The sequence below is a fragment of the Candidatus Latescibacterota bacterium genome (assembly GCA_020633725.1).
In the GTDB taxonomy this organism is placed as follows: Bacteria; Krumholzibacteriota; Krumholzibacteriia; order JACNKJ01; family JACNKJ01; genus VGXI01.
This window is the reverse complement of record JACKDC010000004.1, coordinates 115,344-230,049: the sequence shown is the minus strand read 5'-3', so window position 1 is coordinate 230,049 and position 114,706 is coordinate 115,344. Positions and strand designations below refer to the sequence as shown.

The 114,706-nt window shown below is 70.2% G+C and carries 95 protein-coding genes and 3 tRNA genes (2 of these 98 only partly in view); 40 read left to right on the top strand and 58 right to left on the bottom strand.

The window, feature by feature from the left end:
• The 7 genes in view from asnB to wecB are tightly spaced (at most 25 nt apart) and all read right to left on the bottom strand, a layout consistent with a single transcriptional unit that may run on beyond the window.
• On the bottom strand, positions 1-1,675 hold the 5' portion of the coding sequence (asnB, locus tag H6693_10720) for an asparagine synthase (glutamine-hydrolyzing) (protein MCB9516655.1). 329 nt of this gene lie to the left of the window's left edge; only the first 1,675 of its 2,004 coding nucleotides appear in the window; the start codon lies at positions 1,673-1,675; its stop codon lies beyond the left edge, outside the window.
• A complete protein-coding gene (locus H6693_10715; GenBank protein ID MCB9516654.1) occupies positions 1,675-2,625 on the bottom strand; it encodes a polysaccharide deacetylase family protein in 951 nt (316 codons plus the stop codon). Before H6693_10715 ends, asnB begins: the two co-directional genes overlap by 1 nt.
• Positions 2,622-4,211 (bottom strand): hypothetical protein, encoded by a 1,590-nt coding sequence (locus H6693_10710; protein ID MCB9516653.1) that lies wholly within the window; start codon positions 4,209-4,211, stop codon positions 2,622-2,624. The genes H6693_10715 and H6693_10710 overlap by 4 nt, the downstream gene beginning before the upstream one ends.
• Positions 4,211-5,410 (bottom strand): glycosyltransferase, encoded by a 1,200-nt coding sequence (locus H6693_10705; GenBank protein MCB9516652.1) that lies wholly within the window; start codon positions 5,408-5,410, stop codon positions 4,211-4,213. The genes H6693_10710 and H6693_10705 overlap by 1 nt, the downstream gene beginning before the upstream one ends.
• The gene (locus tag H6693_10700; protein MCB9516651.1) at positions 5,407-6,615 is read right to left on the bottom strand and encodes a glycosyltransferase family 4 protein; all 1,209 of its coding nucleotides are present in this window, start codon (positions 6,613-6,615) and stop codon (positions 5,407-5,409) included. The genes H6693_10705 and H6693_10700 overlap by 4 nt, the downstream gene beginning before the upstream one ends.
• Positions 6,616-6,640: 25 nt before the next feature.
• Positions 6,641-8,812, bottom strand: a complete 2,172-nt coding sequence (locus H6693_10695) for a heparinase II/III family protein (GenBank protein ID MCB9516650.1) — start codon at positions 8,810-8,812, stop codon at positions 6,641-6,643.
• Entirely contained in the window at positions 8,812-9,972 is a 1,161-nt protein-coding gene (gene wecB / locus H6693_10690) for a UDP-N-acetylglucosamine 2-epimerase (non-hydrolyzing) (protein MCB9516649.1), read from the bottom strand. Before wecB ends, H6693_10695 begins: the two co-directional genes overlap by 1 nt.
• Positions 9,973-10,120: 148 nt before the next feature.
• On the opposite strand from wecB, the gene H6693_10685 reads away from it, so the two are divergent.
• Complete coding sequence (locus tag H6693_10685) at positions 10,121-11,050, top strand: hypothetical protein (GenBank protein ID MCB9516648.1); 930 nt, start codon at positions 10,121-10,123, stop codon at positions 11,048-11,050.
• 272 nt (positions 11,051-11,322) lie between these two features.
• Here the strand turns inward: H6693_10685 and H6693_10680 are convergent, their stop codons facing one another.
• On the bottom strand, positions 11,323-15,207 hold the full coding sequence (locus tag H6693_10680; protein ID MCB9516647.1) for a choice-of-anchor D domain-containing protein: 3,885 nt from the start codon (positions 15,205-15,207) through the stop codon (positions 11,323-11,325).
• 170 nt (positions 15,208-15,377) lie between these two features.
• Here H6693_10680 and H6693_10675 point away from each other — a divergent pair, with 170 nt between their 5' ends.
• Positions 15,378-16,274, top strand: a complete 897-nt coding sequence (locus tag H6693_10675; GenBank protein ID MCB9516646.1) for a TIGR01777 family protein — start codon at positions 15,378-15,380, stop codon at positions 16,272-16,274.
• A 14-nt stretch (positions 16,275-16,288) separates the two neighbouring features.
• Here the strand turns inward: H6693_10675 and H6693_10670 are convergent, their stop codons facing one another.
• The 11 genes from H6693_10670 to H6693_10620 all read right to left on the bottom strand — a co-directional run bounded on the left by H6693_10670 (position 16,289) and on the right by H6693_10620 (position 32,876).
• Positions 16,289-19,780: a heparinase II/III family protein gene (locus tag H6693_10670; protein MCB9516645.1), complete on the bottom strand. Its 3,492-nt coding sequence runs from the start codon at positions 19,778-19,780 to the stop codon at positions 16,289-16,291.
• A 249-nt stretch (positions 19,781-20,029) separates the two neighbouring features.
• Entirely contained in the window at positions 20,030-20,950 is a 921-nt protein-coding gene (locus tag H6693_10665) for an EamA family transporter (GenBank protein MCB9516644.1), read from the bottom strand.
• Positions 20,951-21,013: 63 nt separating this feature from the next.
• A complete protein-coding gene (locus tag H6693_10660) occupies positions 21,014-23,596 on the bottom strand; it encodes a T9SS type A sorting domain-containing protein (GenBank protein ID MCB9516643.1) in 2,583 nt (860 codons plus the stop codon).
• 98 nt (positions 23,597-23,694) lie between these two features.
• Entirely contained in the window at positions 23,695-24,828 is a 1,134-nt protein-coding gene (locus H6693_10655; protein ID MCB9516642.1) for a glycosyltransferase, read from the bottom strand.
• Between the two features lie 6 nt (positions 24,829-24,834).
• Complete coding sequence (locus H6693_10650; protein ID MCB9516641.1) at positions 24,835-25,587, bottom strand: hypothetical protein; 753 nt, start codon at positions 25,585-25,587, stop codon at positions 24,835-24,837.
• 39 nt (positions 25,588-25,626) lie between these two features.
• Positions 25,627-26,814, bottom strand: coding sequence for a glycosyltransferase (locus H6693_10645; protein ID MCB9516640.1), 1,188 nt, complete (start codon positions 26,812-26,814; stop codon positions 25,627-25,629).
• Positions 26,815-26,817: 3 nt separating this feature from the next.
• Complete coding sequence (locus H6693_10640; GenBank protein ID MCB9516639.1) at positions 26,818-28,182, bottom strand: glycosyltransferase; 1,365 nt, start codon at positions 28,180-28,182, stop codon at positions 26,818-26,820.
• Positions 28,179-29,162, bottom strand: a complete 984-nt coding sequence (locus H6693_10635) for a hypothetical protein (protein ID MCB9516638.1) — start codon at positions 29,160-29,162, stop codon at positions 28,179-28,181. The genes H6693_10640 and H6693_10635 overlap by 4 nt, the downstream gene beginning before the upstream one ends.
• 132 nt (positions 29,163-29,294) lie before the next feature.
• Complete coding sequence (locus H6693_10630; protein MCB9516637.1) at positions 29,295-30,128, bottom strand: alpha/beta fold hydrolase; 834 nt, start codon at positions 30,126-30,128, stop codon at positions 29,295-29,297.
• Between the two features lie 16 nt (positions 30,129-30,144).
• Positions 30,145-31,428 (bottom strand): DUF362 domain-containing protein, encoded by a 1,284-nt coding sequence (locus tag H6693_10625; protein ID MCB9516636.1) that lies wholly within the window; start codon positions 31,426-31,428, stop codon positions 30,145-30,147.
• A 182-nt stretch (positions 31,429-31,610) separates the two neighbouring features.
• Positions 31,611-32,876, bottom strand: a complete 1,266-nt coding sequence (locus tag H6693_10620; protein MCB9516635.1) for an O-antigen ligase family protein — start codon at positions 32,874-32,876, stop codon at positions 31,611-31,613.
• A 91-nt stretch (positions 32,877-32,967) separates the two neighbouring features.
• On the opposite strand from H6693_10620, the gene H6693_10615 reads away from it, so the two are divergent.
• From H6693_10615 to H6693_10600, 4 genes are all read left to right on the top strand, one after another.
• Positions 32,968-33,834, top strand: a complete 867-nt coding sequence (locus tag H6693_10615) for an exosortase/archaeosortase family protein (GenBank protein ID MCB9516634.1) — start codon at positions 32,968-32,970, stop codon at positions 33,832-33,834.
• Entirely contained in the window at positions 33,813-34,442 is a 630-nt protein-coding gene (gene epsI, locus H6693_10610; GenBank protein ID MCB9516633.1) for an EpsI family protein, read from the top strand. Before H6693_10615 ends, epsI begins: the two co-directional genes overlap by 22 nt.
• 97 nt (positions 34,443-34,539) lie before the next feature.
• A complete protein-coding gene (locus H6693_10605; GenBank protein MCB9516632.1) occupies positions 34,540-36,954 on the top strand; it encodes a hypothetical protein in 2,415 nt (804 codons plus the stop codon).
• A gap of 13 nt (positions 36,955-36,967) precedes the next feature.
• The gene (locus tag H6693_10600) at positions 36,968-37,315 is read left to right on the top strand and encodes a hypothetical protein (GenBank protein MCB9516631.1); all 348 of its coding nucleotides are present in this window, start codon (positions 36,968-36,970) and stop codon (positions 37,313-37,315) included.
• Here the strand turns inward: H6693_10600 and H6693_10595 are convergent.
• The 5 genes from H6693_10595 to H6693_10575 all read right to left on the bottom strand — a co-directional run bounded on the left by H6693_10595 (position 37,309) and on the right by H6693_10575 (position 42,385).
• A complete protein-coding gene (locus tag H6693_10595) occupies positions 37,309-38,145 on the bottom strand; it encodes a CpsD/CapB family tyrosine-protein kinase (protein ID MCB9516630.1) in 837 nt (278 codons plus the stop codon). The two genes, H6693_10600 and H6693_10595, sit on opposite strands and share 7 nt — an antisense overlap.
• A complete protein-coding gene (locus H6693_10590) occupies positions 38,142-39,836 on the bottom strand; it encodes a hypothetical protein (protein ID MCB9516629.1) in 1,695 nt (564 codons plus the stop codon). Before H6693_10590 ends, H6693_10595 begins: the two co-directional genes overlap by 4 nt.
• 39 nt (positions 39,837-39,875) lie before the next feature.
• Positions 39,876-41,246, bottom strand: coding sequence for a hypothetical protein (locus H6693_10585; protein MCB9516628.1), 1,371 nt, complete (start codon positions 41,244-41,246; stop codon positions 39,876-39,878).
• Positions 41,243-41,704, bottom strand: a complete 462-nt coding sequence (locus tag H6693_10580) for a YkgJ family cysteine cluster protein (GenBank protein ID MCB9516627.1) — start codon at positions 41,702-41,704, stop codon at positions 41,243-41,245. The genes H6693_10585 and H6693_10580 overlap by 4 nt, the downstream gene beginning before the upstream one ends.
• Positions 41,705-41,824: 120 nt before the next feature.
• Positions 41,825-42,385 carry a hypothetical protein gene (locus H6693_10575; protein ID MCB9516626.1) on the bottom strand — a complete coding sequence of 187 codons (561 nt, stop codon included), beginning with the start codon at positions 42,383-42,385 and terminating at the stop codon, positions 41,825-41,827.
• A gap of 274 nt (positions 42,386-42,659) precedes the next feature.
• Here H6693_10575 and H6693_10570 point away from each other — a divergent pair, with 274 nt between their 5' ends.
• Positions 42,660-44,213, top strand: coding sequence for an HD domain-containing protein (locus H6693_10570; GenBank protein ID MCB9516625.1), 1,554 nt, complete (start codon positions 42,660-42,662; stop codon positions 44,211-44,213).
• Here H6693_10570 and H6693_10565 read toward each other — a convergent pair.
• Positions 44,197-45,459 carry a mechanosensitive ion channel gene (locus tag H6693_10565; protein MCB9516624.1) on the bottom strand — a complete coding sequence of 421 codons (1,263 nt, stop codon included), beginning with the start codon at positions 45,457-45,459 and terminating at the stop codon, positions 44,197-44,199. The genes H6693_10570 and H6693_10565 overlap by 17 nt on opposite strands.
• A 184-nt stretch (positions 45,460-45,643) precedes the next feature.
• On the opposite strand from H6693_10565, the gene H6693_10560 reads away from it, so the two are divergent.
• Positions 45,644-47,986 carry a hypothetical protein gene (locus tag H6693_10560; GenBank protein ID MCB9516623.1) on the top strand — a complete coding sequence of 781 codons (2,343 nt, stop codon included), beginning with the start codon at positions 45,644-45,646 and terminating at the stop codon, positions 47,984-47,986.
• Here H6693_10560 and H6693_10555 read toward each other — a convergent pair.
• From H6693_10555 to H6693_10545, 3 genes are all read right to left on the bottom strand, one after another.
• Complete coding sequence (locus tag H6693_10555) at positions 47,983-48,702, bottom strand: hypothetical protein (GenBank protein ID MCB9516622.1); 720 nt, start codon at positions 48,700-48,702, stop codon at positions 47,983-47,985. The genes H6693_10560 and H6693_10555 overlap by 4 nt on opposite strands.
• A gap of 76 nt (positions 48,703-48,778) precedes the next feature.
• Positions 48,779-49,666 (bottom strand): EamA family transporter RarD, encoded by an 888-nt coding sequence (rarD, locus tag H6693_10550; protein ID MCB9516621.1) that lies wholly within the window; start codon positions 49,664-49,666, stop codon positions 48,779-48,781.
• Positions 49,667-49,669: 3 nt separating this feature from the next.
• A complete protein-coding gene (locus tag H6693_10545; GenBank protein ID MCB9516620.1) occupies positions 49,670-51,349 on the bottom strand; it encodes a glutamine--tRNA ligase/YqeY domain fusion protein in 1,680 nt (559 codons plus the stop codon).
• Positions 51,350-51,514: 165 nt separating this feature from the next.
• On the opposite strand from H6693_10545, the gene H6693_10540 reads away from it, so the two are divergent.
• Positions 51,515-52,255, top strand: coding sequence for a protein kinase (locus tag H6693_10540; GenBank protein MCB9516619.1), 741 nt, complete (start codon positions 51,515-51,517; stop codon positions 52,253-52,255).
• A 15-nt stretch (positions 52,256-52,270) separates the two neighbouring features.
• On the opposite strand, the gene H6693_10535 is transcribed toward H6693_10540, so the two are convergent.
• The 6 genes from H6693_10535 to ilvC form a co-directional block, all read right to left on the bottom strand.
• Positions 52,271-53,215 (bottom strand): polyphosphate kinase 2, encoded by a 945-nt coding sequence (locus H6693_10535; GenBank protein ID MCB9516618.1) that lies wholly within the window; start codon positions 53,213-53,215, stop codon positions 52,271-52,273.
• A gap of 103 nt (positions 53,216-53,318) precedes the next feature.
• Positions 53,319-53,392: transfer RNA gene (locus H6693_10530), tRNA-Glu, on the bottom strand.
• 33 nt (positions 53,393-53,425) lie between these two features.
• Positions 53,426-53,496 (bottom strand) — tRNA-Gln (locus tag H6693_10525).
• A 68-nt stretch (positions 53,497-53,564) separates the two neighbouring features.
• A complete protein-coding gene (locus H6693_10520; GenBank protein MCB9516617.1) occupies positions 53,565-55,043 on the bottom strand; it encodes a glutamate--tRNA ligase in 1,479 nt (492 codons plus the stop codon).
• A 27-nt stretch (positions 55,044-55,070) separates the two neighbouring features.
• Positions 55,071-56,093: a hypothetical protein gene (locus tag H6693_10515; GenBank protein MCB9516616.1), complete on the bottom strand. Its 1,023-nt coding sequence runs from the start codon at positions 56,091-56,093 to the stop codon at positions 55,071-55,073.
• On the bottom strand, positions 56,090-57,088 hold the full coding sequence (ilvC, locus tag H6693_10510) for a ketol-acid reductoisomerase (protein ID MCB9516615.1): 999 nt from the start codon (positions 57,086-57,088) through the stop codon (positions 56,090-56,092). The genes H6693_10515 and ilvC overlap by 4 nt, the downstream gene beginning before the upstream one ends.
• Before the next feature lie 88 nt (positions 57,089-57,176).
• Between ilvC and H6693_10505 the strand changes: the two genes are divergently transcribed.
• A tRNA-Met gene (locus tag H6693_10505) sits at positions 57,177-57,250 on the top strand.
• 84 nt (positions 57,251-57,334) lie between these two features.
• On the opposite strand, the gene H6693_10500 is transcribed toward H6693_10505, so the two are convergent.
• The 3 genes from H6693_10500 to H6693_10490 all read right to left on the bottom strand — a co-directional run bounded on the left by H6693_10500 (position 57,335) and on the right by H6693_10490 (position 60,514).
• Positions 57,335-58,426 (bottom strand): site-specific integrase, encoded by a 1,092-nt coding sequence (locus tag H6693_10500; protein MCB9516614.1) that lies wholly within the window; start codon positions 58,424-58,426, stop codon positions 57,335-57,337.
• Complete coding sequence (locus H6693_10495; GenBank protein MCB9516613.1) at positions 58,417-58,602, bottom strand: helix-turn-helix domain-containing protein; 186 nt, start codon at positions 58,600-58,602, stop codon at positions 58,417-58,419. Before H6693_10495 ends, H6693_10500 begins: the two co-directional genes overlap by 10 nt.
• Before the next feature lie 268 nt (positions 58,603-58,870).
• Positions 58,871-60,514, bottom strand: a complete 1,644-nt coding sequence (locus tag H6693_10490) for a hypothetical protein (protein ID MCB9516612.1) — start codon at positions 60,512-60,514, stop codon at positions 58,871-58,873.
• A gap of 909 nt (positions 60,515-61,423) precedes the next feature.
• Between H6693_10490 and H6693_10485 the strand changes: the two genes are divergently transcribed.
• The 4 genes from H6693_10485 (at position 61,424) to H6693_10470 (ending at position 64,726) form a co-directional block, all read left to right on the top strand.
• A complete protein-coding gene (locus H6693_10485; GenBank protein MCB9516611.1) occupies positions 61,424-62,176 on the top strand; it encodes a DUF2569 family protein in 753 nt (250 codons plus the stop codon).
• A 4-nt stretch (positions 62,177-62,180) separates the two neighbouring features.
• Positions 62,181-63,323: a serine protease gene (locus tag H6693_10480; protein MCB9516610.1), complete on the top strand. Its 1,143-nt coding sequence runs from the start codon at positions 62,181-62,183 to the stop codon at positions 63,321-63,323.
• A gap of 42 nt (positions 63,324-63,365) precedes the next feature.
• The gene (locus H6693_10475) at positions 63,366-63,575 is read left to right on the top strand and encodes a hypothetical protein (protein ID MCB9516609.1); all 210 of its coding nucleotides are present in this window, start codon (positions 63,366-63,368) and stop codon (positions 63,573-63,575) included.
• Between the two features lie 515 nt (positions 63,576-64,090).
• Positions 64,091-64,726, top strand: a complete 636-nt coding sequence (locus tag H6693_10470) for a hypothetical protein (protein MCB9516608.1) — start codon at positions 64,091-64,093, stop codon at positions 64,724-64,726.
• A gap of 473 nt (positions 64,727-65,199) precedes the next feature.
• On the opposite strand, the gene H6693_10465 is transcribed toward H6693_10470, so the two are convergent.
• Positions 65,200-66,480: an MBL fold metallo-hydrolase gene (locus H6693_10465; GenBank protein MCB9516607.1), complete on the bottom strand. Its 1,281-nt coding sequence runs from the start codon at positions 66,478-66,480 to the stop codon at positions 65,200-65,202.
• A 40-nt stretch (positions 66,481-66,520) separates the two neighbouring features.
• Positions 66,521-67,402 (bottom strand): hypothetical protein, encoded by an 882-nt coding sequence (locus H6693_10460; protein MCB9516606.1) that lies wholly within the window; start codon positions 67,400-67,402, stop codon positions 66,521-66,523.
• Between the two features lie 178 nt (positions 67,403-67,580).
• On the opposite strand from H6693_10460, the gene H6693_10455 reads away from it, so the two are divergent.
• A complete protein-coding gene (locus tag H6693_10455) occupies positions 67,581-67,763 on the top strand; it encodes a YegP family protein (protein ID MCB9516605.1) in 183 nt (60 codons plus the stop codon).
• Between the two features lie 99 nt (positions 67,764-67,862).
• On the top strand, positions 67,863-68,867 hold the full coding sequence (locus H6693_10450) for an OmpA family protein (GenBank protein MCB9516604.1): 1,005 nt from the start codon (positions 67,863-67,865) through the stop codon (positions 68,865-68,867).
• Positions 68,868-68,931: 64 nt separating this feature from the next.
• On the opposite strand, the gene H6693_10445 is transcribed toward H6693_10450, so the two are convergent.
• The 3 genes from H6693_10445 to H6693_10435 form a co-directional block, all read right to left on the bottom strand.
• Positions 68,932-69,399: a hypothetical protein gene (locus H6693_10445; protein ID MCB9516603.1), complete on the bottom strand. Its 468-nt coding sequence runs from the start codon at positions 69,397-69,399 to the stop codon at positions 68,932-68,934.
• 2 nt (positions 69,400-69,401) lie between these two features.
• Positions 69,402-70,304, bottom strand: coding sequence for a hypothetical protein (locus tag H6693_10440; protein MCB9516602.1), 903 nt, complete (start codon positions 70,302-70,304; stop codon positions 69,402-69,404).
• Positions 70,305-70,388: 84 nt separating this feature from the next.
• Positions 70,389-71,090: an SDR family oxidoreductase gene (locus tag H6693_10435; protein MCB9516601.1), complete on the bottom strand. Its 702-nt coding sequence runs from the start codon at positions 71,088-71,090 to the stop codon at positions 70,389-70,391.
• Between the two features lie 156 nt (positions 71,091-71,246).
• Between H6693_10435 and H6693_10430 the strand changes: the two genes are divergently transcribed.
• On the top strand, positions 71,247-72,155 hold the full coding sequence (locus tag H6693_10430) for a DMT family transporter (protein MCB9516600.1): 909 nt from the start codon (positions 71,247-71,249) through the stop codon (positions 72,153-72,155).
• Positions 72,156-72,165: 10 nt separating this feature from the next.
• Here H6693_10430 and H6693_10425 read toward each other — a convergent pair whose 3' ends face one another.
• Both H6693_10425 and H6693_10420 read right to left on the bottom strand, forming a co-directional pair.
• On the bottom strand, positions 72,166-73,212 hold the full coding sequence (locus H6693_10425; protein MCB9516599.1) for a DUF3078 domain-containing protein: 1,047 nt from the start codon (positions 73,210-73,212) through the stop codon (positions 72,166-72,168).
• 58 nt (positions 73,213-73,270) lie between these two features.
• On the bottom strand, positions 73,271-74,083 hold the full coding sequence (locus H6693_10420; protein ID MCB9516598.1) for a mechanosensitive ion channel: 813 nt from the start codon (positions 74,081-74,083) through the stop codon (positions 73,271-73,273).
• 188 nt (positions 74,084-74,271) lie between these two features.
• Between H6693_10420 and mscL the strand changes: the two genes are divergently transcribed.
• Positions 74,272-74,667, top strand: coding sequence for a large-conductance mechanosensitive channel protein MscL (gene mscL / locus H6693_10415; GenBank protein ID MCB9516597.1), 396 nt, complete (start codon positions 74,272-74,274; stop codon positions 74,665-74,667).
• 60 nt (positions 74,668-74,727) lie between these two features.
• Here the strand turns inward: mscL and H6693_10410 are convergent, their stop codons facing one another.
• The 3 genes from H6693_10410 to H6693_10400 are packed head-to-tail and all read right to left on the bottom strand — an operon-like array spanning position 74,728 to position 76,410.
• On the bottom strand, positions 74,728-75,558 hold the full coding sequence (locus H6693_10410; GenBank protein ID MCB9516596.1) for a mechanosensitive ion channel: 831 nt from the start codon (positions 75,556-75,558) through the stop codon (positions 74,728-74,730).
• Between the two features lies 1 nt (position 75,559).
• Entirely contained in the window at positions 75,560-75,829 is a 270-nt protein-coding gene (locus tag H6693_10405) for a hypothetical protein (protein MCB9516595.1), read from the bottom strand.
• Between the two features lie 14 nt (positions 75,830-75,843).
• On the bottom strand, positions 75,844-76,410 hold the full coding sequence (locus H6693_10400) for a sigma-70 family RNA polymerase sigma factor (protein ID MCB9516594.1): 567 nt from the start codon (positions 76,408-76,410) through the stop codon (positions 75,844-75,846).
• 173 nt (positions 76,411-76,583) lie between these two features.
• Between H6693_10400 and H6693_10395 the strand changes: the two genes are divergently transcribed.
• Positions 76,584-78,053 (top strand): OmpA family protein, encoded by a 1,470-nt coding sequence (locus tag H6693_10395; GenBank protein MCB9516593.1) that lies wholly within the window; start codon positions 76,584-76,586, stop codon positions 78,051-78,053.
• A 54-nt stretch (positions 78,054-78,107) separates the two neighbouring features.
• Here the strand turns inward: H6693_10395 and H6693_10390 are convergent, their stop codons facing one another.
• Both H6693_10390 and apaG read right to left on the bottom strand, forming a co-directional pair.
• Positions 78,108-78,911, bottom strand: a complete 804-nt coding sequence (locus H6693_10390; GenBank protein ID MCB9516592.1) for an SDR family oxidoreductase — start codon at positions 78,909-78,911, stop codon at positions 78,108-78,110.
• Between the two features lie 50 nt (positions 78,912-78,961).
• Entirely contained in the window at positions 78,962-79,342 is a 381-nt protein-coding gene (apaG, locus tag H6693_10385) for a Co2+/Mg2+ efflux protein ApaG (protein ID MCB9516591.1), read from the bottom strand.
• 179 nt (positions 79,343-79,521) lie between these two features.
• On the opposite strand from apaG, the gene H6693_10380 reads away from it, so the two are divergent.
• The 9 genes from H6693_10380 to H6693_10340 all read left to right on the top strand — a co-directional run bounded on the left by H6693_10380 (position 79,522) and on the right by H6693_10340 (position 90,162).
• Complete coding sequence (locus H6693_10380) at positions 79,522-80,190, top strand: prepilin-type N-terminal cleavage/methylation domain-containing protein (protein MCB9516590.1); 669 nt, start codon at positions 79,522-79,524, stop codon at positions 80,188-80,190.
• 87 nt (positions 80,191-80,277) lie between these two features.
• Positions 80,278-81,954, top strand: coding sequence for a Flp pilus assembly complex ATPase component TadA (gene tadA / locus H6693_10375; protein MCB9516589.1), 1,677 nt, complete (start codon positions 80,278-80,280; stop codon positions 81,952-81,954).
• Entirely contained in the window at positions 81,951-83,147 is a 1,197-nt protein-coding gene (locus H6693_10370) for a type II secretion system F family protein (GenBank protein ID MCB9516588.1), read from the top strand. The genes tadA and H6693_10370 overlap by 4 nt, the downstream gene beginning before the upstream one ends.
• Before the next feature lie 14 nt (positions 83,148-83,161).
• Positions 83,162-84,202, top strand: a complete 1,041-nt coding sequence (locus tag H6693_10365) for a type II secretion system protein GspG (GenBank protein MCB9516587.1) — start codon at positions 83,162-83,164, stop codon at positions 84,200-84,202.
• Positions 84,199-85,680, top strand: coding sequence for a hypothetical protein (locus H6693_10360; protein MCB9516586.1), 1,482 nt, complete (start codon positions 84,199-84,201; stop codon positions 85,678-85,680). The genes H6693_10365 and H6693_10360 overlap by 4 nt, the downstream gene beginning before the upstream one ends.
• A complete protein-coding gene (locus tag H6693_10355) occupies positions 85,677-86,315 on the top strand; it encodes a hypothetical protein (protein MCB9516585.1) in 639 nt (212 codons plus the stop codon). The genes H6693_10360 and H6693_10355 overlap by 4 nt, the downstream gene beginning before the upstream one ends.
• Complete coding sequence (locus H6693_10350) at positions 86,296-86,841, top strand: hypothetical protein (protein ID MCB9516584.1); 546 nt, start codon at positions 86,296-86,298, stop codon at positions 86,839-86,841. Before H6693_10355 ends, H6693_10350 begins: the two co-directional genes overlap by 20 nt.
• Before the next feature lie 29 nt (positions 86,842-86,870).
• On the top strand, positions 86,871-88,391 hold the full coding sequence (locus tag H6693_10345; GenBank protein ID MCB9516583.1) for a hypothetical protein: 1,521 nt from the start codon (positions 86,871-86,873) through the stop codon (positions 88,389-88,391).
• Positions 88,392-88,467: 76 nt separating this feature from the next.
• The gene (locus H6693_10340; GenBank protein ID MCB9516582.1) at positions 88,468-90,162 is read left to right on the top strand and encodes a tetratricopeptide repeat protein; all 1,695 of its coding nucleotides are present in this window, start codon (positions 88,468-88,470) and stop codon (positions 90,160-90,162) included.
• A 21-nt stretch (positions 90,163-90,183) separates the two neighbouring features.
• Here H6693_10340 and H6693_10335 read toward each other — a convergent pair whose 3' ends face one another.
• Genes H6693_10335 through H6693_10310 form a run of 6 tightly spaced genes read right to left on the bottom strand, consistent with a single transcriptional unit; the run spans position 90,184 to position 96,075 of the window.
• Entirely contained in the window at positions 90,184-91,185 is a 1,002-nt protein-coding gene (locus tag H6693_10335) for a DUF1028 domain-containing protein (protein MCB9516581.1), read from the bottom strand.
• Between the two features lie 52 nt (positions 91,186-91,237).
• Positions 91,238-92,488, bottom strand: a complete 1,251-nt coding sequence (locus H6693_10330) for a DUF1015 domain-containing protein (GenBank protein MCB9516580.1) — start codon at positions 92,486-92,488, stop codon at positions 91,238-91,240.
• Between the two features lie 7 nt (positions 92,489-92,495).
• Complete coding sequence (gene nadE, locus H6693_10325; protein MCB9516579.1) at positions 92,496-93,470, bottom strand: NAD(+) synthase; 975 nt, start codon at positions 93,468-93,470, stop codon at positions 92,496-92,498.
• 14 nt (positions 93,471-93,484) lie between these two features.
• Positions 93,485-94,867 carry a hypothetical protein gene (locus H6693_10320; protein MCB9516578.1) on the bottom strand — a complete coding sequence of 461 codons (1,383 nt, stop codon included), beginning with the start codon at positions 94,865-94,867 and terminating at the stop codon, positions 93,485-93,487.
• Positions 94,868-94,876: 9 nt separating this feature from the next.
• The gene (locus H6693_10315; GenBank protein MCB9516577.1) at positions 94,877-95,488 is read right to left on the bottom strand and encodes a penicillin-binding protein activator LpoB; all 612 of its coding nucleotides are present in this window, start codon (positions 95,486-95,488) and stop codon (positions 94,877-94,879) included.
• 41 nt (positions 95,489-95,529) lie between these two features.
• The gene (locus H6693_10310) at positions 95,530-96,075 is read right to left on the bottom strand and encodes a cob(I)yrinic acid a,c-diamide adenosyltransferase (GenBank protein ID MCB9516576.1); all 546 of its coding nucleotides are present in this window, start codon (positions 96,073-96,075) and stop codon (positions 95,530-95,532) included.
• 81 nt (positions 96,076-96,156) lie between these two features.
• On the opposite strand from H6693_10310, the gene H6693_10305 reads away from it, so the two are divergent.
• The 3 genes from H6693_10305 (at position 96,157) to H6693_10295 (ending at position 99,321) form a co-directional block, all read left to right on the top strand.
• Positions 96,157-96,921, top strand: a complete 765-nt coding sequence (locus H6693_10305) for a polyphenol oxidase family protein (GenBank protein MCB9516575.1) — start codon at positions 96,157-96,159, stop codon at positions 96,919-96,921.
• A 187-nt stretch (positions 96,922-97,108) separates the two neighbouring features.
• Positions 97,109-98,395, top strand: coding sequence for a Glu/Leu/Phe/Val dehydrogenase (locus H6693_10300; protein ID MCB9516574.1), 1,287 nt, complete (start codon positions 97,109-97,111; stop codon positions 98,393-98,395).
• 101 nt (positions 98,396-98,496) lie between these two features.
• Positions 98,497-99,321 (top strand): hypothetical protein, encoded by an 825-nt coding sequence (locus H6693_10295; protein ID MCB9516573.1) that lies wholly within the window; start codon positions 98,497-98,499, stop codon positions 99,319-99,321.
• Here H6693_10295 and H6693_10290 read toward each other — a convergent pair.
• From H6693_10290 to H6693_10280, 3 genes are read right to left on the bottom strand one after another with little or no spacing between them, the layout of a single operon-like run.
• Entirely contained in the window at positions 99,318-102,515 is a 3,198-nt protein-coding gene (locus tag H6693_10290; protein MCB9516572.1) for a nucleotidyltransferase domain-containing protein, read from the bottom strand. The genes H6693_10295 and H6693_10290 overlap by 4 nt on opposite strands.
• Complete coding sequence (locus H6693_10285) at positions 102,499-104,241, bottom strand: hypothetical protein (protein MCB9516571.1); 1,743 nt, start codon at positions 104,239-104,241, stop codon at positions 102,499-102,501. The genes H6693_10290 and H6693_10285 overlap by 17 nt, the downstream gene beginning before the upstream one ends.
• On the bottom strand, positions 104,238-105,629 hold the full coding sequence (locus H6693_10280; protein MCB9516570.1) for a Glu/Leu/Phe/Val dehydrogenase: 1,392 nt from the start codon (positions 105,627-105,629) through the stop codon (positions 104,238-104,240). Before H6693_10280 ends, H6693_10285 begins: the two co-directional genes overlap by 4 nt.
• A 210-nt stretch (positions 105,630-105,839) precedes the next feature.
• On the opposite strand from H6693_10280, the gene H6693_10275 reads away from it, so the two are divergent.
• From H6693_10275 to H6693_10235, 9 genes are all read left to right on the top strand, one after another.
• Positions 105,840-106,403 carry a dihydrofolate reductase gene (locus H6693_10275; GenBank protein MCB9516569.1) on the top strand — a complete coding sequence of 188 codons (564 nt, stop codon included), beginning with the start codon at positions 105,840-105,842 and terminating at the stop codon, positions 106,401-106,403.
• A gap of 34 nt (positions 106,404-106,437) precedes the next feature.
• Positions 106,438-106,935, top strand: coding sequence for a hypothetical protein (locus tag H6693_10270; GenBank protein MCB9516568.1), 498 nt, complete (start codon positions 106,438-106,440; stop codon positions 106,933-106,935).
• A 39-nt stretch (positions 106,936-106,974) separates the two neighbouring features.
• The gene (locus tag H6693_10265) at positions 106,975-107,472 is read left to right on the top strand and encodes a hypothetical protein (protein MCB9516567.1); all 498 of its coding nucleotides are present in this window, start codon (positions 106,975-106,977) and stop codon (positions 107,470-107,472) included.
• Positions 107,473-107,477: 5 nt separating this feature from the next.
• Complete coding sequence (gene tilS / locus H6693_10260; protein ID MCB9516566.1) at positions 107,478-108,884, top strand: tRNA lysidine(34) synthetase TilS; 1,407 nt, start codon at positions 107,478-107,480, stop codon at positions 108,882-108,884.
• A gap of 45 nt (positions 108,885-108,929) precedes the next feature.
• Positions 108,930-109,490, top strand: a complete 561-nt coding sequence (gene hpt / locus H6693_10255) for a hypoxanthine phosphoribosyltransferase (GenBank protein ID MCB9516565.1) — start codon at positions 108,930-108,932, stop codon at positions 109,488-109,490.
• A gap of 213 nt (positions 109,491-109,703) precedes the next feature.
• Positions 109,704-111,632 (top strand): ATP-dependent zinc metalloprotease FtsH, encoded by a 1,929-nt coding sequence (locus H6693_10250; protein ID MCB9516564.1) that lies wholly within the window; start codon positions 109,704-109,706, stop codon positions 111,630-111,632.
• A gap of 94 nt (positions 111,633-111,726) precedes the next feature.
• Positions 111,727-112,548, top strand: a complete 822-nt coding sequence (gene folP, locus H6693_10245; protein ID MCB9516563.1) for a dihydropteroate synthase — start codon at positions 111,727-111,729, stop codon at positions 112,546-112,548.
• The gene (locus H6693_10240) at positions 112,545-113,321 is read left to right on the top strand and encodes a TIGR00159 family protein (GenBank protein ID MCB9516562.1); all 777 of its coding nucleotides are present in this window, start codon (positions 112,545-112,547) and stop codon (positions 113,319-113,321) included. The genes folP and H6693_10240 overlap by 4 nt, the downstream gene beginning before the upstream one ends.
• Before the next feature lie 665 nt (positions 113,322-113,986).
• Positions 113,987-114,706, top strand: partial view of a hypothetical protein gene (locus tag H6693_10235; protein MCB9516561.1) — the 5' portion only. 888 nt of this gene lie beyond the right edge of the window; 720 of the gene's 1,608 nt are visible here — the first part of the coding sequence; its start codon is at positions 113,987-113,989; the stop codon falls past the right edge of the window.

Here is a 114,706-nt window from a genome sequence, read left to right as displayed (position 1 = left end):
CGAGAATCGCCGCGGGCAGCACGCCCCGCGCGGCGCGCTTGAGCGTCTCCTTCTCGTGCAGCACGGGCAGGCGCTGCTGCCAGGGCAGCGAGGCCGCCAGCTGCGCGAAGTCGGGGTCGAGGTAGGGGAAGCGGCCCTCCACGCTGTGGGCCATCGCGGGGCGGTCGCCCTGGCTGCTGAGCAGGTAGCCGGCGAGGAGCGTCTCGCTCTCGACGAGCTGCGCGCGATCCAGCCAGTCCCAGCCGTCGAAGGCCGGCGGCAGCGCGCCCAGGTACTCCTCGTCCCAGTTCTCCACGCCGGCGAGCAGCGCGGCGGGCTCGGGCTGCAGGAAGTTGTCCAGCACGCCCAGCGTGGTCTCCCAGCGCGGGCGATGGCTGAAGCCGCGGTCCGACGGATCGTGGATCCAGCGGCCGTAGTACTGGTGCAGGTAGTCGGCGCGGCCCGCGCGCGCGAGCAGCGGACTCGTGGGATAGAGCCGCGTCAGCAGCAGCGGGCGCAGGCGGCTGTCGGGACGGCGCGCCCACCAGTGACGGATCTTGGCGTCCTTGAAGAGGTCGTAGCCGGCCATGACCTCGTCGGCGCCCTCGCCGGTGAGCACCACCTTGACGCCCACCTCGCGCACCTTCGCGGCCAGCAGCATGAGCGGCGTCGGCGCGGTGCGCAGCACGGGCTTTTCACTGTGTCGCACGAGCCGCGGGAAGGCCGCGGCGATGTCCGCGCCGCTCACCTCCACCGTGTGATGCCGGCTGCCGAGCTGCTTCACCATGAGATCCTGGAAGTGGCTCTCGTCGAAGACCTGGTCGGTGAAGCGGATCGAGAACGTGTGCATGCCCGGGTTCTCGTCCTTGATCAGCGCGGCGAGGAGCGAGCTGTCGATGCCCCCGCTCACGTAGGCGCCCACGGGGACGTCGGCGCGCAGACGCAGGCTCGTGGCGCGGCGCAGGGTCTCGCGCACCGCCTCGGCGGCCTCGTTCGCCGAGAGGCGCGACGGCTCCACCGCGCCGAAGGGGAAGCGCCACCAGCGCTCCTCGTGCCAGCCGCCGTCGGCGTCCAGGCGCGCCCAGTGGCCGGGCTTCAGCTCGTGGATGCCCGCGAAGGCCGTGCGGCCGGGCAGGGGCGTCCAGTAGCGGAAGAGCTGCAGCAGCGACTCGCGGTCGATCTCGCGCGGGATCTCCGGGTGCGCGAAGAGCGCCTTGATCTCCGACGCGAAGGCGAAGAGGCCCTCGCCTCGCCAGTAGTTGAGCGGGCGGATGCCGAAGCGGTCGCGCGCGAGCAGCAGGCTTCTCGCCTGGGCGTCCCAGAGCGCGATCGCGAACTGCCCGTTGAGGCGGGGCAGGGCGTCCGGGCCGTGGAGCATGAGCATGCGCAGGAGCACTTCGGTGTCGCTCGTGGTGTGGAAGCGGTGGCCGTCCGCCTCCAGTTCGGCGCGCAGCTCCAGGTAGTTGAAGATCTCGCCGTTGAAGACCAGCCACCAGCGCCCCGACGGATCCGCCATCGGCTGGTCACCGCTGGACAGGTCGATGATGGCCAGCCGGCTGTGTCCCAGCGCGGCGGCGCCCTCCACGCGGACGCCGAAGCCGTCCGGGCCGCGGTGCTGCAGCGTGGCCGTCATGCGGCGCAGCAGCGCCGGGTCGGGCGCATGGCGGCGATCCACGAAGCCGACGATGCCGCACATCAGCGGGCCTCCTCCACCAGGGGCTCCTTGTCTTCCAGGCGCTCGAGCACGTCGCGGTAGAGCAGCAGCTCCAGCTCGTCGCGGCGCTCGGCCAGGCGGGCGAGCACTTCCTCGAAGCCGTCGAGCTGCGGCAGGTCCCAGGGATCCAGGTAGATGTTCACGTAGTTCCCGTAGGCCAGCGCGGCCTCCACCGTGCTCCAGAGCAGATCGCAGAACTCCCGCGGCGAATTGTGGCTCCACTTGTAGAAGGGATGCCCCACGTGCAGGCTGTGCCAGGTGTCCAGCACCGTGAGCGGGTGCTTGGGACAGGTGGTGAGCGGGAACTCCCAGATGTTCTCCGGCCCGAGGAAGGGCCGCCCGCCGGTCTCGCAGCCGGTCATGAGCGTGGACGAGTCGAAGCGATAGCCCAGCTCGGCGAGGATGCCGTAGATCTCCTCCGTGAAGAGGTCCTTGAAGTGCGGGATGCGCAGCCCCTGGCACTCCACGCCGAGGACCTTGGCGATGACCTCGTGCGCCCGCGCCACCTCTTCCTTCTTCTCCTCGCGGCTGATGAGGCGGAACTTCCGCCCCGGGTTGATCTCCTCGTTGTCGGGATGCGAGTAGGTGTGGTTGATGATCTCGTGGCCATCGTCCAGCAGGGCCTTGTGCAGATCCGGGTAGCGCTCCACCCAGACGCCCACCACCGCGAAGGACGCGGGGATCCGGTGCCGGCGCAGCTGCTGCAGCACGAAGGGGAAGGCCTCCACGTCCTTGCTGTAGTCGCAGTCGAAGCTGAGCGTGAGCGCGCCCTTGCCGCGCAGCCAGCCCAGGGGCGCCGTCTGCGTGAGGCGCATGAAGCCGTCGAAGAGCCGCCGCGGCCACAGGACCGTGGTGGCGGCCATGAGCGGCCGCGACTCGTGGTGCTTGACCACGTAGCGCTGGATGGCGCTGAGGCGGGGCTTGCCGTTCATCGAACGTCCTCGTTCATCCCTGTGCTTCCCCGTCGCGGCGCGTGGTCACGCAGGGTAACGGTGAGTGGTGCGGAGGGCGCCAGCTTGACGCGCCAGCGGTGGCCGCCCCGGTCGCCGGCGGGACCGGCGTCGGTCCAGGCGCCCGCGCCCGGGCCCTCCGGTTGCAGGTTCCCTGCCAGCGTGAGCGTGAGCTCGCCCTCGCCCGCCAGAAGGAAGGTCCAGCCGGCGTCCTCCGCCGGTGCGAGCGAGAGCTCGGCCAGCGGCCCGTCCAGGCGGAGGAGCGCGCCCTGCCGGAATTCCAGGCTGCCGCCCGGCCCCGGGTCGAGCACGCGCAACGCGAGGGTGGGCAGCCCGTCCGGCGCGCTCGGCGCCGTGAAGCGCGTGGCGCGATAGCGCCGGTTCGAGCGCAGCTCGCGGGTCAGATAGGGCGGAATCTCATAGTCGCGGTAGCGGCCGGCGTCGCCGGCGTGGCCGTCCTCGGCGGCGCGGGCGATGTTGTACATCTCCCGCGCGTTGACGAAGTGCAGGCGCCAGCGCGTGCCGTCGCCGTAGTCGCGGCAGAGGGTCTCGAACATGCGCGCGGCGCCGGCGCCCAGCAGCGCGTCCCGGTGACGTTCCGGCGCGCCGTGCGTGTGCACCTTCACGAAGATCCACTCCGGGCGCCCCTGGACGTGGATGCCCGTGTCCACCCAGCGACGGATCCGCCCCGGCGTGCCCGGCCCCTCGCCGGTGACGTCCGCGTCCTCCACCGCGAAGAACGGGAAGCGCCCCCGCGGGCGCAGCCCGATGGGCCCCGTGAACATCGCGAAGGAGTCCGGCGCGGGTGCGCGGCCGGCGGCCATGAGCGGCCCGTCGTCGTAGCTCTTCGGCGCCGCCGGATCGTCGATGGCGCGGTAGAGCGCGTTCACCCGGCGCGGCTGGGCCACGTAGAGGCTGGGAAAGGTGAAGTCCCCGTAGCAGCCCGTCTCGCGCAGGATGGTGAGCTCGTCGTTCACGCCGCAGAACTCGGGGCGGCTGTTGTCCAGCGCCCAGTTCCCGTGGATGAACCCGTAGGCCCGCTTCACCGGCTCGCCCTGGCACTGGAAGACGCCGTACTCGGCGTAGCGCTCCAGCGTCTCCTCGAGCAGCGCGCGCAGGGTGGCGCTGGTGTCGCCGTCGTGGTGGAGGTGCAGCTCCGTCTCGCCGAAGCCCTGCCAGTCCATGCCGGCGAGGCCGAGCATGTACTCCTCGCGGAAGTAGTGCGGCGGAAAGAAGAAGCCGTGCTGGGGATGCCGCCCCTCGGCGTCCGTGAACTGGCCCGCCAGGGGCGGGTAGAGGTCCATCCACGCGGCGAAGCGCTCGCGCGCGCGATCGAGCTCGGCGCCCTTGGTGCCCGGCTCGAAGTGGTCGACGAAACAGAAGAGCAGGTCCCGCGTCGTGCCGGCGGGCACCTCGGGGACGCGACCGCGCATGGCCTGCCGCCGGCGCAGCCAGGGCTCGAGCCAGAGGTCGAAGCTGTAGAGCGAGGCCCGCGCCGGCTGCAGCCGGCCGATCAGGGCCGTGCCGAGCCGCGCGGCGGCCAGCGCGAGGGGATCGAACGCGCCCATCAGGCCGCCTCCGGTCCGGACGCCGCGAGGGCGCTCTCCACGCGACGCCAGTTCTCCTGCCAGGTGTGCCGCTCGCCCACGCGCTCGCGCGCGGCGCGGCCCAGGCGCTCGCGCAGCGGCCCGTCGCCGAGCAGTCCGGCGAGCCCCGCCTCCAGCGGAGCCACGGGGTCCGCGCCCGCCTCGGACGACGCGAAGAGCGCGCCGTTCACGCCGTCGTCGATGACGTCGCGCAGGGGCGGCAAGGACGGCGCGAGCACCGCGCGTCCCAGGGCCATGTACTCGAACACCTTCATCGGCGACCCGTAGTCGTTGGAGTGGGGCATGACGCAGACGTCCATGGCCGCGATCCAGCCCGGCAGCTCGGCGTGCGGACGACTCCCCGCCAGCAGGCAGTGCTCGGCGAGCCCCGCCGCGGCCACCTGCGCCTCGATGCGCGGGCGCTCGGGGCCGTCGCCCACCAGCAGCAGCGCCGCCGGGCGTCCCGCCGCGCGATTGCGCCGCACGGCCTCCACCAGCCGGTCCACCCCGTGCCAGGGGTAGAAGCCCCCCACGAAACCCACGACCGGGGCCTGCGTCAACCCCACGGGCAGACTCGCGGGAGCCGGCGACGCCGCCGCCTCCCACCACGCGCGGTGCACGGCATTGGGCATGAGGACGATCCGCCCCCCCTCCACGCCGTGCTCGCGCACCCGCTCTTCCAGCCGGCTCGACACGGCCGCCAGCAAGGCGGCGCCGCGGAACACCCGCGCCTCCGCGCGGCGGCAGGCCCCGGCCAGCAGCCGGCTCCGCTGGCGCACCAGCGGATCCGACACGGTGTAGTTCACCTCCACCACATGCGGAATCCCCAGCCGGGCGGCCAGACGGCTGCCCGCCTCGCCGAAGAAGGCGTAGCGCTCGTAGAGCAGCGTGGGACGGAAGCGCGCGGCCGCGGCGCCCAGCCGACCGGCGAGCCGCCGGTCGTAGGCCTGCTCGGCCACCTCGAAGAGCAGCTCCGGCGCGTGGCGCGCGAAGCGCGCGGCCAGACCGGGCTTGCCGCTGGCCGCGGGGGCCGGCGCGTAGGGGTCCGTGCCCGCGGGCCCCACGATCTCCACGGCGTGCCCCGCCTCGCGCATGGCGTCCACCATGCCGCGCAGGTGCACGGCCTCCACGCCGTGGCCCTGGGTGCGGTGCAGCACCAGGATGCGCTGGGCGCCGCTCACGGGCGCGTCCCGCGGTCGGCCAGCATGGACTGGATGAGACCGTCCATCTCGCTCGCCACGTCCACCCAGCTGCGCTGGGCGGCGGAGGACGCGGCGGGATCGAAGTCGAAGCCCTCCAGCATGCGGATCATGGCGTCGGTCAGGGGCCAGGGCTCGCCGGGCGGCACCAGCAGGCCGCTGGCGCCGTCGGCGACGATCTCCGGAATGCCGCCCACCCGCGAGGCGATCACCGGCCGCTGGGCGGCCAGCGCCTCCACGAGCACGTTGGGATAGCCCTCCATGATGCTGGGCAGCACGAGGCAGTCGCAGGCCCCGATCCACTGCGGCACCTCGGCGTGGGGCACGGGCGGCAGCAGCCGCACCTGGTCGCGCATCCCGAAGCGCTCGATGCGATCCCTGAGGTCGGCCTCGAGGTCGCCGTCGCCGATCAGGATCAGCGACGCCTTGCGCCGCTGCATCTCGGGAATGGCGCGGAAGGCCTGGAGCAAGGTGGTCACGCCCTTGATCGTGCGGAGCGTCCCGACGAAGAGAAAGGTGAAGGGCGCCTCCGGCAGACCCAGGGCGCGGCGGCAGGCGTCGCGGTCGCGCGGCGCGAAGCGCTCGCGGTCGACGCCGTTCGGCATCACCGCGATCCGCTCGGCCGGCAGCCCCAGCTTCACCATGCGCGCCTTCAGCGCCTCGCTCACCGCCACCACACGGTCCGCGCCGTGCAGGGTCCGCATGGTGAGGCGGCGGCGCAGGAAGCTGCGCGTGAACAGGTTGACGTCCGAGCCCCTCACCTTCACCAGCAGCGGCAGGTTGTGGCGGCGGGCCAGGCGATGGGCGGCGTAGCCGTCGGGGAAGGCGTAGTGCGCCACGATGAAGTCCGCCGGCGCGTCCCGGTGCAGCCGCGCGAAGAGCCCCTTCAGCGCCCAGTAGACGTAGTGCCCGTAGCAGAAGCGCAGCACCCGCGGCGTGACCACGTGCCGCGGATAGTGGACGTCGAAGCCGTCCCGCGTCTCCCGCGCCGGCGCGGCGTGGTGCGCGAACCGGCTCTTGTCCCTCAGGAACCCCGGCACCCAGGGCAGCGGCGCCAGCACGCGCAGGTCGTAGCCGTGCGCGTCGCGGAGACGCTGGGTCTCCTGCCAGACGAACATCCCCCGCGTGGTCTCCACCGCGTTGGGGAAGAGGTTCGTGATGACGATGCCGCGCTTTCCGCGCTCCATCCCGTGCGGCTCCTCGTGCGTGCTGCTAGCTGGCCTCGGGCCCGCCGAGCGGGTCCGGGGCGGCGAGATCCATTTTCCGAGTGTCGGCCCCTTCGCGGGCGATCTCCAGCCTGAAGGCGCCCGGGGCGTCGCCATTCGCGAGACGACAGCCGCGGAAACGGCCCGCGGGGTCGGCCAGCAGACTCAGGCAGACGGCCGGCGCCGACCCGGAGCCGGCCAGCCGCCAGTGCGTCGCGGGCTCGCGCTCGCCGTAGGACGGCGACACCCAGCCCGCCGGTGCCTCCTCTTGTCCGATTTGGACTTCGCTGTCAAGGGCGGCCGGCACGAAGCAGTAGAGCGCGAGGCGCGGCGCGCCGCCCTCGCCGAGGGTCAGCTCGCGCAGGACCAGGCCGGTCGCCTCGCAGCGGGCCGAGGGCTGCCCGCCCGCGGGCTTGATGGGCGCCAGGCCGGGGGCAGCCTGCCAGTGCAGCTCCAGATCCAGGCTCGCGGAAGCCCCGGACTCCTGCGCGGCGGCGTCCACGACGAGGAGCAGATCGGGCGCCAGCAGGACGACACGCCGGCACACGCCCACCGGCGCGCCGGCCGCGTCGCGATCGCCGCGGCGCCAGGCCGTCCAGTCGAGCAGCGCGCCCGGCAGCGGCGCGGGGCTGTCCACCAGAACGGCGCGGCTCTTCCGCTCCCAGCCGAAGCGGTCCGGCGGCGGCAGCGGCGTGGCCGGATCGCGCCGGCCAACCCGGAGCAGGCTGTGCGCCGCCGCGCCGCGGAAGTGGTCCCGCCAGCGCTGCGGACCGTTGTAGAGGTAGGTGCCGGGGTCCACGAGCAGGGGACGTCCCCCGAAGGCCAGGTCCAGCGCCAGGGCGTCGGCGTGCCCGTGCCCCGCGCCGCCGCGACCCATGGGCCCCGCCTTGACGCCGAGATGTCCCCCGGCCAGCCCCGCCGCACCGACGGCCTCGCCGAAGCGCGCGCAGTGCCAGCCGGCCTCCGCGAAGCGGGTCGGCGGACCCGCGCCGTCGGGCGGCGTGGCGGCGGCCACGGCGGCCCCCCCGAGCCAGAGCGCCTCGCCGTCCGGAGTCGGCGCGCCCAGGGGACCCAGATCCACCTGCAGCAGGCGGGCGCCGAGGGCGAGGAGCGGGCGGGCGTCGCGGCGGGGGCGCGCGTCGAGGCGGAGGACGCGGCCGGTGTCGTCGTCGCCCCAGGCCAGGAGTTGACCGTCGGGAGCGGTCAGGGCCGTCAGCGGCGGCAGCATGGCCGCGGCGACGGGCCGCCAGGCCGTGGCGGCCGCATCGTCGGCGGCGCGGCCCCAGAGCAGGCACTGGACGAGGAAGTCGAGCACGAAGCGGTGGTAGTCCACGGCCTGCTCGGCGAGGACGCCGTCGCCCAGGACCTGCAGCGGCAGCTCGCGATCGAGGATCGCCGCGCCGCGCGCGCGCCAGGCGGCGGACTCGGGCAGCGACGGCAGCGCGCAGCCCAGGCAGTAGAGCGCGGCCGCCTCGCCCAGCAGGTGGTTGTTGGCCACGGTCTTCTCGGACAGGTGGGCCGCCGTGAAGCGTCCGTTCTCCAGCAGCGCGGCGGCGAGGAACTGCGTGAACTCCTCCGTGTGCTGGGCCGCCGGCAGGAGCTGCCAGGTCCAGAGCAGCGAGAAGATCCGCAGCCCGCTCTCCAGGCCGGCGATCCAGTGCGGGCCGAAGCCGACGGGATTGCGCGCGCGGAAGTCGGCCAGCAGGGCCAGGGCGACGTGGCAGGTGGCGTCCGCCTGGGCCGCGTCGAGGCGCGCCGCGGCGGCGAGGGTCGGCAGGGCCTGGAGCCGGCCCAGCTCCCAGAGCTGGCGGACGTCCCCGTGCGCGGTGAAGTCCGCGTGGTCGTAGCAGCCGGCCGGCATCCGCGGCCACTGTCCGCCGCCGGGCACACGGCTCCAGTCGGGCAGGAGCGGCGGCGGCAGGGCGTGGTCGAAGACCGGCAGCCGGCCCTCGCGCAGCCCCGCGGCCAGGCCGGAGAGCCCGCAGTCGGCGGCGGGATCGCGGGCGATGGCGGCGAGGGTGGCCTCGTCGTGCACGGGACGAAAGGCCGCGCGCAGCCGGATGACGTCTCCGCAGCCGGCGGCGGCGAGAGCGGCGGCGGGCGCGGCGACACGTGGAGGACGCGCCAGGCTGCCCCGAAGGCGGCGGCCGGCGCGGCGCAGACGGCCGAGTCCGCGCATCAGGCCTCCACGGCGAAGGGCTCGGGCAGGTTCTCGGCGTAGAAGCGATGCGCCAGGCGCTGCGCGATGCGCCGCGCGGCCTGGCCGTCGCCGTAGGGGTTCACCGCCGACGCCATCTCGGCGTGGGCGGCGGGGTCGTCCAGGAGACGGGTCAGCTCGGCGCGGATGCGGTCGGGGTTCGTGCCCACCAGGCGCACGGCGCCCGCCTCCACGGCCTCGGGGCGCTCGGTCACCTCGCGCAGCACCAGCACCGGCACGCCCAGACTGGGCGCCTCCTCCTGCACGCCGCCGCTGTCGGTGACGATCACGTGCGCGCGCTTCATCAGGTGCACGAAGGGCGCGTAGTCCAGCGGGTCGCAGAGCATCACGCCCTCGAGTCCGCCGAGGATGCGCTCGGCCGGCTCCTTGACGTTGGGATTCGGATGCACCGGGTAGACGAAGAGGCAGTCCGGGTGGCTGCGGGCCACGTCGGCGAGGGCGCCGAAGGCGCGCTCCAGCGGCGCGCCGAAGGATTCGCGGCGGTGCGCGGTGACGAGGATCAGCCTGCGGTTCGTGAGATCGGGCAGCGCGGGCAGCCCGGGCGGCGCCTCCTCGCGGGCGGCCACGGTGAGCAGGGCGTCGATGACGGTGTTGCCGGTGACGAGGACGTCGTTGCCGTCCACGCCCTCGCTGCGCAGGTTCCAGGCCGCCTTGTGCGTGGGCGCGAAGTGCAGGTCCGTGAGGACGCCCGCCAGGTGGCGGTTCATCTCCTCGGGGAACGGACTGTAGCGGCGCCCCGTGCGCAGCCCCGCCTCCACGTGGCCCACCGGGATCTTGAGGTAGTAGGCCGCCAGCGCGCCGATGAAGGTAGTGGTGGTGTCGCCGTGCACCAGCACCATCGCGGGCGCCAGCTCGGAGAAGGCGCGCTCGAGGCCGCGCAGGGCGCGCTGGGTGACGTCGAAGAGGCTCTGCCCCGCCTGCATGATGTCCAGGTCGTGGTCGGGCACGATGTCGAAGAGCCGAAAGACCTGGTCCAGCAGCTCGCGGTGCTGCGCCGTGGCCACCACGGACACGTCCCAGCGAGCCGGGGCGGCCTTCAGCTCCCGGATGACGGGGGCCATCTTGATGGCTTCGGGACGCGTGCCCACCACCACCGCGATCTTGATCGGACTCTCGCTCATGCTTTTCACTCCTGGCAATCCCGCGACTTATAGCAAGGGTCCCGCTGGGCCGCCATGAAAATGGGATGAATCCTGCACCGCGCGGGGGACTTGTGCCGGCCGCGCCGCTCGACTAGGCTGCCAGCCGGACCCAGGACTGGAGCGCGCCGTGCACAATCCGATCCAGCAGCTCAGCCTCGTCTACTACGACGCGCTGGCCAGCCTGCGCCGATCGCGCAACTGGTTGCCGCTCTTGGTGTTCTGGTGCGTCCAGGGGCTGGGCTTGTGGATCGTGACCGCCCTGGTCTCCAGGCCCCAGGGCGCGTCCCTGGTGGCGTTCCTGCAGCAGAGCTTCGACCCCGAGGTGGGCGAGTACCCCCGCTTCTACCTGCTCCTCCCCGACATCCACCGCCGCCTCTACCTGGTCCTCGCGGCCACCCTCGGCGCGATGCTGCAGGGCGTGTGCCAGCTGCAGCTGCTCAGCTACCACACCAAGGGCAAGCTGCAGCGCGAGCACCCCTGGCGGCGCGCCCTGCGACGCTGGCCCGGGCTCTTCCTCTTCAACCTGCTGGCACTGATCTGCTTCCTGGTGCCGTTCTACGTCGTCCACCACCTGCCCGAGCGCGCGGCGGAGATCCTCGGCCACGGCCGCAAGGAGTTCGTGCTGGCCTACGGCGGAGGCTTCGCGGCCGAGGTGCTGCTGCTCTACGCCCCGCTGCTCTACGTGAGCTTCAGCAGCGGGTGGTGGACGTCCCTGCGCTCCAGCGTGGTGTTCGCCCTGCGGCACTTCGGCACGAGCCTGCTGCTGGTGTTCATCCCCTTCGTTCTGACGTTGCCGCTGCGCGCCCTGTCGCTGGTGCGGCGGATCGTCGTGCTGGAGTTCCGGCCGGAGCTCATGTTCTATGCCCTGCTGGCGACGAGCTTCCTCGGGCTGCTGGTGCTCTTCCTGCAGTTCTCGTCGGCGGTGCGCTACTACGCCGAAACGGTGCTGCGCCGGCCCTTCATGGGCGAGTGGGACGACAAGCACGAGGCCCACTATCCCGAGCTGGACGCCCAGGTGCCCGATCCGCCGGGCGATCTGCCCTTTCAGACGCCCTAGTCCCGCCCGCCCCCGGGGGCGGGTTCTGTCGGCTCTCGCGGATTCGACGGAGATTCCTCGCCGGCCCCCTTGACCGCCATCCAATGATACTATACATTGGTATCCACGGCAAGGGTTCGGCCGTACTTTTTGGACGCGTGACGCACCCGGAGCTTGGCCGGTTCCCGACCCCGAGGGCCTGCTCGCCCCCGGGGGCGGGTTGATGCGCGATGCAGGGCCCCGCCCCCAGTCGCGAGGGCGGGTCGGGTTCTCCTCTGCCCGCTGGCGAGCGCCTAGCGCATCAGCACCAGCTTCTGCGTCTCGCTGTGGCCCGGCGCCTCCAGCCGCACGAAGTACACCCCCGAGCCCAGGCTGCGGCCGCTCTCGTCGCGACCCTGCCAGACGGCGCTCTGGGGCCCCGCCGGCCGCGTCCCGTCGACCAGCGTCGCCACGCGCCGGCCCGACACGTCGTAGATCGCCAGCCGCGCCGGGCCCGCCGCGCCCAGCGAGAACGGGATCGTCACCTGCGGGTTGAAGGGATTCGGGTGCGCGGGCAGCAGGGCCGTCCGCTGCGGCACACCAGCGACCGCTAGGCTTTCGCTGCGCAGGAGCTGCCAGCTCTCGTCGCCCTCGCGGCCGTAGAGCGTGTAGGTCACCGCGCCCGCCGTGCCCAGCGCCGAGGCGTGGTCTTCGGCCGTGAAGCGGCCGGCGCCGAGGTCGTCGTAGGGCACGAGCCAGCTCAGGCCGTCGCGGCTGCCCTCGAGGCGGAACTCGGGCGTGCCGCCGCCGAGGAGCGTCCAGTCCAGGCGGGCGGCGCCGGCGAGGTCGGTGAGGGTGAAGTCGCTCAGCGCGACGGCCGTGGCGACGTTGCAGTCGCAGTCACCCAGAGCGCCCGTGCAGTTGAAGGTGAAGTGGCCGGGCTCGCAGAAGTACTCCACGAAGTCCACGCCGACCACCACCAGGTTGCCGCTGTCCTGCGACGGAGCAACCTCCAGCCGATGATCCTGGCCGATCCAGGAATCCTCCAGTTCGAAGAACTCCAGCGTGCCGAGGATGGCGATCGGCCCACCGAGCGGTGGACTGAAGGCCAGCGCGACGCCGTAGCCCGGCTCGCCGATCACGAGGTCCGTGTTCCAGAGGTCGGTGCGGATGCCGCGGGGCCCGGTGGCGGGCAGATTGTCGATGCTGAACTCGGCGGCCGTGATGCCCGGCAACCAGGGCGGCAGCAGGGCCGACACGTAGACCGCCGCACTCTGGTACTGGAACTGATCGCCATAGCAGATCACCGCCAGCTCGTCCGCGTAGACGCCGAGGAACGGGTTGCCACCGCCTCCGCCGATCCCGATGCCGTGAAGCTGGACGGCGGGGCATTCGGCGAGGCCGGTGTTCACCGTGCCGTACAGGTCTCCCACAGCGCCCGGCGTGAAGCGCACGGTGGCGGTCAACGTCTCGCCCGGCTGGAGCAGGAAGGGACCGCCCCCCGCGCTCAGGTAGAAGTACTGACCCGTGATCGTCAGGTCGCCCGTCAGCGCGGAGTAGCCCGTGTTCGTCACGGTGAAGTCCTCGTAGGCATGGTGGCCGTAGTTCACGTAGCCGAAGTCGATCTCGGTGGTCGACAGCTCGCAGTAGCCCGCCGCGAAGTCGAGGCAGTCGCAGAGCCAGCTCGTCTCGCAGTTGATCGTGAAGCGGCCGTGTCCGACGTCCCAGCCCAAGCCCTCGCCGTCGGTGACGCTGACCTGATCGCCGTCGAGGCTTCGCTCCACGGTGAGGACGCGATCGGCGCCAAGCTCCGCATAGGGGTAGACGTCCAGCGTCCCCAGCAGCACGACCTCCCCTGGCTGGGGAGCGAAGTCGAAGCGGATCCCGTTCACCAGGTCGCCGCCCGTCGGTGGCAGGAGCCAGTCGGGCGTGACCTGCGCGTCGCCCATCAGCGCCTCGATGCCCTCCACCCGGAACTCCGCCCCCGTGATGCCGGGGGACGCGAAGCTCGGCACCCGGGCGATCACGTAGAGCGACGTGTGCGTGAGCGCGGGAAGATCGCCGCTGCAGGCCGTGCCATCGGCGTCGTAGAAGAGGCCCAGGTGATCGTCGCCGGTGCTCGGGTTGCGGCCAAAGCCGCCGAGCGGCACGTCGGCGCAGGCCGCGGCGCCGAGGCTCAGCGTGGCGGTCTGCGTCCCGTAGCTCGTGGGCGAGAAGCCCAGGGAGACATGGGCCGTGCCGCCGGGCAGAACGGTCAGCTGAGAGTCCCCGGCGAAGGTGAAGTCGGGGTTGTCGATCGCGAGGTCCAGCTCGAGGACGCCGTCGCCGTCGTTGCTCACGCTGAGCGTCTGCTGGACCGCGCCGTAGAGCAGCACCTCGCCGAAGTCCACGCTCTCCGGCTCGAGGACGCAGAGCGGCGCGGGCTCGTGGCCCGTGCCCGCGAGCGGGAGCTCGGAGCAGCCGGCGAGGCCGGTCGTCAGCGTCGCGGTGTCGGGCACGTCGTCGAGCGGCGTGTAGCGCACCCGGAAGACGTGCACATCGTTCACCGGCAGCGTGAAGGCCCCGCCGCCGATGACCACGCTGAACTCGGGGTGGTTCACGACGATCTCGCCCTCCAGCGGCAGATCGCCGGTGTTCTCCAGCACCGCGTCGAGGTTCGCGAAGGCGCCGATGGCCACGTCGCCGAAGTCCAGATGGTCGGGCGTGAGCGCGCAGCTCGCGATCGGATCGTGCGCGCTGCCCACGGCCTCGACCGGGTCGCAGGTGTCCGTGCCCAGATCGATCGTGCAGGCGTAGTCCCCCGCCAGGGGCGGCGCGAAGCGCACGGTCACGAAGGTGAACTGCCCGGTGGTCAGCGAGAAGGGACCCGCGCCTGCAAGCAACTCGAAGTCGTCGCAGTTCTCGGCGACCGCCCCCTCGAGGAGGCCGGTGCCCACGTTCCGGATCTCGAAGGTGAGCTGCCGCGTCGTGCCCGCCACGATGTCGCCGAAGTCCAGGCTGGACGGCGTGACCTGGCAGATGGGCACCGGGGTGAAGCCCACACCGGTGCAGAGCACGCTCGGGCAGTCGCTGGTGCCCAGGTCGACCACGCAGACCTGCGGTTCGGCCGAGCTGGGCTGGAAGCGCACCTGCACCGTCTTCGACTCGCTCGGGTTGAGCGCGAAGAACCCGTCGCCCACGGTGACGGCGAAGTCCGCACAGTCCGCGCTCACCGCGCCAACCAGCGGAGCCGTGCCGGCGTTGGTGATGACGAAGCTCCGGTAGCCGACACCGCCGATCGGCACCTCGCCGAAGGCGAGCAGCGTGGGCGTGACGTCACAGACGGGCGCGCCCTGCTCGAAGCAGGGGCAGTCCGGCGGGTTGCCGCAGTTGAAGGTGAAGTGCCCGCCGCCCACGGGGATCTCGTCGAAGTTCTCGTCGACCACCACGAGGTTCTGCCCGAAGGTCGACGGCAGAACGTCCACCGTGTGATCCGCGCCGATCCAGTCCGCCTGATCGTAGCTCGTGAACAGCAAGGTGCCGAGCTCGACGATCGCGCCCTCCAGCGGCGGGTTGAAGGCCAGCGCGATGCCCTGCTCCAGGTTGCCGATCACCAGCGTCGTGTTCCAGGTCGCCTCCCAGTGGCCGTTCGGCGGGAACTGGCTCTCGGGCAGGTTCGCGAGACGGAACTCCGCCGCGGTGACTCCGCTGACGCCGTCCGGCAGCACGGCGAGCACCCGCATCTGCACGGTCATGCCCGCGCCGTCCAGCGGCGCCTGGCAGAGCTGCGCGTCGGTGTCCGTGTAGAGGCCGATGTGATTTCCCAGCGGCTCGGCGTACTCGTGCCCCCAGCCGTCGAGCGCGACGGGCGGGCAGTCGTTCGTGCCGAGATCGAGGTCGCAGGCATGGGTGCCCGGGACCGTCGGCGCGAAGCGGATCTGGATGACCTGACTCGCGCCGGGCGCGACGTCGAAGTGGCCCGCGGTCAACACGGTGAAGGCCGGCTCGCCCGCGCAGGGCTGGGCGATGAGATCCAGCGCCAGGGGCTCCACACCCTCGTTGGTCACGGTGAGAGTGCGGATGCGCTGCTCGCCGAGCAGCACGGGACCGAAGGTCAGCGTCTCGCGATCGACGCTGCAGTTCTGGGCCGCGGCCGGCGCGACGAGCGCCAGCAGCGCGATCAGCCCGAGCAACAGCCCGCAGGGCAAACTTTTCCGCATGGTGGCCTCCCTTTCCCGGTATCTCACCCCAAATAATGATAGCACGGTCCGAAATCGCTGTAAACGTGCGTGACGGCAAGCGTTGCGAAGGACGCGCGCGCAGCGGCGCTTGGCCGCCATCCTGCAGGGACGTCCCTCTGGCGCGGCCGGGCCGCGCGGAAGGAGCCGTCATGCATGTGCTCGTGATCGGAAGCCGGGGCTACCTGGGCTCGGCGCTGATCCCGCGTCTCCTCGCACGGGGCGACCGTGTCACCGTCTTGACGCGCGAGCCAGCGCGCTTCAAGGGCGCCACGTTCGACGTCCGCCCCTGGAGCGACGACCCGCGCGCACTGCTCGGGGGCGTCGACGCCGTGGTGAACCTGGCGGGGTCGCCGCTGTTCAGCCGCAACGCGAATCCCATCGCGCAGCACCGCTCGCGCGTGGACGTGAGCCACCGCATCATGGACGCGCTCAAGGGCCAGCCCGACCCGCCGCGCACCTGGGTCAACGCCTCGGCGGTGTGGATCTACGGGCAGACGGGCGACGAGAGCGTCACCGAGAACCACCGACCGGGCAGCGGCCCCCTGGTCAGCCTCTGCGACGCCTGGGAGGACAGCTGCTCGGAGGCCAAGCTGCTCGGCGTGCGCGCCGTGCGCCTGCGACTGGGCCTCGTGCTCGGCGAGGGCGGTGGCCCGCTGTCCCAGCTCATGCCGGTCTTCAAGTTCTACGAGGGGGATCTGTCGGGGCCGGGGCGGCGCATCGTGTCCTGGATCCACCGCGAGGACGCCCTCGCCATGCTGCTCTTCGCGCTGGACCGCGAGGCCGTGTGGGGTCCCCTCAACGCGGTGAGTCCGGATCCGCGGCCGCTGGCCGACTTCGGACGCGTGCTGCGCGGCGTGCTTGGCTCGCACCAGTGGGACCTGGTCCCGGGGCAGCCGGTGAGCTCGCTCTTCCTCGACGCGGCGGATGTCCTGCTGCAGGGCTGCAAGGCGCTGCCCGTCAAGGCCGACAGCCTGGGCTTCAGCTTCGCGCATCCCACGCTGGCCGACGCCTTCGCCGCGGTCTACGGCAAGCTGCCCGTGCGCTAGCGCCGTCAGCGCCCTCAGCGGTTGAGGTAGTAGCCCTCACGCACGGTGCCGCCGCCGTCGTCGAAGACCCGCACCAGGTAGAGCCCCTTGGCGACGCGCGAGCCCTCGCGGTTCAGCAGGTCCCAGGTGAAGTCCTCGCCGTCGGTCTCGGCGTGGAAGTCCTCGACCAGCCGCCCGCTCACCGTGAAGATGCGCACGACCCAGCCCTGGCCGAGATTCGCCACCGAGAGCGGCGGCTGCACCTCGGCGACGATCACGCCGGGCGGGTAGATCTCGCCCCGGGCCAGGCCGTCCAGATCGGGGTTCCCGGGCTGGCCGGGAGTGCCCGGCATGCCGCCGCAGTCCACCACCAGCGAGCGCCCGAGCGTGGCCAGCGCGCTCTCCTGGCCCACGTTGTCCAGCGCGCTCGCGCCCAGCCAGTACTCGCCGTCCGGCAGCCCGGCGATGACCACGCCGATCTCGGTCTGCCACTCGAGGTCGGTGGCGCTGCCGTCGGGCCACTCGCCGTACGCCACGCGATAGGCGATGACGCCCGCCTCGGCCGAGGCCGACCAGCCCACCGAGACGTCGCAGTCGCCGTTCACCGCCGCCGTGAGATCCGTGGGCGGTGAGGGCGGCTGGGTCTCGTCCGCCAGGGTGCCGGTGCTGAAGTCCCAGCTCACCGTGACGCCGTTGGGCGGCTCGGCCAGGTCGGCCGCCGTGACGCTCGCGCCGTAGGTCGTGTTCTCGGCCAGGATCGCCGGCGGGTTGCCCACCACCAGGTAGCGGCCGCCCACGGGGAGCACCCGCCGCGGCACGGCCACGCCGTTCACGCGCAGTTCGACGTTGGTGGTGTCCACGTCGCTGCCGAGATCGCGCACGAGGCAGGCCACGTTGCTGCGTGGATCCACGCCCGTGGCGCCGTCGGCGGGCGCGAGGCTCCAGACCTCGGGCGGCAGGTCGTCGGCGGCGGGGAGGTCGAGCAGCACGGTGTCGCTGAGCGGCGGGTCGCTCCAGTTGCCGAGGGCGTCGCCGTAACGCGCGTAGACGGTGTAGCTGCCCGACGGCGGCGTGAGGTCCGCGCTGCCGATCCGTACGTTGCCGCTGGGCGGCGTCAGGTCGGGCACGGCGTCGCCCCGGCTCACCTGGAAGCTGCCGCCGCCCGGGCTCTCGAACTCCAGGATGCCGTCGGCGCCCACCGGCACCACCGCAAGCGGAGCCCCGCCGCCGTTGCGGAAGACGCGATAGGCGTAGCCCGGGTCCATGTCGCAGAGCAGGTGGCGCTGCGCGCCGTCCATGTCCACGCTGTAGCCCAGCGCCGACTGCGCGGCCTCCTCCTTGGCGAACATCAGCACCCAGCCGTCGAAGGCGGCGCCTTCGCAGCTGTCGCCCGGGATGCGCGTCACCGTGGGCGCCGGCGCGCCCCGCCAGTCCGGATGGAGGACGTTGAGGAAGAGGTCGTCGCGCTCGGCGGTCGGCGGCATGATCTCCAGCCGCCAGACGCCGCCGAGGGGGTTCTCGTCGCCGGCGTCGGGGAAGGGATCGTAGTTGGTGCCGTTGACCCAGTACTCGTAGCCCTCGCCCCCCACCTTGCGGATGCGCGGGTTGGCGGGCAGCACCGTGGCGCCGTGGAGCACCGCGCCGCCCAGCGCCATCGTGAAGCGGTCGGCGGCGTAGGTCTCGATGTGTCCGGGCACCTCGCTGTCCACGAGGCCGCCATTCGTGAAGACGGGCTCGCCGATGAAGTGCAGCAGGTTCGTCTTCTGGAAGCTCGCGTCCGTGCTGCTCACGCGGTCGAAGGTGACGAAGTACTCGTCCGCGTCGTCCGCGCGGGGCCGCAGATAGAACCACTGCCGCGTGACGTTGCCCACCTTGGGGCGGTAGTCCACGTCGGCCAGCCGGCTCGCCGCGTAGTCCTCCTCCCAGCGCGGGTTCGCGTAGGCGTTGGTGAGGTCCGCGTAGGCGTAGGTGTAGCGCGGGTTGTCGGCCTTGCGCTCGATGTCCGCCATGTCGTGCACGTAGCTGCCCTCGGACTGCGGCCAGCGCGGGTCCTTGCGCGCGCCGTCGAGCACGGCGTCGGGGAGGGTCTCGCGCCAGGGGCGATTCTGTCCGCCCGAGTTCTCGAAGCCGTCCAGGGTCCAGTCGTAGAAGTGCCAGCCCTTGGTCTGCCGCGGATCCTTGATGAGCAGCGAGTTGTGGGCGATGGTCTGGTGGTGGTAGTTGATCACGGTGACGTCGCCGCCGCCGTCGTAGACGCCGCCGTCCACCAGCAGATCCTCCCCGTGCGAGTAGATGCAGAAGTTCCCCTGGTCCCAGTGGTTCTGGTTGAACCAGGTCCAATTGCCCGCGCGGAAGGTGGCGAAGGTGCTGGGCTCGGTGGCGCCCTGGGTCCAGTTCGAGCGGCAGATCCACATGCCGTTGCCCTCGGCGTAATAGGCCAGCGGCTGGTCGAAGGGCGCGGTCTGGGGGATGGCGTTGTCGCTGAAGATCAGGTCCATCTCGGCGAAATAGCGCGAGTCGTTGCCGGGGTAGCGGTCGGCGCCCTCGATGTTGTGCACCCACCAGCTCGCCCACCGCGCCTCCTCGCTGTCCGCGTACTCGTCCATGAGCACGAGCAGCGCCGCGACCGCGTTGTGCAGGTAGGCGCCCCGCTTGTGCGCGTTGTGTCCGTGCTCGGGGCGGCGGATGAAGTCCTCCGTGTAGTAGTAGGCCTGCGGGAAGTAGGCGAGATACTGGCGCAGGGCCGGACCCTCGTCGAAGAGATCCTGGCCCGTCGCGCTCTTCCAGGCCGCGAGCCAGCGCACGATGTTCGCCATCGTGCCCGCGCCGTAGTCCATCCCCTGGGGCATGCAGCCGCCGCGCACCACGGCCAGGTTCGCCGGTCCGAAGCCCAGGGTGTTGCGGATGTAGAGCCAGCGCTGGCTGTAGCCGTTGTCGATGTAGTGGTCGGCCTGCGGATTGTCGCCCCAGGTGGCCAGGCCCCAGACGGGCGGCCCCCAGAGGCACTTGCTCACGCCGTTGAAGTAGGCGCCGTCGGGATACCAGTTCCACTTGCCGTCGCCGGTCTCGGGGATCTGGGCCAGGTAGGCGATGACCTGCTGCTTGAGCGCGTCCGTGAACTGCGGCGCGCCGTAGAGCCAGTCGAAGCAGAGCGCCCAGGTGTTGAAGGTCCGCCCCACGGTGTTGAAGTTGACCCTGGGGACGGGCGTGTCAGCCATGACCCGCCGCATGATGCCGAGCGCCGTGGTCGCCCAGTCCTCGTCGCCGGTGATCGCGTAGGCCAGCGCCTGCGCCTTGGCGCCGTCGAGGTCGGTGCGCGCGGCCGCCGTCATGAGCTGGCCCCACTCGTAGCTGCCCGCCTGCCAGTGCTGGGTCCGGATGCGCTGGATCCGCTCGGGCGTCAGGTAGATGCGCGGGTGCGGGTTGTACTGGGCCAGCGCGACGGACGCGGCGAGCAGCGCGCCCACGAACAGGGCGGCGCCACCGCAGGCGGCCAGGACGCGATGGGGCAGGATACGGCGCGGCATGGAGCTACCTCGACGTGGACGGAGTTGCAGGGTCGGACGGGACCTGTCGCGCAAAGGGTCGCAACGGCGCGGCGACCGGGGGGAAGGGGCAAGGGGCGTGCCGCGCAGGGAGCCCGGCGGATCCGGTGAGGCCGGGCTCTCCACAACATCGCGCGCGCCGCGCCGGGAGTCCAGTCCAACGTGACGCGGCCGCCCCGGTTCCCGCCCAGGCTCGCCAAGACGTTGCGCGGACGGGGGTTGGCGCCGGGCTCAGTCGCGGTTCGCGAAGACGCCGGCCACGCCCGCCACCACCAGGGTGGCGCCGGCGAGCGTCCAGGACGTCACGCGCTCGCCCAGCAGCAGCCAGCCCAGGAACACGGCGATCACCGGATTCGCGTAGGTGTAGGTCACCACGAGGCGGTAGGGCAGCCGTCGCAGGGTGCCCATGTAGCTCGTGAAGGCCAGCACCGAGCCGAAGAGCACCAGGTAGAGCCAGGCCAGCCAGGCCTCGCCCGTTGGCCGCGGCAGCGGCTCGCGGGCCAGCAGCGACATCGCGAGCAGGGAGACGCCGCCCAGCGCCTGCTGCCAGCCGGAGATCGTCAGCACGCCAAGGTCGGGACGCCGCCGCTGCAGCCAGATCGAACCCAGCGCCCAGAAGAGCGGCGCGGCCAGCAGGGCCATGACGCCGAGGATGTCCGCGCGCGAACCGCCCTGCAGCTCCGGCCAGGTGAGCACGCCGACCCCGACGAAGCCCAGCAGCACCGAGGCCGCGCTGCGGCGGCTCGGCGGCCGGCGGTCCAGCGCCGCCGCGATCAGCTCGGCCCAGATCGGCATCGCCGCCACCAGCAGCGCGGCGAGGCCGGAGTCGGCGCGCCGCTCGGCCACGGTCACGAGGCCGTTGCCCCCGAGCCAGAGCAGGGCGCCCGTGGCGGCGAGCAGGCCCAGCTCGCCGCGCGTGATCCGCACGCGCTGGCGGCGCAGGCGGGCGAGGCCGAGCAGAATCGCCGCGGCGACCGCCACGCGCAGCGTGGCCATCATGAAGGGCGGAAAGCCCGCGCCCTCCCGCACGGCCACGCGGATGGCGAGATAGGTGCTGCCCCAGACCACGTAGACCACGGCGAGCTGCGCGAGGCCGAAGCGGTCGAGGCGCGCCTTCGGAGGCTTGGCGGGGGATGGCTGAGGCTGGTGCATGACCGGCAATATCGTTCGCGCCGGCCAGGCGCGCGAGACGTTTTCGGACGCGGTCTCGGGTCGCTACTTGAGCAGGACGAGCTTCTGCGAGACCGTCCGCCCTCGCGCCACGAGCCGGGCGAGATAGACGCCGCTGGTCGCGCGGCCGCCGCCGTCGAGGCGGCCGTCCCAGCGCAGGCTCTGCTCGCCCGCGTCCAGCGCCGCTCCCTCCAGCAGGGTGGCCACGCGGCGTCCGGCGAGGTCGTGGACGGTGAGCGTCACCGCGGCCGCCTCGGGGAGCGCGAAGCTCAGCTGGGTCGACGGGTTGAAGGGGTTGGGATGCCCGCTGAGGCGAAGCGCCCCGGGGGTAAGCGTCTCCGCCGCCGTGACTCCGCAGCCTTGCCCGAAGGCGCCGATGCGGACGCCGCAGGCGTTGTTCGCGGGCAGACAGGGCGAGTCGGCGTCGAGCGAGAAGTTCCCCGCGCCGGGGTCGCAGAAGAGAGGGTCGGCGGCGAAGTTGCCGTTCGCGCCCACCGGATCGGGACAGTCGCCGTCCGCGTTGCCGCCGGCGTTGTCCCAGAACAGCGAGCAGCTGAAGTTCGCCAGCGCGGTGCCGGGGTCGCAGTAGAGGGCCGCGCCGCCGTCGCCGGAGCCGGTGACGAGGCAGTCCTCGAAGTTGGCGATGACCCGCGAGAACCCGCCCCGGATGTAGAAGGTCGTGCCCGGCGCGTCGAAGTCGTCGGTCGGGGTGGCGACGTTGTCGACGAAGGTGCAACGGGTCAGGTTCACCCCACCCGCGATGTACATGGCGCCACCCATCCCCGGGTAGTCGGGCGAGGACCAGCCGTGGCACATGCCCGCCTCGTTCGCGACGAAGAGGCAGTCCGTGAAGCTGCCGCCCGTGGCGTAGACCGCGCCGCCGCGGCCGCGCGCGCAGCCCAGCTCGGGCGTGTAGCCCTGGGCGATGTTGTTCGCGAAGACGCAGCGCTCGAACAGGGCGTCGCCGTCCACGCGCACGGTGCCGGACTCGGTGCCGATGTTGTTCTCGAAGCGCGTGCCCGTCACCCGCGCGCCGCCGCCGATGCGCGCGACCCCCTCGCGGGCGCTGTTGTTGCGGAAGAGGCAGTCCTCCACGAGCAGCGAGCTGCCCACCAGGCCCGCGGGCGGCGTCTCGTCGGTGTAGCCGCCGGGCTGGAGGTGATCCTCGACGATCAGCCGCCGCAGCGTGGGCGTGGCGCCGTCGGCGCAGACGATCGCCTGGCAGTAGCCCTGGATGCCGCGCAGGGTGAGATCCTCGAGGACCGCGCCGGGACCTTCGCCGCCGTCGAAGCGGACGAGCACACCGTTGCTGGCGTTCAGCAGCACGGTGGCCTCCGCCCCTGCTTCGCCCCTGAGCACCACGTCCTTGCCGCCGAAATCGAGCTCGCGGTTGTCCGGCCCCTCGTAGAGGCCCGGGGCGACCAGCACGGTGTCCCCCGGGGCCGCGGCGTCCAGGCCGGCCTGCAGCGTGGGCGCGTCGGCGGGGACGCGGACCAGGGTCGGATGCGCGCCGACGAAGTCCTGGTCCGGCTGGCTGCCCTGCAGGTTCGCGTAGCTCCGGCTGGCCGGCTCGAACAGGTAGAACTCGTGCGAGGGCGTCACCGTCCCGCTCCAGCCCGGCAGCAGGAAGATGGCGTAGTGGCCGCCGGCGTCGGTCCGGGTGTAGCCGCCGTCGAAGTCGATCGCGGCAGCGGCGATGGGCAGGCCGTCGACGGTCTCGATGCTGCCGCTCAGCACGGCGAGCGGATAGTCGCAGCCCGCGCCCAGGGCGCCGACACGCTCGCCGCCCGCGCCCAGGCAGGGGGAGGCTTCGTGAAGCGCGTAGTCCCCGCCCGCGCGGTCGCAGAACAGCGGATCGGCCGCGAAGTTGCCGTTCACGCCGACCAGCTCGACCCAGTCGTGGGCCACGTCGCCCTGCGGGTTGCTGTAGAAGTCGCAGTCCGCGAAGCTCTCGGTGTAGACGGCGCCGTTCACGGCGGACTGGCCCGTGTTCCAGGCCACGAGACAGTGGGAGAAGGTGCTGGTGCCGCTCGCCACGTGGAAGGCGGCGCTGTAGGTCGCGGCGGTGTTGGCCACGGCCGTGACGTGGTCGTGCGCCACGTCGCTTTGGTAGGCATAGCAGCCGCCCCCGCTGTCGGCGCTGTTGCGGGCCAGCACCACGTCCTCCAGCAGCACGGTGTCGGTGGCGTAGCGGATGGAGATGCCCCCGCCCCGCGTGGCGACGCAGTCCTCGATGCTCAGCCCGCGCAGCGTCGCCGCGGCCGACTCGATGCGGATGCCCCCGCCGTAGCCGCCGCTGCCGTTCACGATGCGGAAGCCCTCGATCAGCGTCGACACGGTCTCGCCGCCCAGGAGCAGGAAGCCCTGCTCGGTGCCCCCGCAGTCGATCACCGTCTGGCCGGGGCCCGCCCCCAGCACTGCGATCGCCTTGCCCGCGAGGTTCAGATTCACGTTGTCCACGCCTGCCCAGGTGCCCGGGGCGACCTGCACGGTGTCACCGTTCGACGCCATGGCGATGCCGGCGGCGATGCTCGGCTGATCGCCGGGGACATCGATCACGGCGGCAGCAGCAGCGAATGGGAGCAGGGCAACGAGCGCGAGCAGGTGGGGCACTCCACGAAAACCCATCACGACGACCTCCATCCGGGGGGGGGCGACACCGGAGCGGATTGCGCACGCAACAAGTCTATTCGCTTTGGCGCGGCGAGGCAAGGGCGGGGGGTGGCCTAGTCGGCCAGCGCCGCGTAGTAGGCCGCGTAGTCGTCCACCATGCGCTGCAGGCGGAACTTGGCGCGCACCTCGCGGCCGGCGGCCTCGGCCAGGCGGCGGCGCTCGGCGGGGTCGGCCAGCAGGCGGGGGATCTCCCGCTGCATGGCCGCCAGCTTCGGCTCACCGGCAGGCGGCACCAGCACGCCGTTCTCGCCGGAGCGGATCAGGTGACGGTTGCCGGGGATCAGCGTGCTGAGCACCGGCGTGCCGGCGGCCATGGCCTCGAGGATGGCGTTGCTCGTCCCCTCGTTGCCCGTGGAGAGCAGGCAGAACAGGTCGAAGGCGGCGTAGCAGCTGTGGACGTCCGCGCGGAAGCCCGGCAGGTGCATGCGGCCGGAGAGCCCGCGGCGCTCGGTCTCGGCGCGGAAGGCCGTGGCCTGGTCGCCGTCGCCGATGATCACCGCGTGCACGGGCCGCCCGTCCACCTCGGGCACGCGCTCGAGGAAATCGAGCATGGCCGGGTGATCCTTGAAGGGGAAGAAGCGCGCCACCGTGCCCAGCAGCCAGACGTCCTCGGGGATGCCCAGCTCGCGGCGCTTGGCGGCCGGATCCACGTCCATGTGGTCAAAGCGCTCGAGCGGCACGCCGTTGATGATGACGTCCACGCTGCCCGCCGGGTAGCGCAGCCGCTCGTAGAGGAAGTCGCGCAGGCCCGGCGACACGCAGAGCACGCGGTCGGCCAGGGTGGCCAGCGCGCGGCTGACGAGCATCTTCCGCCAGCCCACCAGCTGCACCATGCCGTGCTCGCCGTTGATCACCCGCGGCACCCGCGCGAGGCGCGCGCCCAGGGTGCCGTAGAGGTTCGGCGTGTAGTTGCGGCAGTGGACGATGTCCGGCTCCAGCCGCTTGAAGAGCTGCGCCAGCTTGGTGGGCAGCTCGGGCGCCAGGCGGTCGGGATAGGCCAGGTTGATCACCGCGGCCGCCGGGTTCGTGATGCGCTCGGCCAGCGCGCCGGCGTCGTGCAGGCAGACCACCGTGGAGCGGAAGCGCGCGGGGTCCAGGCCGTTCACGACGTTCACCACGCCGTTCTCCAGCCCGCCGGCGCGCAGGGTCGTCTGCACGTGGCAGACGTGGATGCGACCGTCGCCCACGCGCCGCTAGCCCCGGCCCGCGCCGAGCAGCGTCTCGAGGATCGGTTTCGCCGTGGCGGTCATGACTTCGTAACCCCTGTCGTTGGGATGAATGTCGTCCACCGCCAGGTCGGCCGGCAGGAAGCCCCGATCGTCGGCCATGGCCCTGTAGAAGTCGATCACGGGATAGCCGCGCTCGGCGGCCAGCGTGCGGAGCCAGTCGTTGAAGGGCAGCATGCGGTCGTTGATGCCGTCCGGCAGCTTCTTGCCGTCGGAGCCGTAGACGGTGTTGCCGTCCTCGCGCACCGGCACGCAGGTGGCGAGCACCGGCTTGATGCCCGCCTCCTCGGCCTCGGCCGTGAGGTCGAGGATCGCGCGGCGCGTGCCCTTGTCGTTCACGCCGGGCCGAAAGGTGATGGCGCAGGCCTTGAACACCACCGCGCGGGGGTGCAGGTCCACCACGTCAGAGCGGAAGCGGAGCAGGTAGTGGCTCGGCCACTGGCCGCCCACGCCGCGCTGGGCCACGGCGAGGTCGCCGAGCTTGCCCTCGGGATTCCAGCGGCTCGTGATGGACGCGCCCATGAAGACCACGTCGGGCCGCTCGCCGCTGTCGATCCAGCGGCGGTTGTCCTCCTCGAAGAAGTCGGTGCGCGTGAAGCGCTCGCTGATCACCTCCACCTTGCGCAGGGCGGACAGGGCGCTCTTGCGGTAGGCCCAGGCCTTCCAGCCGATGGCCAGGAGCATCAGGATCAGGACAAAGATCGTCAGGCGTGCGAGCATGGCGGTCTCCCGAAGTCGTGTGAACGTGAACGGCGCAGTCTAGTCCATGCGGTCGGTGCAGCGCTCCACCAGTTCCACCAGCCGGTTGGCGATGTCCTTCCAGTCGAAGGACGCCCGCACCCAGTCGCGGCCGGCCTCGGCGCGCCAGGCCCGCTCGGCGGGGTCGGCCGCCAGGCGGCGCAGCGCGGCCACGGCCTCCTCGGCCGTGTTCACGGTGACGAGGAAGTCCACCCCGTAGCGGCGCACCTCGTCGAGGTCCGTGGTCAGCACCGGCCGCCCCATGGCCAGGTACTCGAAGAGCTTCATGGGGCTGGCCTTGTGGCTGATGGGAATGCGGACGAAGGTGTTGAGGCAGACGTCCATGGCGGCGATCTCCGCCGGGACGCGGTTGAAGGGCACCGGCCCCGGCAACTCCACGTTGTCGAGCCCGCGCCGGGCCGCCTCCGAGCGCACGTGTTCGAAGTCGCGCCCCGCGCCCACCAGCCGGAAGCGAGTGTCGGGCATCCGCTCGGCCATGTCCAGGATGAGCGGAAAGTCGATGAAGTACTCGAAGGCGCCGAGGTAGCCCACCACCAGGCGATGGTCGTCGCCCGTGCCCACGCGGCCGTCCACGGAGGCGCGCACGCCCTCGAAGCGCGCGAAGTCCACGCCGTTGGGCAGCACGTGGATGTCGCGGTTCGGATAGTCGTCCGCCAGCGAATGGCTCACGCTGAGGACGAGATCCGCGTCGTCGATCATCCGGTGCAAGGTGCGCTTGCCCTGCCAGAGCAGCGGCCCCCAGGCGAAGCGGCCGAGCTCGGTGGCCAGCATGGCCTCGTAGTCGTCCGCCAGGTCGAAGACGCGCACGAGCTTGCGCCCGGCCAGCGGCGCCACGTGCAGCATGCCGGCCTGGGGCAGGTTGTAGACGAGCAGCGCGTCGGCGGGATCTTCGGCGAAGATGCGCGCCACCCGGTCGCGGCAGGCGAGGCCGTAGCTGCCCTTCTTGACGAGCTTGTCCAGGGGCCAGCGGCGGTTCCAGAGGAGGCCGGGCATGGGGACGTCGAAGAGCCGGATGTTCTCCGGCAGCTCCACGTCGATCTCCTGGAAGTTCGTCTCGCCGATGTCCGCCGGCGGCGGCTGCAGCACCGTGATGCGGTGGCCCATGGTGGCGAGCTGCCCGAAGAGGTGGTGGTAGCGCGTCCAGTTCACCGCCCGGTAGCGCGCGAGGTAGGGAAAGAGGAAGTGCACCCGTCAACCTCCCTGAGGGGCCAGGCGGTCCATCAGCCCGGCCAGCTTGCGCGCGAGACCCGGACGGCCGAAGCGCTCGAGTTCTTCCTCACCGCGCCGCGGTAGCGCGCCGCGCCCGGCGATCAGCGCGAGGATGGCGGCGCGCAGGCCGGCGGCGTCGTCCGGCGCGATGGCCAGGCCGCCGTCCACCGAGGCCACCAGCGCGGCGGTCGCCCCCGGGGGCGCCACGGCGAGGATCGGCCGCGCCGCCCGGATGTACTCGAAGGCCTTGGCCGGCACCTGCATGTGGAAGATCTCGCCGTTCTGGAAGAGCAGCAGCGCGTGGCTCGCCGCCAGCTCGGCGGGGATCTCGGCGTGGGGCAGGAAGTCCACCACCTCCACCATCTGGGCCAGCGCGGGTGACTCCATGAGCGCGGCGAACTGCGGCAGTCCGGTGTACTCGCCGCTGCCCACCAGGCGCACGCGCACCCTGGCGGGGTCCAGCGCGCCCTCCTCGGCCAGGTCGCGCAGCGCGGCGAGGAAGGGATCCGGCACGCGCAGGTTGCGCGTGGGGAAGAACTCGCCCGTGTGCGCGAAGCGGAAGGGGCCGTCCGCGGGCGGCGCGCCGGGATCGCTGGTGAAGTCCGCCGGGTCGAAGCCGTTCGTGATGGTGACGAAGCGCTCGGCGGGGATCGCCGGGTAGGTGGCGCGCAGGGCGTCGGCCAGCGGGTCCGTGTTGCAGATCACCAGGTCGGCGCGGCGCAGCACCCAGGCCTCGAGCCGACGGCTCCAGCGCCCCCTGCGCGTGGCGAGCTGCTCGGCGGGGAACTGCAGCGTCCAGGGGTCGCGGAAGTCCACCACCCAGGGCCGCCGCGCCAGCCGCGCCAGCAGGCCGCCCAGCAGGTGCGCCGTGGGCGGCGGGCTGGTGCTGTAGATGATCCGCGGCCGGTGGCGCAGGAGCGTCCACAGGCCGATGCAGAGCCCCGGTCCCAGCCAGCCGCTGTAGCTGTCGGGCGTGGTGAGCAGGTCCAGCAGGAGGCCCATGGGGCCGCCGCGGGGGGCGTCGTCGGTGGCGGGTTCCGCCACGCCGCCCCCACCCCCAGCACCGGGCGCGGCCGGCCGCGTGCGGCGCAGGCGCTTCGGGAGGGACTTCAGCCAGACGAGCAGGTCCAGCGGGTTCCAGACCGGCGAGCGGTAGACGGCCGTGCCCGCCGGCACTTCCTTCAAGAGCCGCGTGTCCAGACGCGGATGCTTGGTGCGCTGGAGCGTGAGCACCACGGGCTGCCAGCCCAGCGGCGGCAGGTACTTGCTGAACTTGAGGGTGCGCAGCATGCCGCTCCCTCCCACGGGCGGGTAGCCGTGGCTGATCATGAGCACCTTGCGCGTCATTCCGCGCTCCCCTCCCCGCCCGCCCGGGCGCCGTAGTGACGCCCCAGCCAGTCCACCATGGTCGCCTGCAGCGTGGCCTGCGCCGCGTCCGGCGCGAACTCGTGATTGCTCTCGGGGATCACGACCTTCTCGTAGGGACGCTGGCGCCCGGCCAGGCAGGTCTGCTCGAAGTCGCTCTCGAAGTCGTAGCGCGCGCGCTCCTGCTCGCTGTAGATCCAGAGCATGGCGAGGCGCCGCTCGACGGCGTCGTAGGCGCGCAGGAAGTTGCGGTTCATGCCCTTGGGAATCTCGACCGCCTTCGGCGCCGGGCTGTCCTTCTTCCCAAGTAGCCGGCCCAGGCGGCGCGTGGCCGTCTTCCAGATCAGACGGTACTCGCTCTTGCCGCCGAAAAAGTTCCGCCAAGCGGCCGGGCTGAAGAGCTTCTTGAGGTAGAGCGTCAGGATGAAGTCGCTGAACTCCTCGCTGATCTGGTCGGCGAAGTCCGTCTCGGTGTCCAGCACCTTCACCGGCAGCTGGAAGCCCATGATCCCCACCACGCGCGGGTCGCGCTCGGCGGCGTAGAGCCCGGTGATGGCCCCGCCGCAGAGCCCGCAGGCGACGACCCGGTCGATGCCGGCGGCGCGGCAGAAGGCGTCGACGGCGTCGGCGGCGTTCTCGGCGAAGTGACCGTTCTGGATGGCCTCGTGCAGCACGGGCACCTCATCGCTGAAGAGCGTGCCCTCGGCGTCGCCGGTGCCGTGGAAGTCGAAGCGGTAGACAGGTAAGCCCAGCGCGGTGAAGCGGCGCGCCAGCTTGACGTGCAGGCGGTGCGGCCCCGCCCGGTGCTTGAGGCCGGGGCTGAGCAGCAGCACGCCCGGCGCGCCGGCCAGCGGCGTGGGCGGACGGCTCAGGATCCCCGGCAGGCGCTGCCCGCCGCTCTCGGTGACGAGGACCTCCTCGTCCAGGGCGCGGGAGCCGGACGCAAGCTGCGGCGTGTTCAACGGACGTCTCTCCAGGGCGCGCGGACGGATCCGCAGCGCTCGGGCAGGGCGCGCCATCGCGCGCCGCGTGGGGTCGGTTCAGGGACGGTGAGAATAGGAAGAAGCAGGAATCGGGTCAATCGTGCGTGCGGCTCAGCTCACGTCGCTCCCCCGCCAACCGCCGCCGAACCACGCCACCAGCGGGTCGAAGAGCGTGGCGTCGCCGGTGGCGTAGACCTTCTGCTCGCCCCAGATGGACGGGTAGACCAGCGTCTCCAGGCGCGAGGCCGCGTGGCCTTCCAGGCGCGCGAAGACGGCGCGGGTGTCGGCGTCGGCCGGCGCGCCCTCGCGGCGCACCAGCGAGAGGGCGAGGCCGGGGCCGGCGAAGGCGGCGTCCTCGGCCTTGAGGCCCGAGAGTGCGTCGAAGCAGGCGGCCGAGAGATGGTAGCCGTCGATGTTGAGGAATCCCGTCTCGCGCATCTCCGCCAGCAGCGTGTCGCGGTCCTTGCGGACTTCGCCGTAGATGCCCATCTGCGTGGTGAGGTTGCTGCGCAGGGTCTTCATCAGGAAGTCGCCGCCGTCCGCCACGGGATTCACCAGCGCCACCGAGCTGGCGCCGAGCTCGGCCGCGCGGGCCAGCGCCAGCGCGCCGCCCAGGCGGAAGCCGAAGAGGTGCAGCTCCTCCACGCCCTCGGCGGTGCGGAAGGCCGCGGCGGCGGCGTCCAGGTCCTCCAGCATGGAGTCCAGGGTCATCTCGTGGTGTTCGCGGTCGCTGTCGCCGTGGCCGCGGTGGTCGAAGCGCAGCACGGGCAGGCCCGCGTCCGCGAGCGCCCGGGCCAGCAGCGCGCTCGCGCGCTGGGTCCAGAGCTTCTCCTCGGCGAAGGCGTGCAGCATGAGAACGCCGGCGGGGTGCCGGCGTGTCTCGGGCCGATGCGTGATCGTGAAGATCTTCTCCCCGGCGACGGGGAGGAAGGCGAAGGTCTCCAAGCCTTACCGTCCGGTCTTAGAGCTGCGCGTTGTAGCGCTCCACCAGGTGCTGGAGCTGACTCCAGTGGATGCTCCCGGCGCGCAGCCGCAGGTTCAGCGCGTCGATCTCCTTGCGGGTGACCGGCGGCAGGCTGAAGCTCACGTAGTCGTAGGTGTTGTAGCGCAGGTCGACGGCGCTCCAGCCCGACGCGTTGGACACGATCGTGCCCTCCTCGCGCGGCCCGATGTTGTAGGGCGCCGCGGCGGCCATGTCGATGTAGTCGTTCGACCACTGCACCTCGCCACGCGCCGCGCGCTCGTGGTTCTGGATGTCGCCGAGCAGGCTGTCGATCACCACCATGTTCGTGCCGAACATCATGAAGTTGGGGCTGCTGTGCCCGCTGACGCCCACGGGGAAGAGGTCCGTGGCGTAGGTCTCCTCGAAGGGATGCCCCTCGTGGTCCCAGGTCATGAACGCGGCCTCGACCACGATCAGGCGGGTCTTGCCCTTGACGAAGGGCGAGTTGGCCAGCGTGCAGATGTTGTCGTAGCGCGAGATGTGCAGATCCGCCGGCAGCTCCTGGCTCCCGAAGTGGTTCTTCATGCTGCCGGTGATGTACCCCTTGTGCCCCTTCTGCAGGCCCAGCACGATCAGGTGGTCGCACTGGCTCAGCACGCTGGGGAAGCGGTGCGAGGTGTCGATGGCGGGGAAGTAGACCGTGGCGTTGCCGTCCCAGTCCACGCCCACGTTGTTGACGTACTGCACGTCCGAACTCCACCGGTTGCGCCAGTAGTCGGGGAACTTGCGGACCACGTCGAAGACCTTCATGTCGCTCGCCTGCACGCCGAACTGCTTCAGGCTCTCGATCACGGCGTAGGCCATCTCGACCGTCTGGTTCGCATTCTCGTCGTAGCTGTTCAGGTTCAGCTTGATGGCGATCTTGTCGCCGGGCTGATAGCCCACCAGCAGCTCGGACCAGGCCTGCACCACGTTCTGGCGGCCGGTCAGCGAGGTGATGCCGCGCGCGAACATGTCGTCGTAGACGGGCTGCTTGACGTAGTTGTAGAAGGCGGGATCGCTGAAATTCCAGTCCTGCATGGTGCCGCAGTGCACGCGCACGACCCGGTTGGCCGCCGGCGCGCCCCAGGCCGAGGGCACGACGCCCAGGCCGGGCAGGGACAGGGCGCCGTAGGCCCCCGCGCCCGCGAGCGCGCTGATCTTGAGGAAGTCGCGCCGGCTGTACTGGGCGATCTGCTCGGCGGTCGGCTGGTAGCCGATCTTCTCGTGCTCGCGATCGTAATCGTGCTGTCTGGACATCATGTCTCGCTTCCGACTCTGGGTTCGTCGCGCTCTATGGTGGCGGACCCGGTCGCCGCGGGGCGCCGTCTGTCCTTCGCTCTCCCGCCGCGGCGCCGGAGGGCGCATAACGGAGTCAAACGACTGAAACTACAGCCGCTGCGGCCACCTAAGCATAGCAAAAACCGGGCGGAAAACCACCGACTTTACGCAGACTTCGCATCCGGCGTCCCGCTGCCCGCGATCAGCGCCGCCGCCTTCTCCACCTTCAGCGCGTAGATCAGCATCTCCCGCTGGTACAGATGGTCCAGCGACGTGGTGGACGCCACCACGAAGTAGAGGAACCACTCGTGGGCCTTCACCGAGAACTGGGTGTTGAAGAAGAAGCCCATCAGCGAGATGCCCAGGGCCTCCGCGTAGAAGAGTTCGGGGCCGTCGGGTTTTATCTTGCTGAAGCGCCGCCAGTTGCGCCAGAGGTGGCTGAAAGTGGTGAAGATGATCCCGAGGTAGCAAATACCGCCGAAGAACCCGCTCTCGGCGAAGACCTTCACGATGGTGTTGTGGGCCTGGATCTTCAGGCCCGCGCCGAAGTCGTCGGACAGCTCCGGGAAGCGGTCCGAACCCACGCCGATCAGCGGGCTGCTCTTGAGCATCTGCAGGCCCGCGTACCAGGCGTCCAGGCGGTGCTGGACGCTCTCGTCCTGCCCGCTGAAGTCCTTGGCGTCCGAGCGCGTGAGCAGCAGCTTGCTGCCCACGATGAACACCACGATCACAGCAGGCACGATCAGGCCCCAGCGGCCGAGCCGTCCCAGCGAGCGGCCGCGGAGCAGCGACAGCCCCATGACCATGGACAGGCCGATCAGGCCCGCCCGGCTGAGCGTGCGCAGGTCGACGTAGATGAGCAGCAGCAGCGGCACGATCATCATGAGCTTGAAGACGAGCTTGCGGTTGAGGTCGATGAACTTGAAGAATAGCGGCCAGGAGCAGACCACGATCAGCGCCAGGTCGTTGGCGCCGCTGTAGGCGCCGTAGCTGGCCAGGCGCCCGCCGTTGAGCTGCGGGTGGGTGAAGGGCTGGGTGTGGTATACCCAGGCCGCCTGCGCGGCCAGCCAGGTCGTGGCGATGAGGATCGCTCCCCAGAGCACCTTGAGCCGGGCGGCGCTCCGGATCTGGCTCGAGATGAGGAAGTAGCCCAGCGCGAAGGTGCCCCAGCGGATGGTCGTCTCGATCACGTAGGGGATGTAGAAGAGCTGGAGCACCGACAGGATTTGAGCGACGACGAAGCCGGTGATAAAGTAGCCCAGGGTCGGCTTGGGCTTGAGCGGCATCGACGAGCGCGCGGAAAGGCCCCAGCCGATCAGCGCGAGGAAGGCCGCCAGGAACAGCGGGCGCGACGAGGCCGTCGCCGGCCAGAGAACGCCGGGCTGGAAGATCGCGAAGAACGCGAACACGACGGTGAAGACGTAGGCCACGGGCAGTCCGTTCGGTGGAGTCGCGCCGTCCGGGGGCGCGACACTTGTCGTCCTACTTCATGATCGGCCGGGAGGCCAGGGAATTGAAGCCATGAACGGCGGAAAGCTGCGACGTCTCCTCGGCTGGACCAGCGGCCCGGGCCAGGGTCTGCTGACCCTGCTGATCCTGGTCGCCTTCCTGGCGCTGTACGCGGGCGTCCTGCTGGGCCTCCTGCGCCAGTGGATGGACGACGACAACTACACCCACGGCCTCCTGGTTCCCGTCATCGCGGCCTTCCTGGCCTTCCGGCACCTCGACCGCCTGCCCCGCCGCGGCGAGCCCAGCGTGGCCGCCGCGCTGCCCTTCCTCGTGCCGGGCCTGCTGCTCTACGCGGTGGGCACCGTGGCCGCGGAGCTCTTCGCCCTGCGCCTGTCGCTGCTCTTCGTCTTCTGGGGACTGGTGCGCGGGCTCTACGGCGTCCGGGCCTTCCGCCTGCTGCGCTTCCCGCTCTTCTTCCTGATCTTCATGATTCCGCTGCCCTACGTCTTCTTCTACCGCGTCGCCTTTCCCCTGCAGCTCCTCAGCGCCACGGCCAGCGCGAAGGCGCTCACCTTTCTCGGGGTGGCGCACGTGCAGACCGGCAACATCATCCACCTGCGCGAGACCAGCCTCGACGTGGTCACCGCCTGCAGCGGCCTGCGCAGCCTGATCGCGCTCGTCGCCGTCGGCACGCTGGCCGCGGGGCTCTTTCCCATGCCGCGCGGCCTGCGCGTGCTGCTGGTGGCGCTGGCCGTGCCCATCGCCATGCTGACGAACGCGCTGCGCATCGTGCTGACGGCGGTGCTCGTCCACCTGGCCGGCAGCGACTTCCTGGGCGGCGCCCTGCACCAGGCCACGGGCTTCCTGACCTTCGGGATCGGCGTGGGGCTGCTCTTTCTGCTGGGAGGAGGTTTCCGGTGGCACCGGCAATCCGCGTGAGGGTCGTGCTGCTGCTCGCGCTGGCCCTGGCCCTCGGCCTCGGGCCCGCGCTGGCGGCGCGCCGGGCGCATCCCGCGAGTCCCGCGGCGCTGGAGGCGATTCCGCTGAACGTCGGGGACATCACCGGCGTCGAGGACCACCTGGACGACGAGATCGCCGACATGCTGCAGGCGACCCAGTCGCTCATCCGCAGCTACCGCCAGGGCGAGCACCCGTACTGGCTCTTCGTCGGCTACTTCGCCCAGCAGCGCTTCGGCAGCCAGATCCACTCGCCGCGGCACTGCTACCCGGGCAGCGGCTGGAACATCCTCAGCGAGACCCACGACGAGCGCCTCGGCGGCCCCAGCGGCGAGCTGCTCATCCAGCGCGACAAGGAGCGCCGCGTGGTGCTCTACCAGTACCTGACCCACGGCGGCGCCACCACGAGCGAGTTCCGTCTCAAGGCGGAGCTGGCGCTGGCGTCGCTGCTGGGGCGTCCGCTGGACGCCGCGTTCCTGCGCTACTCCACGCAGCTCGCGCCCGACGAGACCGCCGACCAGGCGCTCGATCGTCTCACCGTGTTCGCACAAACGCTCGAGCCCGAGCTGCGCGAGGCGCTGCCCTTCTAGCCGGCGTTTCGCGATCACCAATTGCCATCGTGATCGCGTCCCCGCTATCTTGTTCCCAATAGCGCATTCCCCGCGCGCCCCGGAAATGGAACGGACCATGCCTCGCCGACCCCTGCCGCTGCTCGCCGCAGCCCTGGCTGCCGCCCTTCTCGCCGCCGGTTGCACCCTCCTCGAGAAGAACCCCGAGCCGCTGGCCAACCGCCTGCCCGAGGCCAACCTCACCGGCGGTCCGGTGGACGGCGATCTGGACACCTTCTATCGCGTCCAGTTCTACTGGAGCGGCCATGACGCCGACGGCCGCGTGGTCGGCTTCGACTACCTGCTCACCAACGACGAGGTGACGGGACCGCTGCTCATCGACGCGAATCTCTACGCGCGCCTGGAGGCGCTCGGCTACACCTGGACCCGCACCACGGCCTTCCAGGCGAGCTTCGTGGTGAGCGCGGACCAGTCCCCCGACCTCGACGAGCCCGCCGACTCCATCTACTGGGAGCCCGATCCCGAGCGCTTCCACGCCCAGCACACGATCTTCGTCCGCGCGGTGGACGACGACGGCGGCATCTCCGCGCTCCCTGCCCACCGCACCTTCACGGCCACCACGCTGGCGCCGGAAGTGCGCATCACCTATCCCGCCGACCAGGGGGGCTTCGGTGGCGTGGACAACGCAGCCACCGTCGTTCGCTTCCGCTGGACCGGCTGGGATTCGCTGCAGGACGGCAGCGTCATCGACCCCGACTCCAGCCGCTTCGCCCTGGTCCACGAGGAGGACCTCGCCGCCTTCCCCGACAGCGGCCTGCTCGCCCTGCTGCCCGACAGCGCTTGGAGCGCCTGGCGCGGCTGGAACGAGCTCGACCCGGACGGCGAGAACGGCGGACGAACCGCGCTGCTGCGGGATCTCGAGGCGAGCGGGGCGGGCGCCAGCGGACTCCACCGCTTCTTCGTGCAGGCCATGGACGAGGCCGGCGCCGTGACCAGCCACTTCCAGGACGGCGTCAACATGCGCCGCCTGCGCGTGCTCACGTCGCTGCAGCCCAGCCTGCTGCTCTCCGGATCGTTCTTCGGCCTCGCGCGCTACTGGCAGGACCAGACCATGGACGTCGCCGCGCCCGCGGACACCGAACTCGAGCTGGCCTGGCGCGGGGACGCCTCCCACTACGGCGCCGAGATCGAGGCCTACCGTTTCGGCTGGGACCTGGTGAACCCCGACGAGGACGACGAGTGGAGCGACTGGTCGGCGAGCGCGACCTCGTCCCAGGTCAGCTATGCCGACGGCGAGCACACGTTGCGCGTGCAGTGCCGCGACTTCGCCGGCAACGCCATCACCGCCACGCTCGTGGTCCACGTGACGCCGCTGATCATGGACAATGACCTGCTCGTCATCGACGACTACGACAACACCGCCAGCGAGGACCCGCAGCAGGGCTGGCCGCTGGGTCCCGAGAACTCCTGGGGCACCTTCCCGCACAGCGACGCGCAGATGCAGGACTGGTGGACGGCGCTGCTGGCGGACTACGGCGGCTTCGTGCCCGACCGCGACTACCTGCGCCTCACGACCGTCGACCCCAGGCCCGAGTTCATGATGCTCGCCGCCTACGCGCGGATCGTCTGGGAGGTCAGGGAACGGGATGCCGGCAGCTCGGGCCTGGCGCGCTCGGCGGGGTTCAAGGACCCCTTCACGCTTAGCTACGTCCACCAGGATCTCCTGTCGCCCTGGCTCGAGGCCGGGGGACGCCTGCTGCTCTGCGGCTCGCGGCCCATCTACAACCTGCTGCCCACGCCGGGCGAGATGGCCGCCGACGGCTACGAGCGCAAGGAACCGGTGGGCTTCCTGACCGACCTGCGCGTGCCCGAGCTTCCGAACGCCGAGAGCGACGCGCTGGTGCGGCGCTTCCTCCCCTACCGCTGGTTCGGCGTGGACGCCTGCGCGCTGCCCGCGGACGTCAGCCCGCGCGACTACCCCGAGGTCGGCGACGACTGGCGGACCTATCGCACGGCCTGGGGCATGGTGGGCGCGCGCGTCGACGGCGCGTCGCTGGCCCAGTTCGGCAACGCCGAGGGCTGGACGCCACCCGACACGCTGCGCTTCCGCGCCGAGGTCTACGACTGGTTCGCCGACGCCGGCCCCGTTTTCGCGCCGGGCGACAGCCTCTTCGGCCTCGCCGACGCGGAGATCTACAACTGGGACTGGATGGCCGGCCTCTACGATCCACCCCTCGCCTATCGCCCGGGTGAGTACCTGCCGCTTCTGACCTACCTGCCCGCCGACTCGACCACGCGCTGGGGCAGCGCCCCGGCGGACGCGCACTCGGGAGCCGAAGGCTGGCCGGACGACTACTGCGAGTCCTGCTACAGCACGGGCGCGGGGGACGTCCACGTGGTGGGCCTGGTGGGCCTGGGCGCGCCGGAGACGCCGAGCGTGCTGCTGGGCTTCACGCCCTACTACCTGTCGGACGAGAACGCGCGCGGCTTGCTCGGCCACATCCTCACGGATATAATGGATCTACCGCGTTGACGGGAGGTCCGGCATGTCCGCACTCGGAAGACTGGCAGCGCTCGCGCTGATCGCGCTGTCGCTGGCCGGCTGCAGTCGAGCGCTGCGTGGAGGGGGTGACGTCCTCGGCGAGCAGGAGGCGCTGGCCCTGGCCGTGGGCCTGGCCAACGAGGCCTGCGAGGCGCGCTATCAGCGCTCGCCCTTCGCGGCCGACAACTACGGCATCCTGTTCGCCGAGGGTCGCTGGCGCTGGGGGCGACTGGACCCGGCGGGACCTCGCGGCTACTCGGCCACCGTGAGCTTCGACGCCCGCGGGGAAGCGCGCGAAGTGGAAGTGTTCTTCTCCCACGACGCCGTGCCCACGCGGCCCGTCACTCAGTAGCGGTAGTCGTAGTAGTCGTAGGAGTAGTAGTAGGGCAGCACCTGGCTCGCGTTGTTCACCAGCGCGCCCAGCACCTCGATGCGACTGTCGCGCAGGATGTCCACCGCGCGCTTGACCACGTCGCGCTGCGTGACGCCCGCCATCACCACGAAGATGACGCCGTCGGTCTCGCCGGCGATCTGCGCGGCGTCGCTCACCGGCAGCACCGGCGGCGAGTCCAGGATCACCGTGTCGAAGTAGAACTTCAGCTCGCTGATGATGGCCGACAGCTTGTCGGCCTGGAGCAGCCCGGTGGGGCTGGCCACGCGCTTGCCGCAGGTGATGACCTTCAGGTTCTCCACGCGCGTGTCCTTGATCGTGTCGATGATGTCGCGCTCGCCCAGCAGCGCGTCGGCGAAGCCGTCGCGGGCGGGCAGCTCGAAGAACTCGTGCACGCGGGGCCGGCGCAGGTCCGCGTCCAGCAATAGCGTCCGCGAGTTGCGATAGCGCGCGATCGTCATGGCCATCATCGCCGCCGCCGTGGACTTGCCCTCGCCCTCCATCGCGCTGGTCATCAGGAAGCAGTGCTTGTTCTCCTGCTTCATGTGGTAGCTGAGCTTGGCGTAGCTGCGGCGGAACTCCACCGCCACGGGGCTCTCCTCCTGGTAGACGGCGTAGATGCTCCGCGGCTCGCCCTCGGTGCCGGGGATCGTCTCGCTGGCCCGCTCGCGACGCGGCTTCCCGCCCTGGGCCTTGCCGGCGACCTTGCCCTGTCCGCCGCCGGTGGCGAGCGCCTCGCGCTTGCGCGCCTGCTCCTCGGGCAGCGTCTGCTCGGGGGTCTTCTTGCTCACGGCACCAGCTCCTCGGCGGCAACGCGGTCGACGTAGAGCTCGATCCGCGAGTTCATGTCCTTGACGAAGACCATCCCGCCGGCCATGAGCACGGCGAAGAGGCCCATCGCGATCACCCAGACCAGCGTGTTCTTGCGCCGCTGGACGCGCGCCTTGCCCGGCCCCTGGGCCAGGGGCGGAATCGTGCCCAGGACCGGGAGGCCCAGCAGCGCCTCCACGTCCTTCACGTCGGAGAAGGCGCGATTGAAGAACTCGGTCATGAAGATCAGCGCCAGCCCGGTCACCAGGCCGATGCCGACGAACACCATCTGCAGCCGCGGCTTGTTGGGCTTGACGGGCGCGATCGGCTTCACGGCGTGGTCGCGGATGTCGATGCGCGTCGCGAGCTGGCTGGCCTGGATCGCCCGCGTGATCTGCGCGCTCGTGGACTGCTGCTGGAAGGCCTCCAGGAACTCGCGATACTTGGCCGCCTCGGCCTTGCGGCGGTCGAGCTCCGCCTGGAAGGCCGGCGCCCCGCTCACGTTCTGCCGGAAGTTGTTGATGTGCCGGCTGAGCGTGTCCACCAGCTCCTGGAAGGTGCCCACCAGCATCAGCCGGTAGTAGTAGCTCACGATCAGCTCGCGCTCGCGCGGCGAGTTGCCCGCATAGATCTGGCCCGTGAGCACGCCGAGACGGTCGCGGTAGGCCTGGCGATCGGCGCCGACGCTGGCGTCCTCCACCACTTCGGTGAGGGACTGATCCCGGCGCTGGTTGATGCCCAGGTACTGGATCAGGTTCTGCACCATCGTGTGGATCTGCTTGTTGTTCAGGGCGCGCAGGTCGCGGTCGGAGAGCAGCCGGTCGCTGGTGGGCACGACGCCGAAGAGCGAGCGAAGCTGGGACCGGGTCTGGTCCACCTGGCCTTCGATGTTGCTCAGCTCCTGCGCGTAGCTGCTCATGACCTCCTGGGCCACGGCCACGTTGCCCGCATTCACGGGATTGCCCGCCGCCAGGGTCTGCTGCTGCGTCTCCTGGAAGCGCTCGAGCTCGAGCTCGGCGCGGTGGAGCTTCTCCTTGAAGATGGCCACCTGCTCGTCGCTGAAGTCGCCCTTGGCCGTGATCTCAGCCAGCTCCCGGGCGCGCCGCATCTCGACGTACTTCTGCACCATCACGCTGTTGATCAGATAGGCGTTCGTGGGATCGTGGCTCTGGGTCGTGATGTTGTAGACCCCGGCCGCGCCGAAGCGCACCTCGGTGCGGTCGCGCAGCTCCTCGGCGGCGAGGCGGCGGACCACCTCTTCGATGTCCGCGCCGGCCAGCGGCCCGTCCACGAGGTTCTGGGCCTTCTCTCGCAGGAGCGGCGTCTGGTCCAGCGACAGCGTGTTGATGACCTCGTCCAGGAAGTCCTGGGCGCGCACCTCCGCCCGCACCTTGGCCAGCTCGGACACCTCCTGGCGGTGGCTGGCCTGCTCGTCGAGGAGCATGGACAGGTCGCGCGTGAAGTTGGTGTCGCTCTCGATCGCCACGGAACTGCCCGCCACGAAGGTGGGCGGGATGAAGTTCACGCCCACGGCGGCGATGACCCAGCTCACGGCCAGAGGGATCAGCAGCAGGTGCTTCTTGCGCCAGATGATGCGCAAGTACTGCAGCGGATCGATCTGTTTCTTCTGGCCCTGGCCCAGAAGTTCCTTCAAGAGATCATCGGTAGCCATCGGCTCTCCTTGGCAATTCCCATCCCCGAGTCCGGCGTCTCACGAGTCGTCCCGGGCCGGATGCCGGCGCGCGCGCAGAGCGCTCACCGTGGCGTCCGTCGCAGGGAGCGTGCCGAGCAGCGAATCGGCCTTCGCCTCCAGGCCCAGCGAGACGTCCGCCAGCTCGCTGCCCGGCGCGTTGCGGGCGTTGCGGCGGCAGGCCTCGTAGAGCCGCTCCAGCGCCCTGGCCGCGAAGCGCGGCTCGTGGCGGTCCGCCCAGATCTGCGCCACGGCGAGCTGCGACCGCATGCCGAAGCCCGTGTAGGGCATCTCGGCCGCCGCCTCGCCCCAGCGCTGGCGCGCGACGTCCCAGGCCCCACGCCGCGCCTCGTAGCGCCCGCGCAGATAGAGCAGCTCGGCGCGCTCCTCGCGGCCGCTGACGCGCGCGCGTAGCAGCGCCAGCTCGGGCGCCACCTCGGCCAGGCGGTCCCGGGCCAGCAGGAAGCGCACGAGCTCCATGCCCGCGGCCACGGAGGCCGCGTGGTCGTCACCCTCGCTCCAGCGGCGAAGGATGGCCTCGCAGGCGGCGGGCTGGCCGAGATGATCCGCCAGAAGGCGGGCTCGACGCAACTCCGCGCGCCAGGGTTCGCGCGCCGGGTAGTCCGCGGCCAGGTGCGTCAGGGCGTCTTCCGCGTCCTTCCAGCGCCCCAGTCGCGTGGCCATGTCGGTCCAGACCAGCAGGCCCTGATAGCCCGGTTCGCGGCCCGTGTAGTCCGCGGCCAGGCGGCCGAAGTAGTCCGCCAGCAGTTCGCCCGTCGCCTCCAGCAGCCGCGGATCGCCGTGCGCGCGGGCCAGTTCCACCATCTGCGGCGGCAGGGCCAGCAGCTCGGCGTCCGGGTAGGCGGCGTCGCCGGGCTCGAGCCCCGCGCGGAGCGGATGCAGCAGGCTCGCGTAGACGTCCAGCGCCTCGGCAGGCCGGCCGCTCTCGCGCAGGTAGCCGGCCAGCGTCACCCGCAGCCGCCGCTCGACGAGCGAGCCCAGCGGCAGATCGTCGCGCAACTCGGCCTGGAGCAAGGCGACCGCGGTCTCCCGCTGCCCGAGCTCCCAGTAGATCGAGGCGGCCCCCTGCGCGGCCATGCTGCCCACGCGGGCAAGCTTCACGGCGACCGCCTCGGAATCGCCCACGCTGTCCGGCAGCGCGCTCAGGGGGTTGGCGGCCGCCAGCGCGGCGTAGCGCGCGAGACACTCCTCGGCCAGCGCGCGGCCGGGGTAGATGTCCAGCCGTTCCTGGTCGCGCCTCGCCTGCCAGTAGTCGCGCTGCGCGCGATGCAGCCTGGACTGGAGCGGATCCCCCTCGCCGCAGCCGCCGATCCCCAGCGCGAGGGCCAGCAACAGCACGCCCAGGGGCGCCGTCCTTCCCGCTGCGCTCACTCGCCTCCCGCCCCGCTCGCCTTCACCTTGCGGCGGGCCTCCTGCTGCTTGCGACGAAAATGGCTGGGGAAACGCTTGCGGAGGTAGGCGTCTACCTCCTCGATCGTCCGCAGTTCCAGATCGAACTCGCCGCGCAGGAAGTAGTCGCACTCGCCGAACTTGTGGTCGCGGCAGACCTGGGGCCGCGTCTCGTAGATGCCGCAGCTGTAGTCCGCCTGCAGATGCTCGCAGGGCGTGTTGAAGACCACGTACCAGGAGCCGTCTTCCTTGAAGACCCAGGTCTCCTTGTGCGCGCAGTACCAGCGGATGTTCTGGAAGTCGGCGACCGTGGTGGGCTCGTCGATCTCGATGGCCATGTAGGTGCAGCAAGTGGCGCGGCAGCGCTGGCAGATGGCCAGGGCCTCGCCGGTGCTCATCTTCTCCGGATGTTCCGGAATGGGATCGGTGGGGTCGAACATCGGGCCGTCCGGGATGTCCCGGCCCAGGGGCCGGAGGGTGGGTGCCGGCGTCGTGGAGCGACGCGGAGTGTCCGCATGATAGTCCAGGCCCGGCCGGGTAACAAGCGCGGTCGCGAGGCGTCAGGGCAGCTCGGGCGGCTCCGCGTCGTCGCCCGCGTCGCCGCGGGGCGAGCCCGCGCGCGGGCGCTGATCCAGGGGACGGGCCATGAGGCTCGTGCGCCAGCGCTGGCGGTAGGCCTCCCGCTCCTCCTTGGGACCGAACTCGAAGTACTCGCAGCAGTGGAAGATCTCGCGGATGTCCTTGGGCCGCAGGTTCTGTCCCAGGCGCCCGTGCAGGCAGTAGCCGCGCGAGCCGTTGCTCATGTCGCGCGCCATGCCCGAGAAGAGGAAGTACTGGCAGTTCCCGCAGGACAGGATCTCCGCGCCCTGCTCGCTGAGCTGCGACTGCAGGCACTGGAAGCTGTCGTAGTGATCGTAGCCGCGGCCCTCGGCCATGACGTCGGTCTTGACCATGAGCAGCGAGGCGATGTCGAAGCTCTTGAGCTCGAGGAAGATGTCGCCGCCGTGTCCCGGCAGCTCCGCCTCGCGGCGCTTTTTCATGAGGAAGGGCGAGAAGTAGGAGATCGTCCCCGTGAACTCCTTCCCGTCCTGGCGAAGTCGCACCTGCTTCTCACGGATCATCGGCGAGGCCTCCCGACACGTGACGGAGATGGCGGGTCCGTCCGAACGCCACCCTTTTGCCCTCTTCGGCGCGAACTGGCAAGAAAATTCTTCAAGGCTCCCTCACATCTGTATGCCATGACAGAAGTTATGGCCGCACTGCCACGAGATCTAGGGGGTGGAACGCCTGGCGCCCACGAGGGAATGGGGGGCCGCGCGGCGCGGGGCGGCACGGCTTGGAACGATCCTGGCTTGCCCGTCCCGGACCCACAACCCGCAGCCGGGGCGCCGCCGCATGGCCCAGAGCACCGACACACTGCCCGACATCGCGCCCGACGCTCGCGCGGAGAGCAGCCGTCGCCTCACCGTGCTGGGCGAGCTGGGACGTCTGCTGCAGGGTGGCGGCGCGCCGGAACTGCAGATGCGCGAGTCGCTGTCCCGCCTCATGGAAATGGCCGGCGCCACCGAAGGCGCGCTCTACCTGACCGATCGCGACGAGCGCCTGCGCCGCGCGGCGCGCCAGGGCGCGGCCGATCTCTTTCCCGCCCTGCTCGACACGCGCCCGGGCGTCTCGCTGCCGGCGAGCTTCGTGGCCTATCCGCGCGTGCTGGACGCGCGCAGCCCCGTGGGCCGCGTGGGCGTCCTCGACCTGCTGCGCGCCCGCGGACTGACGGGCGGACTGCTGGCGCCGGTGCTGCAGGCAGGCCGCCTCGGCGGCGTGGCCGTGCTCGCGGGCGGGCCGCCCCCCGACGCCGAGCTGCGCGCGCTGCTCACGCAGGCCGGCACCCTGCTCGGCATGGCCCGCGAGACCCGCGGTCTTCGCGAGGACGTCCGCGAGCTGCGCCTGCGCTTCGACGACCTCAGCCACAGCAGCGTGGACCACATCTGGGAAGTGGACGCCCGCGGCCGCTACACCTACAACAGCGAGGGCGTCGTGCAGCTGCTGGGCTACCTGCCCGACGCCATGCTCGGGCGACGCCCGCTGGACTTCGCGCACCCCGAGGATCGCGAGCGCCTGACGAGCACGCTGGCCGAGCTGGCGGAGCTCAAGCAGCCCATCACCGACCTGGTGCACCGCGCGCTGGCCGCCGACGGCAGCGAGGTCTACCTGGAGAGCCGCGCCTTTCCCGTCCTCGACGCGCGCGGCGAACTGCAGGGCTACCGCGGCGTGGACCACAACATCACCGACTGGTTCCAGGCGCGCCGCGTCATGGAGGAGACCCTCATCGGCACCTGCGAAGCGCTGGGCCGCATGGTGGAGCTGCGCGACCCCTACACCAAGGGCCACTCGCTGCGCGTGGCGGCGCTGGCCGTCTTCCTGGGCAAACAGATGGGACGCTCCAGCTACGAGCTGCAGGGGCTGCAGCTGATGGGCCTGCTGCACGACATCGGCAAGGTGGGCATCCCGACGGAGATCCTCTCCAAGCCCGGCCGGCTGAGCCCGGAGGAGCTCGAGATCATGCGGCAGCATCCGCAGATGGGCTACGAGATCCTCAAGGACATCGGCTTTCCCTGGCCGGTGGCGCAGGTGGTGCTGCAGCACCACGAGCGCCTGGATGGCTCGGGCTATCCCCAGGGACTCGAGGGCGGCGAACTGATCTGGCAGGTGCGGCTGCTCGCGGTGGCCGATCTGATCGAGGCCATGTCCACGGACCGCCCCTACCGGCCCGGCCTCGGCCTCGAGCTCACGCTGCGCGAGCTGCGGCAGAACCGCGGGCTGCTCTACGACCCCGAGATCGTGGACGTCGCCCTCGCCGCCGCCGAGAGCGGCGCGCTGCAGGCGCATCTGGACGAGCACCCCGTCCGCGGGGCCGGCGAGACGTCCCCGCCGCTCAGTCCCGCCCGCTAGCCGCCGCGGCCAGCCCCCGCATGTCGGCCCCGCTCGGGCTCTGGTAGACCCGCAGGCCAAACTCCGGCACCACCGCCAGCACGTGGTCGAAGATGTCCGACTGCAGGTCCTCGTAGGCCGCCCAGCGCTGATCCCTGCTGAAGACGTAGATCTCCATCGGCAGGCCGTGCTCGCCCGGCGGCAACTGGCGGACCAGGAAGGTCATGTCCTCGTGCACCAGCGGCAGGCTGCGCAGGTAGGCGGCCAGGTAGGCGCGGAAGGTGCCCACGTTGGTCAGCCGGCGCGAGTTCACCGGCGCCTCGGGGTCGGTGGAGCGCTCGGCGTTCCAGTCCGCCAGCTCCTTCTCCTTGCCCTCGAGATAGTCGCGAATCAGCACGATGCGCTTGAGCGCGGCGATCTCGTCGGGCGCGAGGAAGCGGATCGACGCCAGGTCCAGGTTCAGCGCGCGCTTGATGCGCCGCCCGCCGCTCTCCTCCATGCCCCGCCAGTTGCGAAAGGAGTCGGAGATCAGCGAGTAGCTGGGGATGGTGGTGATGGTCTTGTCCCAGTTGCGCACCTTCACCGTGGTCAGCGCGATGTCGATGACGTCCCCGTCGGCCCCGTAGCGCGGCATCTCGATCCAGTCGCCGGGACGCAGCATGTCGTTGGCCGAGATCTGGATGCTCGCCACGAAGCCCAGGATGCTGTCCTTGAAGACGAGCAGCAGCACGGCAGTCATGGCGCCCAGGCCGCTGAGCAGCACCAGCGGCGAGCGGCCCAGCAGCACCGAGAACATCACGATGCCGAAGGTCAGCGCGAGCAGCAGCTTGACGATCTGCAGGTAGCCCTTGATGGGCTTGTTGCGGCTGATCGCGAGGCCGTCGTAGATGTCCCCGCCCGCGTTCACCAGCGCGTTCAGGCTGGCGAGCGCCATGGCCAGCATGTAGACCACCGCGCCCTTCTGGACGAAGCCCGCCACCGGCGCCCAGGGCGCGAAGGCGCCCGGCCCCAGCAGATAGAGCACCAGGCCCGGCGCCAGGTGACTGAGCCGCGTGAACACCTGTCGTTCCAACAAAGCGTCGTCCCAGTGGGTGCGCGTGCGGCGCACCACGGTGGTCACCACGCGCAGCAGCACCCGCTTGGCCACCCAGTTCACCACGACGCAAAGGACGAACAGCGCCACCGCCCGCCCGGCCAGATCGGCGGCGGTGGCCGCCGTGCCCGTCAGGCCCCAGTCGGCCAGCAGCCGGCTCCAGCGATCGAACATCGAAGCACCTCCCGGGCCCATCCTCGGGCATGCGGCGCCGGCGGGCAACCCCGGACCCGGCGCGGGGGGCGGGATTCGTCCGCGGGCCTGTTTCCCCCGCCGGGGGGATCTCCTATATTGGAGCGCGTACCCGGCTAATCGGAGCCGAAAGTCCGCCGTGGGCGGTTGAGCGAGGAGGACGGTCATGGCCAGCACGATCACTTTCGGTCCCCGGCGCGCCAAGAGCGTGGCGATCGACAAGGGCGAGGGGCATTTGTCGCCGGAAGCCACGACACACTATGAGCGCTTCGACCTCTTCTACCGGAGCCTCTGCGCCGTGCTCTTCAACTACGTCCCCACCTCGGGACACCCCGGCGGCTCGATCTCCTCGGGACGCATCGTGGCCGGCCTGCTCTTCGGCGCCCTGGACTACGACCTCGGCGATCCCGAGCGCGACGACAACGACCTCGTCTCCTACGCCGCCGGCCACAAGGCCATGGGCCTCTACGCCATGTGGGCGCTGCGCAACGAGGTGGCGCGCCTGGCCGCGCCGGAGCTGCTGCCGACCGACCCGCGCCGCCAGCTGCGCCTCGAGGACCTGCTGGGCTTCCGGCGCAACCCCGTCCAGGACACGCCGCTCTTCCGCGCGAAGGGCGCCAAGGCCCTCGACGGCCACCCCACTCCCACCGTGCCCTTCCTCCGCCTGGCCACCGGCGCCTCGGGCGTCGGCGTGGCGGCCTCGGTGGGCCTCGCGCTGGGCGCGCGGGATCTGTTCGGCGCCGCGGCGCCGCGCATCCACATGATCGAAGGCGAGGGCGGCATGACGCCCGGCCGCGTGGTGGAGGCCATGGCCGCCGCCAGCGCGGGCGGCCTCGACAACTGCGTGCTGCACGTGGACTGGAACCAGGCGTCCATCGACTCGAACCGCGTCTGCCGCGACGGCGACGCCCCCGGCGACTACGTGCAGTGGGATCCGCGCGAGCTGGCCTGGCTGCACGACTGGAACGTGATCGACGTGGCCGACGGCTTCGACGTCCAGCAGGTGCACGCCGCGCAGGCCGCCGCGCTCGCCCTGGCCAACGGCCAGCCCACCGCGGTCGTCTACCGCACCGAGAAGGGCTGGCGCTACGGCGTGAGCGGCCGCGCGTCCCACGGCGCGGGCCACAAGTTCTGCTCGCCGGAGTTCTACGCCGCGCTCGCGCCGCTCTTCGACGGCACGGGGATCGAGCTGCCCCGCGTGGCCGCGGCCGACGGCCCCGTGGCCATCGAGGCGGCGTTCTGGTCCACGCTCGAGGCCTTCCGCACGCTGCTCGGCCGCGAGGAGGCCATGCTGGCCACGCTGGGCGGGGGACTCCGCGCCGCCCGGCAGCGCCTCGACGCCAGCGCCCGCACCCCGCGCGCCGGCGCGCCCGCAATCGATCGGCTGCACGCGGCCGTGGCCGCCGCGCCCATCTACCCGCCCGAGGAGCTGGCGCTTCAGCCCGGCGGCAGTAGCACGCTGCGCGCCGAGCTGGGCAAGGTGCTGGGCTGGGTGAACCGGCAGAGCGGCGGCGCGGTCCTCGCGGCGGCGGCGGACCTGCTGGGCTCGACCAGCGTCGACAAGATCGGCGACGGCTTCGCCCCCGGCTTCTGGCACGCGGCGACCAACCCCGACTCCCGCACGCTCGCCCTGGGCGGCATCTGCGAGGACGCGATGGTGGGCATCCAGACGGGCGTCTCGGCCTTCGGTCACCACGTGGGCGTGGCGTCCAGCTACGGCGCGTTCCTGGCGCCGCTCGGCCACATCGCCACGCGCCTGCACTGCATCGGCGGGCAGGCGAAGCGCGACATGATCCCCGGCGCGCCCTACCGGCCCATGGTGATGGTCTGCGCCCACGCCGGCCTCAAGACCGGCGAGGACGGCCCCACCCACGCGGACCCGCAGGCGCTGCAGCTGCTGCAGGAGAATTTCGCCCCGGGGACGGCCCTCACCCTGACGCCCTGGGATCCCCAGGAGCTGTGGCCGCTGGTCACGGCGGCCCTGGCCGCGCGGCCCGCGCTGATCGCGCCCTTCGTGACGCGTCCCAACGAGGCCGTCCTCGACCGCGAGGCGCTGGGCCTCGCGCCCGCGAGCGCGGCGCGGCAGGGCGTGTACCGCCTGCGGGCGGCCACCGGCGCCCACGACACGACGGTGGTGCTGCAGGGAAGCGGCGTGGCCTACGCCTTCGTGCAGGAGGCGCTGCCGAAGCTGCTCGCCGAGGGGATCGACGTGGACGTCTACTACGTCGCCAGCGCCGAGCTCTTCGACCTGCTGCCGGCGGCCGAGCGCGAGGCGATCTTCCCGGCCGCGCGGGCCGAGGAGGCGATCGGCATCACGGGCTTCACCATGCCCACGCTGTATCGCTGGGTGACCAGCGCCGAGGGGCGGGCCGCCAGCCTGCACCCCTTCCGCGCCGGCAAGTACCCGGGCAGCGGGCAGGCCGAGGTGGTGCTGCGGCAGGCGGGCCTCGACGGCGCGAGCCAGTTCGCGGCGATCCGCGACTACGTGCGCGCGCGCGTGGCGGGCTAGTACAACGCCTTCACTGCGCTCCAGCTCGACTCGGCGGTGGAGGTGCTGCCGCTGCTGAGCCAGGCCATGGTGTTCTGCAGGAAGATCGCGTTGTCGTAGTCATCCAGGCCGGCCGAGTGCATCATGTAGTACTCGCTCACCCAGACGGCGCCGCCCGTCCCGGCCGGCAGCGGCTGGTAGACGGCGATGTAGTCGAGGGAGCCGTCGCCTCCCACCGCGCTGCTGGGTCCGCTGGCCGTCAGGCTCGTGCAGTAGATGAAGTCGTCGCCGAGCTCCGTGACGCCGTCGAAGATGGGGTGCGGGGCGAAGACGTCGTAGTGGACCGGGTCGGTGGCGGTATTCGCCTCGCTGATGCCGAAGACGTCCATGATCTCGGTGATCTGCGCCCAGTAGCTGTCGTTGGGGCAGACGGCCGCCAGGAGCCCGCCGCCGCGGTTCACGTAGTCCATCAGCCAGGCGGCTTCCTCGGGGGTGTAGGGATCGGTGTCGCTGAGGAAGGCGTCCTCGGGCAGGATCACGATCACGTCCGCGTCGCCGCTGTCCATGAGCGGGGTCGTGCGCGCCTCCACGGTGTAGCCCCAGGTGGCGAGGCGAGCTTTGAAGTCGCTGTACCAGGTCGCGTTCGTCGAGTGGGAGTTGTCGAACACGACGAGCTGTGCCTTGGCGGCGCCCGCGCAGGCGAGCGCGACGAGGAGCATTGCGATACGGGCTTTCATGAGCATCTCCGTGGGAAGGTGTGAGGGGTAGCCGACAATCTGGCACCATCGCTCGAATGCCGCAAGCGCGAGCGGTTCAGGAGATCTCGCTCCGTTGACGCGGACGCAGCGAGTCCCAGGAGTAGAGCCCCAGCGCGCACCAGATCAGACCGAAGCTCACGGCATGCGTGCCGGTAAACGCCTCCCCGAAGGCCAGCACGGCCACGAGGAATTGCAGCGTGGGAGCGACGTACTGCAGCAGCCCCACGGTGGCGTAGCGCAGGCGCCGCGCCGCCGCCACGAACCAGAGCAGGGGCAGCGCGGTGATCACGCCCGCGGCGGCGAGCAGCCAGGTCGTGCCCGCCCCGGCGTGGCCGAAGGCCAGCCGCCCGGCATGATCGAGCCAGAGCAGGTAGGCGAGGGCGAAGGGCGCGGCGAGGAGCGTCTCCACCGTGAGGCCGGCCACGGCGCCCGTGCGGGCGCGCTTGCGCAGCAGGCCGTAGCCGCCGAAGCTGAGCGCCAGGGTCAGCGAGATCCACGGCGGACGTCCGTAGCCGATCCCCAGCACCAGCACCCCCGCCAGCGCCAGCAGCAGGCTCAGGCCTTGCCGGCGGCTGAAGCGCTCGCCCAACAGTACGAAGCCCAGCAGCACGTTGATGAGCGGGTTGACGAAGTAGCCAAAGCTCGCGTCCAGCAGGCGGCCGGTGGCGATGGACCAGATGAAGAGCGTCCAGTTGGTGGACACCAGCAGCGTACTCGCCGCGAGCAGGCCCAGCGTGCGGCGGTCGCGAAGCAGCGCGCGCAGCGCGGCCAGCCGGCCGGCCACCGCCTGGAACACGACGAGCAGGAGCAGCGAGCCCACGATCCGGTGCGCCAGGATCTCCCAGGGGCTCACCCGCGCGAGCGCGTGGAAGTAGAAGGGCGCCAGGCCCCACCAGCCGAAGGCGGCCAGGCCGTAGGCGACGCCCGCCCGCTGCTCGCTCAAGGCCTAGCCCTTGGCTTCAATCTTGGCCCACGAATCCCGCAGCGACACCGCCCGGTTGAAGACCGGGTGGCCGGACGTGCTGTCCTGATCCGCGCAGAAATAGCCGTGCCGCAGGAACTGCCAGGTGTCACCCACGGCCACCGCGCCGAGGGACGGCTCCAGCTTGCAGCCCTCGAGCACCGTGAGGCTCTCCGGGTTGATGACGCTGGCCATGTCCTCCGCGGCGCCGGGATCCTCCACCGTGAAGAGCGGGTCGTAGAGGCGCAGCGTGGCGTCGATGGCGTGCTCGGCACTCACCCAGTGCAGCGTGCCGCGCACCTTGCGGCCGTCGGGGGCTTCGCCGCTGCCGGTTTCAGGGTCGTAGCTGCAACGCAGCTCGGCGACTTCACCGTCCGGGCCCATCACCACCTCGTCGCAGGTGACGAAGTAGCCGTACTTGAGCCGCACCTCGGCGCCGGGCGCGAGGCGGAACCACTTCTTGGGCGCGTCGGCCCGGAAGTCGTCGCGCTCGATCCAGAGCTCGCGGCCGAAGGGCAGCTCGCGCGTGCCGGCGGCGGGGTCCTCCGGGTTGTTCTCGGCCGTGCGCATCTCCACCTTGCCCTCGGGCCAGTTGGTGATGACGAGCTTCAGCGGCCGCAGCACGGCCATGCCGCGCGGCGCGCGGGCGTTCAGGTCCTCGCGCAGGCAGTGCTCCAATAGAGCGGGGTCCGCCACGCTGTCCCGCTTGGCGACGCCCACGCGCTCCAGGAAGTCGCGCACGGAGGCCGGCGTGAAGCCGCGGCGGCGCAGGCCACGCAGGGTGGGCAGGCGGGGGTCGTCCCAGCCGGCCACGTGGCCCTCCTCCACCAGCGCGCGCAGCTTGCGCTTGCTCATGAGCGTGTAGCCCAGATTCAGGCGCGCGAACTCGATCTGCTGCGGATGGTGGATGCCCAGCTGGTCCAGGAACCAGTCGTAGAGGGGCCGGTGCACCTCGAACTCCAGGCTGCACATGGAGTGCGTGATGCCCTCGATGCTGTCCTCCAGCCCGTGGGCCCAGTCGTACATGGGGTAGATGCACCAGGCGTCGCCGGTGCGGTGGTGCTTGGCGTGGCGGATGCGGTACATCAGCGGGTCGCGCAGCAGCATGTTGGGGCTGGCCATGTCGATCTTGGCGCGCAGCACCTTGGCGCCGCCCGCGAACTCGCCCGCGCGCATGCGGCGGAAGAGGTCCAGGTTCTCCTCGGGCGTGCGATCGCGCCAGGGGCTCGGCGTGCCCGGCTGGGTCACGGTGCCCCGGTTCAGGCGGATCTCCTCCTCGGTCTGGTCGTCGACGTAGGCCTTGCCGGCGCTGACGAGCTGCTCGGCGTAACCGTACATCTGCTCGAAGTAGTCGGAGGCGTGGTAGAGACGGTCGTCCCAGTCGTAGCCCAGCCAGCGGATGTCCTCCTGGATGGCGAGGACGAAGCTCTCCTCTTCCTTCTCGGGGTTGGTGTCGTCGAAGCGGAGGTTGCAGAGCCCGCCGAACTCCTCGGCCATGCCGAAGTCCAGCCCGAAGGCCTTGGCGTGGCCGATGTGCAGCCAGCCGTTGGGCTCGGGCGGGAAGCGGGTGTGCACCTTGCCGCCCCAGCGGCCGGTCCGCAGGTCCTCGCGAATGATCTCCCGGATGAAGTGGGCCGGCGCGGCCTTGTCGTCGATCGTGCTCATGCTGCGCTCCTGGGTGGCGCCCGCTTCCAGTGGCGGGTCGCTGGAAGGCGATATGCTAGTCGTCCGGGGCGGGCCTGGCAAGGTCCGCCGCGGGCGAAACCTCCTGGAGCCTAGGCCTTTGCATCCCGCGGCCCCCTGGCGCTACACTGCCCGCCAGGAGGCGGCATGTCGGTGAAGGATCCCATCGTCGCCCGCGGCTTCCGCTTCGCGGAAGGCACCCAACTCGCGGGCAAGTACGAGGTCCGCGCCTTTCTCGGCGCGGGCTGGGAGGGCGAGGTCTACCTGCTCCGCGAGCGGCGCACGGGCATCGAGCGCGCGGCGAAGTTCTTCTTCCCGCGACGCAACCCGCGCGGCGCGGCGCTGCGCCGCTATGCCCGCAAGCTGCACCGCCTGCGGCACTGCTCGATCCTGATCCGCTACCACACGCAGGAAGTCATCGACTTCAAGGGGACGCCCATCAGCTTCCTGGTCTCCGACTTCGTCGAGGGCGACCAGCTCACGCGCTTCCTGCGCGCGCAGCCGGGCAGGCGCCTCGACGCCTTCCAGGCCCTGCACCTGCTCCACGCCCTGGCGCGCGGCGTCGAGGAGATCCACGAGGCGCGCGAGTACCACGGCGACCTGCACGCGGACAACATCATCGTCACGCGGCGCGGCCTCGGCTTCGACCTGAAGCTCATCGACCTGTTCCACCGCGAGACCAGCCACCGCAGCAACGTGGAGGACGACATCGTCGACCTCGCGCACATCCTCTACCACATGGTGGGAGGCAAGCGGCACTACGCGGGTCAGCCGCCGGAGATCAAGGAGATCTGCAAGGGACTGCGGCGCGACCTGATCGTCGCCCGCTGGCGCAGCGCCGAGCAGCTGCGCCGGCACCTCGAGACGATGGAGTGGGTCAGCCGCTAGCCCGCCGCGCGTTGCCTAGTAGAGGAACTTCCCGTAGACCCGGCGCTGCTTGACCATGTTGCGCAGCTCCACGTCGCCGGGGATCAGCACGTCGGGGTTGGGCGTGAAGTCCAGCGTGCGCGAGCGCCCGCGATAGCGCACGGCGTTGAGGATGATCTTCATCGTCTCGAGCCGTGCCAGGTGCTTGTCGTCCGAGCGGATGACGTACCAGGGCGTCTTGGCCGTGTGCGTCTTCTTGAGCAGCTGGAACTTCTTCTCGGTGAACTCGTCCCAGAGGTCCTGCGCCTGCAGGTCCACCTCGGAGAGCTTCCACTGGCGAAGCGGATCGTTCATCCGCCGCTCGAATCGCCGCGCCTGCTCCTCCTTGGACACCGAGAAGTAGAGCTTGAGCAGCGTGGTCTTGCCGTCGGCGATGAAGCTCTCCTCGTAGCTCACCACGTTGTCCATGAACTGCTTGTACTGGGCCTGGGTGCAGAAGCCCATGATCGGCTCGATCATGGCGCGGTTGTACCAGCTGCGATCGAAGAGCACGACCTCGCCGGCGTGAGGGAACTGCTCGATGTAGCGCTTCATGTGCAGCTCGGTACGCTGCCGCGGACTCGGCTTGCCGAGCGCCACCATCCGGTAGTGCTTCTCGTTCATGTAGCGGGCGACGCGGCGGATGGTGCCGCCCTTGCCCGAGGCGTCGCGGCCGTCGAAGAGGATGATCATCTTGCCGCCCATCCGCTCCAGGTGCTGCTGCAGCTTGATGATCTCCGCCTGGTAGGGCTTGAGCTCCTCGCCCTGGTAGTGGGCGATGAGCGTCTCCTCCAGCAGCTTGCTGGCTTCCTTGGTGGGCAGCTCGCTGATGACCTGGCGGACACGCTTCTTCAGCTTGGCGGAGCCGTCGACGGGAACGCGCCCCACCACCTCGCGAATGATCGGACCGGTGCGACGGGACTTCGTGGACTTGGCGTTCATCGCTTCCCCCTGCAGACGTCCCGCGAGCCTAGCGGCCGCCCGCGCGCCGCGCAACCCCGCCACAAATGACGCGGCCCCCCGCCTGGGCGGGAGGCCTGCGAGGTAGCCCCAAGGGGATTCGAACCCCTGTTACCGGATCGAGAATCCGATGTCCTAACCGGGCTAGACGATGGGGCCGTGCCCTGCGACCGTCGCCGACCGCAGGTGAGGTTGCCCCGCAAGGATTCGAACCTCGATCAACGGAACCAGAATCCGTTGTCCTGCCGTTAGACGACGGGGCAGCAACGCGCGAGAAAGTAGCAGATCGCCCCAGGAGCCGCAAGCCCCCGGCGCCAAGGAAATTGGCCCGTCAGGCCGAGGCCGCCCGCTCCCAGGCCCGGGCCCTGAGCCGGTCCAGCACCCGCTCCCGGCCCAGCAGCTCGCAGAGCTTGAAGATGTCCGGGCTCACCCCACGCCCGCTCACCGCCACCCGCAGCGGGTGGATGAGCTCGCCCGCCCCCATACCCTCCGCCTCGGCCCGCGCCCGCAGGGCGGCCTCCAGCGCGGGGCCCTCGAAGGCGGGCAGGGCGGCGAAGTCGTCGGCCAGGGCGGCGAGCTGCCGGGCGGCGTCCCCACCCAGGCGCTCGGCCACGGCCTCGGGATCGTAGGCCGGCAGCGGGCGGAAGAAGTGGGCCAGGCTCCAGGCCGCCTCGGGGAAGCTCTTCAGGCGCTTGCCCAGGAGCTGGATCATGGCGCCGAGACGGTCACTCACCTCGGGCAGCGGCGGCAGATCCACGCCGTCGGCGGCGAGGGCGCTGTAGGTGCCCAGGATCTTCTCGTCCCGCTCGAGCCGCGCGAAGTGCTCGCCGTTCAGCCAGGCGAGCTTGTCGGGATCGAAGACCGCCGGCGTCACCCCCACCCGCTTCAGGCTGAAGGCCTCCACCAGCTTCTTCGGGGTGAAGATCTCGGTCTTGCCGTCCAGGCTCCAGCCCAGCAGCGCGAGGTAGTTGAGCATGGCCTGGGGCAGGATGCCCTGCCGCTCGAACTCCTGCACGCTGCTCGCGCCGTGGCGCTTGCTGAGGCGGGTCTTGTCCGCGCCCAGGATCATGGGCAGGTGCGCGAACTTGGGCAGCGGATAGTCCAGCGCCGCGTAGAGCAGCAGGTGCCGCGGCGTGTTGCTGATGTGATCGTCGCCCCGGATCACGTGGGTGATGCCCATGGCGTGATCGTCCACCACCACCGCGAAGTTGTAGGTGGGCAGGCCGTCGCTCTTGAGAATGACGAAGTCCTCGATCACCGCGTTGCGGAAGACGCTCTCGCCGCGGATGAGGTCGTGCAGCGTGACCTCGCCCTCGGCCGGCGTGCGCAGGCGGATGACGTGCGCCTCGCCCGCCGCCACGCGGCGCGCGGCCTCGGCCGGGTCGAGCTGGCCGCAGCGGCCGTCGTAGCCCTGCAGCTCGCTGCCGGCGGCCTTCTGCTCCTCGCGCAGGGCGCTCAGCGTGTCCGCGCTGCAGAAGCAGGGATAGGCCCGGCCCGCCGCCACGAGCCGGTCGGCGGCCTCGCGGTAGAGCGGGCGGCGCTGGCTCTGGTAGTAGGGGCCGTGGGGACCGTCCTGGCCGGGGCCTTCGTCCCAGTCCAGGCCCAGCCACTGCATGGCGCGCAGGATGCCGTCCACCGACTCGTCCGTGCTGCGGGCGGCGTCGGTGTCCTCGATGCGCAGGATGAACGCCCCGCCCTGCCGGCGCGCGTAGAGCCAGTTGTAGAGCGCCGTGCGGGCGCCGCCCACGTGGAGGTGGCCCGTGGGACTGGGCGCGAAACGGACGCGCACGCCCTCGCTGCTGCTGCTCATGCTAGCGCTCTCCTGCGGGAACGGGGATCACTGCTGCGTCGTCATGTACTGGGCCAGCAGGGCGTCGAGGCTCTTGCCGTAGCTGGCCGCCACCGCGTCCTCGAAGCTCAGCGCGGGGTCGGCCTCCATGGACGCGACCATCCGCTTGAACGGCGCGAGGCCCTCGCCCAGCATGATGTCCCGCACCAGGCGGTGCGCCCGCCAGTAGGCCACACGGCTGTCGAGGCGCTCCTGCTCCAGGATGCCGGGCGTGTCGAGCTCCTTCTGCATCAGCGCGCGGTCGCGGAACATCTCGAGGTCCCTCTCCATGTGCTCCATGGAGATGTCCAGCGGGCGGTCGTGGATCACGTCCACCTGGCCCTTCAGCACCCACTCCTCGTCCCCGAAGAAGGTGCCGGCGCCATAGAGGAACCAGTAGGGGAGGCGATCGCCGGTCCGGTGGCGGAGCTGCCACTCGACGTAGTAGTGCGTCAGGCACTCCAGCGCGATGCCGCGGCTCGTGATCACCGAGATGGGCTCGAGGATGACGCGCCCGTCCTCCACGTCGCCCGGCACCCACCAGGGCAGACCGTACTCCTTGCCGTAGGCCTTCAGGTCGAAGGGCATGTAGAGGGGGAAGGGACCGTCGAGGGTCCAGCCCAGGCGATCCTTGATCGCGAAGTAGGCGTAGTCGGCGTACTCGGCCATGGCCAGCGCCACCTCGGGCGGGATGTAGGGCCCGCGGTAGTGCAGCTCGACGAACTCCGTCGCCACCACCGAGTCCGTCACCGTGGGTTCGGGGCGAATGTCCCCCGCCTTCCACAGGCGCAGGGTGCGGGTGCCGTAGCCCTCGGGGACGCGATCGTCGGTGTTCAGCATCTCGGCGCGCTCGGGGCTGCCGGGCTGATCCACCGCGGGCAGCGGCCCGCGATAGCGCAGGGGCGTGCCGTCCGGCGTGTAGAAGGTGGTGTCGACGATCGCTTCGGCCGTGTCGGTCTGCGCGGTCGCGCCGTGAGGCGCAGCCAGCGCCGCCAGGGCGATGACGAGGGTGCCGGTCCAGAGCTGCTTCACGCGTCCTCCTCGAGCCAGGGCATCATCGCCCGCACCCGCCGCCCGGCCGCCTCGATGGCGTGCTCGGCGTCGGCGGCCTGACGGGCCTTCAGGCGCGGCGCGCCGGCCGCGGCCTCGGCGACCCACTCGCGGGCGAAGTCGCCGGATTCGATCTCGTCCAGTATCGACGCCATGCGCGCGCGCACGCCGTCGTCCACCACGCGGCGCCCTCGCGTGAGGTCGCCGTAGAGGGCCGTCCCGCTGATGTGCCCGCGCATCCCGGCGATCCCCTTCGCATGGATCAGATCGGCCAGGATCTTCACCTCGTGCAGACACTCGAAGTAGGCGATCTCCGGCGCGTAGCCACGGGCCACGAGCGTGTCGAAGGCCGCCCGGATCAGTTCGCTCAAGCCCCCGCAGAGCACGGTCTGCTCGCCGAAGAGGTCGCTCACCGCCTCCTCGCGGAAGCTCGTGGCCAGCGCCCCGGTGCGCAGGCAGCCGAGCGCGGCCGCGTAGGCCAGGGCCGTCTGCCAGGCGCCGCCGGTGACGTCCTGCTGGACCCCCACCAGCGCCGCGGCGCCGTGCCCCTCCGTGTACAGCCTGCGCACCATTCGACCCTGCGCCTTGGGGGCGACGAGAAAGACGTCAACCCCGGGCCCCGGGTCAAGCAGACCGAAGCCCACCGCGAAGCCGTGGGCGAAGCCCAGCGCCGCGCCCGGGCGCAGCGACGGACGGATCTCGGCGGCGTAGAACTCGGCCTGCGTCTCGTCGGGGGTGAGCAGGATCAGGACGTCGGCCGCCGCGGCCGCCGCGGCGGGCACGAGCACCTCGAACCCCGCTTCCTGTGCGGAGTTCCACGAGCCGCCGCCCTCGCGCGCCCCGATGAGGACGTCCACGCCCTCGTCCCGCAGATTGGCCGCATGGGCCCGGCCCTGGTTGCCGTAGCCCACCAACGCCACGCGCCGGCCGGCCAGGCCGGCGGCGGGGGCGTCGCTCGCGTCGAATCGTCGGGCCATGCGTGGGGTCTAGCAGATCGCCGCCGGGGCCGCAAGGCGCCGCCCCCCTTGACTTTCGGCCTCTCCGACACTAGCCTGTGCCCCGCATGGCGGCTTAGCTCAGTCGGTTAGAGCAGCGGAATCATAATCCGCGTGTCCGGGGTTCGAATCCCTGAGCCGCTACCTCGAAGGCGATTTGGGAACAAGGACTTGCGAGCTCCTTCAAGTCCTCGTTCCCTCCTCGTTCCCAAAACTACACGTTTCCCATCAAGCCGCGCCCTCGACCACCTTGAGTAGGGGGGCGGCTTTCGCTTTCTCCCCCACCTCCGTGAGCCTCTCAACGGCCTCCGACAGGATGCTCGGTGCTAGATGCGAGTAGCGAAGAGTCATGTCCATCGTGCGATGACCCAACAGCTCCTGAACGGCCTTCAGGCTGACTCCGGCCATCACGAGCTGAGAGGCGAACGTGTGACGAAACACGTGCCATTGCACCTCGGGCAATCCGGCAGCCTTGCAGGCCGAATACAGCGGACGCTTGATCTGGGTGAACCTGAGCGGTGAGCCGTCCTGATTGCAGAAGACGAACTCAGAGACCGGAGAACGCCTCCTATGGCGCTCCAAGGCCACTGCGAGCTCCCGGCTCATCGGAACAACCCTGGTTCGCCCTGTCTTCGTCGATCCTACCCGTCCTTGCCAGTCAGAGCTCTCGACCCTGATGTATGACTGAGCGAAATCGACGCAGGTCCACCTGAGAGCCAGCAACTCACCCCGTCGCATTCCCGTTCGAAGTGCTGTCAGAACCAGAGCATGCAGCTGGCCATCGACCTGCGCTAGCAGACGCTCCGATTCCTCCGCCTTGAAGTAGGCTACCTTCTCACTTCCCCTCTTGAACCACTTCACAGGGGGCACCTTTGCCTGGTAGTTCCACTCAACAGCTGTCGCCAGCATCTTGCGGAGCACGGCAAGGTGGTTGTTTATCGTCTTCTCACTCAGCCCTTTCTGCTTTTGAGCCGCCTTGAACCTATCGACATCCAAGCCCCCGATTTCGTCGAGCTTCTTGCTGCCGAAATACGGAACAAGGTGCAATCGGACGATTCGCTCATCCGCATCAAAGGAGCTGGGCTTCTTGTGTGCCGCTGAGTAGGTCTCCAACCACTCCACTGCAAACACCGCGATGCTTTCCTCTCTCCTTGCTGGCTGGTCGGACCCCAACGACTCAAGATGCGCCCGCCTCAAGACGGCTTCGTAATCTTGAGCGCCCTTCTTTGTCTGGACCGGCGAAGTCCGTCTGACTCTCTTTCCTCCCAGGTTGAGGCTAACTTCGTACTTCCCAGTGTCCTTTCTTTTCCTCACTGCCATGTGGAACCTCCGTTGTCTCTTGGCACACGGAGTTCCGATAGCCATTCTACCACTGCCTCGCGCTGAAAGCGCAGCTTTCTTGCGATCTTGATGTGCGGTAATCCGCCATTCGCAACCAAGTTGTAGATGGCACTCTTACCGAGCTGCAGGTAGTCACAGAGGTCTTCGACTGACATGAGAGTCTCACTCGCAAACGTGCGTTCGCGGCCTCCTTGTTCTTGGTGGTCGCCAGTACTAGGCAACCTGTTCCTTGTATTATCCATTCTTGAACATCCTTGGTTTCAGGACTAATCTTCCTTACATAGCTTCTCCTTCATGCAGTTCGATCTCCAAGCCCACACCCTCTGCTGGTGCCAAGCTCGGTCTCGGAAGGAGGTGATTTGATTCTGTGGCTGTGGGTCCACCTGGGCTGGTACAGAGCCGCGCCCAGGACTATGATCGACCCTAGTGAGTCTTAGCCCCTCTGGCCTTGGCTATGGTGCGGCCAAGCGCAGATGGCTTTTCCTCTGCCCATGAACCAAGGGCAGGGGAGTTCTTCAGGATGGTGGCAATCTCATCCCCGTTGGCTAGCCCTGCGTGCACAGCATGGTTTGCCAATGACATCGCGACCTCAGAGCGTTCCCCTACCGGAACAGGCGTCTTCCAAAGATCCTGCAACTTTGGCCGCCCAGCCATGATCTCCATCCATCTACTCGGAGTAGCGTCCTGGAAGCGGACTTCCCGAATAGGGACAAGCGGCGAGGTCCCTGTTTGAATGGTGTCAACATCCAGGAACCAGGCCAGCCAGGGCAGGGCATAGCGCCTCCCTAGGTCGAGGCTGTGGATCCGGCACATAGGCTTGTCGGGGTGCTCTGGCTTTCGATTCCGGGTGCCTGGGACACGCAGGACACGAGCTAGATCCCCCACATCGTCGCCTCCGACCCTCTCTGCCAGTGCTCTGTTAATTGGAGGAATCAGCATTAGATTCGTGCCGGTGACAGGCTCGTCGAGGAGCCAGTAGGCATGTACGCCTCCCCCTGTCTCAACAACCGCTGAGGGTGGGGGAATTCGCCCACTCGCGAGACTGAGCTCCAGAGTTTCATGGGCGAGAGCTTGGTCAGGATTGCCGGAAGCGTCTTTGGTGTCGATGTCTGCCCATGCAGTTTGGATTCTCACTACATCCGCGGAGCGCCCTCGACCACAGACTTCATCTCGCAAGGCACCCAAGCCCCAGAAGACGCCTTCGATACCATACAGCTGGTCTAGCCGCCACGCCTCAGAAAGCGCTTCCTGGGCATCATCGAAGTGACCATAGTGCGCGACACCTGGTCCGAAGGCGCAAACAGACCACCGATCGCCCATAGGGTGGAGAGCTCCCAGAAGCTCTAGTGAAGAGTCCGCACAGCTTGAATCAGCACATGACTCCACCCTTCCATGTGGAAGAACTTGTTCTTGTGTCCTCCCTCGTGTCCTACAGGGTGTCCTTTGGTGCTCTCGCCCTCGTGCCTTCTTATTCGGTGTAGAGAGCTTCCTCACGAAAGCCCACTGGGGGATGGCCAGCCCCTCTGGCAGATAGAACTCCAGCGTCCTCAGAAGCTGCTCTTCGGAGGCACTCCATTTCCTTGGCACCTTGAAGGTCATGTCAAGCAAGAGCTCAAAGTACTTCTGCCTTAGCTGTGACTCAGGAACATCAGCTAGCTTCCTTAGAGTCCCCTTAAGGTCATCGGGGTTGTCTGCGCTTGTCGTGACGGATGGAACCAGAACAAGGCCATTGAGCTCGTCTGTCAGAATCCAACCGGCTTCTGCTAGCTCACCCATGGTCTCCTTGAGTACCGAGGTATCCCACCCCATATCTGCTGCGAACCTTGCATAGTGCCCGACATGAATTCCTGGTGGGAGGAAATACCTCGACCTTCCAGCGCCTGGACCGGCCATCAGATACGGCAACAGAGCCTTCCCCCGGTCCGATAGCCGGAGGTAGCACATGTCGTTGAAGATCCAGTTTGGCACCGCGGTGTACCCCTTGCCGATCCTCGGCAAGATCACACGGCTTTCCCGATCAGGTGATTCCCGTTCTTCTGCAAGCTCACCAATACTGCTAATATCCATACATATCCTCCATTTTTGCAATGCGTTACATTGCCCCCATTCACAGGGAGATACACCCCCCTTAAGGGGGCGTCCCGGGCGAACGCGCGCTACACAACACGCCTTCCGGTCGCCCGATACAAGTTTCGTTGGGGTTTAAGCTACGGTCACTTAGGCCACTTCTCACGAGGGTACGCGATCAGTTGGCCTGGCCGTCTTGGGCGAATTGCTCGCGCCAAGGAAATATCGCCAACAGGGCGTGGAAGCTAAGCCACTCAACCCTGTCTACTCCCAGTATAGCACCAAAAGGGGTATTTGTCAATAGGTCAATTCCATTTTGTTGCCAGAGTCCGCGGCAACGCGTCCACCCTGCCCCGCCTGGATTCCGCAACGCTGCGGTGGGTGCCATATAGCCTTGTCACGACGCCACATAGCGGCCTGCCGTGGATCTATTGCACAGGATCAATTGAAGTGGCGATTATATATCCACAGTATCTGACTCGCTCACCGATAGTGGTTCCGTCCGAGCTTCGGGTAAGGCTAAATCCCGGCCTAAAGATCTGGTATCATTGACTCGCATGCATCCACTACATCTGGAAGTGGTGTCTGGCTGCAAAGAATCACCCAGGTCCTACTCCCGAATGCTTGGATCGGGTACCCGAAGAAGAGCCGAGGGGGGGACTCAAGCTGAAGGCTGGTCTCGCCAAACAAGAGGCTCTTTTGATGCGCTCAGCCACACCTGTTTCGGTTCCATGGGTATGTGCACCGGGGACATGAGGACGAAGTGCCCGGGGATGTTCCAGCGCATCTACTGTGAGTTTGAGATTGATGGGGACATCGAGGCCGTTATGCACCAGTCCGTCTGACTGGCGCTGCAAACCGCCCATGCTACCCAGTAGTAGAAGGCTAGGTGAGGGGCACTAGCGCACGATGAAGGGGGCGCATATGGTTGCAGCGGACAATGGACCTGGCCGTGACTCAGCTCCAAGTACGAAAGAGTGTCCGTTCTGCGCTGAGACGATTAAGTTCAAGGCCATTAAGTGTCGGTATTGCGGCAGTACCCTGCCACCACCTCCAGCCGAGCCAGAGACCGTATTTCCCTCTGAGTCCCGCGGTATTGAGCAGATTGACAGCCCACTGGAAGACGAATCTCAAGAATCGTCTCCGCCGGGCATGCCGTCCAGAGCTGCTAATGAGCCACAGATCGAAGGCACTGAGGGGAAGTCGCTCGAAGGCCTAGGGGGATGGCTCGTATTGCTAGCAATTGGGATCATCTGGAACCCTCTCAGGTATCTATTCACCCTACTAACACTGTACCTTCCCACCTTGGCTGGTGGCACCTGGAGCGCGTGGGCAACCGCTGGCGGAAGCGCATATGATCCGCTATTCGCATCTCTCTATCTCGGAGAAGCCATCATCACAGCCTGCATCTTCTTGGCAGGGGCTTACTTGGCGTACCTCTTCTTCTCCAAGCGCGCGAGGTTTCCAAGGCTCTTCATCGTCTTTCTTGTCTGCGTCTTTATCTACGGTGTGGTGGACATCCTTGTGCCAATGCGATTCATTGCCAATCAGCCACTCGATCCCAGCACCTCGCGCGAGCTAGTCAAGCATCTGGGGTTTTCTATGATTTGGATTCCCTACCTACTAAAGTCGAAACGGGTAAGAGCGACGTTCGTCCATTAGCAGGATGCTAGTTCGTCGGCCGATAGGTCCCCATGAGAGGCAAGAGGGGAGAGGACTTATGCACCGAATAGCGATCATCGCCTTCCTGGTGCTGTCTAGCACTACCTCGGGCGCCAAGCTCAGCCTGGCTAAGAGCATCGAAGAGATTGCTGAGGGTGCTTTGCCGAGCATGGTCAGCATCCACACCTATGACAAGACAGGCTCGGCAAGTCGCTCCGGAAGCGGGTTCTTCATCAATGACCACATGGTCCTTACCAACGCTCACGTAGTAACTGGAGCATACTCCGCAGAGATATACACGGCTTCGGGCTACTATGACGTTGTTGTCGTCGAGAGCCTCGATACCAAAGCCGACTTAGCGATTCTTAGCTTCGGTGCTGCGGGCGAAACACCCCTTGCCCTTAATCCTGATGCGGAGCTTAAGCCTGGACAGCGAGTGATTGCTATTGGCAATCCGTTAGGTCTGGAAAACACCCTTTCTGATGGCTTAGTCAGTGCAGTCCGCATGTTCGAAGGGCACCAATTCCTGCAGATCACTGCTCCCATCTCACCAGGAAGCAGCGGTGGTCCACTACTCGATCTTGACGGCAAGGTCATCGGGGTAGTGGTAGCTACCATTGAGGACGGCCAGAATCTCAACTTTGCAGTCGGAATTCAAACGATCACGACGTTTCTCTCAGGTCCACTAGACCCGACCCCACTTGAGAGATCCGGTGCCCGGATTGGGTGGCGAGTCATCGCGAAGTGGGTGGTCGGCATCTTCGTTGCCCTCGTGGCATTCTTGTTCGGCGGCGGATGGTGGATCCTTGGGATCGTGATCGGGATCATAATCTTCCTCTGGTTCATTCTCAGCGAGGCGATCAAGGGGCTCCTCAAGTTGCTTCTTCTGCCGTTTCGCAGGAAACGCAGCCCCACTTCCACTGACTACGAAGCTACCCAAGCTCTCGGCAAACTCGCTAACGACTTGGGTATATCCAGACAGCGAGAAGCATCTGGATCCATGGAAGCCAGTGACAACTTGAGAAGACTACACTGTTGGAATTGCGGTTGCGCTACATGGTTCGATCCCGAATATGATAACGAGATCACGTGCGAGGAGTGCGGGGCGGAGATCTCAATCCCGGATGAATTGAGGTTCGACCATTAGCCAAGTTCTCGCGAGCGAGGTCTTCCACGCCAGGAGAAGGCGATGTTTCAGCCAGTTACCTTTGTCATCCTGATTGCCCACATTGCAATCATCATCCTCACGTACAACATGGCGAAGAGGAAGAACCGCAACCTAGGCGGGTGGACTGCACTGTCTGTTGCCATAGGTATCGTCGCACTAGTCATCCTCGTCTTCCTCCCGACTAGCGCGGTTGATCCTGACGAAATCGACTGGCGGAAGCAATGGCAGTAAACGGCAAGAGAGTCTGGCATTAGTAGCGTCGATTGCCTTTGAGCGCGAGAGCGCATGAGGACGTCAGACGCCCCTATGTCTTCGACGACTGAAGAAAAGATGCCGGTCTCAGGGGCAGGCATTGAGGGGCATGACGCTAATGCGAGTTAGCGCTGGAATCTGGGAGTTAGCATGAAAGCAGCTTCTTGGATTGTAGGAATCCTATTGTACAGCGTCCTTCGTGGCGGTCTCGGCTGGTCCAGCTGGGTTGCGATACCAATAGCTGCAATAGCGATGGGCTTGATGGCTGCGTTCATTCCAGACAAGAAGAAGAGCCCGGGAACCGAAGAGCAGGGACCCAAGATTTAAGGCACAGCCGCTATCTGCGACTGCTTGACTGGTTGGCAGCGGGGATCCCTGTGTTCTCTTGCGCATGACATGCGTGAGCAACTTCCGACTTCAATTGCCAACGAGGCTGCTTGATTCGGAATAGAGCACTACTTGGCCACGATTTGCTCTGGTTTTGAACGGTCTCCTTGCTGACGAATCGTGCGCACTCAGGGGGAATCGAAGAAGTGGAGACGAATCAAGTAGCCGAACTCCAGTCGCTCTGCGATCTGGTTTACGAAGAGATCATCCGCGTGAAACGATACCTTGAGCCACTGATTGAGCTGGGCGAGGTCGCAAGGGATTATCCTGATGAAGTCCATAAGTACGGCGAGCTTGCACTTCTGCTGAGAGATGCGCTGTTAGATTCGACTATCACGTCGATTGCGCGCTTAATTGACTCTCGAAGGCAGGCGCGCACCCTGCTGAAGCTCTTCAACAGGATCGAGCGATGGTATGATCTGGCAGAACGGGAAGCGATCCTCTCATGGCTGAGAACCGATCGAGAGGCTGTCTTGGAGCATCCCATCGCCCTGAAGATTAAGAGGTGGCGACATGAGATAGTGTCGCATTCGACGGAGAGCCGTGAGGATGCCGCGTTTTACTCAGCCAACAGAATGAAATACACAGACATGCTTCGATTCGTCGAGTGGGTCGAAAGGGACATTCTTGAGAAGTACACAGCTCGGCTCTTTGATACTCCAACGTACTATTCTGGGGCTGGAGCCATATCCTATCGTGGTGTGCATGATTTGCGGATGATGTTCGAAGCTCTTTCCAAGTGAACAGCATGGGTTGGAGCTGGGAAGCCAGTTTCTTCAAAGCCGCGTTCCCTGCTAATTTGGCATAGTCAGGTTTTTCGTCAGGCCTAGCAGAGTATGGATTGGCTTGAGTGGAAGCGATTCCGTTCGCAATAGGGGGGGGCGTTCCCATCTCGTTCCCGACCTAATCGCACTCAGTAGAATCCAGTGGAACTCGATTACACTCGCTTGCAGTCGCTAGACTCCCGTAACCCATTGCAAATCAAGGGAACTCCGTGTGCCGCATGGATTTCTGTGATTGCTCAGAATTCCTGTTTCAGTTTTCGAATCCCTGAGCCGCTACCTTGGCCAAAGGCGACCCGCCCTCAGGGCGGGTTTTTGTTGGGGGAACCCAGCGCCCTGCGCCCGACTCGGCCGCTCCTGTGGATTTTCCGGAAAATCCACACCGGTCCCAACGATTTTCCAAGTCGATGCCTGGCCAGGCGATAGCCCCCGTCCTACAGCTCGTACGAGTCCCAGATGTCCGCGCCCGTCCGCTTCTCCTTCATCTGCGCCATGACGATGCGCTTCCCGTCCGTGCGGCAGTTGATCATGCCGTAGAGGATGTCCCCGCCCGAGCTGACCGACCGCGCCAGCTCCGTGGAGAAGACCTTGGGGCGGCTGCCGCGGCTGTAGCGGCCGGCGCAGCCGAGGGCGTCGGCCCGGGGATGGGAGTAGGACTCGTTGTCGCCGGACGAGATCACCGTGGCGAAGGGATTCACGCGGCGCATGAAGTCGACGGTGAAGTCCGCCGAGCCGTGGTGACAGCTCTTGGCGACGTCCACCTGGAAGGGATTCGCGTCGCCGTAGTGCGCGAGCAGGTGCTCCTCCGCGTCCGCGTTGAGGTCCCCGCCGAGCAGGACGTTCTTCCCCTCGCCGCCGTCCTCGCTGTAGTTCAACTTCAGTACCAGGCTGTGGCCGTTGCGCGTCTTCGACGAACTGTCGAACCACGGCCAGTCGATGTGACCCGTGGCCCGCCGCGGCACGGGGCCCAGCACCTCGATCGTGAGGTCCTTGCCCGCACTGAAGCCCGGCACGTGGCCGTTGCGGACGGTAAGCCGGCGGAGGGCTTCCACCCGTCCCTGCCCGTGGGCGGCGTCCACCGCCTCCAGGAACTTCCTGAAGGTGCTCTGCAGGCCGCCTTCCGCCAGCAGGTCGCGCGCGTCGTCGAGGTCGTCGAAGCTGGTGCGCAGCACGCCGTCGCTCATGCGGCCCAGGTCGGTGTTGTGGCCGGCGGGCCGGCTGCTCGCGCTCGCGCTGAAGCGCGCGATGCCGTTGTGGTAGATCGTGCCGAAGGAGAAGTCCTCGTCGCGGAGCAGGTCGGCGAAGCCGGCGAAGTGGTCCGCGTCGAAGTGCGAGACGAACACCGCATCGAAGTGGATGGGCGCGCCGGCGCCGAGCAGGTAGCTGTACTGGTAGCCGCGCAGGTAGCGGCGCAGGTTCGTGTTCGGTCCGCTGTCGACGAGCAGGCGCATGCCGGGAGCTTCCACCAGAATGCCGTCGCCCTGGCCGACGTCGATGAAGAACAGCTTCAGCCCCAGGCTGTCGCGCAGGTCGTCCCGGGCAATCCAGCCGTCGGGGCCGGCGGTGCTCACGCGGACGCGCGCGCCGCCGTCGTCCTGCATGACGCCCGCCCAGGTCCCCAGCAGGATCTTGTTGATCGCGCTGCCGCCCACGGCCTTCGAGTAGACCGGCGTCTCGGGCTTCGCCGCGTATTGCTCGCGAATGATCGGGCTCATGGCTCCTCCTTGAGCGTCGGTTCGCCTCTCTCGCCGCCGGTCACCCGTCCAGCTTCACTTCCAGCCAGGTGTCCAGCTTGGGCAGGTCCCCGCGGTAGCGCTCGTGCGAGTCCGGCGGCGGACCCGTGCGCTCGGGGGGCGAGAAGTCGCCGGGGGCGTCGCCCATGCCGCCCATCGCGCCGCCCGGCCCGCCGCCGCGCCGCGGACGGTCGCCCGCGGGTTCGGTCAGCTGCAGCCCCACGCCCAGGGTGCCGCCGCTGAGTCCCAGCGCGGGCAGCATGGCGCCCGGCGTCGACCGGAGCGGAAAGCGCAGCTCGTAGACCAGCCGCGAGCCCTCCATGCCCAGCGCCAGGGCCAGGCCGGGGGCGGCGCGCTCGTCGAGGCCCACGAGGCGCCCCGAGTCCTCGTCGCCGCGGAAGAGCAGGAACTCCGCGGGCAGGGCGGCGATCTCGGCGGCGATGCGCTCGCGGCGGGCGACCTCGTCGTCGGGGGCGCCGGAGCCGGGGCGGGTCGTGGCCTCGCCATCGCCCCCCGCCTTCCCGCGCCCGGGCCAGCGGACGGGTTCGCCCCAGGCATCGGCCAGGCCCGTGGGGTAGCGCAGGCCGAGGCGCCGTTCGCTGCCGCCCGCGCCGTCGAGCCAGACCGTGAGGCCGCGATGCAGGATCGCGCCCTGCAGGCCCCGGTCGTTCGTCGCCAGCACCAGGTAGACGTAGTCGGCGTCCCGCGTGGCGGCCACGCTGATCCCGGCCGACTCCACGTGCTGGAGCCGCCCCTGCCAGTCCGAGGCGGCGCCGTCGATGTTCGGCGCGGACGCGCCACCGGCGGCAAGCGGGGCGCCGTCGATCACTGTTCTGCCCGCGCAACCCGTTACAAAAACGACAACTATCAGCATGGCCGCCCGGGCCCCGCGCAGTCCGAACATGCATTGACCTCGAGATTCGCTCATAGTATGTGACTTCCCTTCGGGCCTTCGGTCTGTTAAACGGACACTGTGACGTGACGGCCCGCGGCAGGGCCCACGCACGTCCGCGCCGGCGGCAACGCCGGGGCCCGCAGTCACTATCTAGCAGCAATGGCTGATTTCGCAAAGGAAGGTCGACATGGCCGGCAAGTTTGAGATCTACACCGACAAGGCGGGCGAATTCCGCTTCCGCCTGAAGGCCGCCAATGGACAGGTCATCGCCGTCGGCGAGGGCTACAAGAGCAAGGACGCCTGCCTGAACGGCATCGAGTCCATCAAGAAGAACGCGCCCGACGCGAAGGTCGTTGATTCCAACGATTAGCTTCCCGGTTCTGGTGGGCGGTGGCGCGCCCGTCACCGCCCGCGCCAGGACCCCGCGTCCGGCCGTCCGGCCCGGCGCACAACTCGACAAGGAGACGAGATGCAGATGACGAAGTGGGTTCTCTTCTTCGCGCTGATGGGCCTCATCGCCCTGCCCGCGCTGGCCGACTCGGCCCAGCGCGCGGAGATGCGCGCCCAGGCCGGTGAAGTGGTCCACGACCTGAGCTGGCCCTGGCCCTTCGGCCGCAGCATGGACAGCGACCACGACGGCGTCCCCGACGGCACCGACCTCTGCCCCGACACCCCGATGGGCGCCATGGTCGACATGAACGGCTGTCCCATGGACGCGGACGGCGACGGCGTTCCCGACGGTCTCGACCAGTGCGCGGCGACGCCCAAGGGCGCCAGCGTCGACATGAACGGCTGCCCCAGCGATTCCGACGGCGACGGCGTCATGGACGGCATCGACCGCTGCGGCGGCACGCCGGCCGGCGCCATGGTCGACATGTACGGGTGCCCCAAGGACAGTGACGGCGACGGCGTGGCCGACGGTCTCGACCAGTGCGCGAACACCCCGAAGGGCGCCACCGTCGACATGAAGGGCTGCCCCATGGACAGCGACGGCGACGGCGTCCCCGACGGCCTGGACCAGTGCGCGGGCACGCCGGCCGGCACCCTCGTCGACGCCAACGGCTGCCCCCGCAAGGCGGACACCGCCATGGCGCAGCAGCTCCTCGACACGGGCATGATCCGCACCTCGAACATCCGCTTCGCCTCGGGCTCCTCCGAGCTGACCGCGGACTCCAAGCCCATCGTCGACGAGATCGGCCGCACCCTGGTGGAGTGGCCCGAGCTGAAGATCGAGATCGGCGGCCACACGGACTCCAGCGGCGCCGCCGCCAAGAACCAGGCCCTGTCCCAGGCGCGCGCGCAGGCCGTGCTCGACTACCTCAAGGCCAAGTTCCCCACGATCAAGGGCGGCCAGTACACGGTCATGGGCTATGGCGAGGACAAGCCCATCGCGGACAACGGCACGGCCGACGGCCGCGCGGCCAACCGCCGCGTGGAGTTCAGCGTGCTGAACCGCGAAGTGCTCAAGAAGTAGCCTCGGATCCCGCGACAGCGATCGGCGGCCGTCCCCGGCAGGGGGCGGCCGCTTTTTCGTGGACTCAGAGCCGGGGGAAGAGCGGCAGGCGCAGGGCGCGAAGCTCCTCGTGGCGAATCAGGCCGCCCTGATGTGCCGTCCAGGCCAGCAGCCAGGCGAGCAGCAACGAGGCCGCCAGCAGCGTCCAGCGCAGCCAGGGCGCGGGGCGCTCGCCCTGGGGATACTGCAGCAGCGCCAGCAGCGCGGCGAGGCCCAGCAGCACGAGCCCCATGAAAGCGCCCTTGCCCAGGGCCGCGTGGGCTTCCACGAGCTCCCGCGTGGGCCCCGGCGCGAGTTGAAGGCTCTCGTAGGCCGGCGGACCCGAGAAGTAGGCGCCGGTGGCGGCCAGGGTGCCCAGGACGAGCGTGACGCAGGCGGTCTTCAGCAGCGTCTCGTTCGCCGCGATGCGCGAGGCGATGAGCAGCGCCGCCGCCGCCGGGCAGGCCAGCACCGGCAGGTGGACCAGCAGGAGATGCAGTTGAGCCGCGCTCACCGTCAGTGCTTGCCGGTGCGGATGGCGTCGGCCGGATCCACGCCCTGCTCCACGGCGCTGTAGTCCAGCTCGCTGCCGCCCATGCTGTGCGGGATCAGGTAGACGGCCGTCATCACCGCCGCGCCCAGCAGCACGGCCGCGCGCGGGATCAGCTCGTTGCGCTTGGGCTTGAAGCCGAGCACCGCGCAGGCGAAGACCCAGGACAGCCACATGAAGAGCATCTTGTTGTCGGTGAAGTCGCCGCCGTTGGGGAAGCCCGTCCAGTACTCGCCGAAGGCGTACTTCTGGACGATCGGCCCCAGCACCATGCCCCCCACCGTCATGCCGATGAGCGCCACCCAGGCCCAGCGGCGCATGCTGCCCGGCGCGAAGATCGCGGCCAGGCCGGTGCGCATGCCGATCAGGACGCTGAAGAACATCATGATGATGTGCGGGATCAGGATCCAGGCGGGGACGTGGTCCTTGAAGCGGATCACCACGTTCTCCACCTCGGGCAGGCGCTGGCTCTGCCCGCCGCCGTCCACCGTGACGTAGTACTCCAGCTTGCCCGCCGCGGGCTGGGCGGGCAGGCGTCCCTCGAAGACGGCCTTGTCGTCATCCATCGCGCGGGTCATGGGATCCGCGGCGAACGGATCCTGGGTGCGATAGCGCTTCCAGTGCAGCGTGGCCGTGGCGCCCGCGCCGGGGTCGGGAATCCTGACCACGGCCGCGTCGTTGGTGCGCTCGGACCAGTCGCTGCGCACCAGCGCGTAGCTGTGCTCGGCGCCGCCCAGGGCGAAGCTGCCCTTGTGGGGATAGGTGGGGCCCGTCTCGCGCTGGTAGACCACCGCGGCGAGCATGAGGATCACGGCCGCGACCCAGAGGGTGGCGCGCAGCCAGAGGGGATGACGGGGACTGGAGGACATGACGACCTGCCTGGCGTGAGGGGATTGCCGTCGGGCGTTCGGGGATGCTAGCGCCAAGTCCGGGCCGCCGCAAGGGCGGCGGCCCTACCAGGGATTGGTCGCGAAAACCGAGAACTCCGGGATGAAGCCGCGGTCGTCGATCTCCAGCGCGCCCACGATGGCGTCGGCGATCTCCTGGGGCCGCAGCTTCTTGTCCGAGAGCTCCTGCTGGCGGCCGAGCTTCGCGAAGAAGGCCGTCTGCACCTCGCTCGGATTGACCAGCGTCACCCGCACGTTGTAGGGACGCAGCTCCGCGCGCCAGCACTCGGTCATGCCCTTCAGCGCGAACTTGGAGCCCGAGTAGGCCGTGGAGTACTTGCCGCCCGCCAGTCCCGACGTGGAGGAGATGTTCACGATGTGCCCGCTCTCCTGATCCACGAACTGCCGCGCCGCCTCGCGCGCCATCAGCATGGCGCCGGTCACGTTGGTGCGGAACACCGCCTCGAACTTGTCGACGGCCATGTCCACCAGCGGCAGGAAGTGCCCGAAGCCCGCGTTGTTGACGAGGATGTCCAGCCCGCCCAGCTGCTCGATCGCCGTGGCGGTGACGCGCACGGCGTCGGCCTCCACGCCCACGTCGCCGACCACGGCCAGCGCGCCGAGGGTTTCCGCCGCGGCCTCGAGCTTGGCCTGGTCACGGCCCATGATCGCCACTCGCGCGCCCTTGGCCACCAGGGCCTCGGCGATGGCGTAGCCGATCCCCTCGCTGCCCCCGGTCACCAGTGCGCGTGCGTCCTTCAGGTTCATGCTGCCTCCAGCGGTTGTTGTGGCCTGGGCGACAGGCCCGGCGCGCGCAGTCTAGCAGAGCCCGGGCGGGCGTCCAGGACATAGACGCGGCACCGCGAAGCCATCGACAGGCGCGGGGGCAGCCGCTATGCTACCCGCCTTCCGCTCGGAGGTCCCGTGAAGCTCACCTACAGGGCCGATCTGCTGCTGCTGCTCGCCGCGCTCATCTGGGGCCTGGCCTTCGTGGCCCAGCGCGCGGGGATGTCCCACGTCGGCCCCTACACCTTCAACGCGGTGCGCTTCACGCTGGGGGCGCTGGTGCTCGTCCCCTTCCTCACCGCGCGGCGGCGGGGCGCCTTCCTGTCCGCCCTGCCCGGCGGCGCCCAGGCGGGGCTCGCGCTCTTTCTCGGCGCGTCGCTGCAGCAGTGGGGTCTCGTGACGACGAGCGCGGGCAAGGGCGGGTTCATCACCGGGCTCTACGTGATCGTGGTCCCCGTGCTCGGCGCGATGGAGGGCCGCCGCACCGGCTGGGGCACCTGGCTCGGGGCCGTGATGGCGGCGGGGGGGCTGGCGCTGCTGAGCCTGAACCGTCACATGCGCTTCAGCCACGGCGACCTGCTGGTGCTCGCGGGAGCGCTGATCTGGGCGATGCACGTGCTCATCATCGGCCGCTTGATGGAGCGCTTCGACGCGCTGCTCATCGCCTTCCAGCAGTTCGCCCTGGTGGCGCTGCTCAGCCTGGGCGCGGCGCTGCTCATGGAGCGCGGCGAGCACCAGGGTCTGCTCGAGGCGGCCCTGCCACTCGTCTACGCGGGCGTGCTGTCGACGGGCGTCGCCTTCACGCTGCAGGTGCTGGCCCAGCGCCAGGCGCCGCCCAGCCACGCGGCCGTGCTGCTGAGCCTGGAGTCGGTCTTCGCCGCGCTGGGCGGCTGGCTGCTGCTCGGCGAGCGGCTCGGCGGGCGCGGGCTGGCCGGCTGCGGGCTCATGCTGGCGGGCATGCTGTCCACGCAGCTGCTGGGCCGTCCCCGCCGCGCACGAAAGAGGGGCGGATCCGAAGACCCGCCCCTCGTTGGGCCCACGCCGTGAACACCGGCGACTAGTACAGCCGGTAGTTGAAGCCGAGCGACAGGGTCTGCTTGAACTGCCCCGCCTTGCGCACGGCCGCGGCCAGCGCGCCGGGGTTCTCCAGGTCGCCCGCGCCGTCGAACTTCGGCGCCACGCTGTTGTCGTACTTGTCGTAGACCCAGCGCGTGTAGAGGTTCACCGAGATGTGCTTGGTGATCTCGGCCGTGAAGATGTTCTCCCAGTCGATGTCCAGCGTGGTGCTGAAGTTCGCCAGGTCCTGATCCAGGCCCAGGCCGGCCAGATCCAGGCCCTCCAGGTCGGTCTTCGCCGAGAAGAAGAGGGGCTGGTAGAAGCCGAGCTTGGAGGTCCAGGCGACGTTGTCGTCCAGGATGCGGTTCTTGTAGTCGGTGATGAACTCGAGACCGCCGTCGTTCGTGGACTCGGAGCTGGTGGCGTCGCCGAAGCCGCCGGCCGGATCGTTGTCCTCGAAGAAGCTGCGGCGGCTCTGGCGCAGCGTGAAGCCGAGACGGCTGAGCAGGCTGCGCTCCTCCTCGTTGATGAACTGCCGCGCGATACCCGCCGACTCCTTGAACTTGAGCGGGTTCAGCGCCAGGGTGCGGCCGTTGGGGTCGCTGGCGTCGAGGAACTGGCTCTCCAGGCGGCCGGAGACGAAGGGATCGACGTAGCCGCCGAGCGTGAAGCGGAAGATCGTCTCGAGGTCGATCAGGTCCGTGCTCTTGTCGGGCTTGTCCCACTGGTGATCGCCCTGGGCGTCGATGACCTGCTGGTGGGTCTGGCCGAAGGCCAGCTTGAGCGTGCTCAGCCAGTTGGTCTTGGGGTTGAGCTGGTTCTCGAGGCTGCCGTTGAAGTTCCAGGTCCAGACGATGGAGCCCTTGTCGCCGCCGTTCCAGTTGTTGCTGTAGCTGCTCTGCGTGACGTTCAGGCCCGTCTCCGCCGAGGGGTAGTACTTGCCCAGCTCCAGCACGCGCTGCTCCTCCTCGGCCAGCGCGACGGACGCGGCGGCCAGGCTGAGCACGGCGACGATGGCGCCCACGCGCCACAGGTTCCGAGAGTTCATCCTCATCCTCCTCCAGGGATAGTTGCCGGCGCCCGCTTCGAGGCCGGCGTCGCCGCCGTCAATCGGCGGTCTTGGTGAGATGCACCACCCGCTGCGGGAACGGAATCTCGATGCCCTCGGCGTCGAGGCGCTCCTTCACCGCGCGGACCATGTCGAACTTGGAAGGCCAGTAGTCCCCGGCCTGGGTCCAGAAGCGCACCGCGAGGTTCACGCTGGAATCCCCCAGGTCCGTGACCAGCACCTGCAGCGCGGGCTCGGCCAGCACGCGGCCGTCCTTCTGCAGCGTGTCGCTGATGGCCGCGATGGCGCGGCCGATGTCGGCGTCGTAGGCGATGCCCACCGGGATGTCCACCCGGCGCGTCGCGTTGTGCGAGTAGTTCTTGATCACGCCGCCGTAGATGCCCCCGTTGGGGACGATGATGCGCACGTTGTCGGGCGTGTCCAGCACCGTGTTGAAGAGCTGGACCTCCTTCACCGTCCCGGCCACGCCGCCCGCCTCGATGTAGTCGCCGGTCTTGAACGGACGGAAGACGAGCAGCATCACGCCCGCCGCGAAGTTGCCGAGCGAGCCCTGCAGCGCGAAACCGACGGCGAAGCCGGCCGCGCCGAGCACGGCGACGAAGGACGTGGTCTCGACCCCGAACTTCGACAGCGAGGCCAGCACGGCGAAGGTCATCACCGCCACGAAGGCCAGGTTGCCGAAGAAGCGGCTCAGGCTCGCGTCCATCTGCGCGCGGCCGAGCGCCTTGACGATCCCCTTGCGGACCAGCCCGGCGGCGACGCGGCCCACGATGAGAATGAGGATCGCGCCGATCACCTTCAGCCCGTAGGTCGTGGCGAACTGGGCGAGTGTTTCCATGATCTGATTCATGTCCATGCGCTCTCCCTTCGTCGTAGAGCCAATCTAGGGCCGCGGGCCGAAGTGTCAACCGCCGGGCTGCCCTCGCCGCGCGGTGTTGATTTTCCTTGCCACGCAGACTAGAATGCCGCGCAATATCCCGCGGTTGCAAACGTTAGCAGTTTTGCAACACGCGACCCAGAGGAGGATTTCTTGTGAGCATGATGTCGGAGTTCAAGTCCTTTGCCGTCAAAGGCAATGTGATGGACATGGCCGTGGGTATCATCATGGGCGGTGCGTTCGGCAAGATCGTCGCCTCATTCGTCAATGACGTGCTGATGCCGCCCATCGGCATGCTGCTGGGCGGCGTGGACTTCACCTCGCTGGCCCTCACGCTCAAGAAGGCGACCCCCGACGCCGAGGCCGTGATGCTCAAGTACGGCGCCTTCGTGCAGTCGGTGGTGGACTTTCTGATCATCGCCTTCGCCATCTTCATGATGGTCCGGTGGATGAATCGGTTGAAGAAGAAGGAGGAGGCCGCGCCCGCGGCGCCGCCGAAGCCCTCCAGCGAGGAAGTGCTGCTCACCGAGATCCGCGACCTGCTTCGCAACAAGTAGCGGTCGACGCCTCGCTCACGTCCCGGCGCCGCGGGCCCTTCGCAGGGGTTCGCGGCGCTTCTAGTCGCGGCGGTAGCCCGCGCGCTCGTCCATGAACTGCCGGTTCGGGACGCTCACCGTCCGCCCGTCCACCTCGATCAGCGTGTGCACGGCCGTGATGCCCGCCAGCGTGCCGCGCGTCCCGGCCACCTCGACCTCGTCGCCGGCGCTCAGCAGCTTGCGCAGGTAGAAGCCCGCCAGGATGTCCCGGCTCACCTGACGGCTGCCGAGCCCGAAGGACAGCGCAAAGGCCAGCGCGAAGCCCGCGAGCAGCACCAGGACCACCGCCCGCACGATCTCCGTGTCGATCCTGAGCTGCGAGATGGCCATCAGCCCCACCACGAAGAGCAGCAGCGAGGACACGATCCGCCCCAGCAGCGGGGCGAAGTCCACGCCCGCCTCCTCGGCCGAGCGCGCCACCGTGCGCCCCATGAACTGCGAGACCATCATGCCCAGCAGCAGCACCAGGAAGGCCGCCACCAGGTTGGGCAGGTAGCGGAAGAAGCTCGAGATGGCCTCGGCGATGGCGTCCAGGCCCACGGCCCGCGCCACGCTCTGGACGAAGAGGATCACGAGCAGGATGTAGATGGTCCGCGACAGCAGCCGGCCGGGGCTGTCCCTGAGCCCGAAGCGCTGCAGGGTGTCGCTCAGCCCGACGCGCTGGAGCAGGTGGTTCAACCGCAGCCGCTCGAAGAGCGCCCGCACGACGCGCTCGGCGATCTTGGCCACCAGCAGGCCGAAGAGGATCACGATCACGGCCGTCACCAGCCGCGGCACGAAGTCGGCGACGGCCCCCACGAGGCTCGACAGGACCTGCTCGAAGGTGGCCCGGAGGCCGAAGTCCGTCCCCATGCTAGCGCTCCCGGTCTCGGTCCCCGCCGCCGGCGAGGGCCTGGATGAACAGCGACAGAAACTCGAAGAAGGTCCTGAACATGCCCATGAGGGTCACGTCCAGGGTCGACGCGGTGAGCTGACGGCGGTTGATCCGCCCGCGCACGCGCGACAGCAGGCGGCCGGCGCCTTCGCCATCGGCCGGCGGCGCGACCAGGGCGGCGAGCTCCGTCACCGGGGCGCCCAGGCTGGCGTCCTCGTCGTCGTGCAGGGTGTCGCGCTCGTCGTTCATTCCATCCCTCGGCGTCAGGAGGCCGGGAGGCCGTCGTAGAGGCGGCGGAACTCCTCGCGGCCGCGCTTGATGCGCATCTTCGTCGCCGAGAGCCCGATGCCGAGGGTCTCGGCGATCTCCTGGTAGGCCAGGCCGTCCAGGTCGCGCATGAGCAGGGCCACGCGCAGGGTCTCGGGCATCGCGTCCAGCACCGCCTGGATGCGCCGGCGCTCCTCGCCCGCCAGCAGCTCGGCGTGGGCGCTGGGCGGCACCTGGAGGGCGGGCTCGTCCTGGGTCTCCGGGCTGTCCACGTCCACGTGCTGGCGCCCGCGCTTCCCGCGCAGGAAGTTGAGGCAGTGGTTGACCTTGATCCGCTTCAGCCACGCCCCGAAGCTGGCCCGCTGCTCGATCCTCGGCAGGCCGAAGTAGGCCTTCACGAAGACCTCCTGGGCCAGATCCTCGGCGTCGTCGGCCGAGCCGCTCAGCGAACGGCAGTTGCCGAGCACCATGGACTGGTGCCGGGCGACCAGCGTCTCGAAGGCGCGCAGGTCTCCGGGCAGGGCGCGCTGGGCGCGCTCCACCAGCGTCGCGTCGTCCTCCATGGGCCCCTCTCGCCTCCGCAGATCAAGGACACGGTCACGCGCGGGAAGTCACTCGGGGGGTCATCTTGGCCATCCGCGGAGGGGGCGTCAAGCCGCCGCGGCCCCACAATTGCTATTCATGCCCCGCGCTTTCTGCTATAACGCGCACGGTCCTGAAACGGAGGGAGAGGATCATGCGAAGCCTGCTGCGCCTTGCGTGCGCCCTGCCGCTGCTCTGCTCGCTGGCCACGGTCGGCCCCGCGCGGGCGGAGGACGTGAGCGGCCGCTTCGGTCTCGGCCTCGAGGCCGCCGCCATGAAGCTAACCGGCGGCGAGCACGACTACAGCGACGTCAATCCGAACTACGCCCTGCACCTGCGCTACGGCCTCTCGCCGACGCTCAGCGTCGAGGGCGCCTTCAAGACGCTCTGGTCGCGGCCGGCCGTGTCCGCGCCGGACGAGGACGCCGGCTTCTCGTGGAAGGCCACGCGCGAAATCTACACCACGATCTGGGAGCTCCGGGCGGGCCTCCTCTATCATTTCCTGCCCGAGAAGGCGGCCTCGCCCTTCCTCGGCCTCGATCTGGGCGTGGCGGGCTTCCGCGTCAAGGACATGCGCAACCAGGACGGCTTCGGCGGCCTCTTTCCTGGCGGCTCGATCCTCGAGGGCTATGACGAGGACGGCAAGCTCAAGCAGCTCAGTTCGACCCAGTTCACGAGCGTGTTCACCGGCGGCCTGGAGTGGTTCCTCGCGCCGCGCTTCTCGCTGTGGCTGGGTGGGCGCTACCACCTCTACCCGGCCAGCAAGCTCGACAACGTCGGCCTGAGCGCCGACGACATCTTCGGCCCCACGGCCGTCGACGCGAACAACGGCATGCTGGAAGGCTTCTTCGGCTTCACCTGGTTCTTCGGCAGCACGGACAAGGACGGCGACGGCATCCCCGACAAGCTGGACCGCTGCCCCGGCCAGGCCGAGGACTTCGACGGCTTCCAGGACGAGGACGGCTGCCCCGACCCGGACAACGACGGCGACGGCATCGCCGACGCCCTGGACCGCTGCCCCGACGTGGCCGAGGACCTTGACGGCTACCAGGACGACGACGGCTGCCCCGACCCGGACAACGACGGCGACGGCATCGCGGATATCAACGACGGCTGTCCCAATGACGCCGAGGACGTCGACGGCTTCCAGGACGACGACGGCTGCCCCGACCCGGACAACGACGGCGACGGCGTGCCCGACCTCAGCGACGCCTGCCCCAACACGCCGGCCGGCGTGGAGGTGGACGAGCGGGGCTGCCCCGTGGTCAAGGAGATCACCGAGGCGCTGGTGCTGAAGGGCGTCCGCTTCGTCAAGGGCAGCGACCAGCTCACGCTGGACTCGCAGAGCATCCTCGACGACGTGGCCAAGAGCCTGCTGGCCTACCCGGACGTGGTGATCGAGATCCAGGGCCACACCGACAGCAGCGGCTCGGCGGTCTTCAACGAGCGCCTCTCGCTGCGCCGCGCGGAGTCCGTGCGGGACTACCTGGTGACCCAGGGCGTGGACATCCAGCGCATGCGGGCGGTGGGCTACGGCGAGCGCTTCCCGATCGCCTCCAACGGCTCGGACGAGGGACGCGCGCAGAACCGTCGCGTGGAGATCCACCGCATCTACAGCAACTAGACGCGGCGCGAACGGACGCAGGCGGCGGGGGCGAAGGCTCCCGCCGCCTCTGTTTCAGCCCCGGCGGCGCGGCACGCTCTCGGGATCCAGCTCCCCGCCCAGACCCTTGCCCAGCGAGAAGCCGCCGTCCACGGTGAGCGTGGCCCCGGTGATGTAGGCCGCCTGGGGCGTCGCCAGATACACGGTGGCGCGGGCCACCTCCTCGGTGCTCGCGAAGCGGCCCAGCGGCACCCCGGCCTCGATCTCGGCGCGCATCTCGGGCGTCGGCCAGAGCCGCGACGCCGCGCCCTCCGTGTCGAAAGGTCCCGGCGCCACGCAGTTCACGCGGATCTTGTAGCGCGCCCACTCCACCGCCAGGCTCTTGCTCATGGCCAGCACGCCGGCCTTGGCGCTCACCGAGTGCACCACCCCGGGCGCGCCGGTCCAGGCGTAGGGCGCGATGATGTTGACGATCGACCCGCCCCCCTCCTGCAGCCGCATCACCCGCGCGGCCGCCTGGGAGCAGTAGAAGACCCCCGACAGCGCGATGTCGATGACCGCGCGCCACCCCTTGGGCGGCAGCGCGAGCGCCGGGCGGATGAAGTTGCCCGCCGCGTTGTTGACGAGCACGTCCAGCCCGCCGAAGTCCGCCGCCACGGCCTCCACCACCTCGCGCACCGTGTCCGGCTCGCGCACGTCGCAGACCTCGGCGCGCGCGCGCCAGCCCTCGCGCTCGGCGTCGGCGAGGAAGTCGTGGTGGTGCTGCGGGTCGCGGCTGGCGATGGCCACCTTGGCCCCCAGCCGCGCCAGGAGCCGGGCGATCTCGAGACCGAGCCCGGTGCCCCCGCCGGTGACGAGGGCGGCGCGTCCGTCGAGGATGCCGTCTTCGAAGAAGTCCTGCACGCGAGTCCTTTCCGGCCGTGAGCGGCCTAGTTGAGGCTGTGGGGCGTGGCCAGCGTGAAGACGGGAATCGGCGCCGTGAAGCGCTCGCCGTCGTCGCGCTGCATCGTGTAGCTGCCGCGCATGGAGCCCAGGGGCGTGGGCAGCGGGCAGAAGCTGTTGTAGACGAACTCCTCGCCCGGCTCCAGCCGGGGCTGCTCGCCCACCACCCCCGGGCCGTGCACCTCCTGCACCTGCCCGGCGGCGTCGGTGATGATCCAGTGGCGCTCGAGGAGCTGCGCCGGCGCCTCCCCCGCGTTCCGGATCCGGATGCGGTAGGCGAAGAAGTAGTAGCCCTGCTCCGGCGCCGAGCGCTGGGGCAGGTAGAAGGCCTCGGCCGTCACCTCGATCTTTCCATCCACGTCGCTCATGTGACCCCTGTCCGTTGCTTCCCGCCGCGGCGCGACAGGGCGCTTCCTGTCCCGGGACATCCCGTGCTTCCCGGAACGTCTCCCTTTTGGAATGGGCTTTGCTGTTGTGCCCGCGACACCCCGACCCTGTCCGGAAGGGTATGAGGGGGGTGGAGGTTAACCCAACCGGAGGATGGTCGATGCACCCCTTCAAGCGCAACGACGGCTTTACCCTGATCGAAGTCATCATCGCCGTGGCCCTGGTGGCGATCATGGCCGTGGCCATTGCCCCGCCGCTGGTTCAGAACATCAAGCAGGGCAAGGTGACCCGCGCCCAGAGCGATGTCCAGGCGATCGGCACGGCGATCCTGAACTTCTACAAGGACGTGGGCGAGTGGCCCTTCACCTCCCCGACGGGCGGCACGCTGAACCGCCTGGTGGGCAATTCCAGCCTCGGGGGGGGCAACAACGGGATCCCCGCTGGCACATCCGCGGTCACCGGCTCCAACCGGTGGCGGAATTATGGCCAGGCGGGGACCCTGACCGACTACCTGATCCGCAACATGACGGCCACCAATCCCACGCTCTACACCGCCAGCCAGAACCCGCTCAGCGTGCCCGGCTGGAACGGTCCCTACCTCTCCGAGGTCAAGCTCGATCCCTGGGGATCGCCCTACCTCGTGAACGTGCGCTACGGACGGCCGGCGCTCAGCGGCACCGGCACGGAGAACTTCGACATGCACAACATCCTCATCGTCTCGGCCGGTCCCAACAAGACCTTCGAGACGAGCTTCGACGACGGCGTCTTCGACGAGCAGGCCGGCGGCGACGACATCGCGTTCATCGTCCAGCGGGCCAGCCGCTTCTAGTTCGGATCGACCTCCTCCTCCGGGTCCGCGCCCCGGCGTTTCGGCGCCGGGGCCGTCGGGCGCACGGAGAGCACGGCGGGAGCAGCGATGGAGACCAAGAGCGCGGGGCGGCTGGGAGACATCCTCCTGTCGGCCGGGCTGATCAGCCCCGAGCATCTCGAGCTCGCCCTCAAGGAACAGAGCCAGACCGGCGAGAAACTGGGGAGCATTCTCCAGCGCCTCGGCGTGGTCACCGAGAAGGAGATCGCGCGCATCCTGGCCGGGCAGGCCGGCGTCCCCCACGTCTCGCTCAAGGAAGAGTGGATCCAGCGCGAGGCGGTGGACCTGCTGCCGTCCAGCTTCGCGGAGGAGCAGCACGTCTTTCCCATCGCCGTCCGCGGCAAGACGCTGGTCCTGGCGATGGCCAACCCCCTGGACCTGGACTGCATCGACGCCGCCGGCCGCCTGACCGGCCACTACATCGAGGTGGTGCACGCCACCGAGAGCGACATCGCCGAGACGCTGCAGCAGTACTTCGGCAGCCGCAGCGACATCGACGCCAAGATCGACAAGGCCCTCGCCGCGAGCCGCGCCAGCCTGGCCGCGGGCTCCCGCGCCGCCGAGGGCGACTCGCCCTTCGTGCGCCTGGTGGACCTGCTCCTCGGCAAGGCCGTGGAGACCGGCGCCACGGACATCCACGTGGAGCCCGAGGAGAAGGTCATCCGCGTGCGCTACCGCATCGACGGCCGCCTGCTCCAGGGCCATTCGCTCCAGAAGGAGCTGCAGAGCGTCGTCACCACGCGCTTCAAGATCATGGCGGGGATGAACATCTCCGAGTCGCGCGTGCCCCAGGACGGGCGCATCCTCTTCACGCACGAGAGCCGCAAGATCGACATGCGCGTGTCGAGCTTTCCCACCGTCCACGGCGAGACCTTCGTGTCCCGCCTGCTGGACAAGCAGAACCTGCTCGTGGGCCTCAGCGGCCTGGGCATGGGCAAGTCCACGCTGACCGCCTTCAAGCGCGACCTCGCCCGCCCCAACGGCATCATCCTCGTGACCGGGCCCACCGGCTCGGGCAAGACGACCACGCTCTACTCCGCCATGCAGCATCTCAACGCGCCCGACGTGAAGATGATCACGCTCGAGGACCCGGTGGAGTACGAGCTGCCGCTCATCAACCAGGGCCAGATCCAGAACGCCCAGGGCTTCACCTTCGCCAAGGGACTGCGCGCGATCCTGCGCCAGGACCCCGACATCATCCTGGTGGGCGAGATCCGCGATCAGGAGACGGCCAGCCTGGCGATCCGCGCCGCTCTGACCGGCCACCTGGTCTTCAGCACGCTGCACACGAACGACGCCGTGGGCGTGATCCCCCGCCTCGTGGACATGGGCGTCGAGCCCTACCTGCTCTCGGCCACGCTGGTGTCCGTGGTGGCGCAGCGCCTGGTGCGGGCCATCTGCCCGGTCTGCCGCGTGAGCGTGGAACCCACGGCCGAGCAGCGCGAGCTGCTGCGCCTCGACGACGCCGCGCTCGAGAACCCCGTCTTCAGCGAGGGGCGCGGCTGCCCCTCCTGTCACGACACCGGCTACAAGGGACGCCTGGCCGTCTTCGAGTACCTGCAGGCCACCGAGGCCGTGCGGCGGCTCATCGCCGAGCAGGCGCCGGTGGACGCGATCGTGGCCGCCGCCCGCGCGGACGGCATGCGCAGCCTGCGCGAGGACACCCTCGCCAAGGTCCTGCGCGGCAAGACGACCCTGGCCGAGATGATGCGGGTGGTGGCATGAGGGAGTTCCGCTATCGCGCCCTGAGCCTCGCCGGCGAGACCGTCACCGGTCTTCGTCAGGCGCCCAGCGTGAGCGCGCTGGCGCAGGAGCTCTCCGCGCAGAATCTCATCCTCCTGTCGGGACGCCCCACCTTCGGCCTCTTCGGCCGCGGCGGCCGCATCCGGCGCCAGGATCTGCTGGACTTCACGCTGCACATGGCCACGTCCCTGGGCGCGGGCATTCCCGTGATCCAGGCCCTGCGCGACGTCGAGGCGGGCATGTCGGGCCAGCGCTTCGGCGCCGTGATCAAGGCCCTGCGCGAGGAGATCAGCAGCGGCAGCCAGGTGGCCGAGGCCATGAGCCATCATCCCGACGTGTTCCCCGAGCTCTACCTGGCCCTCGTGTCGGCCGGCGAGAGCTCGGGCAACCTGGACGCGACGCTGGCCGAGCTCGTCACCTACCTCGAGTGGTCCACGGACCTGCAGGGCAAGATCAAGCAGGCGCTGCTCTACCCCGGCATCCTGGCAACGGCCACGCTGGGGCTCTTCCTGCTGATGGTGGTCTTCGTCATCCCGCGCTTCATGTCGGTCTTCCAGGAGCTGGACTACGAGCTGCCCACGCTCACGCTGCGCGTGCTGGCCGTGGGGTCCTTCTTCCAGCACTGGTGGCCCTTCCTGGTCGGCGGCGTCGCCGCGCTGGTGATCGGCCTGCGCCTCGTCAAACGCAGCGAGCGGGGCCGTTACGAGCTCGATCGCCTCACGCTGTCGCTGCCCGTGATCGGCGGCTTCCGCCGGCAGCTCGCGCTGTCGCGCTTCGCGCGCAACTTCGCCATGCTCTTCGGCTCGGGCCTGGACATCCTGCGCGTGCTGACCCTGTTGCAGCGCGTGGTGACGAACAGCGTCGTCGCCGCGGAGATCGCCGAGGCGCGCCGCCGCGTGGTGAGCGGCGACACCCTGGCCCGCGCCTTCGCGGGCAGCCCCAACTTCCCGCCGCTGCTCAAGCGGCTGATCAGCGTCGGCGAGCAGTCGGGCAACCTCGACGCCACGCTGACCAAGGCCGCCGACTACCTGGACAAGGAGCTGCCGCGGGCGATCAAGCGCCTCTTCACGGTGCTGGAGGCGCTGATCATCGTGCTGCTGGGCGCGCTGATCGCCGTCAGCGCGCTGTCGATGCTGCTGCCCATCTTCCAGATCCAGGGGCAGATCACGAAATGAGGAGCCCGACGCGCATGAGCAGATCCGGCTTCACGCTGCTCGAGGTGATCATCGCCATCGCGATCATCGGCATCATGCTGGGCGCCGTGGCGCCGATGGCGCACCGCCAGCTCGTGGCCGCGCGCGAGGACGCCACGCGCCGCGAGCTCGACCGCCTGCGCGGCGCGCTGCTCGCCTACTACGCGGACGTCGGCGCCTTCCCGCCCGAGTCGGTGGGACTCGCCGCCCTCGTCGGCATCGCCGGTCCCGGCGGCTGGCAGGGTCCCTACTACGAATCCGGCGGCGACGACCCCACGCGCGACGTGAGCACCGACGCCTTCGGCCAGCCCTACGTCTACGACCTCTCGCCGAGCGTGACCCCCGCCGGCGCCGCCGATCTCATCGTGGCCTCCAGCGGCGCGAATCACGCCGTGGAGCTGCGCGTGAGCGGCGCCTGGGATCTCTCCCGCGCGGACGACTGCGACGACCTCGCCCTGCTCGTCAGCGCCAGCCCGCTGAACCGCGAGAAGCGCCTCGCCTCCGTCGCGGAGCTGGAGTCCATGGCCGAGGCCGCGCGCCGCTACTACCAGGACCACGGCAGCTTTCCCCTGGCGCTCGCCGACCTCTCCGGCAGCTACCTGGACCCGGGCTTCGACGACGACAGCTTCGAGGACGACTGGCACGAGAGCTACCGCTCCCGCGTCGAGGCGGTGGGCAGCGACTGGCGTCTGCTGATCTGGAGCACGGGCCCCGACCGCGTCAACGCGGACGGCGGCGGCGACGACCTGCAGCTCGAGGTCAACAGCAGCGCCATCCCCACCGGCGGCAGCACGCTCTCCGCGACCGAGCAGGAGCTGCTGGACATCCAGGCGCTGGTGGACGCGGACCCGGGGCTCGACCTGAGCCGCCCCTGGACCGCCATCCGCACGGATCTCGGCCTCGGCGGCGACTACGACCTGGACGAGTGGGGCCAGGCCTACCTGGTCAACGTGGGCACGCGCACGGTGTTCAGCGGCGGTCCGGACCTGGACGGCTGGACCGCCGGCGACAACCTTCCCGCGGGGGTGAGCTATTGATCGGCAAGGCTGAAGGCTACTGCCTGGCTCCCCACGCGGACGGCTACTGGGCCCTGTCCCTCGGCCGCGGCGACGGCAACAGCTACCGCGTGAACTGGCTGGAGTCCATGGCCGCCGGCCGTCCCGGCGCCACCCCGCACGGCCGCGAGCTGGCCCGCGCCAGCCGTCGCGCGCTGCTGCTGTTGCCCAACGACAGCTGCCAGCTCATCCACGCCCGCCTGCCCGAGATGAAGCCGCAGCTCCTGCGCCTGGCCGTGCTCGGTCTCGTGCGCAAGCAGCGCGGCGGCAGCGAGCAGCAGTGGGTCGTGGACGTCATGCGCCGCAGCAGCGGCAAGGCAGCCGGCACGCGCCCCGCCGTGACGGGCCTCGCGCTCGAGCGCCCGAGTCTCGTCTCGCTGCTCGAACCCCTGGCGCCCCTCGACCTGCGGCCGGGCCAGGCGCTGCCGCAGGCGCTGGCGCTGGACGTCCTCCTGCGCCGCGAGCTCGCGCTCAGCGATCCCGAGACCGGCGCGTGGAACCTCGTCTTCCTCGGCCGCGAGGACCAGTACCTCGTCATCGGCGACACCACGGGCCCGCTGCTCGTGCGCACCCTGCCCTCGGACCTCTCCGGCGGCGCGGACCGCAGCGAGTACCTCGAGCGCCTGCTCACCGAGATCGAGCGCTCCCACTTCTTCGCTCAGCAGGGCGACCACGCCGCGCGCGTGCAGCGCGTGCTGGTCTGCGGCGATCCCGAGCTGGCCGAGCCGCTGGTGCTGCGCCTCGGCCAGTCCGACGGCCCCGTGGCCGAGCTCTGGCAGCCCGAGCGCCGCTTCATCGTCGACGGCGCCGCCGCGGCCTGGGAGTTCCTCCCCGTGCTGGCCGGCGCGGCCGCCGCGCTGGAGGGCGCGCCCTTCAACGTCATGCCGCCACGCCGTCAGGACGGCGCCGGCTGGCGCGTCCGCCACTACCTCGCCACCGGCGGCGCGGCGCTGGCCCTGGGCCTGCTGCCGCTGCTGGGCGGCGGCGGCGAGCTGACCCGGCGCGTGCAGGCCGGCGTCATCGACAGCCAGAGCGTGCAGCTCGAACACGGGCGCGAAGCCGCCGAGGAGACGGCCCGCGCCTACCTCCAGCAGCTGGGCCTGCTCGCGCGCCAGCAGCAGATCGACCGCTACTCGCCGCAGCGCCTGCCCCTGGGCGGCCTGCTGCGCGACCTGGCCGCGCGCATCCCCGGAGCGGTGCAGCTCGTCGACCTCGACCTGCTCGAGGACGAGGCCGGCGCCTACAGCCTCGTGCTGCGCGGCGAGTGCCGCGGCGAGAGCGGCGAGGCGGCGCAGAACGCGTTCCTGCGCTTCCACGACGCCCTCGCGGACTCCCCCTACCTCGACGGCGGCGAGGAGCCCGAGACCCTGCAGATCGACGGCGAACGCGACGAGCGCGGCGTGCGCTCGCGCGTGACCTTCACGCTGCGCTACCACCTGAGCCCGGAGGCGCGCGGATGAGCCCTGTCGCCGGCAAGCGTCTTTCCCGCAGCGCGGCGGTGCTGGCCGGCGCGGGCCTGCTCTGGGCGCTGGCCCTGGCCTTCCTGGTCTGGCCGGCGCTGCGCGACAGCCGTCAGAACAGCGGCGAGATCGGCGCGCTGGAGTCGCGCATCGAAACGCTCGGCGGCTGGAGCGGCGGCCGCGCCCTCCTCACCGCCGACGCGGGGCAGTGGGAGCGCGAGCAAGGCGCGCGCTTCGAGCGCCTGTTTCCGCGCGAGCGGCGGCTGCAGGAGCTCTTCCTGCAGGTGGCCACGGCCGCCAACAGCAGCGGCGTGGATCCCGTGCAGCTGCGGGTGCTGCCGCCCGAAGGCGAGGGCGGACAAGGCCGCCTGCTGGTCGCGGGCGGCGACCCGGCCGAGTTCGGCAACCTGCTCGACGCCCTCGACCTCAGCGCGGCGGATCTGCCCGGCTGCGACCTGCGCGCGCACCGGCTGCGCCTGACCTTCGACGCCGACTACCGCGACCTCGCCCGCTTCGGCGACGCGCTGCGCAGCCTGGACCGCGCCGTCACCGTGCGCGCCCTGCGGGCGCGGCGGGGGAGCCGGGGCGTCAACGTCGACATGGAGCTGGAGTACTATGTCCAGGCCCGGAACTAGGATCACCCAGGATCCGCGCGTGATGGCGCTGGTGCTGCTGGTGCTGGCCGTCATGGTCGCCGTCAATCTGCGGGAGTTCCTTCCGCAGGGCGCGCCCCGCGTGGCCGGCGCGTCCTTCGCGGACGAGGCCCTGGCCCCGCCGCCCGACCTGGCGCGCGTCACCGGCGCGCTGGAGCGTCAGCTCGAGGGCGGCGTCGAACGCGCCTGGCCCGCGCCGCGCGGCGACGTCGACCGCAATCCCTTCGCCTACCTGACGGCCTCGCGGCCCAGCGCCGCGCGCAGCGCCCCGGCCCCGCGTCGCAGCGGCCCACGGCTCGAGTGCACGGCCATCTTCGTGGGCAACGGCCCCCCCGCCGCCCTCGTGGACGGCCACGTGGTCTCCGCCGGCGAGCGCGTGGGCGGCTACGTGGTGGAGTCCATCGGCGAGAAGGGCGTCACGCTTCGGGACGGAAGCTCCACGCGCTTCCTCCCCGTGGAACAGAAGAAGAGCGGCGGCGCGGTGGGCGCGCCCATCTCGCTGCGCTGACCCGGACCGCGGGTCGAAAGGACGGAAGCATGCGGACACGGCTGCTGATCACCCTCGGGCTCGCCCTCGCGATGGCGCTGCCCGCGCTCGCGCAGACTCCGGAGGACGACTTCGGCCTCGCGCGCCTGGTGCAGCGCGATCCCGGCGGCGCGCCGCCCGCGCCCGACCCGCACGAGGGCGCGCGCATCACGCTCATCACGGGCGACTGGGTGGACGTGCGCGAGATCCTCAAGACCGTCGCCAAGAGCGGCGGCTACGGGCTGCAGATCGCGCCCGACGTGGAAGGCACGGTCAACGTGCACCTGGAGAACGTCACCGTGCCCACCGCCCTGCGCGCGCTGCTGGAGCCCGTGGACCTGGGCTACGAGCTGGTGGACGGCGTGCTGATGGTCTACAAGCGCGGCCTCGTGAGCCGCTGGTTCAGCTTCGACTACCCGGTGACCCAGCGCGAGGGCAAGGGCGAGCTGCGCGTCTCCGGCCGCGGGCAGAGCAGCACGGGCGCCACGAGCACCGAGGATCAGAACGAGAGCCACGTGACGTCCACGGCGGCCATGGCCATCTGGCCCGAGATGATGCAGGCCCTGGCGATCCTCGTCTTCGACAGGGCGCCCGAGACCGGCGCCGCGGAGGGCGTGACCGAAGCCCTCAGCCTCGCCGACGGCGAGGGCCGCTCCCTGGTGGTCAGCCCCATGGCCGGCGTGATCCAGGCCACCGCCGAGTGGAAGCGCCTGCGCCAGGTGGAGCTCTACCTGGAGCGCATGCGCACGGCGCTGCGCCGTCAGGTGGCGATCGAGGTGAAGATCCTGGAGGTCACCCTCAGCGACGAGCTCAACACGGGCGTGGACTGGACGGCCGTCTCCCACGAAAACGGCGTGGACCTGGATGCGCGCCAGCGCACGGTGCAGGGGCTGGGCAACCCCGTCTTCAACTTCGTGATCAGCGGCAAGTCGGTGTCCGGCCTGCTGGAGGCGGTGGAAAAACAGGGCCGCGTGAAGGTGCTGAGCACGCCGCGCATCACCACGCTCAACAACCAGAAGGCCGTGGTGCGGATCGTCACCGAGGAGGTCTTCTACGAGGCGCAGGTGGAGCCGCCCGTGGTGACCAACGGCGTGGTGACCGAGCCGGTGGTGGCCTACACCCCCAACGTGATCCCCGTGGGCTTCGTGCTCGACGTGACGCCGCAGGTGGGCATGGACGACGTCATCACGCTGAACGTGCACCCCACGGTGACGGACATCGTGCGCGTGGAGACCAGCCCCAATTCCGACACGGCGCCCGTGCTCAGCGTGCGCGAGCTGGACACCGTGGGCAAGGTGACCGACGGCGAGACGCTGGTGATCGCGGGCTTCATGTCCGACGGCCTGAACGACCAGGAGCAGGGCGTGCCCTTCCTGAAGGACGTCCCGCTGCTGGGCAACTTCTTCAAGCGCAAGATCAAGAAGCAGGTCCAGACCGAGATGGTCATGCTGCTCACGCCCGTGGTGCTCGACGCCGGCCGCACGGCCGACTGGACCGCCGCCGCCAGCGCGAGCATCGAGGCCAAGTTCTAGCGACGCTTGCGGCGGCCGCGGCCAGCGGCTAGGCTCGGTGGACCGGCGCGGGGCGCCGGACCGCCGGGAGCCCGCCATGAAGCCTTCGCTGCTCATTCCCGTCCTGCTCGTGTTCGCCGTGGTCGGCGTCTACGGCGCCTCGCTGGGCTACGGCTTCGTGGGCTTCGACGACCCCGACTACGTCACCGCGAATCCGATCGTGCAGCGCGGCCTCAGCGCCGACGGCGTGAAGTGGGCCTTCACCACGCACGCCGCCCAGAACTGGCATCCGCTCACCTGGCTCTCGCTCATGCTCGACGCGCAGCTGTTCGGCGCGACGTCCGCCCGCGGCTTCCACCTCACCAATCTGCTGCTCCACGCGCTGAACTGCCTGCTGCTCTTCTGGCTGCTGCGCGCGCTCACGGGCGCGACCTGGCGCAGCGGGCTGGCGGCGGCGCTGCTCGCGCTGCACCCGCTGCACGTGGAGTCCGTGGCGTGGATCGCCGAGCGGAAGGACGTCCTCAGCCTCGCCTTCGCCCTCGGCGCCACGCTGGCCTGGACGCGCTGGGCGCGTCGCGGGCGCTGGCGCGACTACGCGCTGGCCCTGGCGCTGCTGGCGCTGGGCCTCATGGCGAAGCAGATGCTCGTCACCCTGCCCGCGCTCTGGCTCCTGCTCGAGCTGTGGCCGCTGGGGCGGTTGCACGACCCGGCGGCGCGCGGGCGCACGGCGCTCGCCACGCTGCCCGGCTTCGCGCTGAGCGCGGGCGCGATCGCCCTGACCCTGGCCGCGCAGACCCGCCGCGCGACGCTCCTGCCCCTGGACGACCGCCTTGCCAACGCGGTGGTCTCGCTCGCGCGCTACCTGGGCAAGCTCGTCTGGCCGCATCCGCTCTCGGCGCTCTACCCCCACCCGGCGATGAACGGCGGCGTGCCGCTGGCGAGCTGGCAGGCGCCGGCCGCCGTCGCCCTGCTCGCGGCGATCAGCGTGGCCGTGTGGCGCTTCCGCCGCGTGCCCGCCTTGCCCGTCGGCTGGCTCTGGTTCCTGGTGGCGATGCTCCCTGTGATCGGCATCGTCCAGGTGGGCGAGCAGGCCATGGCCGACCGCTACGCCTACCTGCCCTTCATCGGGCTCTACGTCGCGATCGTCTGGGGCGTGGCCGCCCTGCTCGAACACGCGGGAGGACGCGGCCGCGAGCCCGTGCTGGTGCTCGTCGCGCTCGCGCTGATCGCCCTCGGCGCGACGGCCCACGCGCGCGCCGGCGCCTGGCGCGACGGCATCACCCTCGGCGAGAGCGCCCGCGCGGTGGAGCCGGTGCATCCCAAGATGCTCTACAACCTGGGCATCGCCTACGCCGAGGCCAACCGCCTCCCCGAGGCGGCGGGTAGCTTCGCGGCCGCGATCACGATCGCGCCGGACTATGCCAAGGCCTACAACAACCTCGGCCAGACCTACGAGGCCATGGGCAAGCTGGACGCGGCGCGCGGGGCCTACCAGGTCGCCGTGGCGAAGGACCCCGACTTCGCGCTCGCGCGCGTCAACCTGAGTCGCCTGCTCGCAAGGCAGGGCGACCTGGACGGCGCCATCGAGCAGCGCCGCCGCGCCGTCGCGCTCCAGCCGGACGACCCCGCCGGCCACAACAACCTCGGCGGCCTGCTGGCCCAGGCCGGCCGGCTCGAGGAAGCGGTGGCGCAGTTTCGCGCCGCGCTGGCGCTGGACCCCGCCAACCCTGACGCGCGCAAGAACCTGAACCTCGCCCTGCGCATGCTGGGCTCGCCGGACGCGAAGCCCTAGTCACTCGCCCCCGGGGGCGGGCTACCGCAGCAGCACGAGCTTCTGCGACTGCTCGGCGGCCGGCGTGACCAGCCGCGCGAAGTAGACGCCGCTGGGCAGCGCGCGGCCGGTGTCGTCGCGGCCGTCCCAGATTGCCGACTGCTCCCCCGCGTCGCACGGACCCTCGCGCAACACGGTGAGCCGGCGTCCGGCGAGGTCGATGATCTCGAGCCGCGCGGGGCCGGCGGCGGCGAGCGCGAAGCGGAGGGACGTCTGCGGGTTGAAGGGGTTGGGTGCGGCCGGCAGGAAGCGCGCGATCGGCGAGGCCGCGGGGGCGGCCGTGGGCAGCCAGGCGTCGAACTGGTCCTGCAACAGGTCGATGGGGTTCTGCGCCGTGCTCGTGTTGTTCACGTTGAGGTCGAGGTAGAGGTCGCCCGGCCCGTCGTCGGGGCGCGCGACGCGGAGGAACGCCGAGATCGCCGGCTTGCCCGCGCCGGCGCAGCGCGTATCGGCCCCCGGCACGTTGGCCGCCTGCAGCGCGGCCATCAGCTTGACGGCCAGCGGGCCCGGCGTCGCGAGGAAGGCCGTCTCCATGTCGGCCACGATCTCGGGTCCCAGCAGGATGTTCCCCTGCACGCTGTAGGTCGGCCCCGTGATCTGGCCCGCCCAGTCGGTGCAGTTCGTGCCGGTGTAGGCCGCGCTGCGGCCGCCGCCGACGAGGTCGGCGATGCCGTACTGGCGGATCGTCGGGTTGCCCTGGGCGTCGTTGGCCGCGAGCCAGTCGATGATCGCCTGCGGCGCCCAGCCCTGGTCCATCAGGTCCGAGGCGTTCGCCTGGTTCGTGCCGTTCCAGTAGGCCTGGGTGTGGATCGTCCCCACGCCGGGGTGGACGTCGCTGAGGATGATCGACCCGGAGATGCAGGACGCCCCCGCGCTGCCGACCTCGCCGGTGGCGGGATCCACGGCGGCGATCGAGAACGTGGCCCGGGCCGGGGTCGAGAGCGCGAGGAAGGCGAGGGCGGCGAGAGTGGCGAGCCGGCGCACGGCGGACCTCCCTGGGCTTGAGCGAGGGCGGACCGTCAGGATAGCACGCGGCTCAGAAGGGATGCCAGAGCAGGCCCGAGGGCACCTTGGGGTAGAAGTAGGTGGTCTTGCGGGGGGTGACCAGGCCGGCGGCGGTGACGTCGCCGAGCTGGGCGGCGCTCATGGGCGCGAGCAGGAAGAGCGCGCTGAGCTCGCCGGCGGCGAAGGACGCGCGCGCGTCGGCTTCGCTGCCGAAGTAGGCGAAGTTCGTGGGGTCGTCGAGCGTGGCGGCGTCCAGCGCGAGCGCCTCCTCGAGCACGAGCACGCGGTAGGCCACGGCGTCCAGGGCGGCGAGCTCGGGCTGCGGCACGCGCTCGGCCAGGCGCGCGGCGCCGGCCGCGTTGACCGTGAGCACGCGGTCCGCTTCGCCGGGACGGCAGAGCGTGAAACGGATCGCGCCCGCGGCGCCTGGGGCCGGCGACCCGCCCCCGGGGGCGACGTCGAAGTAGCGGCCGAGCGCGTCGAGCTCCGCGGCGAGCGGCGCGCGCAGGCCGCGGTGCGTGGCGAGCAGCAGCGTGTCCGGCGTGTCGAGGCAGGTGAAGAAGCCGAAGACCAGGGGCTTCGGCGTGCCCAGGCGCTGATGGTGCGCGAGCGTCGTGGTGTAGCGGTGGTGGCCGTCGGCGATGATCACCGGCCGGTGGCCAAGCGCGTCCATCACTCGCTGGTGCAGGGCGGGATCGTCGAGGACGAAGAGCTCGCCCGACGTGTCGTCCATGGCGAAGCGCTGGTCGGGCGCGCGGCCGTCGAGCGCGGCGGCGAAGAGCGGGGCCAGGGGGTCCGCGCCGTTGTCCCCGCGGTACACGAACCACACCGGGCTCAGGCTGGCGGCGAAGGCCGTCATCTGGGCGGCGCGGTCGCGGACCGGGCCCGCGTAGGTCTGCTCGTGGGGCAGCACCTTGCCCGCGTCGAAGGGCAGCAGGTGCGCGAGGCCGAAGAGGCCCGTGCGGCTGCGCGCGCTGCCGTCGGGGGCGACGAAGCGCTGGCGCAGCACGGTGAAGCTCGGGGCGCTGTCGCGGGAGACGTCGCCCGCGCGGCGCCAGCCGGCGAGGCGTTCGGCCGCCTCGGGATAGAAGGGACTCGCGCCCGCGGGGTCGACGCCCCCGGGCGGCAGGTCCAGATGCACGAAGTTCAGCGGCGAGGCGGCCGCGAGCGTCGCCCGGGCGGGGGTGGAGATCACGTCGTAGGGCGGCGCCGCCAGCGCGCTCAGGTCGGCGTGGCGGGCGGGGTCGAAGCGCTCGGCGCGAAAGGGGTGGAGTGTCGCCACGCGCCGCCTAGTCGTCCCAGTGCAGGGGCATCAGGCGCAGGTACTCCGTGGTGTTCTCCTTGCGCTCGAAGTCCTTCCACACGCGCTCCACCTGGTCCTGCGTGAGGTCCATCGCCTCGGCCGCCTCGCCGGCGCCCGTGTCGGGGTCCTTCCAGGCGAGGTGCAGCAGGTCCATGGCGAGGAACGGGAGGCTGTAGTAGAAGTCCTCCTGCGTGGTCTCCATGGAGTAGGTGTCCGTGGTGGGCGTGCGGTCGATGATCGACTGCGGCACGCCGAGCGCCTTCGCGACCTGGTAGACCTGGGTCTTGTAGAGATGGGCGATGGGCTTGAGGTCGGCGCCGCCGTCGCCCCACTTCACGAAGAAGCCCTGGTCGTGCTCGTTCTTCTGGCCGGTGCCGATCACGGCGTAGTTCCGCTGCTCGCCGTGGTAGTAGAGCATGAGCATGCGCACGCGCTGCTTCATGTTGCTGGCGGCGACGATCTGCAGGTACTGCTTCGGCGGGATGCGCTTGGTGTCGCGGCGGCCGTCGGGGTACTCGATGTTGATGCGGAAGATGTTCAGGCGATCCTGCTGCAGGATGTTCGCCGGCAGCACGATGTTGAACTTGCAGTCCGGCGTGTAGTCCGGGTAGATGCGCTTCACGGCCTCGTCGCGGCGCGGGTAGCAGGACAGGCCGGTGAGGGCGGGCGTCAGGTTCTCCAGGATCAGCTCGAAGCCGTACTGCTTGGACAGCGCCTTGGCGAGCTCGTAGCTCTCGGGGCTCGAGTCCTGCTCCGGCATCGCCACGCCCAGCACGCGCTCGGGACCCAGGGCCTTGCAGGCCAGGGCCACGCAGGTGGAGCTGTCGATGCCGCCGCTCACGCCGATCACCACGCCCTGACGGTTCAGCCGGCGCGTGACCTGCCGCTCCACGACGGCGGCGAGCTCGTCGACCACCTTGGGGGCGTCCAGGGTGAGGATGTCCTTGTGGAAGCCTGACATTGCGTCTCCTTCGATCAGTAGAGTCTCAGGGCGAGAAAGTGCAGGCGACCGGGGACAATGTCAACCACGGCCTGCCCGTCGCCGACGCCGCGGCCCCCGCGCAGCTCCACGCGGTGCTCGCCGGCCGGCAGGGCCACGCGCGTCACCGAGACGTGGGCCGGCAAGGTGCTCCAGGAGCGGGTGTCGGCGACCTCGGTCACGCTGCCCAGGATGTCGGTGAGAAAGCCCGCGCCCTCGCCGTGCTTCTCCTCCATCTTCTTCTTGGCCCAGTACTTAAGCAAGGCCCGGGCCACGGTGCGGATGACCACGGCGCCGTAGCGGTCCTCCAGGCACTGACGGCTCAGCGCGCCCAGGTCGGCCCCGAGATCCAGGGTGCCGGCGGCGCCGTCGGCGGTCCAGCTCAGGCGCGGCGGGGGCCCCGAGGGCGGCACGGCGGGCAGCGCGATGCTGAGGATGTAGGCCAGCTTCTGCTTGCGCCCCTCCACGTGCCAGGTGTCGTAGGCGTGGGTGGCCACCGTCCAGGCGGCCTCCTCGTCGCCGTTCGCGTCCTCGTAGATGGGAAAGTCGATCCGCTCGGACACCTTGCCCGGCGCGAGGCCGGTGTCCACGAGGATGACGAGCTCGCCCTCGTCGGGCCCCACCGCGCGAGGCTCCACGTCGGGGTAGGCCTCGCGATAGCTGGCGACCTCCTCGTCGAAGCCGAGGCGATGGCCGGCGTCGAGCAGGTCTTCGATCAGCGAGCGCGGCGGGGCCGGCACGCCGTAGATGTCCACGGCGCGGTAGAGCCGCTCGGCCTCGCGGTAGTTGATCCAGGCGTCGTTCAGCTCGCCGTCCATCTCGTAGAGCAGCCCGGCGACGTACTGCAGGAAGGGGTCGTTGCGGTACTTCGCGGCGTCGTCGCCGGTGTCGGCGTGACGGGTCAGCGCCTGCGTGGCGGCGCGCCCCTCCACCGCGGCGTCGTGGGTCTGGCCGGCGTCCAGGTAGGCCAGCGCGCGATAGTAGTGGATCCACACCTGCTCGAAGCGCTCGCCGCGGTATTCCTGCACGGTGTCGTTGAGCAGGAGACGCCCCACCTCGCGCGACAGGCTGCGCGTGTAGAGCTCGTCCACCACCTGGTCCGCGGCCGCCAGGCTGACCTGGCAGCCGTCGTAGTCCTCGGTGAGGTACTGCAGCATGCCCTTCTCCATGAGATAGGGCAGGCTGCGCGTGTCCGCGTCGTAGAGCTTGTCGAGGGCCCCGAGGGCCGCCGCGGGATTGCCCGCGGCCAGGTCCGTGCGCAGACGCGCCACCTTGCCCGCGTAGCCGCTGCAGGCGGCCACGGCCGCCACGGCGAGCAGGAGGAGGAGCGGCGCGAGGCGACGGCCCCGCGCCCTCACGCGCGCGATCAGGGCAGGCATGCTCCGCGCCTAGCCCTTGTAGCGGCCCTTCTGCCTGACCTTCTTGATCTTGTGGTTGCCGATCCAGACCTTCTGGTTCGTCTGGATCTTGATCAGCTCGAGATCCGTCGAGAAGAAGAACAGCTCGCTGCCGCCGGCCGCGTCGCCCTGCTCGTTGATGGTGCCGATCAGCATGTAGTCGGCGCCCAGCTCCAGGCCCATCTGCTTGACGGTCTCCGGATCCGCGTTCACGCGCTGGTCCAGGCGCTCGCCGCGGATCTGGTCGCGCTCGTCGGCACTGGCCACGATGTCCACGAGGCCGCTCACCACGCAGGCGCGCTCCAGGTCCTTGAGGAAAATGTCCGTGGCGATGTGCTCGGTGGTCTTGTTGCGGATGCTGCCCACGATGACCACCGGGTTCTTGCCCTCGGCCATGGCGTGACGGTTCAGCCAGGGCGACGAGAGGCAGTCGGCGATCATGGCGTCGGCCACCATGCGGCTGTCGGCGTCGTTCCAGTGGCCCGACATGTCGATGGTGGTGTCGGTGTCCACCCGCGTGACCTGGGTCTTGGAGCAGCCGCCGAGCAGAGTGACGGCCGCCAGGGCCAGCACCGCGACCAGCAGGATCGGATTGCGCTTCATGGATTCATGCCTCCCGTGCAGTTGGCCGTCCGGCGGCCGCTTCAGTCCGTGTGCCAGGGCTCTTCGTGGGCTCCCGCGCGCCGGTTCGCCCAGCGGGCGGCGACGAAGAGGAAATCGGAGAGCCGGTTCAGATAGACGATCAGGTCCTCGGAAACGTTTAAGCCCGCCGCGGCCAGCGCCACCACCCGCCGTTCCGCCCGCCGGCAGACCGTCCGCCCCAGGTGAAGCGCGGCCGCCTGGGCGCAGCCGCCCGGCAGAATGAACTGACGCAGCGGGGGCAGGTCGGCCTCCAGGCGGTCGATCCAGCCCTCCAGCCGCGCCGGGCCTTCCGGGTCCAGGGGCGGCAACGAGGCCGCCGACGGATCCGGCGATGCAAGATGGCTGCCCACAGTGAACAGATCGCGCTGGATGGCGTGAATCAGCGGCGAGAGCTCGCCGCTCTCGTCCAGGGCGTCGGCCAGGCCGAGCTGGGCGCCGAGCTCGTCGACGGACCCGTAGGCCTCGATCCGCGGGTCGTCCTTGCCCGTGCGCGTGCCGCCCAGCAGGCCCGTGCGGCCCTTGTCGCCGCCGCGAGTGTAGATCTTCATGGCGCCAAGATGCCCGCTCCCCCTCACGGCGACAAGCAGGAAATCCTGGCCGCGGGCAAAGCGCTCGGGCATCATCGCGGCATGCCCGCCTTCGCCGTCGAACCCAGCACGCCCTTCCCCCTCGGCCGCTTCGCGGGCCTCGCCGGCGTCGCCGGACTCGTGCACGCCGTCAGCACGCGGGGGGGTCCCGACTTCAGCCCGCCCACGGACAGCCCTGCCCACGCGGCCGCCGCGCGCGCCCTCGCCGCGCAGCTCGACCTGGACGCCGCCGCCTGGCTCCGCCAGGTGCACGGCGCGGAGGTCCTTCACGCCAGCGGCCCCGGCCTGCTCGGCGAGGGCGACGGCCTGGTGACGGCCACCCGCGGCCTCGCGCTGCTCGTGCGCAGCGCCGACTGCCCGCTGATCCTGGCGGTGGCGGAGGACGCGTCCGGCCGCGCCGCGGCCGTGGGCGTGGCCCACGCCTCGTGGAAGAGCAGCGTCGGCGGCATCGCGGGACGCCTGGTGACCGAACTCGCCGCCCTCTCCGGCCTGCCGCCGTCGCGGATGCGCGCTGCCCTGGCCCCCTCGGCCGGTCCCTGTTGCTACGAAGTGGGCCCGGAGATCCGCGACGCGGCGGTCGACGCCTTCGGAGCCGCCGCCGAGGCCTGGTTCCCCGCGCCGGGCGGGCGGCTCGTCTTCGACCTGTGGCGGGCGAACGCCGATCAGCTCGCCGCCGCGGGCCTGCCGCCGGCGCAGTTCGAGCTGGCGGGCGTCTGCACGATCTGCGAGCGGGAGCACTTCCACTCCTGGCGCCGCGACCGCGAGGCCGCGGGCCGCTTCGCGGGGCTCGTGGGGCTGCGCGGCTGACGGGACCCACCATGCACCCGGTCCGTGCGCCATTTCAGATTTCCGTGGGCCGCGCCGCATGTTTTGCAGGCCCGCGCAGGCAGCCCGCGTTTTTCCCCCCGGCGCCTTGCGTTTCCTCGTTGCCGGGCCGGGGGGATGACATACCTTGTCCCGCGTTGCAGACCCTGTAGTCCTGGAGGTGGATCCCATGGCCGGTCCGGCGTTCAACGCCTTCGAGATGGCCCAGCGTCAGTTCGATGCCGTCGCCGAGAAGCTCGGTCTCGACGAGCCCACCCGCGAGCTCCTTCGCCAGCCGCTGCGGGAGTACCACTTCAGCATTCCCGTCCGCATGGACGACGGCGCCGTGAAGGTGTTCCGCGGCTTCCGCGTGCAGCACAACGACGCGCGCGGCCCGGCCAAGGGCGGCATCCGCTTCCACCCCCAGGAGACGGTGGACACCGTGCGCGCCCTGGCCACCTGGATGACCTGGAAGTGCGCCGTGGTGGAGATCCCCCTGGGCGGCGGCAAGGGCGGCGTCATCTGCGATCCGCACAACCTGTCCGAGCGCGAGCAGGAGGCGCTGGCGCGAGGCTGGGTGCGGCAGATCGCGCGGAACATCGGCCCGGTGCAGGACGTGCCCGCACCGGACGTCATGACCAGCGCCCAGCACATGCTCTGGATGCTCGACGAGTACGAGCACATCACCGGCGGCCACTATCCGGGCATGATCACCGGCAAGCCGCTGGGCATGGGCGGCTCCCAGGGCCGCACCGAGGCCACCGGCTACGGGGTCGTCTACACGCTGCGCGAGGCGCTGCGGCGCCACGGCGTGGACCCGGCCGACACCACCGCTTCGGTGCAGGGCTTCGGCAACGTGGCGCAGTACGCCATCGAGGCCTACCAGCAGCTCGGCGGGCGCGTGATCTGCGTCTCGAGCTGGGACCAGGCCGACCAGACCAGCTACTCCTTCCGCCGCGAGTCGGGCGTGGAGCTGTCCGAGCTCAAGGGCATCAGCGACCGCTTCGGCGGCATCGACAAGGCCAAGGCCAAGAGCCTGGGCTACGAGGTGCTCGACGGCGGCGCGTGGATCGAGCAGGGCGTGGACATCCTCATGCCCTGCGCGCTCGAGAACCAGGTCAACGGCGACACCGCCCCGCGCATCGACCGCCGCGTGCGCTTCATGGCCGAGGGCGCCAACGGCCCGACGACGCCCGAGGCCGACGCGATCCTGGCGGAGAAGGGCGTCTACGTGATCCCCGACTTCCTCTGCAACGCGGGCGGCGTGACCTGCAGCTACTTCGAGCAGGTCCAGTGCAACATGAACTTCTTCTGGCCCAAGGACGAGGTGCTCGAGCGCCTGGACGGCATCATGACCCGCGCCTTCCACAAGGTGGCCGACCTGGCCGAGAAGCGTCAGCTCAGCATGCGCGACGCGGCCTACATGATCGCGATCCAGCGCGTGGCGGAGGCCTGCCGGGCCCGCGGCTGGGTGTAGCGGGCAAGCGCGGGCAGGAGCGTGCGGAACGGGGCCGCGGCGCCCCGTTCGCAGGAGGTCGGACCCTGCTCTGCTTCTTCGCAACGGACCTGCACGGCAGCGTGGAGCGCTACACGAAGCTCCTGGCCCGCGCCGCCCAGGAGCGGCCGGATGCGATCTTCCTGGGTGGCGATCTGCTGCCGCCCGCGCCCGCCGTCACGCGCGCCCTCGGCTGGGCCGGGGGCGATTTCGTCTCCGACCACCTCCTCGCGCGCTTTCTGGAACTGCGGGATCGTCTGGAGGCGGCCGCGCCGGACGTCTTCCTGATCCTCGGCAACGACGACCCCCGCTTCGAGGAGGCCGCCGTGCTGGACGCCGCCGCCCGCGGCGCCTGGACCTACCTGCACGACCGGCGCCTCGAGTGGCGGGGCCGCCCGCTGCTGGGCTACGCCTGCATCCCGCCCACGCCCTTCCTGCTCAAGGACTGGGAGCGCTACGACGTCTCGCGCTTCGTGGACCCGGGCTGCCTGTCGCCCGAGGAGGGGCTACGGACGCGGCCCGAGCGCACGGCGGCGATCCGCTACGGCAGCATCGCGCGCGACCTGGACTCGCTGGCCGGGCACGCGGACCTCACGCACGCGATCTGTCTCTTCCACGCGCCGCCCTACGACACGGCGCTCGACCTCGCCGAACTCGCCGGACGCACGGTGGAGCACGTGCCCGTGGATCCGCACGTGGGATCCATCGCGGTGCGGCGCTTCGTCGAGGCGCGGCAGCCGGCCGTGACCTTGCACGGCCACGTCCATGAGGCCGCCCGGCTGAGCGGTGAGTGGCGCGTGCGCCTCGGCGAGACCTGGTGCCTCGGCGGCGCCCACGACGGCCCCGAGCTGGCGCTGGTCCGCTTCGACCCCGCCGCGCCCGCCGCCGCCACGCGGGAGCTGCTCTAGCCCCCCAGCCGCAGCTCCTGCGCCGGGTCCGTGACCGCGCCGATCTTGAGCGCGAAGCTGTCGCGCGCGGCGATGTCCGCGTCGGTCACCAGGTGCACGTCCAGCAGGCCGCCCGTGCGGTAGCCCGTGCGCAGGTAGTTCATCTCCGCCAGGCAGAGGCTCCAGCCCTCCAGCCAGTGGCGCAGCTCGCGCTCCTGCTCGTCATTACCCCGGAAGTGCACGAGCAGGTCGATGTCGCTGCAGGGCCCGGCCGTGCCGTTCTTCGTGCTGCCGAAGACGTAGCAGGCCGCCACGCCGAAGCGCGCGGGATCCAGCTCGGCCGCGATGCGCTCGGCCATCCCCTGCCGCCAGCGCCAGAACTGCTCGCTGGGCTGGGGCCGCTCCGTCCCGGCGCGGGTCCGCGGGGGCGCCGGCGCGCCGGTCGCGGCCAGCAGGCCCACGGCCTCGTCGAGGTCGGCGTTCAGCAGCACCTGCAGCACGCGGCCGCCGCTGGCCGCGGGGACGTCGATCACCCGCAGCACGTGCTGCAGCTCCGCGAACTCGGGCAGCATCTCGGCCAGCAGGTTGGGCGCCCGCGCGAGGAAGCGCTCGTTGAAGAGCACGTCCCGCTCGTCGGGGTAGAGCGGCAGGTAGCGGATGCGGCTCTCCACCAGGTCCTGGAAGAAGTGCGTGCCGAAGGAGAGGTCGGGCACGTAGCTGCCCTGGCGCCGCGCCACCTCGATCAGCATGGCGCTGTTGTTGATGTCCGAGTAGCTCACGTTCACGCCCAGGCGGATGTCCCCGCGGCTGCCCCAGCGCCCGGGCCCGATCAGCACGAACTGCCGCTTGGGCAGCAGCTTGTTGAGCGCGCTCACCGCGCGGCCCACGGCCAGCAGGTCCTCGTGGCGGTCGAGGTCGGCGTACTGCCGCGCGTCCACGTAGACGATGTGCGTGATGTCCGGCACCCAGCCGTTGGACACGTAGCGGTTGGCGGTGAAGAGCACGTCGTCCGGCGCGAGCTCCTTGGGGATGGGCGCGGGCGCGTCCTCGTCCGCGTAGCTCTGGGGACGGCACTGCAGCAGGTAGAACTGCTCGCCGTCGTGGGCGAACTCGATGTCCACCGGCGTCTTGAGCTGCTCCTGGAGCACGCGCAGCATCGCCGCCACCTGGCGGACGAAGGGCGTGCCGTCCATCAGGCCCGCGAAGGTGGCCACGAGGTCGTCCTGCTCGGGATCCACCAGCAGCCGCGCGGCCCGCCGCAGGTCGCCGCCCTCCAGCAGGGAGAAGACCTTCTCGAAGCCGGGGAACTCCGTGCCGCACTCGGCCAGGAACTCCTTGATGGGCAGCGTGCGCAGGGTGCGCCGCTCGAGGTCGATGAAGTCGATCTCGCGCGGCGAGTAGCGGACCTTCTCGTCCATGGCGACGTTGGCGCGCAGGTTGGGCTGGCCCGGCACCACGAGGATCGGGTAGTCGTCGCCGATGCGGTCCACCGCGCGGGTGCCCAGGCCCGGCACGAGGCGGATGAGGCCGTCCTCCCGGCGGATGCGCGGCGACCAGCGGAACTCGTTGTTGCTGAAGGCCACGCCGGCGAAGGCGGGCAGGAAGTAGCGGCCCACGCGGCGGCCCACCACCTCCTCGATCAGGATGCCCATCTCCTCGTTGAAGTCCAGCAGCCCCCGCTCGCGGCGGTACTCCACCGGATCGGGGCCGAAGACCGACGCGTAGATCTCCGCGATGGCGTCCAGCAGCGCGTCCAGCCGCTCGGCGCGCTCGCCCTGGTTGGCCAGGAAGAGGCTCTTGTACTTGCCCGCGAAGGAGGTGCCGAGGCGGTCCTCCAGCAGGCTGGACGAGCGCACGATGAGCGGCACCTCGCCGAAGTCGTCGAGCAGGGCCGTCAGGCTGCGTACCAGCGCCGGCGGGAAGTGGGAGTTCTTGAAGAGCTGGACGACGTTGGGGTACTCGCGCCGCACCTGGGCGACGTCCTTGTACTTCTGCTCGAGGACGTCGGCGAGGTCGTTGTGCGCGATGAAGTCCAGCAGCGCGTCCGAGACGATGTAGGCCGCCTTCGGTACGCGCACCTGGGCCAGCGAGGGCTCCGCGTCCGCCGCCGCGGCGACGATCTTGTGCGCCAGCAGCAGGCCCGCGCTCTTGCCCCCCAGGCGGCCGCGGCTGCTGTCGGTCATGATCATCGCGTCGAGCAAGGCCTGGAAGTCCTCCTGCCCGAAGTACTCCTTGGCGCACTTGATGTAGTCCAGCTGCTCGGTGAGGAAGCGCCGCACCAGCGACACCTGCAGGCCGTGGCGCGTGGGCTCGGCCAGGCTGCCGCCGGCCGCGAGGAACTGCCCGTAGCGCCGCACCGCGTCGGCCACCTCGCCGAAGGGCGAGTAGGGGTTGTTCAGGGTCTTGAGGAAGCCGCTGGCCTTGTCCTCCTGCAGCCACTTCTGCATCAGCGCCAGGATCTCGGCGCCGCGCAGGTGCTTCGCCGCCAGCAGGAAGGGCCGGTCGCTGAGCAGCACCTCGTGCACCGGCCGGCGGCGCCGCTCGGGCACGTTCTGCTCGCCGACGGCCTCCTCGCCCGCGCCGCCCAGCTCGGCCTCGCGCAGCATGTCCTGCGCCTCGTCGAGGCCCATCCAGCAGAGGTGGTTGATGAGCTTGCGCGCGATGCTGAGGTAGAGCGTCTGGTCGCTGAGGCGAAGCAGCTCGGCCGGGCCGCGCCAGACCTCGTCGCGCTCCTCCACCACCAGCTCGCCGCGAGTCCCGTTCCCGTCGCCGGCGGCGAGCTCCTGCATGGCGAGCCAGATGCCCAGGCGATCGGCGATGGACGCGATCAGGCGCTCCTCCTCCTTGAGGAAGGGGCCGCGGTCCGCCTCGGGCCGCTCCTCGAGGTAGTAGACCTCGATGCGCCCCTCCTCGCGGCCGCGCACGCGGATGGGCGCGGACATCACCCAGGGCGTGGGCGTGAAGGGCCTCGACGGATGCCGCTCGTGCCCCAGCGTGATCACCGCCTCGCAGGTCTCCGGGTACTGCCAGCCGGGTCCCACCGTGCGAGCCACGGCGCGCAGGCGCTCGGAGACGTCGAGGTCCGGGCGCGCGAGGATCTCCTCCACCCGGTAGAGGCACTCGAGCTCCTTGGCCCGCTCGCGCAGGGCCAGGAGAATCGCGTCGACCTGCTCGCTGCCGGCGGGCTGTTCAGGCGTCTCAGGCGTCTCGGGCATTGCGCATCACCACCGCGTGGCCGCCGATCCCGTCCACGCGCACCTCCAGGGGGTGCGCCGTGCGGATCCAGCGGACGAACGTGCTCTCCTCCTCCGCCGGCCGCGCGTCGAGCCAGGCCCAGTCGATGGGCGGGCGCGCGTCGTGCGGGACGGAGAGGTACTTCACCTGGAAGCTGATCAGGTTGTGGAAGAAATGCGAGCCCTGGCTCATGTCGGTGCGCAGTTCGGGCAGCGTGGCCTCGACGATCACCCGCGCGCCGCTGATCTGCGACCAGTCCACGGGCACGCCCAGCCACTCGTCCGTGCTGCCCCAGCGGCCGAAGCCGATGAGCAGGTAGGGCCGCCCCGCCTCCTGGAGGCGGCGGTTCACCGCCTCCAGCGCTGCGGCCATGCTCCGCGTGTGCCGCGTGTCGAAGGCCGCGGGCTTCAGGTAGACGACGTCGCGGATCTCCGTCTCGACCCCGTTGCCCAGGGCGCCGTCGGCGGCCAGCAGCAGCTCGGGCCGCTCGCGCAGGTCGGCGGGGATGTCCACGCGCTCCTCCGAGACGAGCATGGGCCGCAGCTGCAGCACGCCCAGGCGCGCGCGGCCGCGGACGGCCGGGTCCAGAGTGAGGGCGAACTCCAGTTCCACCTCGCCCTCCAGCGCCTCCCGCGACAGGGCCAGCAGGCGCAGGAGCGCGGCGTTCAGCGGCAGCGCGCCGTGGCGCAGCACGGGCGCGAAGTCCAGCACGCGCGGCCCGGCGGCCGTGAGGCCCGGGCGCAGCCGGCCCGACTGCGGGTCGTAGGTAGAGGCCAGCGGCGCGAGCACGCCGTCCTCCTCGGCAGTCTCAAGTTCATCGTGCAGCAGGTACTCGGTCTCGCGCAGCGGATCGTGCACGGGCGGCCGGCCCATGTTCACGGCCCAGAAGCCGGTCTGCGTGTTCTTGAGCAGGTCGTTCAGGGTTTTGAAGGGCGCGGGGCTCGCGGGCCAGGCGGGCGAGTAGCTCCAGGTCAGGCCGCCGTCGACGATCTGCCGCCCCAGGCCCAGGGCCAGGTTCACCACGCCGTCCTCGGGCCGCGCGTGGCCGAAGGGGTAGTGGTTGTGGGAGCGCGCCACGCCCGAGAGCGCCGGGTAGAAGCGGTCGCCGTGGCGGCGGCCCACGATCTCCTGCACCACCACGGCCATCTTCTCGTCGCGCGGGCCCACGCCCACGCGCTCGCGGTAGCGGCGCGCCGCGGCGAAGAAGGCGGAGGCCCAGATCAGCTTGACGCCCTCCACCAGTTGCCGGAAGCGGTCGGCGGCGCCCGCCTGGCCGCCGGGCACCATCTTGGTGGCGTAGACCCCGGCGAAGGGGTGGTGAAGGGCGTCCTCCAGCAGGCTCGAGGAGCGCAGGGCCAGCGGCTGGTGAACCAGGTCGGCCAGGGCGCGCAGGTCGCCGACGAAGGCGGCCGGCAGCTCGGCCTGCTGGAAGGCCAGGGCGAGGCGGTCGTCGGGCAGGCCCTCCAGCGCCACGGGCCAGAGGTCGTTCTCGTCCATGAAGCGGTCGAACAGCTCGGTGCTGAGCACGGTGAGCGTGGGGACGTCCACCGTGATGCCCGGCGCCTCGGCGGGATCCAGCCGATCGAGGATGCGCCGGCGGATGAGCTCCAGCCCCGTGGCCTTGCCCCCCAGCGCGCCCTCGCCCATGACGGTGAAGCGCTCGTCCGCGCCGAAGAAGCGCCGGCGGAAGGGCGGCAGCGTGCTCATACCCAGCGCCGCGCCCGGCAGGCCGCGGCCACGCGCTCCACGGCGAGCAGCAGCGCCGCCTCGCGCAGGTCCACGCGCGCGCGCTCGGCCAGGGCGCTCACGGCCTGGTAGGCCGAGGTGAGCGTGAGGTCGAGGCGGCCCAGCACCTCGTCGGCGTCCCAGGCGTAGTTGACCTCGCCCTGCACCTGCTCGAAGTAGCTGCAGACGAGCCCGCCGGCGTTGGCCAGCAGGTCGGGGAGCACGGCGACGCCCCGCGCGGCCAGGGCCGCCGCCGCACCCTCGCTCACCGCGCTGCCCGCCCCCTCCACCACCAGGCGCAGGGCCGAGTGCGTGCGCGCCACGTTGTCCTCGCGGAGCTGCTGCTCCAGCGCGGCCGGCAGGAGGATCTCCACCTCCTGCTCCAGCCAGGCGTCGCCGGGCAGCACGGTGTAGCCGAGCGCCTCGGCCCGGGCGGCGTCGATGCTCCCGTGCCGGTCGGTGATCGGCTCCAGCTCGCGCGGGTCCACCCCGGCCGGCTTCACGAAGGCGCGGGCCGCGCCGGCGGCGGCGTCCCAGCTGCTCACGCAGGTCACTGTGGCGCCGAGCTGGGTCAGCAGCTGCACGGCGTGACGGGCCACGGTGCCGTAGCCCTGCACGCTCACGCGCACGGCGTCCAGGCGCAGGTCGCGCTCGCGCAGCGCCTCGCGCAGCAGGTAGACGAGCCCGTAGCCCGCGGCCTGGGGGCAGCCCCGCGAGCCGCCGAGCACCAGGCCCTTGCCAGCCACCGCGCCGGGGGCGCGCGCGCCGCCCAGCGTCTCCAGCTCGTCCAGCAGCCACATCAGCTCGCGCTCGCCCACCATGACGTCCGGCCCCGGCACCAGGCGCCGCGCGCCCAGCGCCGCGCCGGCCTGGCGCGTCCAGCCCCGGGCCAGCGCCTCCGTCTCGTGGGCGCCGAGCCCGTGGGGATCGCAGATCACCCCGCCGGCGCAGCCGCCCAAGGGCAGGCCGAGGGCGGCCGACTGCCAGGTCATCCCCATGGCCAGGGCGCGCACCCGGTCGGCCGACTCCTGGGGGTGGAAGCGCAGGCCGCCCTTGGCGGGGCCGAGGGCGTCGCTGTGGAGGATGCAGAAGCCGCTGAAGATGCGCGGGCGGCCGTCGTCCAGGCGGACGGGAATGCGGAAGTGCAGCTCGAGGCGGGGGCTGCCGAGCAGCTCGCGCTCGGCCTCGCTGAGCTCGAGACGCCGGGCGGCGGCCTCGAAGCGGAGCTGGGCTTGGCGGAGAACGCTGGCCCCGGCGACAGCCACGCTGAACCCCCTCGCGACGGAGTGCCTTTCCTTGTGCCGCCGAAAATGTGCCTGGTCGCCATCCACCCATGTTCTTGGGCTGTGAACGCCGTTGTCACCCAGCATGCTGGGGGCCCGGGCGTCGAGACCGCCCTCGGAGACGGGCAGGCACATTTTCGGCGGCACAAGGAGCGGCTTTACAGAAGGTCATAAGGCCCTGCAAAGTTGGCAAGCGCAATCGGCCCCACGCCGGCCGGGAGCTTCGCCCATAGTGGCGACCCTTCGTGGCGGCGGATGAGGCGGCCGTCTCCTGCGCTTTGGGGGGTTTCAGCGACCATGGCGAAAACCGTCTACTACACGGCCGCCAGCCTGGACGGCTTCATCGCCGATGCCGGGCACGGCCTGGACTGGCTGCTGCAGTTCGGCGATCCCGAGGGCGGCGACTACGAGGACTTCATCGCCAGCGTCGGCGCGCTGGCCATGGGCGCCCACACCTACGAGTGGGTGCTGGCCAACGCGGTGCGACCGCCGGACGGCGAGGCCCAGCCCTGGCCCTACGCGCAGCCCTGCTGGGTCTTCAGCACGCGCAGCCTGCCGGACCTGCCCGACGCCGACCTGCGCTTCGTGCGCGGGGATGTCCGCCCCGTGCATCGTGACATGCTGGACGCCGCCGCGGGCAAGGACCTGTGGATCGTCGGCGGCGGCGAGCTGGCCGGACAGTTCCTGGATGCGGGCTTGCTGGACGCGCTGATCGTCACGATCGCGCCGGTCACCCTCGGCGCCGGCGCGCCGCTGCTGCCGCGGCGCGTGGCGACGCCGCCGCTGGAGCTGGTCTCGGCGCGGGCCTGGGGGGACGTCTTCGTCCGCTTGCACTACCGCGTGGCGCGGCCAATGGGCTAGAATCAAGGAGTCTCGCCGCCAAGGGAGTCTCGCCGTGCAGGCTGGCCGTGAATGGCAGCGCAGTCTCGGTGGCCCGGCGCTGGTTGCGCTGGTCCTGGGCGCGGTCCTGTCGGGTTGCGCCGAGTCGCGGATCCCCGGAGCCACCCGCTACGCGATCCACTACGCGGACACGCTCACCGTCGCCCTGGAGAGCGAAACGCCGTTCCTCGTGTTCGAGACGATCTCGGCCGGCGAGGCCGGCACGGCGCGCTACGACTCCACGATCTACTCCCTCTATGCGGGGGATTCGCTCGAGCTCCGGCTCGAGATCCGCGGCTACACCTACGAGCCCGACTCGCGCGCCGTCCTCGATCACCGCTGGGACGCCGACACGCTCTTCGTCTGGTGCGCCCTGGACCCGCCCCCGGGGCTCGGCTACGGGAGGGGCGGCGACCGCACGAGCCTGATACCTCCCTTCCTCTCGCCGGCGAGCGTGGTCGTCGTCGCGCCACTTGGCATTGGCATCGTGTACTGGGGTGAGCGATTCTACTAGGGCCGACCTCCCCGCCCCCACAGCCCCGGAGGCCCCCGCATGCGCAACCCGATCCTTCCCGCACTCGCCCTGCTCGCCGCGCTCAGCGCCGCAGCCGTCGCCTCGCCCTGCACCGACCAACCCGCGTGGCGGCAGTTCGACTTCTGGCTCGGCACCTGGAACGTCCTCGACGGCGACTCGCTGGTGGGCACGAATCGCATCACGCGCGACACGGGCGACTGCATCGTCCACGAGTCCTACGCCCAGGGCGACGGCTACACCGGCCGGAGCATCAACTTCTTCGACCCGGTGACGAAACGCTGGCGGCAGACCTGGGTGGACTGCCTGGGGAACGTCAGCGAGTTCTCCGGCGAGTACACGGACGGCGCCATGCGCTTCGAGGGTGAGTCGCACCGCGCGGGCGGCCAGCGCATCCTGCGCACGATGACGCTCTTCAACAATGCCGACGGCACCGTCCGCCAGGTCTCGCGCCAGTCGAAGGACGGCGGCGCGACCTGGACCGACGCCTACGACTTCACCTACGTGCGCGTCGAGTAGCGGCGATGCACGCCTTCCTCGAAGTCCGCTTCGCCCCCGCCCTCGAGGCCCTGCTGCCTCCGCCCGGCCGCCGCGCGCCGCTGCTCGTGGCCTGCTCCGGCGGCGGCGACAGCGTGGCCCTGGCCGCGCTCACGGCCGATGCCGCGCCGGCGCTCGGCGTGCGGGTCCATCTGGCCCACCTGGACCACGGCCTGCGCCCCGGGTCGGCCGCCGAGGGCGACGCCGTGGCCGACCTCGGCGAGCGAATGGGCCTGCCGGTGCTGCGGCGGCGCCTGGAGGTTCCGAACGAGGGCAACCTGGAGGCCGAGGCGCGTCGGGCGCGCTACGCCGCGCTGGGCGAGCTGGCGGCGGACTGCGGGGCGGGGGCCGTCCTCACCGGCCACACGGCCGACGACCGCGTCGAAACCCTCTGGCTCTGGCTGCTGCGCGGCACGGGCCTGAACGGTCTGACCCCTCTGCCCGCGAGCCGGGCGCTCGCCCCCGGTTCGCCCCTGCGAGTGCTGCGTCCGCTCCTCGACTTCCGCCGCGAGGAGCTGCGCGGCTGGCTGCGCGCCCGTGGGCTCGGCTGGGTGGAGGACCCCAGCAACGACGACCGGAGTCTCCGTCGCAATCGCATCCGGCACGAGCTGCTACCGCTGCTGGAGCGGGACTACGGCGCCAGGCCCGAGGCGGGCGCGAGTCGCCTGATGGCCCAGATGGCCGAGGTCGCCCGCTACCTGGACGCGCAGCTGGCCGCGGCTGGCCTCGACGACGAGGCCCTGCGGGCGCCGGTGCTCGATCGGCGGCTGCTCGCGGCCCTGCCGGCGGTCCTGGCCCGGCGCGCCCTGCTGCGTGCGCTCGGCGCGCGGCAGCGCTTCGATGGCGAGGCCGTCGAGCGCCTGCTCGCGCGCCTGCCGGAGCCCACGAACGCAACGGTGGAGCTGTCCGGCGGCTGGGAGGCGGCGCTCGTGGGGGACGCCCTCGTCCTTCGGCGCCGGGGCGAGCGGGGCGCCGTGCCCGCGGGACTGGTCCAGGCCGCGCTGCCCCCCGGGGGCATCGACCTCCCCCTGGCGCCGGCCCGTCTCGACCTGGGCGCCGGCTGGGCGCTCCAGGTCCGCTGGGGCGACGCCGCGGCGCCGGGGTCGCCGCGCACCGCCCACTTCGACGCGGATCGCCTCGACGGCCCCCTCCGCCTGGTGACGCCCCCGCCCCCCACGACCATGCGCACGCTCGGGGGCCCGGGCCGGCGCTCCCTGAAACGCTTCTTCAGCGACCACAGGATCCCCGGTGAATACCGGGAGCGCTGGCCGGTTCTGCTGGACAGCCACGCGCGCCCGCTCTGGCTGCCCGGGCTGGCGCGCAGCGACATCGCCCCCGTGACGCCGCAAACTCGCCGCTGCCTTTGTCTGGACCTGGAAGGTCCCAGTGCCTAGTATGTTGCGGATCGAGCGGCCACAGACACCGGCGCAGGAGGGGCCATGGCCCGGGCGGAGGAGAGAAAGCTGGCAGACGAGACCAAGGTTGCGCGCATCCTCCTGACGGAGAAGCAGATCCAGACGCGCGTGCAGGAGCTGGGCGCCGAGCTGGCCCGCCGCTACGAGGGGCAGCGTCCGGTGCTGGTGACCCTGCTGCGGGGCGGGTTCATCTTCCTGGCGGACCTGACCCGCGCCACCCGCATCCCCCACGAGGTGGACTTCATGCTCGTGCGCAGCTACGAGGGCGCGCACAGCAGCGGGACGGTGCAGATCGTCCAGGACCTGAGCAAGAACATCGAGGGTCGGCACGTGGTGCTGGTGGAGGACATCGTGGACACGGGTCTCACGCTGGCCTACATCCGCGAGCACCTGAGCCTGCGGAACCCGGCGAGCCTGATGGTGTGTTCGCTGCTGGACAAGCGCGACGCGCGCCAGGTGGAGGTGCCCATCGAGCTGGTGGGCTTCCCCATCGAGAACGAGTTCGTGGTGGGCTACGGGCTGGACTACAACCAGCTCTACCGCAACCTTCCCTACCTGGCGGTCATCGACCCCGATCAGGCCTGAGCGCCGCCCCCTGCGAGGGCGACGCGACGCGAAAGGACGAGGATGAGCGACAACGGCAAGCGGCCCGGACGCTCCGGCGGAGCCGGCCCCCAGATGCCGCGCCCGATGCGCACGATGAGCTTCTGGTTCCTCATGGTGATCCTGCTCTTCATCGCCGTACAGCTCATCAACTACGGCAAGCCGCAGGAATACCCCATCTCCTACACGCGCTTCATGGACGAGCTCGATGCGGACAACCTGAAGGAAGTGGACTTCGTCGGCGACACGGTGAAGGGGCGCTTCCGCAAGAGCGTGTCCATCACCCAGCACGGCGAGGCGGTGGAGGTGGAGCGCTTCACGCTGCACCTGCGCGACCCGGGCTTCGACATGCTCGAGGCCATCCGCAAGCACTCCACCGACACGCATCCGATCGTCATCACCACCAAGCCCGAGGGCGTGAACTGGTGGGGCACGCTGATCTACTGGGCGCCGATCCTGCTGCTCGTGCTGCTGTGGTTCTTCTTCATCCGCCAGATGCAGGGCGGCAGCAACCGCGCGTTCAGCTTCGGCAAGAGCCGCGCGAAGCTGGTGGGCGGCGACAAGCCGCGCGTCACCTTCGAGGACGTGGCCGGCGCCGAGGAGGCGAAGGTCGAACTCAACGAGATCGTCGAGTTCCTCAGCGACCCGAAGAAGTTCAAGCGGATGGGCGCGCGTATCCCCCGCGGCGCGCTGCTGGTGGGACCGCCCGGCACGGGCAAGACGCTGCTCGCCAAGGCCGTGGCCGGCGAGGCGCGGGTGCCCTTCTACTCGATGAGCGGCTCGGACTTCGTGGAGATGTTCGTCGGCGTGGGCGCGAGCCGCGTGCGCGACCTCTTCGAGCAGGGCAAGAAGAACGCCCCCTGCATCATCTTCGTGGACGAGCTCGACGCCGTCGGCCGCCACCGCGGCGCCGGCCTGGGCGGCGGCCACGACGAGCGCGAGCAGACCCTCAACCAGCTGCTCGTGGAGATGGACGGCTTCGACACCAGCGAGGGCGTCATCCTGCTGGCGGCCACCAACCGCCCTGACGTGCTCGACCCGGCGCTGCTGCGCCCGGGCCGCTTCGACCGGCAGATCGTGGTGGACATGCCCGACGTCAAGGGCCGCGAGGGCATCCTGCGCGTGCACATGCGCAACGTGCCGGTGGCGGACGACGTCAACGTGAAGGTGCTCGCCCAGGGCACGCCGGGCCTGAGCGGCGCGGAGCTGGCGAACATCGTCAACGAGGCGGCGCTGCTCGCCGCGCGGCTGAACCACGACAAGGTCTACATGGTGGACTTCGACGAGGCCCGCGACAAGGTGATGATCGGCCCCGAGCGCCGCAGCCGCGTGCTCAGCGACGAGACCCGCCGCAAGACGGCCTACCACGAGGCGGGCCACGCGATCCTCGGCTGCGAGCTGGAGCACGCCGACACTCTGCACAAGGTCACGATCGTCGCGCGGGGCATGGCCGGGGGCGTCACGCACTTCCTGCCCAACGAAGAGAAGCTGATGTACCGCGACCGCGACTACCTGCTCGACCAGATCACCATGGCCCTGGGCGGCCTGGTGGCGGAGAACCTGGTCTACGGGCGGCACACCAGCGGCCCGCAGAGCGACATCCAGCGCATCACGAGCATCGCGCGCACCATGGTGACGCGCTGGGGCATGAGCGACACGCTCGGGCCCATCGCCTACGGCGAGAACGAGGAGATGGTCTTCCTCGGCCGTTCGCTCCAGCACCATCAGAACTTCAGCGAGCGCACGGCGCAGCTCATCGACGAGGAGGTGCGCCGCCTCGTGGACAGCTGCCTGCAGCGCGCGACGGAGATCCTGCGCGAGCAGCGCGCGGCCCTCGACGCCCTCGCCGACGCCCTGCTCGAGCGCGAGACGCTGACGGGCGACGAGGTGCTCATGGTCATGCGCGGCGAGACGCTCCCGCCCTTCGACCGCGACGCCGCCGAGGCGGCCCGCCGGCGCAAGGAGGAGCAGGAGGTCAGCCGGGGCGAGCGCATCGACCAGGTGCTCGAAGAGGCCCGGCGCCGCGAGCACGGTCCGGACGGCAACGGCGACGGCGGTCAGCTCGATCTGATCCCCGACGGAGACCGTGCCGGCTCGGAAGGTCCCGAGCGCTCGAGCGACTGAGGTGGCGGTGGACCCCGGCCCCGGAGCTCCCGCCCTGCCGAAATCCTTGACCCTGCCCCGGGGCGCGCTTAGTTTCGAGCGCGCGCCGCGGATCATGGGCATCCTGAACGTCACCCCCGACAGCTTTTCCGACGGCGGGCGCTGGGCCGATCCGGCCCGCGCCGTCGAGCAGGGCCTCCGCCTCGTGGACGAGGGCGCCGCGATCCTGGACGTGGGCGGCGAGTCCACCCGTCCGGGGGCGCGGCCCGTGCCCGCGGACGAGGAGGCGCGCCGGGTCGTCCCGGTGATCCGGGCCCTGGCGCGCTCGACCGACGTCCCCGTGTCCGTGGACACGCGCAAGGCGTCGGTGGCCGCGGCCGCCCTGGAGGCGGGCGCGCAGATCGTGAACGACATCTCCGCCCTAGGTGATCCGGCCATGGCGGGCACGGTGGCGGCGAGCGGGGCGGCCCTGGTGCTCATGCACATGCAGGGAAGTCCCGAGACCATGCAGGATGATCCCCGCTACGGCGACCCCGTGGCGGAGATCGCCGACTGGCTGGCCGGGCGCCTCGCTGCGGCGCGCGACGCGGGCATCGCCGGCGACCGGCTGGTGGCGGATCCGGGCCTCGGCTTCGGCAAGCGCCTGGAGGACAACCTGGCCATCCTGCGCCGCCTGGAGGAACTGCACGCCCTGGGCGTGCCCCTCCTGGTGGGCGCGAGCCGCAAGTCCTTCCTCGGCCGGCTGACGGACGAGCCCGACCCCACGCGTCGCCTCGCCGCCAGCCTGGCGGCGGCGGGGCGCGCCGCCGAGGCGGGGGCACGGATCCTGCGAGTGCACGACGTGGAGGCCACGCGGCGCTTCCTCGCCGCCTGGCTGGCCCTGAACCCGGGGTCGACGCCATCGACCCGTGAGCGCAGCGAGAAAGGCGCGCCTTGAACGAGCTCCTGTTCACCGTCCTGAACGTGCTGGACATCCTCGTGGTGGCCTTCATCTTCTACCGCCTCTACATCCTGGTGCGCGGCACCCGCGCCGCGCTCATGCTGAACGGGTTCCTCGTCATCCTGATCGCCAGCCTCCTGGCCCAGTGGATCGGCCTGACCACGCTCAACTGGATCCTCAGCAACCTGCGCACGGTGTGGGTGATCGCGTTCATCGTCCTGTTCCAGCACGAGCTGCGCAGCGCGCTGGCCCAGCTGGGACGGAACCGCATCGTGGGCCTCTTCCTCAAGGTCGAGAAGGACGTGGGCTACATCCAGGAGATCACCCGCGCCGTCGAAGGGCTCGCGCGCTCGGGCCTGGGCGCGCTGATCGTGCTCGAGCGCGAGATGGGCCTGCGCAACTACGCCGAGAACGGCGTGCTGGTGAACGCGGCGGTGAACGCGGATCTCATCGAGACGATCTTCACGCCGCCCTCGCCACTGCACGACGGCGCCGTGATCGTCAACGAGGGCACGCTGGTGGCGGCGCGGGTCATTTTGCCGCTGTCCCAGGACCCCAACCTCAGCCGCGTGCTGGGCACGCGGCACCGGGCGGCCATCGGCATCACCGAGGAGACCGACGCCCTCGTGGTGGTGGTGAGCGAGGAGACGCGCACCATCAGCCTGGCCGAGGCGGGCATGCTCGAGCGCGACCTCGACGTGGCCGGCCTGCGCAAGATGCTCATCGCCAAGCTCCAGCCCGAGGCCAGCGAGCGCGGCGCCGCCGCCTGACCCCACGACAGAACCCGGATCCGGCGGGGTGACGCACCCCGACGGGCGGACCGGAAGGCAGCGCTCCGGTCCTCGCGCTGGACCCCGGCGCGACGGCGACGGGCGGACGTCCGGCCGAGGCCGGTCCCCCACGCCACGCCCAGCACCGGCCGCGCCCGAAGGCGGCGGGTCCAGCGGCCCGGCGAAAGCGGCGCCACGCCCGCAGGGCGATTCCTCCCAGATCCCCCTGCACCCTGGGCCGCTCGCCCGCCGGATCCGGCAAGGCCACGGTCGGACAGGCGGCGGGCCCGGTGCGAGCCGGGCCGCGGGCCGCCCGTCCGTGGGAGAGCGCCAGGCCGCGAGCCGCGCTGCTGAACCGTCGGCGATTGCCGGTGCCTGTCGCCTGACGCCCTCCACGCGCGGGACATTGCAGGCGGCGGACCAGGGCGGCGGGCCCGGGGAAGTCCTGCGCCTGCGTCAGTTGCGCGCGCGGCGTGGAGGCGGGGGCGCGGGGGGCGTCAACCGGCGGGCGCGGCGCGCGGGCGCGCTGTCCACGGCGGCGGCGGAGCGCGTCGAGGGGCTTGAGTCCGCCCGGCCAAGGCGCTAGGGTAGGGCGGCTCGTCCCCGGGCCGGCCGGGTTGGCGAGCGACGACCCGAGCGTCCGCGCGGCCGCCAGCGAGGTTTCCATGCGTCTGCAGCCCAAGCCCAACAGCGCGGTCCTGGCCGCCCTGCTCGTCACCGCGGTTCTGGCCCTCTTCCTCGGCGCCTGCGAGGAGAAGGTGAGCACGCCGGGCGTCCACGTGATCACGCCCGACAGCCTGCGCGGCACCATCGGCGACACGCTCGTCTTCCTCGGCGTCTACACCGGCGCCCCCGGTGACGTGGCCCGCCACTCCTGGGACTTCAACTCCGACGGCATCTTCGACGCCGAGTGGGTGAACCCCGGCTTCGGCGGCGACAGCGTCGCGGTGATCCACACCTACTCCCGCGCGGACGACTACGTGGCCACGCTGCAGGTCACGACCGTGCAGAACCGCCTCTACCGCGCGACCACGCCGGTGGCGGTGACCGACGGCGTCCCGCTGCTCACCGCGAGCGCGCCGGACACGGTGGCCTGCGGCGAGACCTTCACGCTCGTGGGCCACGCCGAGGACGACGCCGGCCGCCGCGCCTTCTGGGACCTGGGCGGCGACGGCAACGCCGAGCTCAGCCAGACCTACACCGACAGCATCACGCTCGCGCTGGACGTCACCTACGACGAGCCCGGCCGCTACCTCGTGGTCTTCGGCGCCAGCGACAACGACGCGCACGTGGAGCGCCTCACCCTGACCGTCATCGTCGGCTCGCCGCCGGCCTGGGTGAGCGGCGCCTCGCTCGCCGAGGCGCGCGCCGATCAGGCGGCGGCG

What these genes read in the sequence shown, in the direction of transcription:
- H6693_10465 (MCB9516607.1), bottom strand. Translation starts at nt 66,480, where the DNA reads ATGAGCCCGATCATTCGCGAGCAATACGCGGCGAAGCCCGAGACGCCG.
- H6693_10340 (MCB9516582.1), top strand. Translation starts at nt 88,468, where the DNA reads ATGAAGCCTTCGCTGCTCATTCCCGTCCTGCTCGTGTTCGCCGTGGTC.
- H6693_10625 (MCB9516636.1), bottom strand. Translation starts at nt 31,428, where the DNA reads ATGATGTCCAGACAGCACGATTACGATCGCGAGCACGAGAAGATCGGC.
- H6693_10310 (MCB9516576.1), bottom strand. Translation starts at nt 96,075, where the DNA reads ATGAAGATCTACACTCGCGGCGGCGACAAGGGCCGCACGGGCCTGCTG.
- H6693_10300 (MCB9516574.1), top strand. Translation starts at nt 97,109, where the DNA reads ATGGCCGGTCCGGCGTTCAACGCCTTCGAGATGGCCCAGCGTCAGTTC.
- H6693_10555 (MCB9516622.1), bottom strand. Translation starts at nt 48,702, where the DNA reads ATGAAAGCCCGTATCGCAATGCTCCTCGTCGCGCTCGCCTGCGCGGGC.
- H6693_10490 (MCB9516612.1), bottom strand. Translation starts at nt 60,514, where the DNA reads ATGGATATTAGCAGTATTGGTGAGCTTGCAGAAGAACGGGAATCACCT.
- H6693_10355 (MCB9516585.1), top strand. Translation starts at nt 85,677, where the DNA reads ATGAGCCCTGTCGCCGGCAAGCGTCTTTCCCGCAGCGCGGCGGTGCTG.
- ilvC (MCB9516615.1), bottom strand. Translation starts at nt 57,088, where the DNA reads ATGGCCCGACGATTCGACGCGAGCGACGCCCCCGCCGCCGGCCTGGCC.
- H6693_10680 (MCB9516647.1), bottom strand. Translation starts at nt 15,207, where the DNA reads ATGCGGAAAAGTTTGCCCTGCGGGCTGTTGCTCGGGCTGATCGCGCTG.
- mscL (MCB9516597.1), top strand. Translation starts at nt 74,272, where the DNA reads ATGATGTCGGAGTTCAAGTCCTTTGCCGTCAAAGGCAATGTGATGGAC.
- H6693_10365 (MCB9516587.1), top strand. Translation starts at nt 83,162, where the DNA reads ATGAGCAGATCCGGCTTCACGCTGCTCGAGGTGATCATCGCCATCGCG.
- H6693_10285 (MCB9516571.1), bottom strand. Translation starts at nt 104,241, where the DNA reads ATGAGCACGCTGCCGCCCTTCCGCCGGCGCTTCTTCGGCGCGGACGAG.
- hpt (MCB9516565.1), top strand. Translation starts at nt 108,930, where the DNA reads ATGGCCCGGGCGGAGGAGAGAAAGCTGGCAGACGAGACCAAGGTTGCG.
- H6693_10410 (MCB9516596.1), bottom strand. Translation starts at nt 75,558, where the DNA reads ATGGGGACGGACTTCGGCCTCCGGGCCACCTTCGAGCAGGTCCTGTCG.
- H6693_10675 (MCB9516646.1), top strand. Translation starts at nt 15,378, where the DNA reads ATGCATGTGCTCGTGATCGGAAGCCGGGGCTACCTGGGCTCGGCGCTG.
- H6693_10520 (MCB9516617.1), bottom strand. Translation starts at nt 55,043, where the DNA reads ATGAGCAGCAGCAGCGAGGGCGTGCGCGTCCGTTTCGCGCCCAGTCCC.
- H6693_10600 (MCB9516631.1), top strand. Translation starts at nt 36,968, where the DNA reads ATGTCCGCACTCGGAAGACTGGCAGCGCTCGCGCTGATCGCGCTGTCG.
- H6693_10710 (MCB9516653.1), bottom strand. Translation starts at nt 4,211, where the DNA reads ATGGGCGCGTTCGATCCCCTCGCGCTGGCCGCCGCGCGGCTCGGCACG.
- H6693_10475 (MCB9516609.1), top strand. Translation starts at nt 63,366, where the DNA reads ATGTTTCAGCCAGTTACCTTTGTCATCCTGATTGCCCACATTGCAATC.
- H6693_10565 (MCB9516624.1), bottom strand. Translation starts at nt 45,459, where the DNA reads ATGTTCGATCGCTGGAGCCGGCTGCTGGCCGACTGGGGCCTGACGGGC.
- H6693_10455 (MCB9516605.1), top strand. Translation starts at nt 67,581, where the DNA reads ATGGCCGGCAAGTTTGAGATCTACACCGACAAGGCGGGCGAATTCCGC.
- H6693_10545 (MCB9516620.1), bottom strand. Translation starts at nt 51,349, where the DNA reads ATGAGCACGATCGACGACAAGGCCGCGCCGGCCCACTTCATCCGGGAG.
- H6693_10480 (MCB9516610.1), top strand. Translation starts at nt 62,181, where the DNA reads ATGCTAGTTCGTCGGCCGATAGGTCCCCATGAGAGGCAAGAGGGGAGA.
- H6693_10660 (MCB9516643.1), bottom strand. Translation starts at nt 23,596, where the DNA reads ATGGGTTTTCGTGGAGTGCCCCACCTGCTCGCGCTCGTTGCCCTGCTC.
- H6693_10605 (MCB9516632.1), top strand. Translation starts at nt 34,540, where the DNA reads ATGCCTCGCCGACCCCTGCCGCTGCTCGCCGCAGCCCTGGCTGCCGCC.
- H6693_10540 (MCB9516619.1), top strand. Translation starts at nt 51,515, where the DNA reads ATGTCGGTGAAGGATCCCATCGTCGCCCGCGGCTTCCGCTTCGCGGAA.
- H6693_10250 (MCB9516564.1), top strand. Translation starts at nt 109,704, where the DNA reads ATGGACGAGCTCGATGCGGACAACCTGAAGGAAGTGGACTTCGTCGGC.
- H6693_10370 (MCB9516588.1), top strand. Translation starts at nt 81,951, where the DNA reads ATGAGGGAGTTCCGCTATCGCGCCCTGAGCCTCGCCGGCGAGACCGTC.
- H6693_10450 (MCB9516604.1), top strand. Translation starts at nt 67,863, where the DNA reads ATGCAGATGACGAAGTGGGTTCTCTTCTTCGCGCTGATGGGCCTCATC.
- H6693_10670 (MCB9516645.1), bottom strand. Translation starts at nt 19,780, where the DNA reads ATGCCGCGCCGTATCCTGCCCCATCGCGTCCTGGCCGCCTGCGGTGGC.
- folP (MCB9516563.1), top strand. Translation starts at nt 111,727, where the DNA reads ATGGGCATCCTGAACGTCACCCCCGACAGCTTTTCCGACGGCGGGCGC.
- H6693_10320 (MCB9516578.1), bottom strand. Translation starts at nt 94,867, where the DNA reads ATGCCTGCCCTGATCGCGCGCGTGAGGGCGCGGGGCCGTCGCCTCGCG.
- H6693_10715 (MCB9516654.1), bottom strand. Translation starts at nt 2,625, where the DNA reads ATGAACGGCAAGCCCCGCCTCAGCGCCATCCAGCGCTACGTGGTCAAG.
- H6693_10265 (MCB9516567.1), top strand. Translation starts at nt 106,975, where the DNA reads ATGCGCAACCCGATCCTTCCCGCACTCGCCCTGCTCGCCGCGCTCAGC.
- H6693_10570 (MCB9516625.1), top strand. Translation starts at nt 42,660, where the DNA reads ATGGCCCAGAGCACCGACACACTGCCCGACATCGCGCCCGACGCTCGC.
- H6693_10290 (MCB9516572.1), bottom strand. Translation starts at nt 102,515, where the DNA reads ATGCCCGAGACGCCTGAGACGCCTGAACAGCCCGCCGGCAGCGAGCAG.
- H6693_10500 (MCB9516614.1), bottom strand. Translation starts at nt 58,426, where the DNA reads ATGGCAGTGAGGAAAAGAAAGGACACTGGGAAGTACGAAGTTAGCCTC.
- H6693_10485 (MCB9516611.1), top strand. Translation starts at nt 61,424, where the DNA reads ATGAAGGGGGCGCATATGGTTGCAGCGGACAATGGACCTGGCCGTGAC.
- H6693_10580 (MCB9516627.1), bottom strand. Translation starts at nt 41,704, where the DNA reads ATGTTCGACCCCACCGATCCCATTCCGGAACATCCGGAGAAGATGAGC.
- H6693_10560 (MCB9516623.1), top strand. Translation starts at nt 45,644, where the DNA reads ATGGCCAGCACGATCACTTTCGGTCCCCGGCGCGCCAAGAGCGTGGCG.
- H6693_10315 (MCB9516577.1), bottom strand. Translation starts at nt 95,488, where the DNA reads ATGAAGCGCAATCCGATCCTGCTGGTCGCGGTGCTGGCCCTGGCGGCC.
- H6693_10615 (MCB9516634.1), top strand. Translation starts at nt 32,968, where the DNA reads ATGAACGGCGGAAAGCTGCGACGTCTCCTCGGCTGGACCAGCGGCCCG.
- H6693_10640 (MCB9516639.1), bottom strand. Translation starts at nt 28,182, where the DNA reads ATGACGCGCAAGGTGCTCATGATCAGCCACGGCTACCCGCCCGTGGGA.
- H6693_10665 (MCB9516644.1), bottom strand. Translation starts at nt 20,950, where the DNA reads ATGCACCAGCCTCAGCCATCCCCCGCCAAGCCTCCGAAGGCGCGCCTC.
- H6693_10420 (MCB9516598.1), bottom strand. Translation starts at nt 74,083, where the DNA reads ATGAATCAGATCATGGAAACACTCGCCCAGTTCGCCACGACCTACGGG.
- tadA (MCB9516589.1), top strand. Translation starts at nt 80,278, where the DNA reads ATGGAGACCAAGAGCGCGGGGCGGCTGGGAGACATCCTCCTGTCGGCC.
- H6693_10460 (MCB9516606.1), bottom strand. Translation starts at nt 67,402, where the DNA reads ATGTTCGGACTGCGCGGGGCCCGGGCGGCCATGCTGATAGTTGTCGTT.
- apaG (MCB9516591.1), bottom strand. Translation starts at nt 79,342, where the DNA reads ATGAGCGACGTGGATGGAAAGATCGAGGTGACGGCCGAGGCCTTCTAC.
- H6693_10535 (MCB9516618.1), bottom strand. Translation starts at nt 53,215, where the DNA reads ATGAACGCCAAGTCCACGAAGTCCCGTCGCACCGGTCCGATCATTCGC.
- H6693_10395 (MCB9516593.1), top strand. Translation starts at nt 76,584, where the DNA reads ATGCGAAGCCTGCTGCGCCTTGCGTGCGCCCTGCCGCTGCTCTGCTCG.
- H6693_10590 (MCB9516629.1), bottom strand. Translation starts at nt 39,836, where the DNA reads ATGGCTACCGATGATCTCTTGAAGGAACTTCTGGGCCAGGGCCAGAAG.
- H6693_10700 (MCB9516651.1), bottom strand. Translation starts at nt 6,615, where the DNA reads ATGGAGCGCGGAAAGCGCGGCATCGTCATCACGAACCTCTTCCCCAAC.
- H6693_10495 (MCB9516613.1), bottom strand. Translation starts at nt 58,602, where the DNA reads ATGTCAGTCGAAGACCTCTGTGACTACCTGCAGCTCGGTAAGAGTGCC.
- H6693_10305 (MCB9516575.1), top strand. Translation starts at nt 96,157, where the DNA reads ATGCCCGCCTTCGCCGTCGAACCCAGCACGCCCTTCCCCCTCGGCCGC.
- H6693_10350 (MCB9516584.1), top strand. Translation starts at nt 86,296, where the DNA reads ATGTCCAGGCCCGGAACTAGGATCACCCAGGATCCGCGCGTGATGGCG.
- H6693_10380 (MCB9516590.1), top strand. Translation starts at nt 79,522, where the DNA reads ATGCACCCCTTCAAGCGCAACGACGGCTTTACCCTGATCGAAGTCATC.
- wecB (MCB9516649.1), bottom strand. Translation starts at nt 9,972, where the DNA reads ATGAGCGAGAGTCCGATCAAGATCGCGGTGGTGGTGGGCACGCGTCCC.
- H6693_10400 (MCB9516594.1), bottom strand. Translation starts at nt 76,410, where the DNA reads ATGGAGGACGACGCGACGCTGGTGGAGCGCGCCCAGCGCGCCCTGCCC.
- tilS (MCB9516566.1), top strand. Translation starts at nt 107,478, where the DNA reads ATGCACGCCTTCCTCGAAGTCCGCTTCGCCCCCGCCCTCGAGGCCCTG.
- H6693_10280 (MCB9516570.1), bottom strand. Translation starts at nt 105,629, where the DNA reads ATGCTGGGTGACAACGGCGTTCACAGCCCAAGAACATGGGTGGATGGC.
- H6693_10405 (MCB9516595.1), bottom strand. Translation starts at nt 75,829, where the DNA reads ATGAACGACGAGCGCGACACCCTGCACGACGACGAGGACGCCAGCCTG.
- H6693_10425 (MCB9516599.1), bottom strand. Translation starts at nt 73,212, where the DNA reads ATGAACTCTCGGAACCTGTGGCGCGTGGGCGCCATCGTCGCCGTGCTC.
- H6693_10575 (MCB9516626.1), bottom strand. Translation starts at nt 42,385, where the DNA reads ATGATCCGTGAGAAGCAGGTGCGACTTCGCCAGGACGGGAAGGAGTTC.
- H6693_10435 (MCB9516601.1), bottom strand. Translation starts at nt 71,090, where the DNA reads ATGAACCTGAAGGACGCACGCGCACTGGTGACCGGGGGCAGCGAGGGG.
- H6693_10440 (MCB9516602.1), bottom strand. Translation starts at nt 70,304, where the DNA reads ATGTCCTCCAGTCCCCGTCATCCCCTCTGGCTGCGCGCCACCCTCTGG.
- H6693_10345 (MCB9516583.1), top strand. Translation starts at nt 86,871, where the DNA reads ATGCGGACACGGCTGCTGATCACCCTCGGGCTCGCCCTCGCGATGGCG.
- H6693_10650 (MCB9516641.1), bottom strand. Translation starts at nt 25,587, where the DNA reads ATGCTCGCACGCCTGACGATCTTTGTCCTGATCCTGATGCTCCTGGCC.
- H6693_10695 (MCB9516650.1), bottom strand. Translation starts at nt 8,812, where the DNA reads ATGCGCGGACTCGGCCGTCTGCGCCGCGCCGGCCGCCGCCTTCGGGGC.
- H6693_10275 (MCB9516569.1), top strand. Translation starts at nt 105,840, where the DNA reads ATGGCGAAAACCGTCTACTACACGGCCGCCAGCCTGGACGGCTTCATC.
- nadE (MCB9516579.1), bottom strand. Translation starts at nt 93,470, where the DNA reads ATGTCAGGCTTCCACAAGGACATCCTCACCCTGGACGCCCCCAAGGTG.